The sequence below is a fragment of the Methanofollis sp. W23 genome (assembly GCF_017875325.1).
Classification (GTDB): Archaea; Halobacteriota; Methanomicrobia; order Methanomicrobiales; family Methanofollaceae; genus Methanofollis.
This window is the reverse complement of sequence record NZ_JAGGMN010000001.1, coordinates 1,954,802-2,070,144: the sequence shown is the minus strand read 5'-3', so window position 1 is coordinate 2,070,144 and position 115,343 is coordinate 1,954,802. Positions and strand designations below refer to the sequence as shown.

Below are 115,343 nucleotides of genomic sequence, written 5' to 3'. Positions count from 1 at the left end.
GGGATCTCTCGATCGCTGTTCCTGATGAAAAAGGAGTTAACATTACATGGGACACTTCTTCAGTGCCTTCATCAATTGGATCTCTGAGACTCTCGATAGACAACAGGACAATCAATATGCAGAGGACTTCGGCATATCGACTGTCACAAGGGTGGTATCCGGCTACTATCAGTATCGGTGATTATACTCCGTATATCTATGTCGACGATTCGGGGGGAGCTGATTTCACCAGCATACAGGCGGCAGTGAATGCTGCACGCGATGGTGATACAATCATCGTCAGGGACGGGACCTACTCTGAGTCTGTGAGGGTGAACAAGAGCGTAACAATCACCTCAGAAAATGGGCCGGATTCAACAATTGTAGATCCTATTGAACCAACTGTGATTACGATGGAGACTGAAAAATCTTCAGGATCTACTATGTCCCCGACCTATAGACCAAGCATTAAGGTAACAGCAGACGATGTGACGATCCAGGGCCTCCAGGTTCGTAGTACAAACAGCGACACGGAACCAATACCAGCGTGTTGGTGTGGGATTTATGCTGAAGACGTTGAGAACTGTGTGATAAGAAATAGCATAGTCTCGGATAATAACAATGGCATCTGTGTGTTTGGTGTGCGAGGAATCACTATAGAAGACAATAATATTACCTCAAATTCATTGGGCATACATTTTGAGGGATCGTGCGAGGCAATTATTGTAAACAACACGATTTCATCCAATAATTGTGGCTTGATGATTGGGCCTACCTATGAATATGGAATTAAATGTTTATATTTAAACAATTTCAGAAATAATTTAAAACACATCTTCAACGTCGACGAGCAGGTTATTTCAATCGATTATACAAACACCCTTGAACCACAGGAATATATTAAAAATCCCAATATGTACAGTTCTTGCCTCGGCAATTACTGGGATGATTATACTGGCACCGATATTGAAGACGATGGAATCGGCGACATTCCATACGTAATTTCTGGATCTGTCATAGATGCGTACCCCTTGATGGGTGAATGGCACGACGGCTACATTGAGCAAAAGTCATGGTACGTTGATCAATATGACGGGGGAGATTTTATTTCCATTCAGGATGCTATCGATGCCTCGGGCGCCGGTGATACAGTCTTTGTTCATGATGGAGTATTCGAGGAAGATCTTACAGTTGATAAACCCATAACCATTGCTTCTCAGAGCGGTTCAACGGTTTTCATTGGTTCCTCAGACCCCTCTAACCCTGTCGTGAATGTAACCAGCAACGGAGTAACTATTCGTGGATTTACGATTGGGGGTGCAGAAAATAACGCAGGAATTTACCTCGGCAAGGTGAAATGCTGTGAGATCATAGAAAATACTATCTTAGCAAATAACTATGGCATCCAACTGTTTGGTGCTGACAATTCTATAATAAACAACTGTAACATTGGAAAAGAGGGATATGAGAATAATAATCGGGTTGGGATTTTAGTACAGGAGGCAAATAATACAAAAATATCAAATATTGGTGTTTGTTCGAATATGATGGCAGGAATTGCTCTGTGGAACTCAGACGGGACAATCTTAAAGGACAGCATAGTTGCTGGTTCAATAAATGGAATCCAGTTGGGGGGATCTGCTCACACCACGATCACCACAAATACCATTTATTCAAATAAACGTGGTCTTTTAATTTCCAGTTCACCATGTGAAAATTATATTTTCCTCAACAATATTATAAACAATGATCTCCAGGCTTCCGTGAGGGACGAGAGCAGTCTTAAATCTCCAGAACCGATGGAATATATATTCAATGGGAATACCTACTGTGCCTCTCTTGGAAATTACTGGGATGATTATACCGGCACCGATGGTGATAGAGATGGAATTGGAGACACACCATACGTGATAAGTGAAACCAGTCAGGATCCATATCCTCTGAGGGGTCTGTGGCGCAACGGTGTGATAGAATAACAGAAAAAAACCTCTACTTTTTCAAGATATTATTTGGTAGCACTCATAGCCCTCGTGTGAGCATGAAACAACTACCATTGTTCTCCATATCGCTGCAGTTTCCCCAAGCATGAGAATAGAAGCACAATCATTCTCATATTATCATTGTCTTTGAGATGTGATCGGAGGGATCTTGAGAAAGGCTGTCGATCTTCAGAGGATCCTCTCCTCACAGTGGATAATTTAAGGGTGAAACCCCATGGAAAAAGATGCCGCGGCATCATCGATCCACCCTCTCTGGAGCCCACTATCCTACCACTCCAATCCCTCCCTCTCCATGCATCTCTCTGATCCGCGATCTAATCACTGGGTACACTGCCCTTCGACCAGGATATAAACGCCATGAGGTCCAGGGATTAGATTTATAAATCCGGGAATATCATCAGAAATTATGTCCAGGTCGTGGGATAAGACGATCAGGAAACAGATGAAGAACCTGGATTTGGACGCCAGGAACAGACGTTCCGACTACGGAGACTTTGACGACGAGTTCGACCCGTACGATTACGTCGAAAAAAAGAGAAAGAGAAGATAGATCAATGCCCTGGGATCTCCGGATCCACGCCCGGTCCCCCGACCAATAGATATCGCCTTTTTTTGAGACCTCCCCTTGTGCCATCGCAGATGTTATATAGGATGACGATCATGTTTGTACTGCGATGAACACACCTGAACATCGAACGACACCTACGTACGCCTTGCGGCCATCTACCCCTTATCTCATCATCTCCTGGTGCTGGTGACCCCTGCTCTTTTCACGCCAGCACCGCCTTCAGACCACCATCTATAGAACACCGATATCATGAAATCACGCGACATTGCCATTGCAGGCATCCTGCTTGCCACCGGCGCCATCGTGCGCTATATCTCCCTGGCGGTCCCGGGCCCGATTGTCTCGAACCTGGTCATCGCCTTCTACTGCCTTGCGGTCATCCTCATCGTCCCCACCTTCGGCGAAGCCGTGGGCATCGGGGTCGTCGCCGGGATCCTCTGCGCCCTCATCAGCCACTCGGTCTTCCCGCCCGCAAACCTGGTCTCAGAACCGGTGGGTGCGGCCGTCTGTCTCCTTGCCTATATGGTGCTGAAGGGGCGGACCGGCATCGCGCCTGGAGCCGCCACCCTCGTCGCGACCCTCGCCTCAGGGACGACCTTCGTCCTCATCGCCATCCTCGGCATCGCCCCGGTGATCCTCACCAAGTACGCCTCCATCGGAGTCTTCGCCATGACCACGGTCCCGATCGTCGTCATCACCGCGGCCGTGAACGCCGTGATCGCCCAGGCCCTCTCTGTCCCGGCATCACGGGCCCTGAACCGGGGGAGGGAGCGATGATCCAGATCTCGGGCCTCACCTACACCTATCCAGGTGCAGAGACTCCGGCCCTGAGAGGGATCGACCTCTCGGTGAGGACAGGCGAGATCGTGCTCGTCACCGGCCCGACCGGTGCGGGCAAGACCACCCTCTGCAGGGCGGCCGGCGGGGTGCTCGCCCATGAGTACGGCGGCACCCTCGAGGGGTCGGTGAGACTTGGCGGTCGGGGGATTGAGGAGTACGGGGGCATGACCGAGATCGCCGGAGTCACCGGGATCGCCTTCGACGACGCCGACGCCCAGCTCATCTTCTCGACCGTCGAGGAGGAGATCAGGACAGCCACCGCCGATGAGAAGAGGACCGAAGAGGTCCTTGAGATGATGGGGCTCTGCCACCTGAGAGACCGCGCCCCGCACACCCTCTCGGGCGGGGAGAAACAGCGGACCGTCCTTGGCACCGTGATCGCCGGTGACCAGCCAGTCTTCATCCTTGACGAACCGGCGGCCGAACTCGACCCCGGCCATGCCGGCATGGTCGCTGAGATCCTCGTGGGCCTGAAGGAGAAAGGGAAGGCGGTTCTCATCGTGGAGAACACTCCCGGCCCCTTCGCTGCCGTCGCCGATCGGGTCGTCAGGCTTGCAGGGGGAAAGGTCACCGACCTGCTGGTCGAGGCACCAGGGCCGGTGGCGACCCCTGTACAGGAGAGGCGGCGAGGCAAGACGGTGGTCAGGGTCCGCGGACTGGTCCATGCCTATGAGGGAGGGTTTGCCCTCCGCGGCGTCGACCTCCAGGTGCGGGCCGGCGAATGTGTGGCCATCACCGGCGAGAACGGGTCAGGGAAGACCACCCTCATCAGGCACCTCAACGGCCTGCTCGGTCCTCAACAGGGAGGCGTCGAGGTCTGCGGCATGGACACCCGCCGCTATCCGGTCCCGGCTCTTGCGAGGCAGGTGGGGCTCGTGTTTCAGAACCCTGACACCATGCTCTTTGCCGAGACCGTGGAAGACGAGGTGCTCTTTGGGGTACACAACATCGGGGCGCCTGGCCCTTCCGCTGCGGTCGACGCCGCCCTCTCCGCCGTCGGGCTTCTCGAAAAAAAATCTCTCTACCCCCGCCACCTGAGTAGAGGGGAGCGGCAGCGCCTTGCCATCGCCTGCGTCCTTGCCATGGACCCGGCGGTGATCGTCCTCGACGAACCGACCACCGGGCTTGCCCCTGACGAGGCCGGGCAGGTCATGGACCTGCTGTGCGATCTGAGCAGGGAGGGGAAGGCGGTGGTCATGGTCACCCACGACCGCGGACTTGCCGGGCGCTATGCTGATCGGGTTCTCAGGATGGAGGACGGAGAGATCGCCGGCGATCAGATGTCAGGAGATGAGGAAACATGCACGAGATCTTTCAGTACAGGAGCGGCACGAGCATCTTCCACCGCATGAACCCGCTCGCGAAGATCACCGGGGTGGCGGCGGTCGTCGTTCTTGCGGTCCTCACCCGTGACCCTCTGGTCCTCGGCGGGATGGTGCTTGCCATCGCCGCGCTCGGGGTCTGTGCGGGCCTGGGGAGGGTGTTCCTCGGACAGGTCCCCCTCTTCGTCTTCCTTGGTGGGTTCCTGGTCGCCGTCACCTGGCTCACCATCCCTGAGACCGGTCTCCTCTTCGGGCTTGCGCTGGCGCTCCGTTTCTGTGCCATGGTCTTTGCCTTCCAGGTCCTGGTCTCCACGACGATGCCGACTGCCCTTGTCCGCGCTCTCAGGAGGATCGGGTTCCCGGCAGACTATGCCCTGATGACGCTGGTCGCCCTGCGGTTCATCCCGCACCTCCAGAATGAGGGGAAGAAGATCTATGAGGCCCAGGCGGCGCGAGGGTTCTCGCCTGGCGGGGGGTTCAGAGGGAGAGTCCGCGGTGCCGTCCCAGTCCTCGTCCCCCTCATCACGAACGCCCTTGCGCAGGCAGAGGTGATCGGGATGACGATCGACCTGCGCAGGTTGCGAGAACGCCTCTGAGTGAGAGAGTTTGTGTCTATAATCAGAAATCTCCACCTATTTTTCTGCATGAAAAAGAGAAAATAGGATATAAAAAAACGTAAAAATACTATTTAATTGACGATCTGCCAGGTTTTCGGCTACATTCAACAGGATGATATAAATGGGGTGCAGATGATCTCTCATTATGAAAGGAGAAACCGCTTTTGCGATCATTGTACTCTCGGCCGCCGTCTTCATCGTGGTATTTCTCCTGGCCTTCGGAGGAGCGCTTGGTGAAGAGGAGGGGGGCACCCTCACGCCGGCGAGCCAGGTCGAGACTCCCACACCGACACCGGTCCAGACATTCAGGACCACTGCCGCCACGCCAGTGCCTGAGACGACCATCACCGTCTCAGAGGTGGATCCTGTGGTCGGGCGTTGGATCTCCAACCGGACCCATACCGAAGAACTCCTTCTCAGGAGCGACGGGACCGGCAGGTTTGTCACCGACCATCCTGCGCCGTCGGACTTCTCAGAAACCGAGAACATCACCTGGAAACGCGATCCCGGCCGGAGCGGGCCACGGGTGTCCTTTTACCTTCTTGACGTCGAAACAGAGGCCGATAAGGTGCTAATCCTCAACAAGGTCGAGGACTCGCTGGGACGGGACACCCCGGCCGGGATGGTCTTCTACGCCCGTGCTTCATAACACATCTATATCCAGATTGGCGACTGATATGCTCCCATGACCCCACAACCCCCCTTCCTCCCGATGACGATGAGGGAGGCAGAGATCCTCGGCATCGACGAGTTCGATGTCATTCTCATCACCGGTGACGCCTATGTCGACCATCCCTCCTTCGGGACCGCGATCATCGGGAGGGTGCTCTGGGACGCAGGCTATACCGTCGGGGTCATCGCCCAGCCTGACTGGACGCGCCCAGACGACTTTCTCAGCCTGGGCCGCCCGCGCCTCTTCTTCGGGATCTCTTCTGGGAACGTCGACTCGATGGTCAACGCCTTCACCCCGAACAAGAAGAGGCGGAGCACGGATGCCTACTCGCCCGGCGGGGTGCCGCGCCGGCCTGACCGGGCGCTGGTCGTCTATGCGAACATGGTCAGGTCCCTCTTTCCAGACTCCCCGATCCTTCTCGGCGGGATCGAGGCCAGTCTCAGGCGCTTCGCCCACTATGACTACTGGTCAGACAGGATCCGTCAGTCGGTCCTGGCCGACGCCCCTTCAGATCTTCTGGTCTATGGGATGGGAGAGCGGCAGGTGGTCGAGGCTGCGGCGCGGTACGCCGCCGGGGAGGATCTCCATGGGATCAGGGGGACCGCCGCGACGGTCACGGTGGCCGAGTGGCGGGAGGCTGGGCCTGGAGAGGACGTCGTTGTCATCCCCGGATTTCCAGAGGTGAAAAATGATCCCGAGGCCTATGCCAGGGCCTTCGCCCTCCATGCCAGGGAACAGGACCCGGTTCGCGGCCGGACTATCGTCCAGCCCCACCCGAAAACCGTGGTCGTCCAGTACCCCCCGGCCCGCCCTCTCTCCACTCCCGAACTCGACCAGGTCTACGCCCTCCCCTATGCCCGCGCCGCCCACCCCTCCTACACGAAACCTATCCCTGCCCTCGAACCGGTCAGGTTCTCGATCACCACCCATCGCGGCTGCTTTGGCTCCTGCTCCTTCTGCGCCCTCACCCATCACCAGGGGCGGATCGTGCAGAGCAGGAGCCAGGCTTCGGTCCTCGCGGAGGCCGAACGCCTCGTCTTGATGCCAGGGTTCAAGGGAGTGATCCAGGACGTCGGCGGCCCGACGGCAAACATGTACGGGCTCACCTGCCCGCGGTGGGAGACCCACGGCACCTGCCCTGACCGGCGGTGCAGTCCGGACTGCCCGAACCTGCAGACCTCCCATGCGGCGCAGGTCGAACTCCTCAGGCGCCTGCGTGGGATCCAGGGGGTGCGGCATGTCCACATCTCTTCAGGAGTCAGGTTCGACCTCGCCCTTGCCGACGACGAGTATATCCAGGAACTCGCCGCCCACCATGTCTCAGGCCACCTCAAGGTCGCCCCCGAGCACATTGCCAGGAAGGTCACCGACCGGATGAACAAACCGGGGCGTGAGGTCTTTGACCGGTTCAGGGAGCGCTTCGCAGGGGCAAGCAAGGCCGCCGGAAAAAAGCAGTACATCCTCCCGTACTTCATGTCTGGCCACCCGGACGCCACGCTCAAGGACGCCGTCGAACTTGCCGAATATATCAGAGACCGCCACCTGTACACCGAGCAGGTCCAGGACTTCACCCCCACCCCGATGACCAGGTCCACCTGCATGTACGCCACCGGGATCGATCCTCTGACCAGGGAGCAGGTCCATGTGCCGAAGGGCCGGGAGAAACAGGTCCAGCGGGCTCTTCTCCAGTACAAAGATCACAGAAATCGGAGGCTGGTGGAGGAAGGGCTCAGGGCCGTCGGCAGGCAGGACCTCATCGGGACCGGGTGGGCATGCCTGGTCAGGCCCCAGCGTGGGAGAGGACGGGCCGAGAGAAAACCGCGAGACAGTCGGCGGCGGTGATGAATCACGCGTGGATCGAGACGCCCTGGGACGTGAACACCCCTCCCAATCGGAGCACTCCTTTCTGGGAATGGCTCTGTTGGATCAGGTGTGACGCGAGGGCACCCCTCACACACATCTGATGAAAATTTTCTGTTGCTTGGTCGCTCTTTTTCAAGACAGGGGAATCGGTGGAGGCCGTGTTCAATGCACCGCCCCCGGCGCGAGATGCCGATGAATGTTCTGCGATTGAGGTCGGGCATTCTGACCGGTGTGTCTTCCCGTACCCTCACACCGCGGACGAGTGCCGCCCTCGACTAATCGCGTCGCGGCGAGCCCTCCGCCAGAGATATCCATCCAGGGGGTTCTACAAACCCGAAAATATTCTCGTGCTCCTGGTGTTCGCGCCCCGCAGGAGAGAGAGACGAAGACACAGACCCACTCTTCACGATCATCACTGAGGTGTCCTGCCCCCATCGTCACCCCGGATTCGGTGGAGACGGACGATGCCCTCATCATAAGATTTTCATCGTAGCCTTGCGCCAGGGGGGCACCCCCTGATCTCGCCAGAGGATCGGGGGGAAGATCCGGAGAATGTGGTCCAAATGAGCATAGTGCCGTCTTCGGTCCTGTCCTGGTGCAGATCTGTGGGGACACGCCCTATGCCCCCCGCCCCTCAGGTCCCCTGGACCACTGTCCATGCCCGTGCCTTTTTGAGGAGAGAGGGCAAGAATGTAATCAGATGAGTCCGAGAGTTCCGCTGACCATGGTCGTCCACGGCCCTGAGCCCTTCGACTGCGGAGATGTCAGGACCCTCCTCTCAGCCATGGGTCAGGTCAGGACCCTCGTGGCCGGAGTGATGGGCCGGACCGCCGCCGAAGAGTCGGGGTTGCCTGTCGAGTGCTGCAGTGTCCCGCCAAGCATGGTGCTCAACGATGCCGGAGGTCAGGTCTTCCTCCTCAACCACGGCAAGACCCCCATCTCAGGCCGGGCCTTCGGGGAGATCATCGCAGGCAGGATCCGGTGCGGCGGTTTGGTCCATGTGGAGTGTGCCGCGGAGAGGGTGTACCTCTGGAACGATGGAGACGTCGACCTTGCCAGACGGCTGTCTGCGGTCTTTGGGTATAAGGTCGAGCGTGTGACCGCACGCAGATCAGAGGGCGGGACGAGAAGGGCCGTGCAGGGATGCCTCCCTGGCGAACCGGTCTGCGTGAACGGGACCGTCATCGGCGAGGCGACGTCTGAGATGGTAGTCCTGGAAGAGCATGACGGCCGGGTCGTACCGGTGGCCGGGCTTTCCCCCAAACCCCACGGACTTGAGAAACTGCACCGGCACGCCCCCCTATCCCTGGCCGACGCCTGGTGTAAGAGCGGCACGATCCGGAGGGGGCAGGCGACCGCCACGGCGGACGGGAATCGTTGTCCAGAAGACGGGCGGGTTGCGCTCATCGACCACTGCGGGCACCACTTCTACGACCTGATCACCCCTGAGACCTGCGGCGTCCTCACCATCGGGGACGACACCACCGCGGTCGTCGGGCACATCGCCCTCCACCTGGGCATCCCGGTGCTCGGCATCACCGACGGCGACCTCGACGGCGTGATCGGTGAGACCTTCCCGGCAGGTTCGGTGGTCCTCAGGGTGACCGAAGGCCGTGACGACGACCTCGGGCTCGAACTGGCAGAGACGATCCCCCCCTACCAGGTCACCTGGCAAACCTGGGTCTCAGAGGCGATCGTGGCCGTGGAAGACCGGACCGAGGTGGCCCTCGACCTGAGGAGTGAGTGCTGATGCGCTGCGCTGAGTGCAAGGGCCGACTGTTCTGCGGGCTCCCGAGGTGCCCGATCATGAGCAGGTTCCATGCCCAGGTCTCCACCGCCGGGTGCGGCACCAGTTATATGGGCACGGCCCCATCGGTCTTTGTCGGGAGTTATGGCTATCCCGCGGTCTCGTCCGGGCCGCTCATGACCGTCGACCCCGACGCCCCCCCGGTCTGGGTGGCGCAGGGCCTCTCCATCGAGGAGATCGTCGGGATCAGGGCCAGGACCATCAGGGGCTCGGCACCCACCGTGGCGGTGACCGGACAGATCCAGGAGATCGCCCTCTCTTCCAGTCCTCTCGATGTCGAAGCCGCTTTCGAGCGCCCGGTCAGGTTCGACCTCAACTTTGACGGGACCATCACCCCGGTCGGGCTCTCAGGAAGTATCAGGCACCTCGACGTCATCGACAATGCCAGGGTCAGCCGCGTCGTCGACCGGATCACCTCGGACGACGATCTCCCTGCGACCGAGGCCTGCGAACACCTCGGGGCCGAGGGTGTGGACGTCTATCAGATCGCCCAGTTGATGAGTGCCGGGCTCCTGGGCAAGCGGCGTCGGGTCGTCCCGACCAAATGGGCGATCACTGCGGTGGACGACACCGTCAGCAAAGGCATGAAGAAAGCGATCTTCCGCTTCGCCCCCGTACGGGAGGCGGAGTTCTTTGCGGCAACCCTGTACGGCAATACGATGGCCGTCATCCTGATACCTGGCGACTGGAAGTTTGAGATGATCGAGGTCTGGGGGCGCCGCTCTCTCTGGGCCGGAGAGGAGGAGACCATCCTCTCTGACCATGAGGGCAGGAAACAGGGGCGGTATTCCCCGATCGGGGGGGCCTACTATGCGGCCCGCCTGGCCGTGGCCGAGTACCTGGTGAAAAAACAGCGTTCGGCCCGCGCCATCGTGGTCAGGCATGTCAATAGCGACTACTGGGCTCCTCTCGGCTCGTGGGTGATCAGGGAGGCGACGCGGGCGGCCATGCAGGGTACCCCGGTGAAGTGCGCCAGCCTGCAGGACGCCGCCGCGCAGATGGACACCACCCTCGGGTACACGCACTGGCGTGAGAGGAGCAAACTCCTTGATGAGGCCCTATCTCAGAGAACTCTATTTGAATTTTAGCTTTTCGCGTCGATAAGAATGGACAAGTATATCTATTTTTGAGCACACATATCAGGGCATGCGCAATGTACGGATCCCCGGAGAAATCATGCCATTTCCTCTGAGGAAAATACCCTGCGTTGTTTCTGCCCTCCTCCTCTTTGCGTACCTCGTTTCCTCGGTCGCAGCAACAAATATGGCTGCAAAAGCCGCTGAATCTACGAACCAGGACATGGTCACCCTTCTGATCGGCGGTGTCTTCTATATCGCCATTCTTGCAGTCGTCTGTATCTACATCTTGCGGCGAGGCAAGAGGATCAAAGGACAGTCGACTATTGCACGTGTCATAGGGGTATCTCTTGGCATTCTCTCGGTCGCTGCCGGCAGTATCTGTATCATCTCCGCGGCTCTCGTGGTCCTCGGCCATTATGCCGACGTCGCGCTCTTTGCCTGGACCTGGAACGTCCTTGCCTACATCATCACCGACACCATCCCGGCGGCAACCGGCGTGGTCATCCCCTCAACGACCATCGCCCTTCTCCTCCTCGGGGCGGCGGGGGTACTCGTCTTCCTCCTCGGGGTGACGTTCATCGTACGCTATGGCGGCGAAGAGATCTTTGCAGAGGTCGCGACCCCGACCAGGAGCGGTACGAGTGCGCAGGAGATTGTGAAAAAAAGCAATGAACCCCAGAACCCTGTCCTCTCCTATAAGATCGATGTCAGGAGGACAGAAGAGCCTGCGGCAGATGTAAAGGTCGTGCTCAGGCACCGGAACGGTCTCAATATCAGGACCAAATATACTGATTTCAATGGGGAGGTCTCTTTCAGTGACATGAAAGGCCTCGGCTCAGAATATTACGCCTATGTGGAAGGGGACGAGAACCGGGAGATCTACCGGGTCATAAGGACTTGAGTTGCTGCTCGTAGCGAGCGGCCACCCTGTCCACCGTCTCGACCTCGTCCACGCTCTTGTCATCCCGCATCCTCACAAACCGCGGGAACCGCAGGGCATACCCGCTCTCATAATTCGGGCTCTTCTGGACCTCGGCATACCCGACCTCGAAGACGACCTTCGGTTCGAGGACGATCTCTTTGCCCTTTTCTGCAACGACAAGGTCCTTGAGGTGCTGGTAGATGAAGGCGAGGTCGTTGTCTGACAGCCCGGTCGCCACTTTCCCGATCGGGAAAAGGTCGCCGCCCTCGTCCTGGCAGGCAAGAAGGAATGAACCGAAGAGGTGGGCGCGCCGTCCTTCTCCCCACTCTGCCCCGACCACCGCGAGGTCGATGGTGTCGACGGCGGGTTTGACCTTGATCCAGTTCTTGCCGCGCACGCCCGGGGTGTAGCCGGCCCCGCGCGTCTTGACCATCACGCCCTCGTGCCCTGCGTCCAGGGCCTCCTGGTAGATCGACTCAAGGTTCTTGGTCTCGTCGCTCACCCACTGCGGAGCGACATACTCTGAGAGCACCGTCTCCAGCACCGCCCGCCGTTCAGAGAAAGGCCGGTCGATGAGAGTCTCGCCGTCGAGGTACAGGATGTCAAAGACATTCGGGACAAGTTCTATCTTCTCCATCGCCGCCTCGACCTCGTGCTTGCGCCTGAACCGCCTGAGCACGAACTGGAAGGGGCGGGGCCGCCCGTCTTTGACCGCGATCACCTCGCCGTCCAGGATCACGTCGTGGGCCGTCGCCTTGCAGAGTATCTCGATCACGTCAGGGACCGCCCCGGTGACCTCCTCAAGTCTGCGCGAGTACATCCTGCACTCCTCGCCGACCTTGTGAAACTGGAACCTGGTGCCGTCGTACTTGTACTCCACTGCGACGCTGCCGTGTTCTTCGACCATCCCGGAGATGGTCCCCTGCTGGGCAAGCATCATCTTCACCGGTCTGAAGGGTGCGATATGCACATCCCGCAGGGAGGCCTCGCCGGTGCGCGCGAGGAGGGCGACTTCGCCCAGGTCGTTGAGGGCCTGGTGGGCATGGGCGACAAGGGCGGGGTTGACGCCTGAGGCCCCGGCGATCGCGTCCCGCACATTCCCCTCTCCGACCCCGATCCGCAGTTCCTCAAGGAGGAGACGGGAGAGATAGCGTCCTTCAAGAGGACCTGCATTGCCGAGAAGTCCCTTGATGACCCTGAGTTTCTCGCGCTGCGAGCGGTTCCCGTCGGTCGTGGCGATCCTGGTGAAGTCGGCATAGACTCCGCAGAGGGTAAGGGGTTCGACGAAGAACGAGGTCTGGGACTTGGTGGCAAGGAGGTGCTCGACGGCGCCCCCGACGTCCCCGGTCCTGTTGACCTCGGTGACGACCTCGGCCTTCTTTCTCCCGGCGACATACCCGATCGCTTCGTACAGGAGGTTTGGGCCGATGCCGAGTTTCTGAGGACTCCAGTCAGGGAAGACCCGTCCCATCACGAACCTGACAAAGACGGGGAGTTCTTCGTCTGAGAGGGAAGGGAGGATGGAGGCGATGAGGTCGATCATCTCGAGTCTGCCGCTCATCCCTTCGAGTTGCTCGCAGACCTGCGAAAATGCTGCAAACTTCATACTCAGATCCTCACGCTTTCCGAGACCACGTGCTGGTCGCCGACGACCAGGTGCTCGACCCCGTCATAAAATGCCTCTTGTGCGGTCTCTTCCGCCTTTTTTGGAGTGTTATTCACCTCTGAGAGGTGTGCAAGCATCACCGTCGAGAGGTCGTCCCCGATGTCGTGGAGGCAGGTGGCAGCGGCATTGTTGGAGAGGTGTCCGAGTTTGGATCTGATCCTTGCCTTGAGAAATGCGGGATATGGCCCTTCTTCAAGCATCCTTGGGCAGTGGTTGCTCTCAAGGACGACGGCGTCGCACCCTGAGAGCGCCCGTTCGATCCGCGGGGTGATGATCCCGGTGTCCAGGCAGCACCCCAGGCGGACGCCGTCGGTCTCCAGGCAGTAGCCGCAGGGTTCGGCGGCGTCGTGAGCCGTGGAAAACGGGAGGACCGAAAACCCTGAGATCGAGAAGCGGTCTCCGGCCGAAACCCTCCTGGTCGTCACTGGTTTGGTAGACTTTCTGGTGCGCAGAAATGTCTCCAGTGTCCCTCCGGTCCCGACCACCGGGACCTCGAACTTCCTGCCAAGGACATCGGCCCCCCTGATATGATCGGTGTGCTCATGGGTGACCAGGATCCCCTGCAGGTCGCGCTCGTCCCCGCCGGCCTCCCCGATCCGCTTCCTGATCTCCCGGGCGGAGAGCCCGGCGTCGACGAGAAGGGACCCTTCTTCTCCTTCGATATAGATCGCATTTCCCTTGCTCCCACTTGCAAGGATGGTGACCTTCATTGCTGTGTACTGGGTGTTGCGCCATATTAGGACTTTGTAAATACCCTCGTCTTCTCGTGAAGTCTGGTCTCAGATCATGGATCTGTCGCCTTCCCATTCTCCCTGCAAGGGAGGGGAGCGCTCTTCAGAAAATAGGGTGAAGGAGGGGGCCTCGCCTCTGTGAAGGATGAGGGCCATGGATGGGTACAGACAGGGGGATGCAAAAAGATCGGTCCTGTAGGATCTGGCATGAACCCATGGCACATGCATAGGGATGAAAATTGGGCTCTGTAGAAATCCTCTTGATGAACCTCTCTGGCGGAGGTGCGTGCCGCCCCCCGAACCCCCCGCCCCACCACGATAGGTCGAGGACGGCACCACCTCCCTCATGGTCGTCGATTCTGCCTTCCTGTCCCTATCTTCGTCCCGGGGGTCCGGGGGCAGTGCCCCCGGCCGAAGAGGTGGGAAGGCAGGTGACACGCATTCTTTCGACAACAGGGGAGGGTTTACCATGAAAATGATCCTGACGTTCAACCCGGGTGGTTTGTATGATGGGCTCTGTAGAAATCCTCTTGATGAATCTCTCTGGCGGGGAGCGTGCCGCCCCCCGAACCCCCCGCAACACGATAGGCGGGGGATGGCAGTGCGCTCTTCATGGTCATTGATTGTGCCTTCCCTGCCCTCTCTTCCTCCCAGGGGTCCGTCCGGGGGCAGAGCCCCCCGGCGCGTATGGTGTGGGAAGGCATGATGATCAGAACATGCCGTTCTCAATCGCAGAACCTTCACCAGCATCTCTCGCCTGGGGTTGGCAATGAAGTGGTATATCCCTGTGTTGTCCTGCTCTGAAGGGCGAACATGGATCCAAACGCCCTGGAGGCCCTCGATCATTTTCATCGTATATGCTTGAGCCCAGGGTTCATGCCCAATTCTCCAGATCCGAAAATTGCGTTCGTCAGGCCATGCTCGTCTCTTCTGCCTTCCCGGCGCAGTGGTGGGGGAAGGTGACTGATGGATGGGTGCGTAACAGAGAGGGGAAAGATGTGCTTCTGCTCGGTGTGGTCTGTCAGGGTTCAGGTGCATGATCGTCAAAAGGCGGCATGACACCTGGGAGAAGTTTTGATCCGCCTTTTGCCCGGTATATATTTATCTCAAAAAAGGATAGAGCCGTACAGGGAGAATCTATAATATTCGTTACGACTACCATATAGGTGGTGCGATAATGACCGAAATGCCCAACGTTTTGTGGCTCGAAGAGATTTCAAAGGATGATATCCCATCCGTAGGGGGAAAAGGGGCCTCCCTCGGTGAAATGACTTCGGTAGGGCTGCCTGTCCCGAAAGCATTCGTGGTAACTGCCCAGGCCTTCAGAAAATTCCTCGTGGAGACCGGACTTGAAGACTCGATCTTTACTCTTCTCTCAGACCTTGACGTTGACAACAACGACGCCCTCGAAGAGGTCTCGAGGAGTGTCAGGGACCTTGTCCTTGGCGCGAAGATGCCTGAAGGGATCAAAGAGGAGGTTCTCGCCGCCTATGGATCGATGGGCGACGGAGAACTGGTGGTCGCCGTCCGTTCCAGTGCCACGGCCGAAGACCTCCCTGACGCCAGTTTTGCCGGGCAGCAGGAGACCTACCTGAATATCAAGGGCGATGCCGACGTGATCGAGGCCGTCCAGATGTGCTGGGCATCCCTGTATGGGGCCCGTGCCGTCTATTACCGTGCAAAGCAGGGCTTCGACGACCGGACCGTCAACATCGCCGTGGTGGTCCAGCAACTCATCCGCTCTGAGAAATCAGGCGTGATGTTCTCATCGCACCCTGTGAGTGGCGAACCTCTCACCATCATCGAGGGTTCCTGGGGCCTTGGAGAAGCGGTCGTCTCGGGCAGCGTCTCGCCTGACAAGTATGTCTTTGACCGCCGCCTCAAGCGGGTCGTCGACCGGTTGATCTCGAATAAAGAGTATATGATCGTCCCGGTCGGGGAGAAAGGCACCGAACTGGTGGAGATCCCGAAGGACCGCCAGGACGAACCTGTCCTCTCTGACACCGAGGTCACGCGGCTTGCTGAATTCGGCCGGATCTCAGAAGAACATTATGGCGTCCCCCAGGACCTTGAATGGGGAATGGTCGGCGACACGATCTATATCCTCCAGTCCAGGCCGATCACCACCATCGGCGTGAACAACACCCATGCGGCTCCCAGCGCGCAGACCGGTCCGCAGGGTGCTGTCATACTCGAAGGCAATGGCGCCTCGCCGGGCGTGGCGGGCGGCCCGGTGATCATCGTCCACGACGTCAAGGACCTCGGCAAGGTCAAGGACGGCGACATCCTTGTTGCAAGAATGACAAACCCGGACATGGTCCCTGCAATGCGGAAGGTCTCGGGCATTATCACCGACGAGGGCGGGATGACCTGCCACGCCGCGATCGTGTCAAGAGAACTCGGCACGCCGGCGGTCGTCGGGACGAAGACCGCCACAAAGACGTTGAAAGACGGGCAGATGGTCACCATCGACGGTGAGAAGGGCCTGGTCTTTGAAGGTGCGGCGGCAGTGTCTGCACCTGCCCAGGCCGCTCCTGCGGCCCAGGTGGCCGGTGCCACCGTCGCCGCCCCGGCCCCGGTCATCACCGCCACGAGCGTCAAGGTCAACGTCTCCCTCCCCGAGGCTGCGGTCAGGGCTGCGGCCACCGGTGCGGACGGCGTGGGTCTCCTGCGCATCGAGCACCTGATCCTCGGCATGAACAAGACTCCTGGCTGGTTCATCAAGAACGGCAAGGAAGAGGAGTTCATTTCCGAACTCTATACCGGGATCAAGACCGTCCTCGACGCCTTCCCGGGCAAGCCTGTCTGGGTCAGGACCCTTGACGCCCCCACCGACGAGTTCAGGAATATGCTCGGCGGCGAGGACGAGCCTGATGAGCACAACCCGATGCTTGGCTGGCGCGGGATCCGCCGCGACCTCCAGAGCGAGGCCCAGTTCAAGATGCAGGTCGACGCCTTCAAGCGGCTCTGGGACGAGGGCTATGACAACCTCGGGCTGATGTTCCCGCTCGTCTCTCACCCAGACCAGTTTGTCAGGGCAAAAGAGCTCATCGCAGGATGGGGCGTGAATGTGGACGAGGTCGACCTCGGGATCATGATCGAGATCCCGGCATGCGCCATTCTCATCGAGGACTTCTGCAAGGCGGGCGTCTCGTTCGCCTCCTTTGGGACCAACGATCTCATCCAGTACACCATCGCCATCGACCGGAACAACGAACTGGTCTCTCCCATGTACTGGCCCAAGCACCCGGCGGTGCTCAAACTGATCCACGACGCCATCGCCGTCTGCCGGGACTATCATGTGGAGTGCTCGATCTGCGGGCAGGCCGGCTCAGACCCGAAGATGGTCGAGTGGCTGATTGAGAACGGGATCACCAGTGTATCAGCAAACATCGATGCCGTCCCCAAGATCAGGGGAACGGCGGCAAAGACAGAGAAGCGGCTGATCCTTGACGCAGTGAGAGCAAAGAATGCAAGTGAATGGAATATCTGAAGAGGAACTTTTTTCTTTCCTCTCTTTGAAGAAAGACGAGGATTCGAACTATCATCATGTGTTGAGTTCGATGTGCACGATCCCCCACCCGGTTGCGGTGCGGGCACACCAGATGTTCATCGAGGCCAACCTCGGAGACCCCGGGCTCTTCCCTGGGACCACTTCGATCGAGGAACTCCTTGTCGAACGACTGGGCACGCTTTTTCATCACCCGAAGGCCGGGGGGTATGCCACCTCAGGGGGGACCGAGTCCAACCTCCAGGCGCTGCGGATCTTTGCAAAGATGAAGGGTTCGAGGCGTCCGAATGTGGTGGTCCCCGAGTCGGCGCATTTCTCCTTTGAAAAGGCCTGCGACATCCTCTCGCTTGAGATGCGGACGGTCCCGTCTGACGAGACCTTCAGGATGGATGTCGACGCCCTCCAGGATCAGATGGACGAGAACACCTGTTGTGTCGTCGCCGTCGCCGGGACGACCGAGTACGGCGTCGTCGACCCGGTGAAGGCGGTCTCTGAGATCGCCCATGACGCCGGCGTCCCCCTCCATGTGGACGCCGCCTTCGGTGGCCTGGTGATCCCGTTCCTGGACCATAAGATCCCCTTTGACTTCACGCTCCCTGGTGTCTCGTCCATTGCGGTGGACCCGCACAAGATGGGGATGAGTACCATCCCGTGCGGGGGGTTGCTGGCCCGCGAGCCCTCGTGGTTCGGGCTCCTCAATGTGGAGACCCCATATCTGACGGTGAAGCAGGAGTGCACCCTGGCCGGCACGAGGTCTGGCGGTGCGGTCGTCGGCGCCTTTGCAGTCCTCGAGTATCTCGGGATGAGTGGGATGAAGGCGGTCGTCGAGGGATGCATGAAGAATACTCGCCGGCTCATCGAGGGGATGGAGACCTTCGGGTACCGGCGTGCGGTCACTCCTGATCTGAACGTGGCGACCTTCGAGGCCGGCACGGTCCCGCCCGGGTGGCGGGTCTCACGGACCAGGCGTGGCCATATGCGCACGGTCATGATGCCCCATGTGACCAGGGACGTCATCGAGGAGTTTTTACAGGATATTGGTGAGATGGATGCTTGAACATCTGATAGAATCACTGGAAGCCGCACCAATTGTGCCGCGGGGAGAATACAACTACTTTATCCACCCAATCACCGACGGGGTGCCGCTCCTCGATCCCGCCCTCCTGCGGGACGTGGCATGTGCGATGGTCACGGTGACCGACCTCCAGGGGGTGGACAAGATCGTCACCGCCGAGGCGATGGGGATCCATATCGGGACTGCGCTCTCGTTGATGACCGACATCCCGCTGAACATCCTGCGTAAGCGTTCGTATTCCCTGCCCGGCGAGATCGCCGTCCACCAGTCGACCGGCTACTCGCACGGCCAGCTCTACCTGAACGGGATCGAGAAGGGGGACCGCGTGGTCGTGATCGACGACGTGATCTCGACCGGCGGGACGCTGAAGGCGGTCCTTTCCGCCCTTGAAAACGCGGGGGCCGAGATCGCCGATGTCTGCGTGGTGATCCAGCGCGGTACGCCCGACCTCGGACGGGCGTACACCCCCCTTGTCACGATCGATGTGGATGCCGATGGAGTCAGGGTCATCGATACCTGCCGCTGACCTGGCGGCACGGGTGCGCGCTGCAGGGGGCCGTCGGGTCGTCCTCCAGCTCCCTGACGGGCTGAAGCGGCAGGCGCCGTCCCTTGTCAGGGCGCTCGAAGCGGAGGGGATCAAGGTCGCGGCCGTCGCCGGCGACCCGTGTTATGGGGCCTGCGACCTGGCCCTTGACACCGTCGCCCTCACCGGGGCCGACCTCCTGGTCCATGTCGGGCATGCCCCGGTCGAGGAGCGGGAGGGGGTGGTGTACGAATACCTCCCCTTCGACTTCGACGTTGAGGCCGTGGCCGCGGCGCTTCCCCTTCTTCACGGCACAGAGGTGGGCCTGGTCACCACAGTCCAGCACGCCCATCTCCTCCCCAGAGTCGCGGAGGTCCTGGCCGCGCACGGGGTGCAGGCCGAGGTCGGGCCTGGCAGTGGGCGGACGCCTCTTCCCGGCCAGGTGCTCGGGTGCAGTTATGCGAATGCCCGCACCCTCTCGGCCCCTGAGATCCTCTATGTGGGGACCGGGGTCTTCCATGCCATCGGGGTCGCCCTTGCCACCGGCAGGCGGGTCGTCGCCCTCGACCCCTATTCTGGCGAGGTGCGCGAGGTTTCCGGAGACGCCGACCGTCTGCTCCGTCGGCGCTTCGCCCTCATCGAGAAGGCGCGTTCGGCCGAGTGCATCGGGATCCTCCTCTCCACCAAGAGCGGGCAGGCGCGTCCTGCCCTTGCGGCCCGCCTGGCCGCGCTCTCAGAGAAGGCGGTGGTGATCACGATGCGCGAGGTCTCGGCGGCCGAGATGGTCAACTTCGGGTGCGGGGCCTACGTGAACACCGCCTGCCCGCGCCTGGCCTATGACGACCAGGTCCGCTTCCCGGTCCCTCTCCTCACTCCGCAGGAGTTCGAGGTCCTGGTAGGGGTGCGGGCCTGGGAGGACTATGAGGTCGACGAGATCGTGTGACCTCATAGGTGGGGCGCCGATTGGGGAACGGCATCCCCCTCGCCATGGTCGTCCATTCTGCCTTTTCATTGCTGTCTTCCTCTCGGGCGTGCGGGGGCGCTGCGCCCTCGGTGCGAAGATGTGGGAAGGCGTGATGATGTTCCTGTGTGGTGCCTTGCTCGGAAGGATGCGTGAGCCCATGGTTCATGCTTGATTTTACAGAGCCCATTTCTCGATCTTGCGGGGGGGCGCTCGTGGTCGCCCTTGGATCCCCAGTATGAAGATGGGCATGGAGCCACGATCCTCTTTAGTCATTGATTGTGTTTTCCCGGCTCCATCGTCATCCTGTGGGTCTGGGGGAATCCCCCAAAAAAGGCGATGCCGCCCCTCCCCTCCCCTCCCTCAGGAAGGTTCATCATCTCTCCGGTGGAGGCAGGAGTTATGTGGCCTCATGGCAGGCGCGCCCTCCGCCTCCTCGGTCTGGCCGTCCTGGTCCTCATCATAGTCATCACTTTTCTTCTGTATCCTCTCTATGGCGGGTATTACCTCGCCTCCCCGGCCGGATCAGTGACCGGCGGGCCGGTGTTCCGCCTCTCTGAGGAGGACGTGCATGCCCATCCGGCATTGTATGCCCTCCTCGTGGAGAAGAAGAAGGTCAGGCGTCCTTCTCCTTTCCCCACCTCGTGGACCATGTGGCAGGATGAGAGCGTCATGGACGGATGGAGCGCCCATGTCCTCACCCGCCTTGAGGACCAGGCCCTCCTTCGCATGACCGCCCCGGCGGTCCTTGAGTACGAAGGCGCGTATCTCTCCGTCTCGGTCGTGCGAGGGTGAGTGTGGCGGCGGGTCTCTCTCCGGCATATTCATCCGCTCTCCTCACCCACGCGTACAGCACCATATGAGGCTGAAACACCTGGAGATGAAGCTCCAGCGACTCAGGGGTTTTCCTGCCCCACGGCCGGTACTGGAGCAGTATGCGACACCTGCCGCTGTCGCCGCCCGCCTCCTGTATCATGCCTCGACTGAGGATGCGATCGCGGGGCGACGGGTGCTTGACCTCGGGTGCGGGACCGGTGTCCTCGCCTGTGGGGCGGCCCTTCTTGGGGCCGACAAGGTTGTCGGGATCGATGTGGACATGGGAGCGCTGCGGACTGCTCGCAGCAATGCCGGGAGTCTTGAGGCCGACCTTGGCCTTCTCCGCGGTGAGGTCGGTACCGCTTTCCCTCTCCGCCCGCAGACCTTCGACACCGTCGTGATGAACCCCCCCTTTGGGGCGCAGAGAAAACATGCCGACCGGCCTTTCATCGACTGCGCCCTGGTGGCCGCACCGGTCGTCTACGGCATCTTCAATGCCGGATCACTGGGCTTTATTGAGAACTATGTGAAGGGCCGGGGTGAGGTCACCGGGGTAGTCGAGGGCTCCTTTGTCATCCCACGGACCTTTGCCTTCCATCGGAAAGACCGGGTGGAGATCCCGGTCGAGGTTCTCAGGATCGAAAGGACCGGACCATGCTGAAGGGACTCAGGTCGGTCCTCGCCCTCGCGTGGGGCCATTTTGTCATCGATGTCTACTCGCCGGTCATCCCCGCCGTCCTCCCCCTGCTCATCGCGACGCACGGATGGTCATACGCCGTCGCCGGTCTCCTGGTCGCCGGGTTCAACATCACCTCGTCGCTCCTCCAGCCCTTTGTGGGGTGGCTTGCAGACCGGCGCGGCATCGCTGTCCCCTTCTCGATACCCTTTCTTATTGCTTCAGTCTGTATCGGGGTCTTCGGGTTCATCGGGAGTTATCCGGTCTTACTGGCCTGCGCCTGTCTTGCAGCCTTCGGGGCGGCGCTGTATCATCCGTCGGCGATGGCGATGGTCAACCGCCTGACCAGGACCGAGAACCGCGGGCGCCTTACCTCGATCTTTGTCATCGGCGGCAATCTCGGGTTTGCCCTCGGCCCGGTCCTTGCAGGTCTGGCCGTCGGGGCCTTCGGTCTCCAGGGGCTCCTCTTCCTTGCCGTCCCTGGTCTCCTGATGGCGGTCTTTTTCGGCCACCTCCTCCCTGATGAGGGGATCAGGCCGACACCAGAGACCGCAGAGGAGAAGGACACAAAGACCCCGGTCTCGCTCAGGCCGATCACGATGGTCGTCGGTGTCGGGGCGCTACGGTCATGGGCGATCTTTGCCGCCGTCGCCTTTCTTCCGACCTATCTCCATGCCGCCCTCGAGGTCGACCTGCTCGTCGCCAACACCATCGTCTCCCTGATGCTTGTCGCCGGTGTCGTCGGGCAGTACGTCGGCGGGGCGCTCTCTGATACCTATGGCAGAAAAGAGTACACTTTCTTCGGCCTCGTCGCGTCGGTCCCCCCCTTTCTTCTCTTCCTCACTGCAGGCGGAGTCCTCTCCTATGTGGGCCTCATCCTCTTCGGCTTCTTCCTCTGGTCCACCTTCTCGGTGACCGTGGCGATGGGCCAGGAAGTGATGCCAGGGAATGCCGGGCTCGCCTCGGGGTTGATGCTCGGCCTGGCAGTCGGGGCCGGCGGCGTAGGGGTGGTCGTGAGCGGAGCGATCGCCGACGCCGTCTCCCTCGACGCCGCCCTCCTCACTCTCCCGGTCCCGATCATTGCGGCCGCCCTCCTCACCCTTCTCATCCCATATCCCTGGGTCTTGTTCAGGCGGGGAGCAAGGGTGGGGTCGCGGTGATCTGGTCGGGATATTTTTTTGGCATCCCTTGCCTTCAGAAAATTAAAAATTTTGGTTCTGTAGATGCCCTCACGTATCTTTGGGAGAATGCGTGTCATCTGCCTTCCCATAGCTTCCTGTCGGGGCTCAGTCCCCAAACCCCCAGGATGACGATAGGGGCGGGAAGGCATCATGGGCACCTGTGACGAGAGCGTTGCCCTCCTCGACCAATCGTGTGGCGGGGGGTTCGGGGGACGGCATGTCCCTCGCCAGAGAGATACATCAAGAGGATTTCTCCAGAGCCCATTATTCATCTCCATCTCATGGAATGCATGCGAGTCCCACAATCTCAGACCCCTGGAAATCCGTCTATAATCTGGGCATTATATCCCCCCTTCTCAGGGGCGTAGCATGCACCAACAGGGCAAAACATTACTGACAAAAATATCGCCCTGCATAAGGGCGGGAGAAGGGTGTTTTCCTCACCGCACTGGATGAATAAACGCCTCTATAGTCCCATCTCGAAATAAGCCCATATCGGCGCCGGATTGAAGGGCAGGCCCATGGAATCAGAGGCAATATGGCCGTATTTGAGTCGTGCGTACCTCCCCTCTGCACCATGCCTCTCACTCAGGCAGACCGACCAGGAGACGTTTACGTGGACACCCGTGCCAGAGGCGCCACCCCCCGGTGGAGGAGAAGGTTTAAAATTTCTGGAAAGATGCGTTTCGGTTCGATAAGATGTTCCCCCCAGAGAGTTCTGGGATATGCTCGGGGAGGCGATGAATGCATGGGTGCGCGATGAAAACGCAGGGATCTCTTCATTTTCATTCATCGTGCTCATCGATGAGGAGGAGGGAAGAGAGTTCTGGGATAACCTCCTGGGCAAACCTAAAGTTCGGTACCGACAAGGTGATGATATGACTGAACTGATGCAGGAAGAACTCGAAGAGCAGATCCTTGCCTGGGCAAAAGAGTATGCCCAGAAGAACGGATGGAACCTCAATCCGGACGAGAAGCAACTGCGCACCGTGATCAAGGGGCTTGCGCGCAACACCCTCAGGTTCGGGGAACAGTACTGTCCCTGCCGGCTCAGGAGCGGCGATACCGAGGAGGACAGAAAGATCATCTGCCCCTGCATCTATCACAGGGACGAGGTCGAGGGGGACGGGCACTGCCACTGCAATCTCTTCTTCAAAACCAACAGAGAGTAAAAGGATCAGGGGCCTGGAGAGGTCCCCTTGAGATTCTCTATAGTGGGAGGCGTGCCGCCCCCGGAGAGAGACTATGGGAAGGTGGGCGGCACACATACTCTCCTCATCAATAGGAGAGGGTTTCTAAAGGGTCAATTTCGAAATATTCCGCTTATTCGCGCGCTTCGATGCTCTTGATCATCCCGAGGAAGACCTTCTTCCCGTCGGCCGATCCGAGCACCTCCTCTGAGGCCCGTTCAGGGTGGGGCATCATGCAGAGGACATTGCGGGCAGGACCGCCGAGGACGCCGGTGATATTCTCCGCGGCGCCGTTCGGGTTCATGGCCGGGGTCACTTCGCCCTGCTCGTCGCAGAACCGGAACGCCACTCTTTCTTCGGCATTGAGCCGTGCGAGTTCTTCAGGAGAGGCGACGTACCGGCCTTCCTTGTGGGCGATCGGGATCCTGACCACCTCGCCCTTCTTGAAGAGACAGGTGAACGGCGAGGTATTCTCCTCGACCCGCAGGCAGACCGGTTTGCAGATGAAGGTCGGGCTGGCATTCATCGTGAAGGTGCCGGGCACCATCCCGCTCTCCGCCCCGATCTGGGCGCCATTACAGATCCCGAGGACCAGTCCGCCGGCCTGCGCATGTCTGACCACCGCATCCATGATCCCGGTCCGTGCGGCGATCGCCCCTGCCCTGAGATAATCGCCGTAACTGAACCCGCCAGGGAGGACGATCGCGTCATAGTCCTCTTTGAGTCCGTCCTTGTACCAGACCAGATCGCAGTCGACCCCGCAGACCTCGGAGATGACGTACTGGACGTCGCGGTCGCAGTTGCTCCCCCCGAACTGGACCACCGCGAACTTCATGCCACTACCTCGACCTCGTAGCGGTGGATGACCGGGTTGGCGAGGAGCCGCTCGCACATCTGCCCGACCTCCGCTTCTGCGGCTGCCCTGTCCTCTGCCTCCAGGGTGATGGTGAAGACTCGCGCCGTCGAGAGCCCTTCGGTCGCAAACCCGATGTTGGCGAGGGCATGCTGGATCGCACGCGCCTCGGGATCGAGCATCCCTTCCTTGAGCCCGATCGTGACCTTTGCCGTGAATTTCATTCTTTACTCCTCCCCGATGAGTCTCTTCGCCACCTCGGCATAGGTGGCCATCACGTCTCCCTTGTCAAAGCGGTAGACGTCCTTGTCCATCGAGGCATGGGTCTGTTTGTCCCACAGGCGCATCGAGTCCATCGAGATCTCGTCGCCCAGCAGGATCTCGTCGCCGTGCCGACCGAATTCGAGTTTGAAGTCGACGAGGTCGAGTCCGATCGCATCGACCCGCACCTTGAGCAGGTCGTTGATCTTCAGAGCCGTCTGCTTCACGGCCTCGATCTCTTCAAAAGTCATAAAACCGAGCGCCACGATGATCTCGTCGTTGATCATCGGGTCATGCCGCTCGTCGTCCTTGTAGTCAAGGACGACCACCGGTGGGTTGAGGGGTGCGCCTTCCTCGAAGGGATAGTTGCGCACCAGCGACCCGGCGGCGATGTTGCGGACGATCACCTCGACCGGGATCATCTCCAGCGGTCTGACGATCATCGTCCGTTCATCGTCCATCCTCACAAAGTGGGTACCGACTCCATGCTCCTCCAGGTACCTGAAGAAGTACGCCGAGACCCTGGCATTGTACACTCCCTTGGAAGAGAGTTCGTCCTTTTTTGCACCGTCAAAGGCGGTGATGTCGTCCCTGAACTTTACGATCAGTTCGTCGGGGTTTTCAGAGCGGAAGACAGACTTTGCCTTTCCGCAATAGATGGGTTCCTGTTCTGTCACAATGACCTCTCCTCAATTTCTCTCTGGAGTGTATGGATAAGTGGGGCGATGGTATCTGAGTACCACCCCCTCTCGATAAACCGTGGATAGATACAGAGCCGCTCGCGCACATCTGCGTCGCCGACGATCTTCCTGAGCGCCTCGATCTGGGGCCAGGGGCGTTCTGGGTTGACATAGTCGATGGTGAGCGGCGAGACCCCGCCGAGGTCGTCGACCCCGCATCTGATAAGGTGCTCTGCATCGGCAAGGTTCGGGGGGATCTGGACGGTAACCTCCCTGGGGAGGATCTCACGGGCAAGGGTGATCGTCTCGGCCATCTCCGTGGTCGATGCCGGGGCGGCCCCTCCCATCTCTGTCCCCTCCTTTGGGCAGAAGTTCTGGATGATGACCTCCTGGATATGCCCGTGCCGCCTCTGCAGGTCGGCGATCACCTGGAGCGACTCCTCGCGGTCGGCAGGGGTCTCGCCGATCCCGATGAGCAGACCGGTGGTGAATGGGATCCTGAGCCTGCCCGCCTCCTCGATCATCTCGATCCGCACCTCCGGGTCCTTCCCTGGCGAGGCACGGTGGGCCGGGACGTCTGCGGTCGTCTCCAGCATCAGTCCCATGCTTGCATTCACCTCCTTGAAACGTTCGAGTTCTGCGGTGGTGAGGATGCCCGCGTTGGTGTGCGGCAGCACCCCGGCCCTGATGGCGTACAGGCAGAGGTCATAACAATAGTCAAGAATATCGGCATAGCCGAGCGCGGCAAGGTGATCAGAGAACCCGGGCACTTCCCCCGGGCGTTCTCCGAAGGTGAAGAGGGCTTCAGTGCACCCAAGATGGGCGCCGACGTCGATAGTCCGGTGTGCCTCTTCAGGCGGCAACACACATCTCTCTCCCACCGCCTGCCTGAAACAGCAGTACGCGCAGGCGTTCTGGCAGACATTGGTGAGGGGAAGGAAGACGTTGCGTGAATAGGTGATCACCCTGCGGTGCATGCAAGTACCATTTCCCTTCCACCTTCTTGTAACCTTCGCGATTGGGTGGCGTCCAGGGAAATACCTGGGCCCGACCCCCTCCTGGATCGCCCCTGTGGGACCGTGCCCGCGAGAAGATACAGGAAGGTGAGTGAATCATCTCCGCACCTTGAGCACCCTGAGAGTTCATCCAGTAATTTTGAGGCATATGTTCCCTTTGGGGGCGCGGTTCTTCTGTTCCCTTATGTCCGGGTGACATCAGAGACCGTGTCGCCGTCCCTGGCGCGTCTGTTCGTTTCTCTCATGCCATGTGGAGAAGGATCAGGGGATCTCGATCCCGCTGCGAGGGGGCTGCAACGTCTTGGAGCGTTCTGAATTATATTTCGGAAACTATATCCAATATCTCTCCAATATCTCGAACAATACGAGGGATGATCCGCCATCACACAGTGTTTGATCCTCTGATCTGGTCCAGGGTTGTTCAAATCCTGATTTTGGTTTTTGTCTGCACGGCGGGTCGGCCCTCCTTCTGAGAAAAACGAAGGGAGATACAATGAATTTACATGGATTGAAACTCTCAGTTGCTGTTATACTGGGCTTCATGATCCTCTCTTTCCCGGCAACGGCGTCGGATCTTGAGGAGCATGATGGCGATGCCGGCGAGGTCACCATCGCGCTCGAAGGCGCTGGCGTCTACTACCTTGGCGAGGAGATCACGATCTCTGGCACCAACACCGCCAGCGACACGACCTATCTCTTCCTGACCGGCCCGGGCCTTGGCAACGGCGTCCCGCTTGATGACCCCGCACTCAAGGCATCTGAGGGGAACTATCTTCTCTGCACCGTTGCGCCGAGTCACAGATGGGCGTACCGCTGGGACACCTCTGTCCTGTCCATGAAAGGCGGCGTCCCTCGCGGAGGGAACTATCTCATGCATGCGGTCAGTGCTCCTGAGAACGGAGACGGTGCTGTTCACAAGGACAATCTCGAGGGGGTCAGGACAGTCCGCTATTCTTTCGTCCTTAATTTGCCTCAGGTGACACTCGATGAGATCGATCCCCAGAGTGCGGGCGACAATGTCAGGGTGAGCGGTGTCGCTGACGGTAGACTGGAGAATGTCACGCTCTGGGCCTTCGGCGACCATACTGTACGCAGTGTCACGGTGCCGGTACCAAGGAGCGGCATATTTGCGTACACTCTGACCGGCATCAGTGCCCGGGACCTTGCAGAGGGGCGGGGCATGGTGATCGTCCAGCACCCTGGAGCGGACCAGGTCTATGGCGTCTGTCCAGTAGCAGGAGGAGATACTATCTCTCAGATCAGGGGCGCAGACAGGGAGGTGATCGACCTTGACCCAGATGATATGCCAGGGGCGGCGGCCACCCTTACCAGGGCCCTGAACTCTGCCTCATGTGACGATGTCTATCAGCGACTTGCCGCGGTCAGGACGGTCGCCAGCACCCGCCCTGATCCTCTGGAGCCTGTCGACGAAACTCCTGATGTCGTCTCCCTCTCACCAACCCCTCGCCCTGCTCACAGGGGCACTCTTGAGGATGAAGAGGCCGCAAACGCCCGCCTCAGCGTCAGCAATGCCGGTGAGGTCGAGGCATCGGCGGCGTTACAGACTCGAGATGTTTCTCTCTCCCTTGATGCCGGAGGCACGGCCTTGAACATCTTTGGCAGGCCTCTGGAGATGATCGATATCAGGCAGGTCTCTTCCGACACCCTCCCGCCCACCGGCAAGGATGGCTTCAGGCAGGTCGGCCCGGTGCTGGAGTGCGGTCCGAATGGGGCAAGTTTCGACCCTGCCGTGGAACTCTGCTTCACCCTCACGGACGAGGAGTGGGAGACCTGCGGCCCTGGCGAGGAGTTCGTGGTCAGGTGGTACTGCGCTGAGAGTGGAGACTGGGAAGAGGTCAGGACAGGGGTCGACCGGTCGCACCGCCAGGTCGTCGCGAGTGTCACGCACTTCACCACCTTCGCAGTCTTTGCCGGTCCTCCCTCGGAGGAAACCCCCATGGAGACACCTTCTCCCGAGATGACGACCCCGGCCCTGTCGACTGACGTCCCTCCCTCCTCGGGCCGCATGCCATGGCTGAGTGTGGCAGGCGGAGGGGCGGCGCTGCTCATGGCCGGAGTGCTCTTTGCATTCAGGAAGGAGCGATAACTCTCTTTTCGGGTCTTGAGTCATTCTTCGGCCCTGTAGGAACCCCCACATCTCCGGGGCATGGGTCAGAAGAATTGCCCTCCCTCTCTCGTCTCGCCTGGGGCGCTGTTCCAGACCGCTGGGGGCGGCCAGAAAGGCGTGATGGGAGATTAGAACTGGGTCCGTCATCGACCAATCGAGGGGGGACCAGGAGGTGCACCCCCCCGCCACGGTGGAGGAGTGGGTGTAGAATTTCTGGAAGGATACACTTCAGTTCGAGGAGATATTCACTCAAAGAGAGTTTTGGGATATGCTCCATGGAACTGATCCTGAAGGTCGTCTCTTAAGATGTGCCCTCTGCATTCCTGTCGCCCCCTCCATCGTGGGGGCGGCACTGCGGCGGTGTTTCTGTGTGGAGTCCTGCTCTTGAAGGGGGAGCACGGATCCACACATCCCGGAGACCCATGATCATGTTCATCTCATATGCCTGAGCAGGGGGTTCGTGCCGGATTCTCCAGAGGTGATTATTCGGCTCTGGAGAAATCCTCTGGACAGGTATCTCTGGCGGCGGGCGTGGCCACCCCCCCGGTCCCCCCGCGCGATTCGATAGGCGGTGGACGGCATTACGCTCTTCATGACGATTGATTGTGCCTTCCCGTCCCTATCGTGGTCCCGGGGGTGCGGGCGGCACTCGCCCCCGGCGAGAAGATGGGGGAAGGCGGTTGAATCGCGCGTGCACCGAGAATTGGTAAGGGTTTCTACAGGGCCGATTATTCCTCTTTCTCTGCCAGGGGTGTTTTATCGTGGGCGACGAGCGCCCTGGCCCAGGCGAGGACGATCCCGGCGGCGACGATGATCAGGCCGCAGAGGGCGATGTCGGCCGGGGCCTGGAGGTGGGTGACTGCCGAAGAGAGGGGGAAGAGTCCTGAGAAGATGAGAAACCCGCCAAAGATGATGAGGAGGATACCGACCGGGACCGCAAACTTCTCGAGAGTCTTCCCTGACCTGGAGAGGATGGTCTTTCTCCAGGACTTTTTCAGGAACAGAACCCCGAAAAAGAGGATGAAAAGGAAGAAGATCCATTCTGAGGGTTCGGAGAGTTCTGCCATCACCAGGTCATGGAAGGTTGAGGTGGTGCCGCTGGTCGTGAAGGGTCCAAGAAAGGGATAGAGCCAGTTGGCAGGTTCGCGCCACATGGCGTCCAGCACCTGGTGGGAACCGATCCCAACGGCCAGGGCGAGGCCAAGGCCGCTGCGGTAGCGCCAGTAGAGGAGGAGACCGACGAGAGTGACGATGGAGAGGGCAAGGAGACCATGGGTATAGATCCGCCCATACTGGAGCGTATCGGCGAGGATAATGTGCCCGAGCGGCTTATCGATAAGGTCTGGCACGACCGCCCCGAAGGCGCAGGCGGGCACGGCCCGCAGGTCCCTGAAGAGCCTGGCAAGGAGAATGCCGATGACGACCCCGGCGGCAAGGTGGCAGAGAAAAAACATCTCTCCTATCACCGTGTTAAGTCTATATGTATTTTATTCACGCACGTCAATTTCGTCATCTATAAGAACCGGGCGGCGGTGAGATCTATTGACCGGTCGCCCGTGCTTTTCTTCCGCGCTGGCGGCGGAAACGGTTTCCAGGGGAATATGGTGTGGAGAAGAGTCTGATGAGTGCCGAGGTAATCAGGTTGGAACATGTGCGGAAAGTCTACCCGCGGCTTGCCGGGGACGTCGTCGCCCTTGACGACATCTCCCTTGTGATCAAAGAAGGGGAGTTCGTGGCCGTGATGGGAGCCTCGGGCTCGGGCAAGTCCACCCTCCTCAACCAGCTTGGCTGCCTCGACGTCCCGACCTCAGGCCACCTCTGGATCGCCGGTGAGAACGTGGGTGAGATGACCGACTTTGCACTGACCGAACTGCGGCGCGACGCCATCGGGTTCATCTTTCAGAAGTTCAACCTCATCCCGGTGCTGACGGCGCAGGAGAATGTGGAGATCCCCCTCATCCTCAAGGAGGGCCACCGCGATACGAGAGGCCGGGCCGAGGCCCTCCTCAGGACCGTCGGGCTCGAAGGCGAGGTGATCACCCATACCCCGGCCGAACTTTCAGGAGGACAGCAGCAGCGGGTGGCCATCGCACGGGCCCTGGTCAATGACCCGACGATCCTCCTTGCCGACGAACCGACCGGGAACCTGGACTCCAGGACGAGCACACAGATCATGGACCTCCTCGCCGACCTCCATCGAGGAGGGCGGACCGTGGTGATGGTCACGCACGACCGGGCCACGGCGGAATATGCCGACCGGGTCGTGACCATCTCAGACGGACGGGTGGTCTGAATGCCCTCGACCGGGATCCTCTTTGAGATGGCAGGACGGAATGTCAAACTCCACCTGGTCAGGTCGCTTCTGGCGGCGGTCGGGATCGTCATCGGGGTGCTGGCCATCACGGCGATGGGGATGATGGGCGCCGCCCTCCAGCAGACGGTCACCTCCGAACTCTCCGGGGGGGCCGACAGTCTGATGGTCTATCCAAAGATCTCAGGGTCTGACGGCGGCGGGATCACCGAGCGGCAACTGCGCGATATCAGGATGGCCGCCGGGCCGAACCAGGTGGTCCCGATCATGAGCGGATCAGACCGGGTCGTCATCGGGAGCGAGACCGGGTCTGCCATGGTCTATGGGTTTGACCCCGGCGACCTGGACGCCGTGGCCGAGGTAGAGAAAGGTGTCGCCTTCAGGGGGAGTGCGGGCGTTCTTGTCGGCCCGACTCTCGCCCGCGACTATGATCTGCGGGTCGGGAGCAGACTTTTTCTCGGGAAAGAAGGCGAAGAACGGGCGGTGCGAGTCGTCGGCGTCCTGAAGGAGTCCGGGTTTTCAGGGACGATGATGACCGACAACGCGGTCCTGGTCCCTGAACGCTGGTATACCGGGGCGTACGGGGACGAGGGCTACGACATGGTCCAGGTGGTGGTCAGGAGCCTTGACGAGATCGATCAGGTCAAAGAACGGATCGAGGACAGGATGAACCGCCGGGAGGATACGGTGATGGTCTGGGACTCCCGCGCCTTCCTTGATATGATCGATGAAGCACTGGGAAGCATCTCCCTCTTTGTGATGGCCATTGGCGGGATCTCCCTGGTCGTGGCGGCGGTGAGCATCTTCAACGTGATGCTGATGTCGGTCAACGAACGGGTCAAGGAGATCGGGATCCTCAGGAGCCTGGGTGCACAGAAACACGAGATCACCCAGCTCTTCCTGTATGAATCTGTGATCCTCGGGCTGATCGGGGCCGGCACCGGCGCCATCTTCAGCCTTGGCGGCGGGTATATCCTGATGCTCCTGATGTTCCAGGACACGACCTACTTCTTCACGGCCCAGACCCTCCTCTATGTCCCCTTCGGGATGGGAGTCGGCGTGGTGGTCTGCCTGCTCTCAGGGGTCTACCCGGCCCTAAGGGCGGCCAGCCTCAACCCGGTCGAGGCGCTGGCCGCCGAGTGACCGGAAGAAAATAATGTGGTCTTTGGGTCGTCTCAGGACCCTTCGGCAAGGACGCCGATATACCCGCGGGCCTCCTCGCTCTCTTTCTGGAGCACCTGCTCGGCGGCCTCTCTGCCGTCGTCGCGGCCGAGCCTGAGCAGGCAGGCGGCGGCGGTCCACCGGCAGAATTCGTCGGTGTCGCTCAGTCCCCTGATCAGCGCGTCCACTGCCCGGTCGTCACCGATCTCCTCAAGGGCCCATGCGGCGGCGGTCCTGGTCCCGGGCCTCCCTACGGTGAAGGCCTCGATCAGGGGTTCGACGGCCGGTGCCCCGGCCCTGGAGAGCCCCATCGCCGCTTCCCAGGTCTCTTCACCCTGTCCTTCCAGGAGGATGGGGACCAGAAGTTCGACTCCTTCGTCTCCGTGTTTTCCAAGTTCCCATGCTGCGGTGAGCCGTTCGTAGGCTGTGCCCTCTCTGACAAGTCTGGCCAGTCCTTCGAGGTCACCGGTCGATCGCAGTCTCTCGATGGCTTTCATGTATATCTCCTCGTTCTCCGCGTTTTTGCGGCGACCTCCCTCTCATACGCCGTTTGTTTATCAAGATTTGCGAGGAGGTGACGGGTGGCGGCACTGCCATGCAGGAGGGCTATGCACCCAGTACGAAGAATATATATTCTGGGGATGTGCAGTGTCCATGGGAACCTCTGGACCCCGGGTGAATCTTATGAATGATATCAGCATCCATATCACCTTCCCTTTTGACGATGACGGATATATCGAGCGCAAGTGTCCGACGTGTGAGCGGACCTTCAAACTGCAACTGGACAGGACCGAGGTCGAAGAGATCTCCGCGGCACGGTTGAACTCGTTTCATATCCTCGACTCCAATCGTCTCTATCGACAGGAGGAGGACGAGGATCATACGACCACATGCCCATATTGTGGGTATTCAGCCCCGGTGACTCACTGGTGGACCTATGAACAGCGCAGTTATATCCAGGTCTATGCGAGCATGGCGATCAGGGAGATCCTCCTCCAGGACCTTGCGGCCGGGCGGGTCGAGGGTGCGGGGCATTCGAGAGGGACGTATTCCACCCGCCTGAACCTGACCGGGATACAGGACCTCCCGCTTCCGGTGCCGTGAGTGGAGGCCGATACTTTTTTTTGGGTTCGAGCAGGTCTCACGTACACAGGGAGCATATCCCAAAACTCTCCAGGGTTGAAGATCTCCTTGAACTGAAGTGCTTGCTTCTAGAAATTCTACACCCACTCCTCGACCGTGGGGTTGCACCCCCCTGACCCCCCGCCGATGAAGAGTGGCGGAGGATTGCGTCCAATCTTCATGATCTTTTCTCTGCCTTCCCAGCTCCATCGCCGTCCCGGGGGTCCGGGGGCAGAGCCCCCGGCGGGGGCGAGGGGGAAGGCGACGAATGCATGGGTGCGCGATGAAAAATCTGGGATCTCTTCATTGTCATCCATCGCTCTTCATCGGTGAGAATGAGGGCCGGAGAGTTTTGGGATATCCTCAGGATGAAAATATCATATCAGGACTGGATCGATTCCTGACCCTCATCCATTTTGTTCGAGGAGCAGATCGAAGTCGAGCACCATGTCGCCGATCCATCAGAGGAATTTTCTATCCTCTGCGTGTCGGCTCCAACATGATATGGCAAGTTCAAACACTCATACAAACCTCCCGGGTTGATCGTCAGGATCATTTTCATGGTAGTTTAGCATGAACCTCGGGCTCACGCATATGCGATGAAAATTTTTTGAGCACCGCTTCAGCGCGTGTGCGGATCCCTCTCTTTCCGACATGGCATCTTGAAGATACAGTTTCATCTCCGCCCCCCGGGACGAGACGAAGGGAGAGATTCTGCAATGAGGACGGCGTGCCTGGTCATCACGCCTTCCCATACCCTCGCGCCGGGAGCGCTGCCCCAGGCCCGAAGAGATGGGAAGGCGGGTGAGGTACACTCATGCCAGGAATTGGTGAGGGTCTCTACAAAGCTGATAATCATGGATTCACAGAATTTAGGTGTCTGAGTATAGCGAACTTGAGAAGACCATCACGAGGTCTTCGAGGTCAGGTTCAGGTCAACTTTAAGTCACAGAGGACCATTGGGAGAATTCTTTCCGGGTTTTTCTCCTTCTTTCTCTCCAGTTTCATCCCGCGGCACCGGTAGGTGGAGAGGACAGAGGCGTGTGTTCATCGCCTGCTCGGGTGCGGAGGAAGTGGTCAGGAATCTCTCGACATTCAGGAGTGCTCCCCAGCACATTTTATGCTGACTCTTCTCCCCGGCCCCGGACCCCCCGTCGCATCCAGACATAGGCCATGACCGCGAGCCCCTCGGCGATCACCACAAACCCGATGATATGGGAGATCGAGACCTCGTACAGGACACCCATCACTGTGCTCCCCAGGAACCACCCGGCGCCGTAGACTGCGTAGATGAACCCGAAGGCCTGACCCCGGACGTCGGTGGTGGTGCGGTCGGCAAGGGCGGCCCGCATCACGGTCTCGTGCATCCCGATCCCTGCCCCCCAGATCGCGGTCCCGACGACGACGAGGGGGACTGAACCGCTGAAGGCCAGGGCCGGGATGGCGAGGTTGACGCACGGGATAAGGAGGAGGACCCTGGTGCCGAGACGGTCATAACTCCAGCCGACCAGGAGGGCGACGACAGTGGAGACGGTCATGGCAAGGGCGTAGACGACCGGGATCTGCGGGTCGGTGAGGAGCCCCTGGGCCTTCATGTGATAGGAGATGAGGGGGAAACTGGCAAACCCGGCCATCGCCAGGAAGAGGAAGGTGGCGAAGGGGACGAACCGGCGTGGGTCGATGGTGTGGTCGGTCTCGTCTCTCTCGTCTCTCTCGAAGGCTTCGGGGACAGGGGCGGTCTGTCTTCCTGCGGCGAGGAAGACGAAGAGGAAAACGATAGGAAAGGCGAGCAGGGCGAACCCGGCCTTGTATCCGGCCCCCCAGAGGATGGCGGCCGAGAGGACAAGGGGGCCGATGATGGAACCGACCTGGTCGAGGGCCTTGTGGACCCCGATGCCCCAGCCCCGCCCGACATGAAATGAGGCAAGGGAGATGATGGTGTCGCGTGCCGGGGCCCGGATCGCCTTGCCGACCCGCTCGATGATGATGAGGAGCGCGGCGGCCTCCCAGGTGCCGACGAGGGCGAGAAAGGGGATGGCGATCAGGAGGCCGTATCCGATATAGATGATCCGCCAGTAGTGTCTGCTCTGGTCAGAGTAGAGCCCGGTGAGCACCCGCAGCCCATACCCGGTGAACTCCCCGATCCCGCCGACGAGCCCGACGATTGCCGCCGACCCCCCGAGGGTGAGGAGGAAAGGGCCGGTGACGCTCCGGGCGCCGTTCGAGACGATGTCGCCGAGGAGGCTGACGGCCCCGAGGATGAGGATGAGCCTGATGGCGGTCTGCCGTGGGGTGGCGCCAGGTGGGAGAGGGGCCTCCTGCATGGGGGGAGGGTGGAAGATGGAGAGGAAATAGGTTGCTCTCTTGTGGTGTGTCTGGAAGACATGGGGGTGAGTGTCGGCCGGGTGCGGTCAGAGTCCGGTTCTTATTGCATGGAGGATATCCCGCCGTGTCATATCTTCTTGACCGGAAAATCTTCGAACTGTTGAGAAGAGTCGTAGGTTTCGAACCGCCAACCCCACGCAGAAGAGAGAAAGGGGGAGGATCCTTCATCTCTCTTTGGCGGAGAGGGGCCCAGAGGAGCAAAAGAAAAGAGACATAATATCATATAAATACATCTATGTGATATTATGCGATCTCATCTCTTAGTCTCTGGAATCTGCTGTATTTTTCTTCTTATTTTCGGGTGCACTGCAGGATGTGTCTATGAAGAGGAAGAAAAAATGAATCAGGTGACGTCCCTTGTTGAGTCTGCATATGACCACTTCGAGGTGCTGAATACCACTGATGATTATGAGACCCTCTATGTCGGGTCGATCAGGGCCGAGATGGCCGCGGCAGAAGTGGACTTCACCGAGGCGCTCACGGTCCTGGAGTCTATCTCCTATGATTATCTCTCTTCTGAGGATAGGAAAGGAATGGATGCCGTGAAGGTCATGTGTCAGATCGACATCGATATCTGTGAGATGATGGCGAGTGATTTCTGCGACTTCATCGATCATTCTCAGAAGATCTCATTTGCGGTGGATGAGGAGGAGGCGGTCGGTCATTTTCGTGAGTCCAGAGCAGCCCTTGTCAGGATGAAAGAGAAAACCGCTGTAATGAAAACGAAGATTGACGCCGTCGAAGTCGATCATCTACCCGCGGAGATAAAAGGGGATTTCGTCGGGATGAAGACCTATGTCCACGAATTTGAAAAGTCACTTGAGGAATGGATCGCAATGATGGACCTGGCTCTGGATGATGCCGGTCTCTGAGTGATGAACAGATCAGCCTCTCGTGCTCACCTCCCTACCCGCGGCGATCTCCTTCTTATAGGGCCTTCTGCCGGCCTTGCCAGGGCACATGCTGAACGGTACGTCAGGCGGCATGTTTCAACTGTTCAGGAAGGTCTTTGGAACTCCTGGTCAAAGCCCGTGAGGGCCATACTTTTCTGACCGTCAGGGAATAGCCGGGAAGAGGTCGTCCTCGTCGACGATGTCTGCCCGCCGCACCTGCAACGTCCGCATGGAGACTGGGTCACCCTTGGCCTCGACCTCACCGCACCTGATGAGAAAGAGGAGGCGGCTGTACAGGAATGCGTCGCCGCACTGGGTATATTCGTCTGACGAGGTGCCAAGCGCTTCCCCAATGACCATCGCAGCGCTGGTCCAGTCTTCAGGCACGGCGTAGAGCACGTCCTCCCCCAGGGTGGAGGGGACGGTGGGGTAGAGTTGTCCCCGCCAGAGGGTGCGCACGCCGTCTTCGTCCTCTTTGAGTCTTCCCCAGCTCCGCAGGTAGAAGGAGGCCTCGCTCCGGCTGAGGAACCGGGTGCGGTCGGTCTGGTCCCTGAGCCACTCGGGAGCGAGTTCGCCGATGCTGGTTGGGATGACGCGGTCGGGGGCCTCGTCGGGTTCGTCGTCCCAGAGGACGTCGACGCCTTCGGTGAGGTCGATGACCTCGATGGCACAGGGGTCCGGCTCTCTGGAGAGGAACTCCAGGAACCCGGAGTACTCGATGGCCGAACGCCTGGTGAACCAGGCGATCCGGCGGGGAGTGTCGGGTCTGGTCTCTTTCCAGAAGGTACGGATCCTGGGGAGGGAATCCTGGTACCAGGACGCAAACTCGGTGTCGGCATAGAGTGTCTCGAAGTAGACCTGTCTGTCTGGGTAGTGGTAGGGATTGATGGGACCAAGAGAGAGGTCGTCGGCGAGGGCGGCGACGTGGTGCTCGGGCCGGTCTCTGAATGCTGCTTTGAGGCAGCCCCCGGCTGACTCGGTGAAGGCGATGTGCATGGTGTTGGTCATGATGGTCTGCTCCGGTCTGGTCAGAGAACGTGTGAGATTATGTGTGGCTTGAGGGGAGAAGAGGATTATGGGTTTGACGCAGAAGAGAAAGTTTATCTCCTCTTTTGGTTCCAGGTTTTTCCTATGGATGGGGGGGTGTGAGATCTGAGGGATGATGAGAATGTTCTGGTCCTGGACGTCGAGACGACCGGGGTGTTGAGGCGTGGGGAGGAGCCGCCGCGGCTGGTCGAGGCGGCCTGGCTTGTCTGTGATGTCTCGTGTGGGGTGGTGCGCGAGGAGAGCAGGCTGGTCTGTCCTGAGGGGTTTGTGATCCCGCCGTCGGCGGTGCAGGTGCATGGGATCACCACGGCCAGGGCACGAGAGGAGGGGACGGCGCTGGCGGGAGTGCTTGCCGACCTCGCAAGGGACGCAGTTGGGGTCTCAGGGGTGGTTGCCCATAACCTGGCCTATGACCTGGCGGTGGTGCGGGGAGAGTGCCGGCGTCTTGTCCGTCCCGATCCCTTCGCCGGTCTTCCGGGGTGCTGCACGATGGAATCGACGGCGGCCTTCTGCGGGATCAGGCGGGCGTGGGGGTACAAGTGGCCGCGGCTCTCTGAACTCTACCAGGTGCTTTTTGGAGAACCATGCGAGGAGGTGCACCGGGCGCTCGACGACGCACGTCTCTGTGCGGAGTGTTATTATGCCCTGCGGCGCCAGGGGTTTTATGGGGGGGTGGCGGGGTCCCCACAGGGTGGGGAAGAGATGCGTTGAAGCATCGTTCTCTAGCCGTTGCACGGTACATCCCCACAGGGTGGGGAAGGTCAGTGTCTTCTCTGGGCCACGCCCTCCCGAAGAAATGCGTGTCATGGTCTGCTCCTCCCTGTGTGGGAGAGCGACCATACAGGGGTTGGTCGTTGGGGTTTATCTTTCTCTCTTTTATGCATGGGGGAGACCATTATTGCTATCCTGGTGCGGGGCCCTGGAGGACTCCTCACCAATTCATGGTGTGACCATGCCTCCCCCATCTTCCCATACTTTCTTGTTTGGAGCGCGCCTCCGGCATGATGGGTGGGGGCGGCCATTTGATGATCTTCCCGCGTCGTGTCTTGCTCCAGAGGAGGAACCCAGATCAGTAGACGACCCAGAAATCCACGATCATGTTCATCCTCTATGTCTGAGTCCAGGGATCATGCCTGATTTTACAGAGCCTGAATTCTTACCTTCTCAGGACGTACGCGTGAATGCAACTGCTCTCCTGTATTGAGTGTGGGGAACACCACACAACAAATAGCACGAATCGAAAGAAGGACGGTTCATCCCCACGCGTGTGGGGAACACCTACCCCGACACCCCGCCGCCGGCAAACACCACGGTTCATCCCCACGCGTGTGGGGAACACACGCATCGGATCGAAGACCTCAGAAGCGTCTCCGGTTCATCCCCACGCGTGTGGGGAACACTCCGGCACCACCGGCCTCGACGGGTCGATCAACGGTTCATCCCCACGCGTGTGGGGAACACTGTCCAGGCGGCGCTTCAGACGTTTTTTCGGTCGGTTCATCCCCACGCGTGTGGGGAACACCCAGTCACCAGGGAAGAAGTGGAGATGTGGATCGGTTCATCCCCACGCGTGTGGGGAACACCGACAGATGACGAGCGCCCTGGGTACGCTCACCGGTTCATCCCCACGCGTGTGGGGAACACCACCGCGTCTGCAGCTCAGTGTTGATCCCCGCCGGTTCATCCCCACGCGTGTGGGGAACACGCCGACCGCCGCGCCGCGCCCGAGTGGACCTACGGTTCATCCCCACGCGTGTGGGGAACACGTCATAAAAATCACGCAGGGGAATAATAAAAACGGTTCATCCCCACGCGTGTGGGGAACACATATTGGGATTCTTCTTGATGGCCCTGGCAATCGGTTCATCCCCACGCGTGTGGGGAACACTTCTGCAACCTGGGAGAGGACCTCGCGAGGGGCGGTTCATCCCCACGCGTGTGGGGAACACAATATGCTGAATTAAAAATTTATGATGAAGAACGGTTCATCCCCACGCGTGTGGGGAACACCGCGGGGTTGCTCCCCTAACTCTCTCCCGTTTCGGTTCATCCCCACGCGTGTGGGGAACACTGTGTTGCCGCCGTTCTCAAACGTTTGGGTGCCGGTTCATCCCCACGCGTGTGGGGAACACAGAAGCCGGATGGGGAAGCACCGATCAACACTCGGTTCATCCCCACGCGTGTGGGGAACACTTCCTCGCCCGCCGGACCCTCTGGGCCGAGACCGGTTCATCCCCACGCGTGTGGGGAACACCGTAGTCGTCGCAGCTCACGCGCTCGCCCCCCCGGTTCATCCCCACGCGTGTGGGGAACACTTCTTGAGGGTCGCCTCGACGAACTGACCTACCGGTTCATCCCCACGCGTGTGGGGAACACCGGCCCCTTGGCCGGCGTTTAGGCTGCGACTGCGGTTCATCCCCACGCGTGTGGGGAACACGGGGTCCGGGGGTGCGGGTTGTGGCGAGGGGTCGGTTCATCCCCACGCGTGTGGGGAACACAACTGGAGGGGGGGAGGCACCTCCAGACTGCTCGGTTCATCCCCACGCGTGTGGGGAACACGTCTCACCCCTATCTCCCAAACAATAGTGCCCCGGTTCATCCCCACGCGTGTGGGGAACACTCTGCAGGGTCGAGTACTGAGGAGGAGATCGCCGGTTCATCCCCACGCGTGTGGGGAACACATCTGCGCCGCAACTCTGGCACCGTATTGCCTCGGTTCATCCCCACGCGTGTGGGGAACACTGTCAGCGTCGATGATCGGGGCTTGTTGGTACCGGTTCATCCCCACGCGTGTGGGGAACACGATAAGGCCCCTAGGTCAAAGGGGGAGTTAAACGGTTCATCCCCACGCGTGTGGGGAACACTGCAAAAAAATTTTGAAGAATGGGGAAAGAAACGGTTCATCCCCACGCGTGTGGGGAACACTATCCCACATCAAAAAAAGTTGAAGTGTTGTTCGGTTCATCCCCACGCGTGTGGGGAACACAAAAAACAACATTAACATCCCGTGAGTTAGAACGGTTCATCCCCACGCGTGTGGGGAACACTTCACTTCGCTCTGGAGTTCAGCGCTGAGCGACGGTTCATCCCCACGCGTGTGGGGAACACTTCGGGTCTGGAGTCCACCACCGCAAAGGCGGCGGTTCATCCCCACGCGTGTGGGGAACACTGTTTATTTCTTCTGAGAGTCACGCATTATATCGGTTCATCCCCACGCGTGTGGGGAACACTCTTCTCCTTATCATCCCCAGAAGGAAAGTTCTTTCTATCGCGTCTCACGCCGGTGCCAGGCTCTTCCGCCTGTCACCATCAGGGTGCGTCGCCCCCTCTCACGACTGTGCATCATCTGCCTCCACCTCTGGCAGAAATGAAACAAACGTAACGCCGTCCATCTCCTTTGGGATCCGGCGGTTCGTCCCTGCGGTCACAAAATCATACCCCGCGTCATTGCGTGCCTGCCAGATCATCACGGCATTCCCGTCCTCCATCCCGGCAAGCACCTGGTCCCAGATCATCTCCCGCACCCGCACCGAGTACGTCCCCACGTACACCCCGGCCCGCACCTCGACGAGCCAGAGGGCGAGGCGCCCCCGCAGCCGCGGCGGGACGTTCTCGACGGCGACGACGGTCAGGGACCCCATTTGTCCTCCTCAGGAATCGCCGGTGCCAGAGATCCTTCGGGGGGCGCCGGCATCTCAAGCCCTCCGGCGTCGAGCACCTCGTCGATGGTCGGGATGATCCGGTCCAGGAGTCGCGTGGACCTGAAGGCATCGCGGCATGCCAGACGGACTGCTCGTTCAGGGTCGAGCGGATGGCGCCCGGCGATCTTGAACGCCGCCGGGACGACGGTCTCGAACTTGAAGAGATCGGCGATGTCATAGACAAAAGAGAGGGGCTTACCCGTATGGATGAACCCGATCGCCGGCGAATACCCTGCGGCGAGCACCGCCGCCTCGCAGATCCCGTATAGACACGCCGTTGCCGCACTGAGACAGCGGTTCGGGACGTCTCCGCTCCCCCACGCCTTCGCATCGTACTGCCTCCCCTTCCACCGTACCCCGTGCCGGCGGGCCAGGTTCTCGTATGTCCGGCGGACCCGCGCCCCTTCCATCCCGCGGAGCTGGTTCACCGAGTAGCCTGCCGGCACCTCGCCGTCGAAGCGGACCTCGTACATCTTCTCGACTACCCGCTGCCTCGCCTCCTCGTCGAGGGCGAGTTGTGCCTGGTATAGAAGACGGTCTGAACGTGCGCCCCCCGGCCTGCCCGCCGAGTACAGCCGCACCCCAGCCTCGCCAACCCAGACCAGGAGACACCGCACCCGTGCCGCGAGCACCACCGCCGCATGGGAGACCCGCGTCCCTGGCTCCAGCATCAGGCAGGCCACCCCGCCGACCGGGATCTGGGTCCGCACACCATTCACGTCGACGAGGACAAAGGCCCCGTCGATGACGTCGAGTTCCCCCTTCTCAAGGAAGGCCATGGAGAGGCGTTCCTTGATCGGGAGGGGCCTGAGAGGCGGGAGCACCCGACCACCTCAGACCCGCCTGACCAGGAGGAGCCCACAGCCAAAACTCTTCGCCGGCCCCACCCCGGTGTAGAGCGCCTCCTTGAAGAGGTCGGGGTCGGTGACCGTCAACGCGCCTGTGAAATCGATGGTGCTGATCGTCACCCTTCGGCCTGACCGCGGCTTCCTGAACCGGTGCTGGCGGTAGCCGTCGACCCTGACCGCACCTTCCTCGACGCTGAACCCAAGTCTCTCACCTCTGGAGGCCAACCAGGCAAACCCTTCCTGCTGCACCAGGTCCACCTCGATATTGTCTCTCGTCTCCATCGCGTACTTTGCGTCCATCACCACGTCATGCCGGTGCTGACGCCCCTCTTCGTCCCGCTTTGTCCGGACCGGATTGGCCCTGAGATTGAACCCCAACCGGTCCCCCCTTCTGAGGGCCGGGTGGTAGTCCTTTGCGTCGACCCTCCAGATCCCGTCCAGGTCCACCCGGTCGGCCGTCGAGACTGCATAGATCACCGGGGTGTGCTCCTGCATCTCGAGGCGGTAGATGAAGTCGCGGTCCTTGTGGGAGCCGTCCGAAAAGATCCGCCAGACCATTTTGTGGACCTGGTAGGGGTTCCTGACCCTCCGCCAGAAGGCCGGGTCCTGCCCGGCCCCGTCCTTGAGGTGGATCCGGTAGAAGGTGTGTCCGCTCATCGCACGCCCTCCGGGACCAGGACCTGCGCCCGGTGTTCGTCCCGCTCTGCAAATTGCCAGGTCATCCGGTCCAGCGGCACGTCGCGCCGTGGGGCCGTGTAGGTGTTTTCGCTCTCAAACCCGGTCTCTCCCTCGCTGTCCCAGAAGAGCGTTCCCGAATCGCCCCGCCCTGGGATGTCGGCGAGTATCTCCTGGTCAGGGAACCTGACGGCGCTGAAGGCCTCATAGAGGTCGGCGCCCTCGACCACCTGCGGCAGGAGCGGGAGGGCGAGCGGACAGGACTTCCGCCCGAGGTACGGTACAAAGGCCGGATGCCTGAGCGCTTCCGCGATCTCGGCGAGCGAGTATGGGGGATCGTCGACCATCGGCCAGAGCGCGACCGTGGCGAGGGTGTCGCAGTAATACTCGCGGCTTGAAAGGATGGTGTTGAGATGGTCCCGCGGCACACTCAACTCCTCGCGTCGTGTGGCAAAGGGCCAGGCCCGCTTCTTGACCGTCGCGGACGGGACCTGAGTGGTGTGGTAGTCGCGCAGGAGCGTCCCCTCCGTATGGACCAGGGTAGCCATATGATAACTCTCCCTGAGTGCCGCCTGCCCTGCCACGTCCTCCCGCCGGATCCCCAGGGCCGCCGCCACCAGGCCCAGGACGCCTGACCAGGACGGGTGGCTCTCGGCCGGACGATACTGCCCGACGGCGATCCCGCCCCACGAGGCCAGCGGGCCGTAGAGCCGGACGATCAGAAATTCAGGCATGGTCACCAGTGACAAAGGCAAGAACCTCGTCGAGCGAGCCCTCACCGGTCGCGGCGTTCATCTCCACGCACCCATCGGCACATGCCCCGTAGACCTTCTCCATGTTCTGCCTGGTCGTCCTGAGTTCGTCGACCGCGGCGGTCAGGTAGTCGTCGCCTTCGACCGGTTTGAGGAAGGCCACCGAGAGCGATCTGGGCTGTTCACTCCCCCGCTCAGCCAGGATGTAGGAGGCATAGGCCCGTGAGGCAAAACTGTTCTGCTTGCCCTTCGGCCCGACCTTGGCCGCCGCCTCCACCAGGGCTTCGACCCCCCGGTCGGTCAGTTCCTCGTCGCCGTCCAGGTTCTCGGCGAGAAGGTCGCGGTTGACACAGAGGTAGGCGTAGAAGAGCCCGGCGGCAAACTCGGCCTGCCCGACATGGCCCGCTCCGCTGTCCTCATCCCTGTGGTTGAGGTCGTCGACGGCCGTGAAGTAGTCGTCTTCCACGGCCACCTTGTGCACGGTGATGGCGTGGGCGACCTGCACGGCGGCGTCGCAGTTGAAGGCCGGGGAGGCGGCAAGCATCCGGCCGAACATGGCGATGTCCACCCCGGTCCGCTCGGCCCTGAGCAGTTCGAGATCTTTTTCCTCAGGTTTCTTCCCGCCCTCTGCCAGGCGGCCGAGGAGGTCGTCGATGGCGGCGATCTCGGCAGGGCTGAAGTGCACCATCTGTTCGACACAGAGCGACTCTTTCTTTTGCTTCTCGGGGTCGACCTTCTCGTCGTCGTCCTTTGAATCCTTGGGTTTTTTCAGTTTCCCAAACCGCCCGGCGATCTGCTGCGCCCAGGCGACGGCCTTCTTCTCTTCGATGGCAGGGCGGACCGGCGCACTCTCATTTTCTGCGAGGACGTCGGCCAGTCCCTGGCCACTCTTCAGGGCGCGGTAGACCTGCCAGCCCATCTCCTTGGTCCTGATCCCGAGGTGGCCGTCGAAGGCCTCCTGGAAGATCTCGGATTCTCGCCAGGCCCGCTTCAGGCTCTGTGAGGAGACTCTGAGCCGCTGGGCCCCGCCCATCCTGGCGGTCTTTGGTTTCCCGAGATCGTCGCGGTTCAGGTTTGACGGGGGGTACGATACAAGCATGTGCAGTTGGATAAATTCAGACATTTTTTCTTCACCTCATTCTTTCTTCGACGGTACGTTCGTGTAATACGCCTCGGCCCAGTGCCTCTTGGTCTGGGCATTCCAGGAGTAGAGCCCCCAGAAAAGGTCGGGGATGTTCGCCGTGCGGTCGACCTGGCGGACCAACCTGATCATCATCGGGTAGAGTTCCTCGTAGTCATCGTCCTCCACCCTGAGGAGACGGCGGAACCGTACCTCGCTCACTCGCGGCATGGTCCCCCCGTCCTTTGGGCGGGCAAACTGTTCGGCGATCCTGGCGCCCATTGCCGGTTCGTCCACGTGGGCGAGGACGCCGGCGGCGGCCGCAAGTTTCCGGTCGTCGAGCCTGGGCACTGCCGCCTTCAGCCGGTAGTAAGCCGGGACAAAGGCGACCTCGGTGGGGGTGTGGCACCGCCGTAGTTCGGCCCTGGCCCCGCGTTCATCTCGCAACTCTCTCCACCATCCAAGAACCGCCGCGTTGAGCCCGGCGGTCTGGCCCTGCGCCTGCTCGGGTGCATCTGCCATGGTTTTTATTCACCTCGTTTTTCTGCGTTTTTCTGTTTTTTCAGGTCAGGAAGGTCGAGATCTTTCCTGATCTTTTTGTTCAATTTGGAGAAGGGGTTCTTCAGCGCCCGCCAGGCGGTGATGGCCCTTTGTGTATCGATCTCGTCGATGAGGTCGATCTGCGAATACTCTTCGAAGAGCGTCTGCCCCTCGGCCTGGAGGGTCTTGAGCCATCCCTGCCTGAGTGCAAGAGTGTCGCCGCCATTGTTCAGGGTCGGTATTGCCTCGTGTTCGAGCATCTGGTAGAACTCTTTCTCGGTCGCTTGGTAGAACCTTGCATTGATCACCGAAAAGTCACCCTTGGCGTCGCCGGGTTTGTCGTAGAGGGCGAGTTTGATGCACCACTGGACGTTCTGCGCCATGTCGGCAGCGGCCCTCACCATCTGTGCGGCGAGGTTCTCGAAACCGTCTTTCCACTCTTCGTCGACGGTGATGATCGGGAGCGTGCCCTGGTACCAGCACCTAGCCTTCTTGTTGTCCATATCGTATCCAAAGGCCCAGAGCCGCGGCATGCGCCCGAAGACGGCCGCGACGCTCCTGCCTCTGGTGCGGTCAGGGAATCGGGTGACGTTCTCTGCGACCTGCTTTCCATCGGCCCGGTCGTTGATGACCAGGCCGAGCCAGTTGAGATAGGTGATCCCGCCTGGTTGCGGGTGGACCGGGAGGAGTTCTGGACTGCTTTTGCTTTTCTTGTAATACGGGCTGAGGGGATGGGTCCACCCGGCATATTTCACTCCGTAGGGCTGCGCCCAGTACCTCGTGATGAGCCGGTCGGTCTCCTGACCGCAGAGGTCGCAGGTCCCCGGCTTCCCCCCCTCGAAGTCGAGGAGGATCCTTCTCGGCATCGCCCAGTAGACCTGGTCGGGATGGACGTCTCTGGGAGTGGTCTTTGTCCCGTCCCTGCTGACCCTGACCTCCCCCATCCAGGGAAAGAGGGCGGGGTCGTCGGCCCTGGGAGGCTCGTGGCTCTGGTCTCTGTCGACGACATTGGCCCAGACCGTCTGCCAGAGGGTCTCGCCGAGGATGAGAGTGGTCATCGGCCCTCCGCCCCGTACCGAGGTCATGTGACCCCTGCCCCCGCCAGGCGCATTGGTCTGGAGAGTAAAGAGGGCGGCGGCGGCACAGACCGGGCAGAGCCCGGTGATGGTGTCTCGCTTCTGGAAGAAGTCTGTGTTGTCCTTGACCTTCTCGTCCTCAGGCATACCGATGAGGAGGCTATCGATCTGCCAGGACTTCTTCTGATCGAGGTTGCGTTCTTGCATGAACCAGGGGCCGTCGCCGTCAAGGTTGAAGGCCGCGGCAAGGGGGATGAAGGCCTCTCTGAGGTCGTCAGGTGTCAGAGGTGTGAGGAGGGCCTGTTTCTCGGTGCACTTCTCAGGCGGGAGGGCGGTCTGGCACAGGCCAATGATAAACTGCGTGATCGCACCGTCGAAGTCTGCTCGTGGCGAGGTGACTGAGATGACCGGGTTATCGTCGTGCCGACTGGTGATTTCCCAGGGTGCAATGCTGTTGGTCTCGCCGTCTTTTCTTCTGACCGGGATCCATGGATCGGCGATCAGGTTGAGGGGCATGAGCGCCTCCTGGTCTGTATCATTTCACATCGTTTTCTGCGCATGGCTACCATGTGTTTCATGTTCATACTTTCCTGTTCACGAGCCCGATCTCCTCAGAATAGCGGATGAGGATCGCATTTTCAGCGCCGTCGAGTGCAGGGCCTTCCCATACCGCATCGTGTGCCGAGAGAGGAACGATCACGACGGTCCGCCCCCGATCGGGCATCGTCTCTGTGGCCCTGACGACGGCCTCGTCGAGGGTGGGGTCGAGGGGTGCCTGACCCCCGACCCAACTCGCCCGAACGCTTATCTGGCTGAGGTCCCAGGCAGCTGTGGGGTCTGGCCCATCTGCCCATGGGGAGAGCCTCGTGCCGTCCCACCGGGCGAGGCGGAGGGTGACGGTCGGGTCGCCCAGGCGAGTGGGGGTCCTGGTGTCGCTGGCCCAGAGCCCTCCGGTCGCGGAGTATGCCGTCCTGATCTTCAGGGCATTTTCGAGGGCGAACGAGGCGTCCGCATGCTCGGCGCCCTGCACCTCGGCGGCTGTTCTTCTGAGCCCTTCAGGGATGGCCTGCTCGCTCTCCTCCCCATAGACCCCCTCGATGAGAGGCCGGGCGTCGCGGGGGATGACGATCTCCCCGCGTTCTGCAAGGAGTCGGGCGGTCAGCCAGAGTCTGGCATGGTCGGGGTAGACCGCCGCTCCGCCTCTGAAGAAGGTGCGGTACCATTCTCGTCCGGGGTCGTCGACCGGCGGTGGGGAGAGGACGATGATCCGTGCCTCTCCTCGTTCGCCGCGGTCGTGCCTATGGATCCGGCCGGCCCGCTGGATGAGGCGGTCGATGGGAGCGAGGTCGGTGACCATGAGGTCGAAGTCGAGGTCGAGGGACTGTTCGACGACCTGCGTGGCGATGAGCACGTGGCCTGCCCGCGGCTGCACCGTGCTCTTTCCGAAGCGGTCGAGGGCCTCTTTCTCGATCCTGAGCCGGTCCCCAAGGGCAAACCTGGCATGGAAGAGGTGGACGGTGCCGGGCGGCAGGCGTGCTTTGAGCCGGAGGTAGGCATCGATGGCGTCGTCGACGGTGTTCCTCACCCAGCAGGCGCACCGGCCCGCGTCTGCGGCGGCGACGATCGCGGTTTCGGCCTCTGTCACCGAACAGGTGAGGCTGACCGCCACCCGTCTCTCACCGTTTGCCTTGCAGACCTGTTCTTCCGTGCCGACCCCGGAGAGGTGGGTGACGAGGGGGTAGCAGTCTTTTTTGCTGAGGCCTGGTGCAGGCCACCCGGCCCCGCGGGCAAAACTTCCGGCAAGGTCTCTGCGTTGCCGTTCAGGGAGCGTGGCCGAGAGGAGAATGGCACTCCCACCGAAACTGGCCTGGAACTCCAGGAGTTTTCTGAGAAGTTCGTGCATGTAGGGGTCGCAGGCATGGACCTCATCGACGACCAGGATGTTCCTGGCAAGGCCAAGGAGCCTGAGCGACTGGTGGCGCACCGGGAGGACGCCGAGGAGGGCCTGGTCGATGGTCCCGACCCCGACCTGTGCGAGCAGGGCCTTCTTGCGCCGGTCTGAGAGCCAGACAGATCCTGGACTTGCGGGCTTTTTCTCTCCAGGTGTGGTTCCGTCCAGGTATGTCTGCATGGTCTGGTACAGGTGGCTGGCCGAGTGGGCGAGGACGAGAGAGTAGGTGTCGTCCACAAAAAGGTGGTCGGCGGCCTCGGCGATCCGGCTGTACATCGCGTTGGCCGTGGCCATGGTCGGGAGGGCGATATAGATCCCTTCGCCCTCGCCGCGTGCCATCAGACGGTGGGCAAGGCTGACCGCCGCCTCGGTCTTCCCACTCCCGGTGGCGTCTTCGATGATGAAGAGGTGAGGGCCTGACCCGAGTGGGCGGGTGGCAAGGTGGGTCTGGAGGTCGGTGGGGGTGTGGGCCGGGAAGATCTCAGGGAAGAGTGCGGCCAGTCCTTCGTTGGTGGAGGGTGTGGTCGGCACCGCGCCCTTCGCTCTGACGGCCCTGTCGGCCTGCTCCAGGGCGGTCGCCCAGTACTCGATGAGCGGGAGCGGGGTGTCGCGGTAGCCGAAGTATGTCCTGTCTGATCCGATCCAGTCGGCAAGGACACAGAGCCCGGCCAGGATCCAGGAGAGCGTCTTTGCATCTTTGACGAGATCTTTGTCGGGCTGGAGGGGTACCGCACGCCCTGAGAAGAAGAGGGTGGCACAGTCCTCGACAAAGGCGAGGGCGGCCTCGCGGTCCTCGGCAGAGAAAGTACCGGTGCCGAAGAAGTTCTCGGGGGGGGTGCCGTGGTGGCCGCAGACCGCCCTGAGAAAGGGGAAGTACTGCCAGTCGTCGATGTCGATCGGCTCATCAAAACCAAAACACCCGGCGTCGGTCGTTGCATCCCAGAGATATTCGGTCCAGAGGGTGTAGCCGAGGGTGGAGTGGTGGGCGTCTGAGGTGAGGTGGACCTCCTCGTCTCTGAGATGTCGTACGACCTCGGGGGCCATCGCCTGGAAGGCAGGGGTGGAGAACTTGCCGATGTCGTGGGTGGCAAGCAGAAATGAGAGGAAAGCGTTGAGGTCTTCGTCCTCCATCCCGAGGGGGGCGAACCTCGCCCTGAGAATGGGGTCGTTCTGGAGCAGGACCTGCCCGACCGCCGCGACGTCGAGGGCGTGGTATGGGAGGAGGTGTGCGATAGGAGCAGATTCCTCTTCATTGGGTGTCTTTGCCCAGTAGCGATAGTATGGGCGGTCGGTCTGGTGCTCCATGGCCCAATAATTGATTTTTTGATATATGCAGATTCCGAATTGAATCGATATTATGTTTCAACCATAATGAGTGTCGCCTCAGGGTGTGATGGAGTTCTGTATGGGGCTGAGGCAGGAGAGGAGGTGGATAGATGAGGGGGGGTGAGGGACCGAAATCGGGAGAAGAAGAGATCTATGGATGCACCAGGGTGACTCATCCCCACGCGTGTGGGGAACACTCCACAGCGTCACAGAACCGACGGGACGCAGACGGTTCATCCCCACGCGTGTGGGGAACACCTTCAGGCCGCCTGGGATCGGTGGGGGCAGGACGGTTCATCCCCACGCGTGTGGGGAACACTCTGGAGATTGACGAGTACCCGGGGGCGCTGTTCGGTTCATCCCCACGCGTGTGGGGAACACTCCTTGGCGCAGACGTCGCGGATTAGCTGCATCGGTTCATCCCCACGCGTGTGGGGAACACAGGCCCGGAGGCCCCGGCAACTGCCAGAAATTCGGTTCATCCCCACGCGTGTGGGGAACACGAACAGATCCGACCACGGATCGACGTAGGGATCGGTTCATCCCCACGCGTGTGGGGAACACTCATGGGTCTTCGCCTTTGCAGGGAAGATACCCGGTTCATCCCCACGCGTGTGGGGAACACGCTGTATCTCGCTCCCTGCCCCGCTGATAGAACGGTTCATCCCCACGCGTGTGGGGAACACGGAGGAGGGCCGCAGGCGCCACAGATAGCCCTGCGGTTCATCCCCACGCGTGTGGGGAACACGCCAATTGTCCGTTTCTGATAGTACCTGATCGCGGTTCATCCCCACGCGTGTGGGGAACACCGTATCTCCCCAGGTAGGGATTGTCTGTCATCCGGTTCATCCCCACGCGTGTGGGGAACACGGGTGACGACTTGGGCGCGGCTCACCGCGCTAAGGTTCATCCCCACGCGTGTGGGGAACACGTCGGTGCCCCGCACCAGAGAGAGAGAGTGTTCGGTTCATCCCCACGCGTGTGGGGAACACGAAGCCTCCTCTCTCGCCTCAATTTCAATTTTCGGTTCATCCCCACGCGTGTGGGGAACACCATCGATGACCTGGTGATGATGTGGTGATGATCGGTTCATCCCCACGCGTGTGGGGAACACGGATTGCCTCTTCGGGGTAATTGCGGATCTTGAGGTTCATCCCCACGCGTGTGGGGAACACTCGATGACTGTAGATCCAAATCTGCTCCCTAACGGTTCATCCCCACGCGTGTGGGGAACACTAAATTCCCGCAACTTTAATCAAATTAATGACCGGTTCATCCCCACGCGTGTGGGGAACACGGAGTTGGTAATAATAGCGCCCGATTCTGCGTCGGTTCATCCCCACGCGTGTGGGGAACACAAATTTCAGACCGAAATACAGAACGAAGACGCCGGTTCATCCCCACGCGTGTGGGGAACACGCGGCCGCCCAGGACGACGACATCGACGTAGACGGTTCATCCCCACGCGTGTGGGGAACACTGATGCGAACATCGGCGAGCAGATTCATATGCCGGTTCATCCCCACGCGTGTGGGGAACACTCGAGGCTGCCAGCCTCCCGGATCTCCCGGCGCGGTTCATCCCCACGCGTGTGGGGAACACCGGACCACCATCCCCTCAGCGCGGAGGTCTGCCGGTTCATCCCCACGCGTGTGGGGAACACGCTCTTGGCGATGGGAAGAATGTCACTCCCAACGGTTCATCCCCACGCGTGTGGGGAACACGCCGGAGTAGAGGCAGCAGAGGACAATATCCTCGGTTCATCCCCACGCGTGTGGGGAACACTGATCCTCCCGTCCTGCAAGCAGGGCCGGGTCCGGTTCATCCCCACGCGTGTGGGGAACACTTAAGGCCCAGGGCCTGTGCTACTGTCGAGATCGGTTCATCCCCACGCGTGTGGGGAACACTCTTCTCCTTATGATCCCCGGAAAGAACCTTCTTTCCTACCATGGCCCGTGACGAAGCAGTTCATCCTGACTGGCACCTGCGCGGCTCCAGCACAGACCAGACCCCTGCATCATCTACTCGATCTTCGAGAAGCGATCAGATGAATCTTCTGCCTTCGACCTGTAGCAAAAACCTTGGTGAGAAAAGCGCATTCTTTGAAAGGCGCCGGGGGGGAGATTTGAACTCCCGAGGTGCGAGCACCAGTGGCTTTCGAGGCCACCGCCTTCCCGGACTAGACTACCCCGGCCCGTTGCGGTAACACTATCTGTCCGCCGCTCTGATAACCTTTGCGATGGAATGCACTCTTCGGTTCCCCCGCGAGGGGATCGTGCTCACCTACCATGGCGAGGAAGGCGACACCTGGGAGAAGGCGCTCCTCTGCCTTGGCATGAACCCTGACACCATGATCGTCTTTGTGGACGGGTGTCCGGTGGCCCAGGACGACGAGATAAAAATAGATGAGGCCGAGATAGTCTCGACCTGTTCGCGTGGTTGAGAAGATCAGGCAACAGGGCCTTCTTCTTTTGTGACGGTGACGAACATGTCGTCGACCCGCACCAGCATGCTTGCCATCTCGGACGCCGAGAGGATTGCCTGCTTCTTTACCCGTGCCGGTTCAAAGACCCGCTCGGCCTTCATGTCCACGACCTCGCCGGTGTAGACATTGAGCCCCGCGTACTTCTCGCCATTTGCATGGGCCGCCTTGAGGGCGACGACCTTGTCGATGGGGTCAAAGCCCGAGTTCTCGGCAAGGGTCTTTGGGATATACTCGAAGGCATCGGCAAAGCCCTCCAGGGCGATCTGGGTCCGTCCGCCGACACTTGCCGCGTACTCCCTGATCCTGAGCATCATCTCGGTCTCGACCGAGCCGCCGCCGACCACGAACGTCCCGTCTTCCAGGGTGTCCTGGACGACCCTGCGTGCGTCCTCGACCGCCCGCTCGAGTTCGTCGATGAGGTGCTGGGTCGAACCCCGCAGCAGGATCGTCGTTGCCTTCGGGTTCGGGCACTCGGCGATCTTGACCAGTTCAGTGTCCTCGATCTGCTCCACGTACCCGGCCGAGCCGATCAGTTCTGGGGAGAGCTCGTTGACCTTGTTGACGATGACGGCGTTGAGGGCCCTGGCCGCGAACTTCATGTCCTTTTCAGGGACGTCCTCGACCGCGAAGACCCCGTACTTTGCCAGATAATACTGGACCGCGTCGGCGATCCCCTTCTGGCAGAGGATCACATTGACGCCCGCCGCCCTGACCTCGTCTGCCAGTTTCTTCAGAGTCTCGCGCTCCTGGTCGCCAAAGGCGTTGAGCTGCTGGCTCTCAGAGATCTTGATCTTCGACTTCACCTGGGTCTTGGTGATCTCCATGGGCTGGGCGAGGAGGGCGACCTTTGCATTCTCGACCTTCCTTGGCATCGCGTCGGCGACGCGCTTTTTGTTGATGACGACGCCCTTGATGAGTTCTGCGTCGTCCATCGTCTCGCCGACGTCCTTGGCAACCTTGACGTCGTCCTCGTCGATGATCAGTTTCCCGTTCTTCTCCTCGGCGACCGCCTTGACGGCGTCGACGACGATCCCGGCGACCTTCTCCTTCACCGACTCGATCGACTTGCCGGTCATCGAGGTGGAGGCGATCTGCGTGAGCACGTCCCGGTCCTCAGGGGTGACGGTGATGACCAGGTCGTTGAGGATCTCGAGGGCCTTTTCCAGGCCCATCTGGTAGCCCTGGGCCACGATCGTCGGGTGGATCTCCTGGTTGACCATGGTCCCGGCCTGCTCCATCAGGGCACCGCCAAGGATGCAGGCGGTGGTGGTACCGTCGCCGACCTCGTCGTCCTGCGTCTCGGCGACCTCGACCATCATCTTCGCGCCCGGGTGCTGGACCGAGAGCTCGTGCAGGATGGTGGCTCCGTCATTGGTGATCGTCACGTCTCCGGTCGAGGAGACGAGCATCTTGTCCATGCCCCGGGGGCCGAGTGTGGTGCGCACAGCGGCAGCGATCGCCTTTGCTGCCATGATATTAGACTGCTGTGCCTCTGTCCCTTTGGTGCGTTCTACATTGTCTCGTAAGACTACGACTGGCTGTCCAGCAAGCATAATAGAAACCTCCGATATCTCATTACTATGGATTAGAACTTCTATATATGGCGTTCGGTGGCGCCGCCCTCTTCTCCTTTTTTCGCCCAAACACCGGTGCCTGCAAGGTCTGCCCGCGGCTTCCAGGGCCGAAAAGCAAAGGTCAAACCTGCCTGAGACAATCATTCTGGTATGCAGACTGACCCCGATCCCACCGCCGCCTTCACCAGATTGGAGTGCGGGATCCTTGCCGCCGTCATTCTCCTTGCCGCCGGCGTCGTCATCTACGCCGAGACCAGACCTGCCGAGGCCCCGGCAGGGATGGTGGTCGGCACCCTTGATCTCTCAGGGCATGCCGTCCTCATCGAAGACCTCTATGGCCATGCCGACGAGGCCGGTCCCGGCCGGATGGGGGCGGTCTCGTGCTCGGTCCGCCTCTTCCCCGGCGACATGGGTGGCGTGGACATGGGAAAGGCGGTCGTAGGGTTTGAGACAAAGACCGAGGAGTGGTCGCTTACAAAGGACGCCCCCACCCCGCCTGCATGGACGATCACCACGCGAGTCAATGTCCCGCTCTTTAAAGTGGACGACGACGACCTCCTTGAGCCTGGCGAGGTCTTTGTGCTTCTGGCCACGCCCGGACGCACCCTCGGCCCTGGCGAGACCTTCACTCTCTCGGTCGCCCCCCCGGGTGCGGTCGCCGCCTCGGCGGTCAGGACCGTCCCGTTGAAGATGACCGGGGTGATGGAACTTGGGTAAGACCGCCCTTGTCGTCGGTGGTGGGGTCTATGGGGCCGCCTGCACGAGGTACCTCCTTGGGGAAGGATGGCGGTGCATCGTCGTCGACCAGGACTCCCTCTGCCTGGCCGCACGCGCGGTTCTCATGGAGGGGACAGACGGAGAGGTCTCATTTGTGCAGGGAGGGGTGGTGAAGGCCCTCGCCCTCTTCACCTCCCATGCTCCTGATGTCCTGGTCCCCACCGTCCCCTTCCATCTCCTTGCCAGCCTTGTCGCCAGGTCGTGCGAGTACGTCCCCTGGACCGGAGGTGCGACGACGGCCGCCGCCGCCCTCCCTCCCCGTATCCTTGTCTCTTCTTTAGAGGGGACGCTCGTCCTCTCGTACAACCGCGACGGGACATGCCTCCCTGCCTGCCCGGCCCCGCCCCGCTGCCCGGCGACCGGCGAGTGCTGGCCCCGTCCGCTTCACGCCCTGCTGGCAGACGCCCTTCCTGATGCGCAGGTTCTGGAGAGCCTGCAACTCGGGCCTGGGGTCGGCGGCCTGCGGGGCCGGGACGTCGCCGCCGTCCTTGCCTGTGCCCGCGAGGAAGAGACTCTTGTTGTCGGGACGGCCTGCCGGTGTCACGGGGTGGTGACGGCGTTGAAGAAGAGGGACCGGGTTCTTCAGAATTTCTGATAGGGGTTAAGGGACAGAAAAGGTCCATGAACATCATCTTGAGTGCCCTCCTGTCTGTGATGGTCTGGAAGATCCTCATTCAGATTGAAGTGCTCCAGAAGAGGTACTCTTCAATAGCCGGAAAAAGGGGCCCTGTAGAGATTCTCTTGATCTCTTTCTCTCTGGTGGGGGGCTTGGCCGCCCCCCGGACCCACCCGCGCGAGCGATAGGCGGAGGATGGCAATACTCTCTTTATGGTCGCTGATTGTGCCTTCCCAGCCCTATCTTCATCCCGGGGGTCTCGGGGGCGGAGCCCCTGGCGTGAAGATCGGGGAAGGCGGGTGGATAGCGCTCGTACCGAGAATTGGCGAGGGTTTTTACAGAGCAAAAAAAGAGAGTTCAGTCGATCCTCGATATCCTGCAAAGCGGGAAGACCGGTACTCCCTCGACGGTCCTGACATCCCGTTTGTCGAAGAGCACCCAGATGGCCACCGGCCGTGCCCCATGGGCACGGAGATAATCAACGACCTCGTGGAGGGTCTTGCCGGTGGTGATCACGTCGTCGACGATGACGCACGACTTGCCGTCGACGCCGGCAAAACTCCCGGAGACCGACCCGATCTTCTTCTCGGCCGGACTGTGTTTGGCAGGGTGGTAGATGGCCAGGCGAGACCCTGTCTCCTCGGCGATGAGGGTGGCCAGCGGGACGCCGGAGAGAGAGATCCCGACCACCGTGTCGAACTCGGCCTCCTCAGACCCGGCAGTGACGTCTCCCCTCTCGACTGCGGAGAAGTAACGGCGGATGAGCATCCTGGCCGTCATATCGATCAGTTCGGCATCGCTGGAGACTGCCGTCCAGTCGATATGCACGTCTTTGGGTGCCTCGGCCCCGGGTTGCTGGGTCAGCAACCAGGTCACCGTCTCCATCGAGAGCGAGAGTTCGTCTGCGATCTGCTCCTGACTATGCCCTTCTGAGAGGAGGAGCTGTGCCTTGTTGATCAGTTCGTCGAGGGAAGACATACCAGATTGGTTTGCGGATTGATATATAACAGTTTGCGGGGCCCGGGCGCTGTCCTGGATTTTTAAGACGAACAGGGACTTTCCGGCTCAGGAGGGGTGTCTCTGGGAGGGTCGGTGTTCGCACCCCTCTCTCCTCACCGGCGTTTCCGCCTGATCTCTGACCCACAGACCGGGCACTCGCCAGGTTCGTGATAATACCGTCCGCACCCGGCGCACCTGTACTTCCACTTCACCTTCTTTGCCCGCCGCTGCTGGATCGGGTGAGTCCTGACCCCCAGGCTGATCGCCGCGTTCTGGACCGCGAAGTCGTCGGTGTACAGCACGCCGCTGAGGTCGTGGGCCAGGGCCAGCACCTCCAGGTCGGTCGGGGAAAGGACACCAATGTCCCGGCTCACCTCGGCTGCCGCCGCCGTCGCCTGCCGTGCTTCGGGCGAGGGTTCGGTCACGGTCAGCCCCGCGGCCAGGAGCGCCTCGTAACGGCACTTTGCCCTCAGGTCGACGAGTTCGGCCACGACCCGCGGGGAGGTGTAGACCTCGCCCTCATAAGCCCGGTCCACGAAGAAGGCGGTGGCGTCAAGGACGATCTTCATGCCGAGAACACCACCGGCGAGGTGCCAGAGACCGTGACCTCATGGCCGAAACGGGCAAGGAGTGCGCAGGTCGTCGCCGCATGGCTGGAAAGGCTCGGGGCGGTATACCGCCCGCCGGATAGGGCCAGGTAGACGAGGAGCTGGTCGGCCAGATGGATATCGACCTGGCCAGGGGCTTCGAGGGCGGCAAGGAGTTCCCGTGCCGCCGTCCGGCCCACCTTCTCGGCCGGCAACCCCCGCCTGCCCAGGGCCACCCCCCCCTTCGTCCCGCACCAGGTCGTCACCGAGGTTCCGGTGCCAGGCCCGGCGGTCCGCACGATCTCGACCGGATAGTCATGGAGAAGGGCGACCGCCGCCGTCGCCTGCCGCTCGGCCACATGCTCGGGGAGGGCCTGCGAACACGAGACGATCCCCCGGTGTGGCGGCACTGCATCGAGGTCGAGCGGGTGGAGGGTCGACGGCTCCACCGTCACCCTGACCCGCCCCCCGCCCCGCGGGAAATACCCGCGGTTGAGAACCTCTGTCCTGACCTTTGCTCCATGGGCCTGCAGGACCGGGAGGAGCACCCTGGCACAATAGTCGATGGTCGGGCTCTTCTGGACCTCGGTCCCGCCGGTAAGAGTGATCGACCCCCCTGTCGCCAGGGCCACCGGGAGCCAGGCCTGGAGGACGAGCGGGATGCTCCCTGCCGTCCCGATCGCGATCTCGCCCTCGGTCCGCCGCAGGTCGCCTGGGACAAATGTGAGTTCAGTGCTCCCGACCGCACATCCTTCCATCTCGGCCCCGCATGCCAGGGCCACCGCCCGCACCGCCGTGCAGTGCTGGGCCGCGAGCCCGGGCTTTGGCCGTCCGGCCCTGATCTGCGTGAGCCTGAGCCTGGTGCCGGTCAGTGCCGCCAGGGCGACGGCGGTCCGTGCCACCTGGCCGCCACCCTCTCCCATCGATCCGTCGATCTCTAACATTTCTTGAGCGCTGCTGCAATACCCCTGGCCGCCGAGACCTCAGAGCACGCCCGCTCGATGGTATCGGAACAGACCAGACTCTTCACTCCCGCACTGCGGAGATGGACATAGGCCCCGCCGGTGAAGACCCCGTGGACGCAGGCCGCATGGACCTCGGCCGCCCCCTGGGCATAGAGCATCTTCGTCGCCGTCGCCAGCGTCCCGCCGGTCGCGATGATATCGTCGACGATGACGACCTCCCGGCCCGCGACATCAAAAGTCTTTGGCTCCATCCTGACCTCTTCGCCAGAGATCCTGGTCTTCTTGAGATAATCGGTCTGCCACTCGCCGGCCGCCGCCACCTCGGCCGCGAACTCGGCCGCCCCGGCGTCGGGCGCGAGGATAAGCGGGTTCTCGAACCCCTTCGTCTTGAGATATTCCCCGACCTCCTCGGCCAGGGAGAGGTCATGGGCCTGACACTCGAAGTAGCGGGCGATGTCCCGCTCATGGATGTTGACGGTGATCACGTCGGTGACCCCCCTGGACAATGCCCGTGCCGCGACCCTGGCGCTCACCGGCTCCCCGTCCTTGAACTTCTTGTCCTGCCGTGCGTACCCGAGGTACGGGATGACCAGCGTGTTGGTGGTCGTCTCGCAGGCATCGACGAGGAGCATCAGCTGGATGAACGCATCATTGTCGGTCACACTTCCGACGATCACGGTCTCGTCATCAAGAGGGTCGAGGACCTGCAGGTAGAGCTCCCCGTCAGGGAAGCGGGCGAAGCGAGTGTCGGCCACCTGGACCCCAAGTTCGTCGGCGATCCGGACAGCGAGTATCTGGGATTGTTCTGTGCATACGACCTTCATTTTTGGTTTTTCCTCCAGCTGAAACTACTTAAACTATCATGAAAATAGTATTTAAGTATCATTGCCCAATGAGGTTGCACCAATAATGGAAAAGACTGTTTCTGACAACCTTGAGAAGAATGCGGACGAAGATCTTCTCTTCAGCACCGAGATCTCTGACTCATCAGAGGTCGAGGTTCCTTCCAGGCTGATCGACCAGGTGATCGGCCAGGAGAACGCCGTGGAGGTGATCAAGAAGGCGGCCACCCAGCGCCGGCACGTGATGATGCTTGGCACCCCTGGCACCGGCAAGTCGATGCTTGCCAAGGCGATGGCCGAACTTCTCCCCAAAGAGGAACTCAAGGACGTCCTCGTCTATCCGAACGTCGAGGACTCGAATAATCCAGTGATCAGGACGGTCGCTGCCGGCCGAGGCAAACAGATCGTGGCAGCCCATAAGGCCGAGGCGGCCAAGCGCAAACAGATGCGCAACACCTTGATGATGCTCCTGGTCTTTGGCATCCTGGGCTACTCGCTCATCACCGGGCAGTGGCTGATGGGCATCATCGCCTCGGCTTTCCTCTTCATGGCCCTCCAGTACATGCGGCCGCGTGAAGAGATGATGGTCCCGAAACTCCTGGTCTCCAACGAAGCAAACGCCATCGCCCCCTTCATCGATGCCACCGGTTCGCATGCCGGGGCACTCCTTGGCGACGTGCGCCACGACCCCTTCCAGTCGGGTGGACTGGAGACCCCGTCCCATGACCGGGTCGAGGCGGGAGCGATTCACAAGGCGAACGGCGGGGTGCTCTTCATCGACGAGATCAACACTCTCACCCCGCACTCGCAGCAGAACCTCCTGACCGCCCTGCAGGAAGGGAAATTCTCGATCACCGGCCAGTCTGAACGCTCCAGCGGGGCGATGGTCAGGACCGAGGACGTGCCCTGCCACTTCATCATGATCGCGGCCGGCAACCTGGACGCCATCAAGGGGATGCACCCGGCCCTGCGGTCCAGGATCCGTGGCTACGGGTATGAGGTCTATATGCAGGACACGATGCCCGACACTCCTGAGAACAGGAAGAAGTTTGTCAGGTTTGTCGCCCAGGAGGTCAAGAACGACGGGAAGATCCCGCACTTCGACCGCACGGCCATCGAAGAGGTGATCAGGGAGGCCCAGCGCCGGTCCAACCGGAAGGGGCACCTGACCCTCAAGCTCCGTGACATGGGCGGGCTCATCCGTGTGGCCGGCGACATCGCCAGGCAGGACGGGGCCGAGATGACCACGGCCGAGCATGTGCTCAGGGCCAAGGGGTCGGCCCGCTCGATCGAGCAGCAGATCACCGACGAGTACATCCAGCGCAGCCGCGAGTACGACCTGACGGTCGTGAGCGGCACCCAGGTCGGACGGGTGAACGGGCTTGCGGTGATGGGGTCTGACTCCGGTTCGGTCCTCCCGATCATGGCCGAGGTCACCCCGACCCAGGGGGCGACCGGCGGGATCATCGCGACCGGGCAGCTCCAGGAGATCGCTCAGGAGTCGATCAAGAACGTCTCTGCGGTCTTCAAGAAGTTCACCGGCAAGGACATCAAGAACATGGACATCCATGTCCAGTTCATCGGAACCTACGGCGGGGTGGAGGGCGACTCGGCTTCGGTCTCGGTGACGACCGCAGTGATCAGCGCGATCGAGGGGATCCCGGTCAGGCAGGATGTGGCGATGACCGGGTCGCTCTCGGTCCGCGGCGACGTCCTGCCCATCGGCGGGGTCACCTACAAGATCGAGGCGGCGGCCAAGGCCGGGATCAAGACGGTGATCATCCCGAAGAGCAACCTCGACGATGTCCTCATCGAGGAGAAGTATCGTGAGATGGTCGAGGTCATCCCGGTCGATCATATCGAGGAGGTGCTCGAGGTGGCGCTGGTCCCGCAGAACCGCGAACTCTTCCTGGACAAACTCAAGAGACTTGCCGCCAGGCCGGTGAAGAAGGCGCTTGAGTCGGCGTCAGGGATCGGCGGCCAGCAGACGGCGGCGTGATATGATGGAACAGGTCCGGTACTATGATGTCCGCCACGTCCACGGTTCCTCCACCCATGTGGACATCGATAACGGGGTCGTGGAATCGGCGGGGACCAGTTTTTTCGACCATGCAGTGGTCAGGGTGCTCGGCCCGAAGGGCTGGGGCGTCCTGACCCTGGACAATTTTGACCCTGAGGCCCCGCTCGAACCCCTCCTTGAGAAGGGGGTGCGTCTCGCCATGCTCACCGGTGAGGAGGTCGACCTTGCCCCGGCGCCCCGCGAGGTGCGTGCCGTGCCGGGCGTCGTCGAGGACCCGCGGGAGATCTCCCTTGAGGAGAAGACCGGGGCCCTTGCCGCGATCGAGGCCGCCGCTCACCGGCCAGGGGTCGTGAACACCCGCGCCCGGTATGCCGAGTTGATCGAGGGAGTGCGGTTCTTCGACTCGTCAGGGACCGAGTGTGTCTACGAAGTCCCGCGTTGCGGGTTCTCGGTGACGGCGGTCGCCGCCAGGAACGGCGAGATGCAGATGGGGCGCGAGAGCGAGTATACGATCCTTGGGTTCAACCTCCGCCACCGCCAGGAGATGGGGGCGAAGGCGGCAGATACCGCCTCTGCCCTCCTCGACGCGAAGGCGGCGAAGGGCGGGAGGATGCGGGCGGTCCTCGACCCAGAACTTGCCGGGGTCTTTGCTCACGAGGCGATCGGGCATGCAAGCGAGGGCGACCTGGTCCAGGAGGGCTCCTCGGTGCTGGCCGGGCGGACCGGCGAGCGTATCGGCGCCGCAGGTCTCACCATCGTCGACGACCCCACGCTCCCTGAGTTCGGGTTCGAACCGGTGGACGCCGAAGGGGTGGCCGTCGGACGGACCGAACTGATCAAGGACGGGCGGGTGAATGCCTTCATGCACTCGCGCCAGACCCTGGCGGCGGTCGGCAACGGCGTCGCCGGGCATGCACGGGCCAGTGCCGGCGACCTGCCCCTGGTGCGGATGAGCAACACGTTCATCGAGGAGGGGGACGCCTCGTACGACGAGGTCGTCGCCGAGTGTCAGGACGGGATCCTCCTCAAGGGTTCCCGTGGCGGGCAGGTCGATCCTGGCCGCGGGGTCTTTCAGTTCAATGCCGAGTACGGCTACCTGATCGAGGGCGGCGAACTCGGGGCGATGGTACGGGACGTCTCGCTCTCAGGCGAGATCCTGGGCACGCTCCATGCGATTGCCCTCATCGGCAACGACCGCACGATGAGCCAGGGTTACTGCGGTAAGGGCGGGCAGAGCGTCCCGGTCAGCGACGGTTCGCCTCATGTCTTCCTTGAAAACGCGATGGTGGGTGGCAATGGCACTGATTGAAGAGATCCTGAAGTACGGGCGTACGCGGGCAGAAGAGGTGGAGGTCTATGTCGCAGAGGGCGAGTCGGTCTCCACCGATCTGAAGAAGAAGCAGGTAGAAAATGCCGGCGGGTCTGAGGCGTTCGGGATCGGGATCCGGGTCATCGATCATGGCCGGATCGGGGTCTCGGCGACGAGCAGCAGGGATGAGTGGCGCCGCTGTGTCGACGCCGCTCTGGCGAGTGCGAACCTTGCCCACCCGCAGGAATGGAAGGGCCTTCCTGCACCGGCGGCCCTGCCCGACGCCCCGGCGATCTTCGACCCCTCGCTCTCGCTTGACCCGGCATGGTGCCGGAAGATCCTTGAAGAGATGCTTGACGGCGTGGAAGAGCATGACGCGGCGGTGACCGGGGGCGGGGCCTCGGTCAGCCGCGGCAAGGTCGTGATCGCCAACACCGCGGGGGTGCGCTACGAGCAGGCGCGGACCAGCGCAGGGTGTTCGCTGGAATGTATCCACGGGCAGTCGACCGGCTACGAGTTCGACGCCTCCTGTTTTGCCGGCGAGATCGACCCGGTCCGTGTCGGCAGGGAGGCGGCCTTCTTTGCCGAGCAGAGCGGCGGCGGCGAGGAGATCGAGACCGGCGACTATGATCTGGTCCTCTCCCCGGTCGCCTTCGCCCAGCTCCTGGGCTATGTCCTGGAACCGGCTCTCTCTGGACGGAATGTCCATGCCGGGCGGTCCTGGCTTGCCGGGAAACTCGGCGAGGTCTGTATCGGCGAGGAGATCTCGGTCCACGACAATCCTCTTGACCGCGGGCTTTCGAGCACGCAGTTCGATGCCGAGGGGATGCCTGCCAGGAAACTCACCTTCTTCGATCACGGCGAGTTGCAGCAGTATGCCTACGACCTCAGGACCGCCTACCGCTATGGGGCCGAGAGCACGGGTTCGGCGGTCCGCGGGGGTGCGGGCGGGGCGCCTGCCATCGGGGTCCATACTCTGGTCGTCGACGGTCCCAGGGACAGTGTCGATGACGAGCGTGCGGTCTATGTCCACGACGTCGTCGGGGCGCATACCGCCAACCCGCTTACCGGCGACTTCTCGGTCGAACTCTCCAACCCCTTCATCGTGGAGGGCGGGGAGTATGTCGCCCCGGTGAAAGGGGCGATGTATGCCGGAAACGTCTTCGCCCTCCTTGGCGAGGTCGCTGCCCTCGGCAGAGAGGAGCGCTCGGTCGGCGGCGCCGTCCTGCCGGCGGTAAGGTTAAGTGGCCAGCATCTAATTGGTAGATGAGATGATCGAGACAATCATATTGATCGTCCTGATGATCGTGGTCGCCGCAGTCCTCTACTACCTCGTCAAGGAGGGGATGAAACTGGTGATCAACGCCGCAGCAGGACTTGTGATCCTCTATCTCATCAACTTCTTCGACCTGATGAGTTATATCGGCGGCACCGCCATCCCGATCAACTGGGCCTCGGTGATCATCTGCGCCCTTGGCGGGGTGGTCGGGGTGGTCCTCCTGGTCATCCTCGACCTGGTCGGGATCACCGTCTGAGGACGTTTTCTTTTTTTTGGTTTTTTTGGGCTCTGAAGAATCTTGGCATGACCCGATGGTTTACGCATATGGGATGAAAATTTCTTGTCACGTGGTCTTTCTTTTTCAAGAGCATATCTCAAAAGTATCCCTGACATGAATCTTCGTCTGGATCAAAACCTTTCATTCCAGAAATTCTGAGCGCAGATCTTCCGGCGGGTGGCGTGCCGCCCCGCGGTCCCCCTCAGAAGAGAGGGGGGAGGACGATAATTCCTTCTTCTGATCATCACATGTGCCTTCCCGCTCCTATCTCCTTCCCGGGGGTCCGGGGGTAGCACCCCCGGCGCGGTGGCGTGGGAAGGCAGACCGATCGACGTGCCTCCCCACATAGAGACTAAAGGATCTTCTCCTGGTTTTTTTCGCCGGGGAAGGCCCCCTGGAACCCTCCACGACGAAGATAGAGGTCAGGCGGCAGAACACCCGGTGAAAAGATACAAGAAGGCGATGAATGGAGGTTCACGCTATGAAGGGAGGAGAGTTTGACACCATCATCTTTCTTTATCTCTGGCAGAGGGGGAACTCAGGAGAGTTTTGGGATGACCTCCAGGCCTGAAGGGCAGGTGAGGATCGTGTTCACTCGCCGCCCCCACCTCTTTTCTATCCTGGGCGGTCCAAAGGGTGCACCCCCTGGGGCGAGACGGCGGTGAAGAAGACTCTACGATTGGGCGGCACGTCGGATCATCATGTCTTCCCATAGCCTCCTGACCCCCTGGATGGCGATGGGAACAGGAAGGCAGAGGCCTGATCATTCGGGAGATGTTTGGTGGATTCAAACCATTGTGGAAACCCAGAGAGGCGATTTTCAGGATCATGTTCATGGTAACCCCTCGCCTCTTCGAGGTGCACGCGTGACTCGACCGCCTTCCTCAATGCTCGCGGACCCCAGGACGGGGGGAGGTGGCACGCCCCCCGCATGAGATGACCGTCTGGAGGATTTCTATAAAGCCGAGAGTTTGAACCCAAAACAGAATATTTCTTTCAGAGGCTCTGTAGAAACCCTCTTGATGGTTCTCTTCGCCGGGGGGCTGGCCGCCCCCCGAACCCCCCGCCACACGATAGGTCGTGGACGGCAATCCCCTCTTCATGGTCATTGTGTGTGCCTTCCCGGATCCATCGTGATCCTGGGGGTCCGGGGGAGCCGCGCCCCCGGCGTGATTGTGTGGGAAGGCGATTGAGTCACCCTTGCACCGAGAGGAAGTGAGGGTTTCTACAAAGCCCTTTCAGAAGACATTTGCCTCAAAGTAGACCTGTACCTGGTCTTTGAGGAGTTCGTACGGCTTGATGCCCCTGGAATGATCAGATCCCCGCATCTTTGCAACCTCGACGGCCGGGTGGACCTCGGCAAGTTTGGTGGGCCTGACATATCTGAGGAGGATGACGGTGTCGGCCATGTACTCGACAAGGGCGTATTTGCTTGCGTAAGAACTGTTCTCTTTTGTCTCTGAAGTGAGGATGAGGGTGCACTCCTCGTCCCGCATGATCTCGATGAACCTGAAGAGTTCCTTTCTCCGTGCCGCTTCGTCGGAAAAAAGCCCCTCGAAAAGGGAGATGGGATCGATGACCACCCTGCTGGCACCGACCTTCTGGATCAACTGCGGGAGTTCGTTCTTGAGATGGTTGATCGAGAGCGTGAAATCGGTGGGGTCGAGTTTGATCACAAAGAGCGAGGTGTTCCTGACCGTCTCGACATCCCAGCCTTTCTGCGCCATGTCCTGGTAGAGCATCTCCTCGCGCTCGTCCAGGGAGATGAAGATGACCTTCTCGCCGTTTTTCAGACCTTCATGGGTAAAATAGAGGGAAAATGTCGTTTTTCCGGTACCGTAGGTGCCGATGATCGTGCAGATACTTTTTTTGAGCAGGCCGCCGCAGAGCATCCGGTCAAGCCCGCCGATCCCGAACCGCACCCGCGGGGGCCCTCCGTTCATACGACCACCCTGATATTGGAGACCTCGAACCCGTTTCCAGGGGTGATCCGCACGGCAAACTTGACCAGGTCGCGCTCCTCCAGGTGCGGCATCACGCCCCTGAACTTCTGGACATACATGGTCCTCTGCCTCCGCATCCCCTGCAACTCCTCCCACTGGAAGAGGATGACAGCGTCTGCCGAGTCCATCACCTCGAGTTCGTGCGGCCTTGCGAGCACGCCATGCGCCAGGGGCAGGTAGATGACCGAACCCCACCGCTTTGCGACCCGCTGGAGCCCGTGGAGGAACCCGGTGAACGCCCGCCAGTGGTCCGGGGTGTCGGCCATGGTGGCCAGTTCGGTGAGGGAGTCGACGATGATCACGCTCTGTGGTGCGGTCTCGGAGAGGAGGGCCGCAAGACTGGGGAGGATATCGTCGCGCCGGGAGCGCTGGTGCATCCTGGCCAGGAGGTCGGCGTCGTCCGAATACCACTCGATCGGGACGATGCTGGAGTCGAAATAGATCTCAGAGAGGTCTTCGAACCGCACCCCCTCCTCGATGATGGGATAGACCTCAGGGCTCACCGAGAGGGCCACCTCTCCAAGGATATCGTCCTTGACTCTGGTGACCGTGATGTACACCACCTCGCCGGTGAACCCTGTTTCATCCCCGTCCCTGTGGTCTGTCTTCTCTTTTGCAAGAGAAATTGCAGATGTCCTGAGAAAATCGGCCATCCCTGATCCGATATCGCCAAGAAGAAGGACCATCGAACCAGACGGAACCCCGCCTTCCAGCACCGGGTCGAGGGAGGGGATGCCGGTGGGGATCTTGAGGTCTGTTCGTCTCCACATCAGTTCTCAACATATTATGGTGGGGGGGATATAAATCCTTAGCAGATCGTGTGGACTGGATAAATACAGATAAATACCTGATCTGATCAATCCTCCAGACAGGAACCTCACCATGCATCTCCCCTTCATAGGGCGGCGGCCAGATACGCCCCCTGTCCCTGCCAAATACGACCCCGAGACCGAGCCTCCCCTGGTCGCCGACCTCGTGCCTGACGGCTACGAACTCATCGACCGCTACTGGGTGGAAGCAGGACGGGCACTCGTCTGCATCCTCAGGGACACCCACACCGGGCAGCCAGAATACCATCTCCTCGAACCCCCCCTCACCCCCCTTGAACACGAACTCCTCGAACGCCTCCACGAAGACCTGCGCGACGTCCTGGTCCTCTCTGACGACGATCTCGGAGGAGACCGCCGGCAGGTCCTGATGACCAGGGCCGACGCCCTCCTGCAGGAGTACGGGCTTGACCCTGGCCTTGATGCCCGGCGGCGGATCGAGTACTATCTCATGCGCACCTTCCTTGGCTGGTCCAGGATCGACGGGCTGATGAAAGACGAAGAGATCGAGGACATCTCCTGTGACGGCACCGGGGTGCCCCTCTTCCTCTATCACCGCCGGTATCGGAACATCAGGACCAACCTTCTCTTTTCAGAACATGAACTCGACTCTCTTGCCATTGCGCTCGCCCAGCGTTCCGGCAAACACGTCTCGATCGGTTCGCCGGTGGTGGACGCCACTCTCCCTGACGGCTCCAGGCTGCAGCTCACCTTCGGGCGCGACGTCTCGACACGAGGCACCTCGTTTACGATCCGGAAGTTCAGGCCCGCACCCTTCACGCCAGTCGAACTCCTCAGGCTCGGCACCTTTTCGGCCGAAGAACTCGCCTATTTCTGGCTGGCGATCGAGCACAACAAGAGCCTCCTCTTCATCGGGGGGACGGCGTCAGGCAAGACCTCCTCCCTCAACGCCGTCTCCCATTTCATCCCGCCGCGTGCCAAAGTCGTCTCCATCGAGGACACAAGAGAGATCACCCTCCATCACGAGAACTGGGTGGCCTCGGTGACCAGGGACACACTCTCAGGCGACGGAGGAGAGGCGATCTCGATGTTCGACCTCCTGAAAGCGGCGATGCGTCAGCGCCCCGAATATCTCCTGGTCGGCGAGGTGCGGGGCCGGGAGGCCCAGACCCTCTTCCAGGCGATGAACACCGGGCACACCACCTTCTCGACGCTCCATGCGGGCTCGATCGACGCCGCCATCCACCGGCTTGAGAACGCCCCCCTCTCGGTCCCGAGAAGCACCATCCAGGCCCTCGACATCGCGAGTCTCCAGGCACTCATCCATCAGGGGACCGAGCGGGTGCGGCGCTGCCAGGAGATCGTGGAGATCGCCGCGGTCGACCCTGGCACCGGCAACCTCCAGGTGAACACGGTCTTCGAGTACGATCCTGTCCGCGACCAGATGCACTATACCGGGCGGTCGCTGGTCTATGCCAGGATCAGGGAGAGCCGCGGTTGGACCCGCGACCACCTTGACGAGGAGGTCAGGGTGCGTGTCAGGGTGCTCGAGGCGATGGAGGCCGCGGGGATCACCGACTCCGGGGCGGTCTCGCAGGTCTTTGACGCCTTTGCGACCTGCCGCGAGGGGGTGCTCGAGAACCTTGAGGCCGGGAACCTCTCGGGGCTGCTCAGATGAAGAGCCAGGGGGCGACCACGCAGTATCGGGCATGTGTTCGCCGCCTGATCAGCCGCGACGAGGTGAAGTACGGGGACCTCGGGCGGGCCCTTGTCTCGGCCAGGCTCGGGATGACCGTCGAGCGCTACGTCGGGCGGGCCCTGGGGGTCGCGATCTTTTCCGGTCTCTTCGCGGCGCTCGTCGCCTACCTGGCGGCAGGGCTCGTCGCCCTCCCCCCGTCCACCGGCGACGCCCTCTCTCTCCCTCTCCCTCTCCCCGAGTTCGGGGCGTTCACCCTCCTCCTCCGCCCTCTCCTCTCTCTTCTTCTCGGCCTGGCCGCAGGCTATGCTTCGTACACCCTTCTCCTCAGGTACCCCCGGATCGAGATGAAGAACAGGGCGGCAAAGATCGACCTCTCCCTCCACAATGCCGTCTCCTATCTCTATGCAATGCGCCGGGGCGGGGCCGAGCTGATGGAGATCTTCAGGTCGATCTCGGCAAATGCCGGAGTCTATGGCGAGAGCGCCCTGGAGTTCAGGCAGGTGGTGAGGGACGCCGACTATTTCGGAGCCGACGTCGTCACCGCCCTCCAGGGCCTCAGCCTCACCACTCCGTCTGAGAAACTCCGCGAGTTTCTTGACGACTTCATCTCGGTGATCGAGAGCGGCGGGAACCTCTCGGCCTATCTCTCCGGCCGGGTGAAGATCTACCAGGAGGAAGCAGGTTTTGAACAGAAAAAATTTCTTTCGAGCCTTGAGCTCATCGGCGAGGCATATGTCACCGTCTTTGTCGCAGGCCCGCTCTTCCTGGTCATCGTGATGGTGGTGACCGGGCTGATCGGGGGTGCAGCCGTCACCCAACTCTCGGTCCTCACCTATCTCCTCGTCCCGCTGGGTTCGGTGATCATTCTTCTCTTCCTCGACCTGGTCTCGGTGAAGGAGGAGGCACCAGAACGCTATACCGCGGTGAAGATCCTCGACACCTTCAAGGACGTACGAACCGCGAAGCCCAACTCCGACGAGGAGACAGGGTTTGCGCAGCTGGCCAGGTACGAGCGGTACCGCCGTCTGAAGATCTTTCTCAGAAATCCGCTCAGGTCCTTCGTCCTCGAACCTCGCCTCACCTTCCTGATCACCGTGCCGGCGGCGGCCGTCTACCTCTGTGCCATACTCTTCACCCTCCCGCCCCGTCTCCCCTCAGGGACGGCGGTCACCCTTGTCGACGACCACCTTGCGCTCGCCGCCCTCCTCCTCCTCGTCCCGTACGCCCTCTGCTATGAAGCCTGGGCGCGGCGGGTGCGGGGGATCGAGGCCGCGGTCCCTGACTTTCTTGCCAGGATGGCCGGGATCAACCAGGTGGGCCTCACCATCGCCCAGGCGATCGAGATCATGGTCAGGACCAACCTCGGGCTCCTCTCCTACGAGATCAGGCGGGTCAGCCGCGACCTCACCTGGGGGGCGAATGTCGAGGACGCCCTGGTCAGGTTCGAGCGCCGGGTGCGGACCCCGGCGGTCTCCCGTTCGGTCAGCCTCATCGCCGCCGCCTGCCGGATGAGCGGCGAGATCTCTGAGGTGCTCTCCATCGCCGCAAAAGACGCCAGGATGTCCCATGTCCTCGCCGGGGAGCGGAAGGCCGGGATGGCCCTGTACATCATCGTCATCTATCTCGCCTACGTGGTCTTCCTCTTCGTCGTCGTCGTCATCTCGACGCGGTTCCTCCCGGTCCTTGGGGAGATCTCGGTCCCCTCTACCGGGGCGGGAACCTCCTTCCTCCCTGGCAGGGGTGCGTCTTCGGTCGTCCCCACCTTCGACCGCCTGCTCTTCCATCTCTCTCTCGTCCAGGCCTTCTTCTCCGGTCTTGTCGCCGGCAAGATGGGCGAGGGCTCGGTGAAGGCCGGGGTGAAACACGCGACGGTGATGCTTGCCGTGGCGCTGGTGACCTTTGCGTTCGTCGTCTGAGTATCCCTCCATGACCCGCTGTGTCTCTCTTTCTTCTGGGATGGCCTTGCGACAGGGACCGAGGAACCTCCGGACCCTTCATCATAATGACTCACGCTCCGAAAAGAGCAGGATTGCATCCTGTTCACCAGTGGACTCGCCCCCAGATCCCCGAAGATGGCGATGGACAGGGGGTGGCATGAGGGTGGATCCAGTGAGGGTCTCTGTTGCATGCTGTCACCCTTTGCCCTTCATCATGAGGAGTGACAGGGGACGACATGCATTTACCTCGCCACCGGTCGGAGATCTCCGGTCTATCGCGTCATGAGGAAACGAACATGAGCGCGTTTTGAAGAGAATCGAGAAAGCCTTGGGCATTCGGTGTTCAGGGATGCGAATCCCCGGTGAAGCGTGTGCATTATATTTCCTTGATATCTGCTCTGCATTCTTCCCTGATCCCTTGACGACGTGCTTCAGGTACCTTTGGCCCCTGGATCCTTCATCATGAAGATGAGTGGGGGACGGCATTTACTCGATCAAAGAGCACACCCCTCCCCAGGTCCCCAGGGCTGCCATTCCGCGCCGGTCCAGTGGCTGCAGGCCTGAACATACAGGCGATCAAAGATTCCCTGTGACAGAAAACCTTTGATATATCGGCTCTGTAGAATCATGCATGAACCCGAGGCTCACGCATACGTGATGAAAAAAATCGTGGGTCTTCGGGGTGTGTGGATCCGTGCCGCCCCCCAAACCCCCTGCGCCGCGATAGGTCGTGGACGACAATCTCTCTTCAAGGATTTCGAATATGCCTTCCCAGCCCTCTCTTCCTTCCGGGGGTGCGGGCGGCACTCTTCCCCGGCGAAAAGATGGGGGGGGAGGCGGTTGAATCGCGCGTGCACCGAGAATAGGTGGGGGTTTCTACAGGGCTGAAATACTTTTTTTCGTGCACAGATTGTGTACATTCGTCAGGAGATCGGGGGCTCTCTCCTGGCGAGGAGGCCTGCATCTTTGTACCTGTGCACTCCCCCCACAACCCTTATATCCAGCATCCTCTATGATCTCGAATATGTGTTCTATTGGCGGCGGCACTGACATCGAGATCGAAGAGCGGGTAAAGGGCCGGTCCTACCGGTGCAAAGAATGCGGCGAACGCTTCAAAGCCGTAGGAAAACACCCGGTCTGCCCCTCCTGCCAGTCAGAAGACGTCGAAGAGGCATGATCTGCCCCCTGGACACCGACGACCTCCTCCTCGTCCAGGGGCCCACCTCATTTCTCCTTGTCGGGAGCGTGCACGAACGGTTTGCGCTCTGCATCGAGACCACCGAGGACGAGTACTGTGAAGGCCTTCACCCCGGCGACCTCGTCTGCGTCTCGGCCCCTGAAGGCGGCGCTCTCCGTGCCGCCGCCATGATCCTCCTCTTAGTCCGCGACCACCACTTCCCGGTCGTCGCCCTGCCCCACGGCCACCCCGGATCCCGTCGGGTGCCGATGGTCGTCTCGGCCGCTCCCGAGATCACGATCTCCTGCGAAATTCTGCGCGGTACCCACCCTGATCAGCACCTCCTCTGCGGCTCGCCCGAACTCGCTGGTCTCACCCTGCGAGGCAACGGCGGTAGTGTCACGCTTGATGCTCTTCCTCCTGCGTGCACGATCGGGTATATATGTGTTGATCGTGCCCTGGTCGAAGAATAACAACAAATATAAAGGTAATTTTCATCAAATATGTGTAGGCCGTGAGAGGAGGGTTGGATGAAGAGTGAGGTTTTAAAGAGCATCAAGCAGGCAGAAGAAGAGTATAAGTCTATGGTCAGCACCGCACATGCTGAGAACAAGCAGAAAGTTGCGGATGCCAGAGCGGAGGCAGAACGTATCATCGAGAAAGCCACCGCCGATGCAGAGGCCTACAAAAAGACGAGACTCGCCGACGCCAAGACCGCCGCCACGAAAAAACGTGCCGAGATCCTGAAGGACGGCGAACAGCAGGCGGAAAAGATCAAAGCGAACAGCCTTGCCAATGTCGACAAGGCAGTCGAGTATCTCGTCTCGCGTTTTAAGGAGCAGCTGCATGTTTCAGCCTAAGCGGATGAGCCGTATCCTGATCGCAGGGTCCAAGGACCAGATGGATACGATCGTCCGTGAGTTGTATCATCAGCATGCTTTTCACATCGAAGATTTTGTCGAGAAGGAAGACGAGGCCTACGAAGGGTTCAAGATCGGGATGCCGCTTGACCAAGCAAGCGACGCCTCCTCCGAACTGATCAAGATCAGGTCGCTCGAGAACACCTTTGGAATTTCTCCAGATTCTGTTGATGCCACCAAGACACAGGCATCGACCGAACTGAAGGCCGGCGTCGACCGGACCCTTGCCGCCCTCGTGGAGGACGCCGAGGATCTCACTGCACAGCGGTCGAAAGTCGAGGCACAGGTAAAAACGCTTGAGGCGCGGGTCACCGCCCTCGAACCTTTTGCGCCTGTTCCCCTCGACATGGACCTGTATCACGGCTACGAGAACGTCACCGTTTTTGCAGGCTACGTCGAATCCGACGTTGAGATCCCGGTCCCCCACGAGAAACACTTTGTACCCGGCGGCAAAGGTGTACAGAACTTCATTGTCGTTTTTGTCCCTGCATCAGAGGCAGAGGCCGCTGACCGCGCCCTGCTCGAAGCACACTTCCAGTCGGTCCCCATCCCTGATGGCTCAGGTCCCGTAAAAGACCTTATTTATGACGCCAAGGGGAAGATCTCTCAGCTCAACGAGCAGATTGAGAAGATCGAGAGGACTCTTGAGGAAAAGAAGAATGAATATGGCGAAGTCCTCGTTGCATACGACGAATACTTCACGGCCGTCGTGGAGCAGGCGGAAGCCCCGCTGCGGTTTGCAACAACAGACGACGCTTTTGTGGCAGAAGGCTGGGTCCCGTCCGAGAAGGTCGAGGGGATCATCGCGTCCCTCACCCACGTGACCGCGGGGAAAGTCTATGTCACCGAGCTCGAAGTCGGGGACGACGCAAAAGACGTCCCGGTTGAATACAACAACCCCCGTTTCTCGCACCCGACCGAACTCTTAATTGATGTCTACGCTCGTCCGCGCTACGACGAGTTCGACCCGACACTGCTCGTCTCGATCGTCTTCCCGATTTTCTTCGGTCTGATCCTGGGCGATATCGGGTACGGTCTCGTGCTCCTTGCGCTGTCCTTCGGACTCCGGAGGTACTTCAAAGGAGAAGCGGGCACACAGCTCCTGGACACCCTGAGGAACTCCTCGATCATGAGTTGTATCTTCGGTGTCCTCTTCAGCGAATGTTTCGGATTTTCGCTACCCTGGCAGGCGATTATCTTCTCCAGGCACCTGAACATCGGCGCGAACACCGTCCATCACCCGATGGTTGCGGAACTGCTGATCATCTCGGTCTGGATTGGTATCCTGCACATCACGCTGGGGCGTCTGCTCCATGTGTGGAACATCAGACATGCCATGCACCAGAGCCCCAAGGCCACCAAAGAAGTTCTTGAACAGTTTGGCTGGCTCTTTACGATGTGGGGCATCATCATTGCAGTCTGGTCTCTATTCCCTATCCCGCTGATGCTGGACCTCACCGGTTTTGCGCCAGTGGCGATGGGCCTGAACACGGCAGGCATCTTTGGTGCCGTTCTGGTCCTGCTCGGCATCGTCCTGATCGGTCAGGAATCTCCGCTTGAACTGATGGAGGTTCCGACGATCGTCAGTCATGTCCTGTCGTACACTCGTCTTGTTGCGGTCGGTCTCTCCTCGGTCGCGATTGCGATGGTCACCAACTACATCGCCCTCGACCTGATCATCGGCCCACAGCTCGAGTCACTCACTATCGTGGGTGTCGTCATCGTCCTGATTGGTCTTGTCGTCCTGCTCCTCGGCCACGTGCTCAATACCGCACTTGGTCTTCTGGGCGGCGGCCTGAACTCGATCAGGTTGCATTATGTTGAGTTCTTCACCAAGTTCTACAATGGTGGAGGGAAGAAGTACGTGCCCTTTGGCATGAGAAGGAAATTTACGGAGGAATAAGAACTATGGCAGATCCAGTTATGACTCTTGAAATGATTGAAGCATCGCAGATGGGATTGAAGGCAGTCGGCGCAGGTCTCGCCGTCGGTCTGGCCGGTGTCGGTACCGGTCTTGGTGAACTTGGTATCGGTGCCGCCGCCGTCGGGGCGACCGCCGAGAACAAGGACATGTTCGGTCTTGCACTGCTCTTCACCGTTATTCCAGAGACAGTCGTCATCTTCGGTCTTGTTGTTGCTCTGCTGCTGCTCTTCTAAATACGAAGTAGACACGGAGTGAACGATGGGATTGGAAGCTGTCGTTGGAGATATCAAGGAAAAAGGGCGGAAAGAGGTCGCCGAGATCCGGGCTCAGACTGAGGCCGAGGTCAAGAGCATCCTCGAAGAGGCGCAGGAGAAAGCGGCGGCGATCAAGGGAACAGCCGACGAAGACGTCCAGCGGGAAGTGACCCGCATCATCAACCAGGAAGTCTCGGCTGCCAACCTCGCCGTCAAGCGCGAGACTCTCAATGCGGAGAAGGACACGCTGGCGCGTGTCCATGCATCCACCCTTGCCAAGATCGGCGACCTTCCTGCCGATTTTCACGCGCAGGCTCTCCGTAACCTCCTCCCCCAGGCGGCTGCCGATGTTGGGGGCGGTACGGTCTACTGCAACGCCCGTGATGTCTCCATACTGAAAGAAATCCTTGCCGAGAACGCGGACTTCTCCGGGTTCTCGGTCGGGGACCCCGTCGAGATCGAAGGCGGGATCGTGGTTGAGAGTGCTGACGGCAGGATGAAGGTCGACTACAGTTACCGTACATTCCTGGAGACGGTATGGGAGTCAGAGCTGAAGGATGCGTCTGATATCCTGTTCCCCTGAGGAGGTCTCGGCATGGTTGACGTAGGGGGCCCGGCTCCATACATTTACGTCTCCACGCGCATGCGTGTGCGCAAAGCAAAGTTGATCCCGCGGGAGGAGTACCTGCGGATGCTCAACATGAGCCTGCCCGAGATCACTCGCTTTATCGGAGAGACCGAATACAAACGCGAGATCGACGAGCTGGCCTCGTCTTTTTCCGGTATCAACCTCATCGAGGTGGGTCTCTCATGGAACCTTGCGAAGGAGTATCAGGACGTCCTGAAGATCACCCCTTCCGGGGTCATGAGGTTCGTGCAGAGTTATCTGCGGCACTGGGATATCCAGAACGTCCTGACCATCCTGCGCGGCAAGATGCAGGGAGTCAAACCTGGCAAGATCAAGGAAGTCCTGGTCCCGGCCGGCGAACTCGACAAGAACGCGCTCGACCGGTTGCTTGCCGAGGACTCTCCTGATCGGATTGTTGAAGCGGTGAAAGGCCGACGTCTTGGCCCTCTTCTCTCCGCAGGGCTTCATGAGGCCCTGGAGACCGGTTCATTTGCCACACTTGAGAACGAACTCTACAAGAACCTGTATATGCAGATGGTCTCCGACGCCAAGGGCGGGGTTGCAGGGGGCTATGAGTTCCTGGGCTATATCCAGACTGAGATCGACACCAGGAACATCATGAACCTCTTCCGTTTCCGCGGTCAGCACGCCAGTGGTGAAGAGATCAAAGCGCTGCTCATACCAGGCGGGAAGGCCTTTACGGTCGACGAACTGGTCAGGATGAGTACGATCGAGAACCTTGACGAGTTGATCGAGGCCGCGAAGAAGAAGACCAGGGATCCAGAACTGGCCGCAGTCTTTGACGAACTGCGCCAGCAGCGCCCTGTCCACGAGGTCGAAGTGCTGCTGACGACGTACCGGCTCAAGCAGATGGAACGGCTCTCCAAGCGGTATCCCTTCTCGGTCCTGCCCATCCTCGCCTACCTCGAGATGAAGCGCTACGAGGTGGCAAACCTCCGCGCTATCGCCCGGGGGAAGGAATACGGTCTGGCGAATGAACGCATTGAAGGATACCTGGTGATGTAGATGGTTGAGATTGCAGTCGTTGGAAACAGCGAGTTTGTCATCGGGTTCCGTCTTGCAGGCATTCAGAAGACCCTTGTCGCCGAGGACGACGAGGCCCTGAAGACCACCGTCCAGCACGTGATCGAGGATGAATCAATCGGCATCCTGGTGCTGGACAGCAGCGATATGAACAGGCTCCCCCTGCGGATGCGGGCCCAACTCGAGGAGTCCGTGAAGCCGACGGTGATCGCGATCGGCGAAGAGGAAGAGGGAGGGCTCTCCATGCGGGAGAGAATAAAGAGATCGGTCGGTGTTGATCTGTGGAAGTAAAAACTGAATCGAACACAGGCACTTCGACAGGAGTGCTGAAGAGGATTGCAGGCCCGGTCGTCACGGCCGTCGGCTTCAATGCCCATATGTACGACGTGGTCAAGGTCGGCCACGAGGAACTGATGGGCGAGGTCATCAAGATCTCGGGTGAGAACATCATCATCCAGGTCTACGAGGCCACCGACGGCATTCGGCCCGGCGAACCGGTGGTAAACACCGGCATGCCGCTCGCGGTCGAACTTGGCCCGGGTCTGCTGAAGAGCATCTACGACGGTATTCAGAGACCGCTCGAGGTGCTCATGGAGAAGATGGGAAGTTTCATCGAGCGTGGTGTGACCGCACCAGGGCTCGACCTCACGGCAAAGTGGGAGTTTGTCCCGGTCGTGAAGGCCGGCGACCATGTCGCCCCTGGCACGGTCATCGGGACGGTCCAGGAGACCGAGTCGATCCTCCACAAGATCATGGTCCCGCCCAACCAGAAGGGCGGCGTGGTCAAGGAGATCAAGGGCGGCTCGTTCACCGTCGAGGAGACGGTCTGTGTCCTCGAGGACGGGACCGAGATCCAGATGATGCAGAAGTGGCCGGTCCGTGTGCCGCGGCCGGTGGCCGAGAAGATGAACCCGGATATCCCGCTCGTTACCGGGCAGAGGATTCTCGACGGGCTCTTCCCGATCGCCAAGGGCGGTACCGCTGCCATTCCTGGGCCGTTTGGCTCAGGCAAGACGGTCACTCAGCAGCAGCTTGCGAAGTGGTCTGACGCTCAGATCGTGGTCTATATCGGCTGCGGTGAGCGCGGCAACGAGATGACCGAGGTACTGACCGAGTTCCCGGCACTCGACGACCCGAAGTCGGGCAGGCCGCTGATGGAGCGGACCATCCTCATCGCGAACACCTCGAACATGCCGGTGGCCGCCCGTGAGGCGTCTGTGTACACCGGTATCACCATCGCCGAGTATTTCCGTGACCAGGGCTACGATGTCTCCCTGATGGCCGACTCCACCTCACGGTGGGCAGAGGCCATGCGTGAGATCTCCTCCCGTCTCGAAGAGATGCCTGGTGAAGAGGGGTATCCGGCATACCTGGCCGCCCGTCTCTCTGAGTTCTACGAGCGTGCGGGTCGTGTGATGACCCTCAACGACCTTGAAGGGTCGGTCTCGGTTATCGGTGCGGTTTCGCCGCCTGGCGGTGACTTCTCCGAGCCGGTCACCCAGAACACCCTGCGTATCGTCAAGGTCTTCTGGGCACTGGACGCCAAGCTCTCGCAGCGCCGGCACTTCCCGGCCATCAACTGGCTCAACTCGTATTCCCTGTATCTTGATACCCTCAACGAGTGGTACGACAAGAACATCTCGCCTGAGTGGAACCAGCTGCGGAACTGGTCTATGGGGGTGCTCCAGAAGGAATCCGAGCTCCAGGAGATCGTGCAGCTCGTCGGGTCCGACGCCCTCCCAGAAGAGGAGCAGATCACCATCGAGGTTGCCAGGATGCTCCGTGAGATCTTCCTGCAGCAGAACGCTTTCGACGATGTGGACACCTACTGTTCGCTCGAGAAGCAGCTCGATATCCTCAGGGCGATCCACACCTTCGCCGACCTCTCGTCCGCGGCCCATGCGGCAGGCGTGATGCCGGCCCAGATCCTGGCGGTCAAGGCCAAGAACGACCTGCCGCAGATCAAGTTCACCAAGGACTACAAGCCTGAACTTGAGCGGATCTTGAAGGCGATGAAGGATGAATTTGCCGGACTGAAGGCGGGGATGGCATGAAAGAGTATAAGACAGTCAAGCAGATCGCCGGTCCGCTCGTCTTTGTCGAGAAGACCGAGCCGGTCGGCTACAACGAGCTCGTGAACATCGTCCTTGCGGATGGCAGTATCAAGCGCGGTCAGGTGCTCGACACCTCCGACGACCTCGTGGTCGTCCAGTGTTTCGAGACCACTGCGGGTATCGGTCGCGACGCCGGGGTCAGGTTCCTTGGCGAGACGATCAAGATGCCGGTCTCCAAGGACATGCTTGGTCGTATCCTCTCTGGCGGCGGGAAGCCGATCGACGGCGGCCCCGAGATCGTGCCTGAGAAGAGGCTGGACATTCAGGGCGCGGCGATCAACCCGTACGCCCGTGCGTCCCCGGCCGATTTCATCCAGACCGGTATCTCGACCATCGACGGGACCAACACCCTGGTCCGTGGTCAGAAGCTCCCGATCTTCTCGGGTGCAGGTCTGCCGCACAACGATATCGCCCTCCAGATCGCTCGTCAGGCAAAGGTGCCGGGCTCCACTGAGGAGTTTGCGGTGGTCTTTGCGGCGATGGGTATCACGAAGGAAGAAGCCAACTACTTCATGGCCGACTTCGAGCGCACCGGTGCGCTGGAGAGGGCGGTCGTCTTCCTGAACCTTGCCGACGACCCGGCGGTCGAGCGGATCATCACCCCGCGTCTTGCCCTGACGACGGCCGAGTACCTCGGCTATGAACTGGGCTACCACGTGCTGGTCATTCTCACTGATATGACCAACTACTGTGAGGCGCTCCGTCAGATCGGTGCGGCTCGTGAAGAGGTGCCTGGCAGGCGTGGGTATCCGGGGTACATGTACACCGACCTGGCCTGCCTGTACGAGCGGGCGGGTATTGTCAAGGGCAAGAAGGGCTCGGTCACCCAGATCCCGATCCTGACCATGCCTGGCGACGATATCACCCACCCGATCGCCGACCTGACCGGCTACATCACCGAGGGTCAGATCGTGGTCTCCCGTGAACTTCACCGGAAGGGTATTTACCCGCCGATCAATGTCCTGCCGTCGCTGTCCAGGTTGATGAACCTGGGTATCGGCGAGGGGCACACCAGGGACGACCACAAGAAGGTCTCCGACCAGTTGTACGCCGGGTATGCGGAAGGCAAGGATCTCCGCGGCCTGGTGGCCATCGTCGGGAAGGACGCCCTTTCCGAGCGTGACCGTGGGTTCCTGGAGTTCGCCGACCTCTTTGAGGACAAATTTGTCCGCCAGGGGATCGACGAGGACCGTTCGATCGAGAGGACCCTTGACGTGGGTTGGGAACTTCTGGCCACGCTGCCGGTCGAACAGCTTGTCAGGCTCGACCGCGACCTGATCAAGAAGTACCACCCGCTTTACCGGAAGGGTGCAAAGGCTGAGGTGTAAGTCCGATGGCGCTTAGAGATGTCAAGCCGACGAGGTCAGAGCTGATCGACATCAAACGCAAGATCAAGCTCTCCGAGCGCGGCTACAACATCCTCAAGATGAAGCGCGACGGGCTGATCCTTGAGTTCTTCAAGGTGCTGAAAGAGGCGAAGGACACCCGGGGCGAGATGCTGCGCAAGTACCAGCGCGCCCAGGAGATGATCGCCCTTGCAAATACGGTCGAAGGGACGATCGGGGTAAAGGCTGCGGCTTTCTCTGTCAAGGAGAACCCCGAGATCACCCTGAAGTCCAAGAACATCATGGGCGTTGTCGTCCCTCAGATCGAGGCGGCGAAGGTCAGGAAGAACCTGCTTGATCGCGGATACGGGGTGCTCGGGAGCCAGTCGGTCATCGATGAGACGGCCGAGGCCTACGAGGACCTTGTCGAGGCGATCATCGAGAGTGCCGAGATCGAGACGACGATGAAGCGCCTGCTGGACGAGATCGACCACACCAAGCGGCGTGTGAATGCCCTTGAATTCAAGGTGATCCCTGAGCTGAAGGAGGCCGCGTCGTTCATCAAGATGCGGCTGGATGAGATGGAGCGTGAAGAACTCTTCCGTCTCAAGAGGATCAAGGCAAAGGCGTTGGTGAAGGCTGAAGAAGAGGCTGAAGCCGAGGCCGCAGCTGCGGCTGCTGCGTAAACTGAAGAGGAGTTATGTCGTCGATTGGGACGATCCGCGACCTTGCGCCTGAGGGGAAGACAGTCCTGCTCCGTCTGGACCTCAACTCCCCTATTGACCCGACTTCAAACCAGATCCTGGATGACAAGCGGTTCCGGGAGCATCTTTCGACGATCAAGGCACTCGAAGAGAGCCGGGTCGTCGTCCTGACGCACCAGAGTCGGCCGGGCAAGAAGGACTTCTCCACCCTGGAGGGGCATGCCGAGAAGCTCGCCCATCTCCTGGGTCGGCCGGTGCGGTATGTCGATGATATCTTCGGCCGGACGGCGCGGGAGGCGGTGACGTCCCTGCGGACGGGCGAGGTCCTGATGCTTGAGAATGTCAGGTTCAACGCGGAGGAAAACCTGACGCTTTCGCCGGAGGCGGCGAAGGGGACGCATATCGCTCGTCGTCTTGCGGCGATGGGGGATATCTTCGTCAATGACGCCTTCGGGACGGCCCATCGTTCACAGCCGACGGTGGTCGGGTTGCCCATGCTGATGCGCTCGGCGGGCGGGCTCCTGATGGAGCGCGAGGTGAGCAATCTCTCGCGGGTCTTTACAGGGGCGCCGCGGCCGGTGACATTTGTCCTGGGCGGGACGAAGGTGGACGACTCGATTGCGGTGGCGGCGAATGTCCTGGAGAACGGGGTCGCCGACCAGGTGATCGTCATTGGTGTCGTAGCCAATGTCTTCCTCACGGCGGCAGGCTACGATATCGGGACACCTTCGGCCGATCTGATCGCTCAGTTGAAGTATACGGGCGAGGTCGCAAAGGCAAAGGCCCTTCTCGACCGGTTCGGCGACCGGGTCCTTTTCCCTGACCAGGTCGCGGTCCGCGAGGACGGCGAGCGGGTCGAGTACGCCGTCGGGTCGATCCCGGATGAGGCGCCGGTGATGGATATCGGTGCCGACGCCCTGAAGGCGGTGAACGAGGAGATCTCGTCGTCGGGAACGGTCGTGGTCAACGGCCCCGCGGGGGTCTTTGAGGACCAGGCCTTCTCGCTTGGGACGTTCGAGATCTTGCGGGCTTCGTCGACGGTGCCCTTCTCGGTGATCGGCGGGGGTCATACCGCGGCGGTCGTCGAGCAGATGGGGCTTGAGGCAGCCTTCACCCATATATCCACTGGTGGGGGCGCGTGTATCGAGTTCCTGACCGGCAAGAAGCTCCCGGCGGTCGCTGCACTGGAGCGGTCGCGGGAGATCTTTGGCTGAGGGGCTTCTCCCTCTTCACGTCTTTTCTCGTTGATTTTTTGTTCTCTCTTCTCTGTCGTGCCCTGGGGATCGTTGGAGGGCGGTCCGGGGTTTTGAGTGTCGTCTCTCTTTTGAGCGAGTGGAAGCGCCAAGGGGTCGTTGAGTGGATTCTTGAGTGATTATCTTAGTCTCTCTCCGTAATGGGGGACCAGAAGCCTTCGGCCCCTGGTCCCCTTCTCATGGCGATTTGGCGGTGGACGGCACCCTCCAACACGACGGTGCAACCTCCTCATTCGCCTGATCCACCCTTCCAGCGATCCTCCACCAATCGTCCTCCGCCGGGGGTCCGAGGGCGGAGTCCCCGGTGGGCGAGAGATGTACCAGAATTTGATCCCCTTCAGTTCTCTTCTCCTCTCACGATCGAGGGGGACCAGGAGCCTTCGGCCCCTGGTCCCCTTCTCATGGCGATTGGAGTGGACGGCACCCTCCAACACGACGATGCAATCTCTTCATCTGATCCCTCGTTCAGCGATCCTCCACCAATCGTCCTCCGCCGGGGGTCCGGGGGCGGAGTCCCCCGGCGAGTTACCCCCTTCAGTTCTCTTCTCCCCTCACGATCGAGGGGGACCAGAATCCTTCGGCCCCTGGTCCCCTTCTCATGGCGATTGGGGTGGACGGCACCCTCCAACACGACGGTGCACCTCACTCGCCTGACCCTTCGTTCAGCGATCCTCCACCAATCGTCCTCCGCCGGGGGTCCGGGGGCGGAGTCCCCCGGTGAATGATCCCCTTCAGTTCTCTTCTCCTCTCTCACGATCGGTGGGGACCAGGAGCCTTCGGCCCCTGGTCCCCTTCTCATGGCGATTGGAGTGGACGGCACCCTCCAACACGATGGTGCACCTCACTCGCCTGATCCCTCGTTCAGCGGTCCCCTCCTGATTGTCCTCTCTGGGTTCAGGGGGATATGGGCGTCGACGAACTCGGGAAGACGAATTTCTTCGAGCGTGCCCCCTGGAGACCCCCTGGAGATGATGAGCATGCCCCTCATACCCCTCACCGGCACGTTTATTGCCGCGCCCCCCAGGCAGGAATAGCGATGGACAGGGGGATGATCTTTTTCCAGTTTGCCAGGCGCAACATCAGGCTCCACTGGCTCCGCTCCTTCCTTGCCGTGACCGGAGTGGTCATTGGGGTGGCGGCGATCGCCTCGATGGGCATCCTTGGAAACAGCCTGGTCCTCTCGATCTCAGAGTCCCTCACCGACGTCGGCGACACCATCGTTATCACCGCCCACACCGGCGGGGGTGAGGAGGGAGACGGCCCGCCGATCGCCGTGAGCGGCCGCGGGGTCACCGACCGGCAGGTGAACGAGATCAGGCGTGCCGCCGGGTCCAACCTGGTCATCCCGATCATGAGCGGGAGCGACCGGGTCGTCATCGGCGGGGAGACGACCGCGGCGGCGGTCTACGGGATCAGCCCCACCGACCTCCCCGACCTCCTTGAAGTGGCCGACGGCACCGCCCTGCGGGGCGAGCGGGGGGCGATGGTCGGCGCCGTCCTCGCCGAGGACTACGACCTCATCCCTGGAAGCAGGATCCGGATCGGCGACGACGAAGAGAAACTCAGGGTCACCGGCATCCTCGAAGAACGGGGCGTCGGGTTCGACATCAACCCCGACCGTGCGGTCATCGTCTCAGACGATTTTTACCAGGAGTTCTACGATGCCGATGAGTGGGACCTCGTCATCGTGAAAGTCCCTGACCTCGAAGAGATCGACAGCGTCAAAGCGTCCATCGACGACCAGCTCAACCGGCGCGAGGACGAGGTGGACGTCCTCGACACCAGAGCGATCCTCGAGACCCTCCTCGACACCTTCAACCGGATCTCGACCTTCACCACCGCGATCGGAGGGATATCACTTATCGTCGCGGGGGTCTCCATCTTCAATGTGATGATGATGTCGGTGACCGAACGGACCCGCGAGATCGGGGTGATCAGGTCCATCGGTGCGAGGCAGGGGGAGGTGCTCAGGATTTTCCTGTACGAGTCCCTCCTCCTCGGGCTTGTGGGGAGCGCCATCGGTGCGGTCCTCAGCCTCTTCGGCGGCTACCTCGCCCTCGCCGTCATGCTCGAAGAGACCAAATACCTCTTCGAACCCAGCAGTCTCATCGCCATCCCGTACGGGGCGGCCTTCGGCATCGCCACCAGTCTGCTCTCAGGGGCCTACCCCGCATGGAAGGCCTCGCACCTCAGCCCCATCGAGGCGTTGCGCCATGAATGAGCATGAGCCTGAAACGATCATCAAATTTGTGGACGTCAGCAAGGTCTACCCCCTCCCGGCAGGGGACGTCGTCGCCCTCGACCACGTCGACCTCGAGATCAGGGCCGGCGACTTCGTCGCGGTGATGGGCCCCTCGGGCTCTGGCAAGTCCACCCTCCTCAACCTCATCGGGTGCCTGGACACCCCGAGTTCGGGCACCCTCTTCATCAAGGGAGAGGACATCGGCACCCTCTCAGACGACGACCTCACCCGCCTGCGCCGCGACCACATCGGGTTCATCTTCCAGCAGTTCAACCTCATCCCCCTCCTCGACATCATCGAGAACGTCGAGTTCCCCCGCGTCCTCAAGGAACGGCGGAGCGGGTGCGACGAGGCGTGTCTCGAACTCCTCGACGCTGTCGGCCTGGAGCCCGAACTCCACACCCACCGCCCTGCCGAACTCTCGGGCGGGCAGCAGCAGCGGGTGGCCATCGCGCGGGCCCTCATCAACGAGCCCGAGATCCTCCTGGCCGACGAACCGACCGGCAACCTGGACACTCACACCGGCGAGGGGATCATGGACCTCCTCACCCAGATGAACCGGCGGGGCAAGACGATCATCATGGTCACCCATGACACGAACATCGCCGCCTACGCACACCGGCGGGTCCATCTCGTCGACGGCAGGATCGCATGATCTTCTTCTCCTTCGCCACCAGGAACCTCAGGCGCCACACGGTCAGGTCGTTTCTCGCCACTCTCGGGATCGTCATCGGGGTCTTTGCCATCGCCTCCCTTGGAGTGATGGGCAACTCCATCAACCTCCTGGCCGCCGGGCTCATCGCCGACGTCGGCGACACCGTGGTGATCACCCCGCACACCGCCCTCGGCGGCGAGGGGATTGTCGGCGACCCCAGGACCATGGTGGCCGCCACCATCTCGGAGACCGACGTCGACCGGATCGAGCGGGCGGCCGGGGGGAACCCGGTGGTCGCGGTCGTCGAGGAGGCCGCCGATCTTCGCGTCGGCAATGAGGGCGGGTATGCCCAGGTGATCGGGCTTGTGACCAAGGACATCCCCGACCTCCTTGACCTCTCAGAGGGCACCCATCTCAGACCGGGTTCGCCGGCCGCCCTGGTGGGGTCGGTCCTGGCAGAGGAGTACGGGATCAGGGCCGGCAGCCGGATCGCCCTGGGCGACGAGGAGATGCGGGTCGCAGGGGTGCTGGAGGAGCGCGGGTTCGCCTTCGACATCAACCCGGACTACGCGGTCGTCATCGAGCGCGACCGGTTCAGGGAGCAGTTTCCCCAGAAGGAAGGCTACGACTATGTGGTGATCACCGTCGCCGACCCTGACGAGATGGAGGGGGTGAAGGCCGCGGTGGAGACCCTCATGAACCGGCGGGACGAGACCGTGGACGTCACCGACTCGCGCGAGAGCCTCGACCAGGTGAACGAGATCTATGACGCGATGGGGCGGTTCCTCCTCGGGATCGGGGCGGTCTCCCTGGTCATCGCGGCGGTGAGCATCCTCAACGTCATGATCATCTCGGTCACCGAACGAAGGCACGAGATCGGGGTGATGCGGTCCATCGGTGCCCTGCGGGGCGAGGTGATGCGCATGTTCCTGTACGAGGCGCTTGTCCTCGGCCTGGTCGGGAGCCTGGTCGGCGGCGCCCTCAGTTTTGTCGGCGGCTATGTGATCAGCCTCGCCGCCATCGAAGTCTTCACCGCCGGCACGACCTTTGCCGAGGGGGCGACAGTCTTCGATCCCCTCTCGCTTGCCTACATCCTGGGGGCGATGCTCTTCGGGGTGGTGACCAGCGTCGCCGCCGGGGTGTATCCGGCATGGCAGGCCGCACAGATGACGCCGATCGAGGCGTTGCAAGGGTGAAGGGCATGGCCGGGATCTTTGCCGGGATTTTTCTCACCTTTGCGGTCAGGAACCTCAGACGCCACTGGGTCCGCTCAGGCCTGGCGGCCCTCGGGATCGTCATCGGGGTGGCGGCCATCGCCACCCTCGGGATCCTGGGCAACAACCTCATCGTCCTCTTCTCAGGCCTCGTCGCCGACGTCTCAGACACGGTGGTCGTCACTCCCCACCTTGCGGCGGCGAGCGGCGACCCCTTCGACCCGCGCTCGGCCCTGGCCGGCGGGCTCACCGAACGTGACCTGGACAGGATCGAGCGGGCCGCCGGGCCGTACCAGGCGGTGCCTCTATTCCAGACCGCCGAACTCCTGGAGAGGGGGCGGAAAAAAGGGTATGTCCCGGTGATCGTCCTCCACCACGACGACATCCCGGTCCTCCTCACGGTCGAGGACGGCGCCCTCCCGCCTCCCTCGGGGAAAAGTGTCCTCGTCGGATCGCTCCTGGCAGAGGAGGCAGAGGTGCGGGCAGGCGGGCGGATCACGCTCGGCGGCGAGGACGTCAGGGTCGCGGGGGTGCTGGAGGAGCGGGGCATGGCCATCGACATCAACCCCGACTACGCCGTCGTCGTCACCCAGGGGTGGTACACCGAGCGCCACCCAGAACCGGCGTACGACCGGGTGGTGGTGAAGGTCACCGACCTTGGCGATATCCCGGCGGTGAAAGAGGCCATCACCGATCAGTTCAACCGGAGAAAGGAGGTGGTCGACGTCCAGGACTCGCGGGAGGTACTCGAACTCTTCTACCAGACCTATGACGCCATCTCGATCTTTCTCCTCGGGATCGGCGGGGTCGCCCTCCTCGTTTCGGGGGTCTCGATCCTCAACGTGATGATCATCTCGGTCACCGAACGCTTCCATGAGATCGGGGTGATGCGCTCCATCGGGGCGCGGCGCGCCGAGGTGATGCGCATGTTCCTGTACGAGGCGCTCGTCCTGGGTGTTGCCGGGAGCCTGGTCGGCGGGGCGGTCTCGACTCTCACCGGCATGGCCGTCACCGCCTCGGTCGCGGAGACGATCTTCGCGGGGTATGGGACGGCGCCGACCGGGCTCGGTCCTGAGGGGATCGGGTCGGTCCTCCTTGGGATGGGGTTTGGCCTCGGGACCGCCCTTCTCTCGGGGGTATATCCGGCCTGGAAGGCCTCGCGCCTCGACCCGATCGAGGCGCTCCGTTATGAATGAACGAAGACGCAATCCATATATAGAGAGACCCTGATCCTCCTCTACCAGACGTATACGGGGGGGCCAATGCAGAGGCGCAGGATCGACGGGCTCAGCCTCAGGGCGCCGAGATTTCATCGCCGGGCCGATGGGCACTCGATGGAGGTGATCGCCGCACTCCTTGAGGTGAGGGACAACAGCACCGGGCCGGGGAGCGGAGCGATCAGGAAGAATAGAGAGAAATGAGCGGGAGCGGTGCGTCGCCACCCCAGAGTTGCGTTCCCCGCAGATGAAGGCGATGGATTCTACTTCTCACGATCGGTCCTGGTCCAGTATCTTTTGAGCGATCTCACTCCATTTGTCTAAATTTTTGGCTTTGTAGAAACCCTCAGTTATTTTGGTTCGACTATGATTCAACTGCCTTCCCCCCATCTTCTCGCTGGGGGCGGCCAGCCCCCCGTCGAAGAGAATCATCAAGAGGATTTCTACAGAACCAAATTTTTGGCTTTGTAACTTTGTAGAACCCCTCACTTCTTCTCGGTGCAAGGGTGACTCAATCGCCTTCCCGCACAATCACGCCGGGGGCGCGACCCCCGGGCCCCTGGGATGAAGATTGGGACGGGGAGGTGGCAACAGAATGGTTTCTTCTTGTGCTATGCTGTGATTGAGAGATTTCGCTCTTAAAAACCGTCTAAATCCTGTTAGAGCCAATTTGAAACCGTATATGTGTGACTTATTCGCTAATTATGGGGTAGATTAGGTCGTCCGATGGGGGAGATTTGATGGAAAAATAGATTGATCCTCTCCCCTGTGTCCCTGCAAATCTGAGCACAATCCATGGGATTTAAAGGTGCCATATTGCCCCGATATTCGGGTACAGGAGGAATGATATTATTGCCACTCATACAGGTCATCAGGGGCCAGGATGAGGGGCATGATCTGCTGAGAATTTCGTGAAAATATCTTGTTCTGCAAGTTTCGTAAAATCTCTTCAGAATATGCCCGGATTGGCCTGGATATCCCCGAAAAGGAGGCTGAAATGGGCATATCCTGCCGTGGTCCCTCTACGATGATGGTGCTCTTTGACAGGGTGCCGCTCCCAGGAACCCTCCATGACGAAGGGAGGCGGGAGCGGTGAAGAGGGGGTGTTCAACCTCGCCTGTCATGGAGCGAGATGAAGGACCAGGTCTGTGCAAGATTCTCCAGCGCTGAAAAAAAGGGCTCTGGAGAAGCCCTCAGGATGGCCATCTCTGCGAGGTCTGGCCCCCCCCTTCCTGCACGAAGATGGGTGGCGAACGGCATTACGCTCTTCATGACGATTGATTGTGCCTTCCCGGTCCTATCTTCATCCCCGGGGTGCGGGCGGCACTCGCCCCCGGCGAGCAGATGAGGGAAGGGAGGTGAGTTGCGCTCACCCCAAGAATGAGGGAGGGTTAATCATGAAAATGATCCTGACGATCCTCTCTTTTGGTGTGCATGAGAGTTTGCACTCGTCATATCCCGTTGAAGCTAATACGCAGAGAATAAAATATTCCTCTGATGGATCGGCCGCCCCCAATTGTCGAGATTTTCCTGCCGTCTCGCGCCGGGGGGGTGCACCCCCGGGCCCCCCACGACGAAGATAGCCGAGGGGCGGCCACAGAACACGATCCCCATCGATTCTCCTCTCTTGAAATAGAGCAATCAAGCGACGAAATTTTTCATCCCATATGCGTGAGCCAGAGGTTCATGCCCAATTCTACAAACCCCATAGTTCCTTCTTGCTTTCTGGGCCAGAGTAGTTTTGGGACGGCCTCCAGAGCAAAAAAAGAGTGAAGAGTACCTCCATGACAGGGTCCAGGACGGTTATCGCGTGCCAGGGCCGGATTCAGGGGGCTTATTGTCCGCTTCCCGCTCCCTGATCAGCCTCGCCGCCTGGGCGAAGAGCCCGTGGACGCCGTCGGCAAGGGGGTGGACCTCGATGAGGTCTTCGAGGTCGAAGACTGTCATCTTCCGCCTCATCGCCTCTGCAAGATAGGTGGCGGTGATCCCGGCGCCGGGCGAGGCCGCCCAGACCCCGCGGAGCACCCCGGTCTCCGGGTCGACGAGGATCTTGCCCATGCCGGTGTCGCCCTTCGGGACCGACCAGAAGGAACCCGGGCCTGCCGGGGCCGGGAGAGAGAGGGCGATCTCGTCGTCGTCGCCGTCCTCGACGCAGAACGCAAGGTCGTTTGCAAGGGCGATGGCCTGCGGCACGGCACGGGGGGCGTACTTCATCTCGTGGCCGAGGATGTTCTCTGCCGCGACCACCCCCTGGAGACGGGCGAGCGGGGTGAGGTACGGCGGGCCGGCGGCGTCGCCCGCGGCATAGACCCCAGGGACCGAGGTCTGCATCTGGTCGTCGACGATGATCTCCCCGTGCGGCCCCTTCTCCACCCCGGTGACCATCGAGGTCTGGGGTACGAGCCCGACGGCCAGGAGGACGGCGTCGGCGTCGCACTCCCCTGATGCCTCGCCGCCGTACCGCGCCCCTTCCACCCGGGTGGTGCCGACAATCCTGGTGAGCGGGGCGTGCTCGCGCACCTCGACCCCGGCAAGTTCCTTGCGGGCCAGGCGCCGCAGTCCTGGGTCGAGGCCGCCGAGAAGGTTCCGGCGTGCGAGGAGCGTGACCTGGCTCCCGAGCCTGCTGAAGATATAGGCGAACTCCACCGCCGAGACCCCGCCGCCGGCGATGACCAGGTGTGCGGGAAGGCCCGGCATCGTGCGGAGCGTGCGTGCGGTGTAGACCCCGGAGAGGTCGGTGCCAGGGAGCGGGGGGACCGCCGGTCTCGACCCGGTCGCAATGACGACCGCCTCGGTCTCGACCTCCTCATCGTCGATGAAGACCTTTCGCCCCTCGACCCTGGCGGTCGCCCCATACCTGACCTCGACCCCTGCGGCCCGCGTCTCCCTGTCCAGAACTCCCCTGATCGTCCTCTGGACCGCTCCCATCTCGCGGAGGAGCGCGGGAAACGCCAGGTGCGGGACGCCGTCGAGCACCCCGGCCGCTGCAAACTCCCCGGCCCGCTCCATCGTCCGTGCGGCATCGTTGAGGGCGCAGACCTGCATGCACCCCGAGTTGAGGCACTGCCCGCCGATGGCCTCCCGCTCGACCAGCACCACCTCGCGCCCGGCCTGAGCAAGCCTGGCGGCCGCAAACCGCCCGGCCGGACCCCCTCCGATGACGACGATCATGGCCTTAGAAGATCTCCACGCCCTCGTCTGAGGGCATGCCCATCACCTCGCCGGTGAAGGCGTTCACCTCGACGACCCGGTCTCTCGCCTCGACCTGCCAGATCGGGACATAGACCAGGGCCACCTCGGCGGTGATGTTCTCTCTCTTCGGTTTGAGCGTCTCTTCCTGGTAGAAGACGGCGTCACCCTCCTCTTTTTTGAACCTGACCCGCTGCGTGAGGTCCTTGATCATGTCGGCGACCACGGTCTCCTCGACCTCTTCCCGGGGGATCTTTGCGGTGAGCACCTCGCAGTCGTCAGGCATCGTCGTGTCCACCGCGTCGGTGAGGTGCATCTCCATCCTGGTCCCGTTGATCGCGTTGACCCCCTGGTGCTGCTCTCTCTCAAAAGAGACCACCTTGTTCATCACCGATTGAGACCCTGTGCTTGTGCAGTGGCAGCACCAGTACGGGACAAACCGGCACCTGGTCTTCCCGCGTGTCGTGCCCGAGAGGATCGCCGCGTCACGGTCGCTGACCTTGACCGGGAGGTGGCGGATGGCGCTCCGTGCCTGCCCCTCCTGCCTGGTCGCCGGCCCGCGTTCATCCAGGACCAGTCTTCTCCCAAAGATCCGGGCCAGGGCGACCTCGCCGGCGTACCTGGCGATCTCCGCCTCGCCCCAGCAGGTGCAGTCGCCTGCGGCCCTGCTGGAGAAGGAGACCAGGACCTTCCTGCAGATCTCGGTCTGCCCCCCGGCCTTGAGCCTGAAGGTCAGGTGGCAGAATGTCTTGATCTCCTGGGGGTCGTCCGAGATCAGGACCACGTAACTGTCATCATCGCCTATCGCCGAGAGGTCGAAGTGTTCATCGGCCTCTTCGACCTCGTATCCTGCAGTCTGCAGGATTATTGTTACAATTTCCCGGGTCTTCTCCCGAAGATCGCCTTGCATCTGTTCTAATGTGACACTGTCTATAGAACAAGTTTTCCATCGGTCTCGCCTGTGGGCCTGGAGGAACGATGGTGTCGGGAGATTCTGGTCCAGGCGTGCCGCCCCCCGGACCCCCCGCTGATGAAGAGTGGCGAGGGACTGTGTCCCGCCTTCATGGTTTTTTTCTCCGCCTTCCCGGTGCAATCGTGGTCCTGGGGGAAGGTGACGAATGCATGGGGGCGCGATGAAAATGCAGGGATCTCATCATTCTCATCCGTCACTCTCATCGGTGAGGAGAAGGGCGGGAGAGTTCTGGGAAGACCTTAACGATTGGTGGGGGACCGCACGACTCAAGAAGACATCAGAGTACCTTCGCAGAAGATCCCCCTCTCGCCCAGGGGACACTTGACAGGTGCATCTCATCTGTTGAGATAAAGGCTCTGTAAAATCAGGCATGATGTGATATGTCGCCTCACATGCGGGATGAAAATTTCTCGTCGCTTAATCTCCAATATTAGGATGGGAGGATTGGTGTGAGCCTTTTTCCGTCGCTTTCCTCGCCTCTCCTCATCGTGGGGGGCCAGTGGGGTCTCCCCCTGGGCGGTCGTGCGAGAAGGCGAGGGCTCATCAGCATCATCTGCTCAGGAATGGAGGGGCGGATCTCAAAGGAGACTCCCTGGCTCAGGAGACCTGCAGAGGAACCAATCTTTTTTGTATTCCCCTCACCGAGATCATGGTGTGAATACTCCGCTCAAATTCATCCACCACCTTATCGAAGAAGAGGCGATGCGGGTGACCTTCGACCCCGCCGAGGACGAAGGGCTTGTCATCTACAACCTCTCCCTGGTCAGTGAGGACGACCTCGAACCTGTCCTTGCGATCATGAAACGGGCCGCCAGGGCCGGTCTGGCACCCAGCGACCTGGCCCGCATCCTGCCCGCGGGCGAAGGGAACACTGCGGCCGTCGTCCCGGAGGGGATGGTCGGGATCTGCACCGTCTGCTCGATCACCTTTGACGGCGTGATGATCAGGCAGGGCGTCCCGCTCCACCCGGTCGGCGGCGGGGTGGTCGAGGTCGAGGAGGGGGTGCCCAGGCGGTTTACCGATATGCTCCTCTACGACGCCACGACCATCGACCCCCTCCAGGTCCTGGTTTCCCAGGAGATCACCGACGTCTGGGGCGTGATCCAGGAAGGCCGGGGGAGCGTCCTTGCCAACCTCAGGGAGTGCCATATGGAGGCCGAACCGACGGTGGCCGGGATCCTCGAAGATCTGGAACGCAGCCGGATCGGCGGGGTGCTCGAGGTCGGTGCCCCCAATGCCCCGGTCCTCGGGTTCGGGTGTTCACCGCAGTACTTCGGGATCACGATCCTCGGCGGGACCAATGTGATGGCCGCGATCAAAGAGGCGGGCTACCATGTCGAGATCAACTCGCTGCGTGGGCTTATCGAGATCGGCGACCTCGAACCCTTCAGCCGGCTCTGAGGGATGTTCGGGAGGGGTCGGGCGTGGCGCCGGTCCTTGATCGATGAAGCCCTCTTCTGTAACGCAAGCGCACCTCGCCCCTCTTCTTCATGGGTTTTTCTCGCCGCCCGTCGCCCATGCTCTCGCCGTGGGCTTTTGCCCCCTGACCCCTGTGGAGGGGGCGAGGCGGCGAATTGAACCGGACCTCTCTGATTCTCCTCTCCTAAAAAAAGAGGGATCACGCCCTGAGAAATGTTCGTCCCATATGCGTGAGCCAGAGGGTTCGTGCCGAATTCTACAGGTCTGGGTTCTGTAGATGCCCTCCCCAATTCCTGGGTATGTGTATCTCCCCTCTTCGCGGCGATCCCCTTCAAGAGGGGTTCTTTAATGCTTTTACGCTCTCGGGAGGAGAGATATGAGATCTCATAAGCCACATATATCCGGAGAAATATAATTGGCCATAGACGTCAGAACAGACGTCCGCGGGAGGCCGGGCATCCTGTGTACACCTGCCCGGTCTCCCCGCCCGTGCCGGCCGGCGGGTCGGAGAGGGGTGCCGTCCTCTGTCGCCCCTGCGAATCTCCAGGCACAGGTCTGGTCGCACCATGTCATCCCGAGAGGTGCGGGCCAGGATTTTTCTGCTTCACCCCTTTCCCGGCAAGATAATTCCTGGTCAGTTCGGCATATCGCGCAAAAAAGTGTGCGAACCCCTCTGACTCGGAGTACAGGGCGGTCGGGACCTCGTCCTCTCCGCCCATCGCTACCATCACTTTTTCTTCGTCTACAAAGAGCACGCCCGCCATCTCGCTCCCGCGTTTTCTCTCGTGCCAGACCGGAGGGACCGAGACGATGACCGTCATCTCAGGGGGGACCTCGGCCTCCCATGCCGAGGCGATCACCTCGACCTTCACCCCTTTCTTTGCCGCCGAGGCAAAGGCGTCCTGGAGGTCTTCGAGGAGGCTCCAGCTCCCGATGACTTCGACCTGCTTCTCGGCCCGGGCGATGAGGTCGCGCATCCTGTTCTTGATATTGGCCTCGCCCAGGATATTCCAGATCAGTTCCTGGTCGCCCCCTTCGATGCTCGAGCGCTCCGCGTAGATCTCGCCGAGCACCACCTTGGCGTACGCCCCTTTCTCCTCGATCTCGCGCAGGAGACTGTTGATCGCCTCTTCTGGCGGGATGGCATTGAAGCGCTTGGGTGTGGTATGGGATACGGTGACCAGGTTCTTCTGGAGGAGGCGGTCGAGGACCGGGTAGACCGATGCGCGCGGCACCCCCGAGATCTCGTGGATCTCGGTCGCGGTGGCACTGGTGACCTTGAGGAGAGCTACGTAGACGAGCGCCTCGTACTTGGTCAACCCCAGGGTCTTGAGGGCGGTCGTGATCCCCTGGGGCGTCTGTGGCGGTGGTGACATGACAATATGTATTTATATCAGCCTGCGGATAAATGTTGTTACAACAATAACAACAAGGTGAACATATGGATATCAGAAAGTGCATCCTCCTGAGTCTCCTCATGGCGGCGCTTGTCGTTCCCGCCCTTGCGGGCGTCCAGTATCTCTACGGCAAGCCAGAGATGTCTGCGGCGATTTCAGGGACAAACGAGTTCTCTCCTGGCGTTGAGACTCCAGTCACCGTCATCGTCTCCAACAGCGGCACCAACCCCATCATGGAGGTCAACCCCAACAAGATTGCCTCCCAGGACCCCCCGAACCTGGCCAAACAGGTGAAGATCGGGCTTGAGGCCGGCGACGCTCCCATCGAGATCAAGTCAGACCCCCAGATGGTCGGCGACATCCCGGGCGGGATGAGCAAACCGGTCACCTTTGTCGTGAAGTTTGACAAAAATGCGAAGGCCGGAACCTACGACCTCCCGCTGGAACTCACCTACCAGTATGTCTTCACCAATGACCAGGAAGACGTGAAGAACGGTGTTGGTATCCTGATGACCAGTTACCGGGACAAGACCGAGAAGATCTCCCTGCCGGTCACGGTGACCTCAGATGTCAACCTCCAGGTGAATGGGGTGGAGACCGAGCACCTCAATGTCGGGACCGAAGGCTACCTCACCCTGGTCCTGGAAAACACCGGTGATGAGCATGCGACGAACGCCGTCGCCAAACTGGTGCCCGACGCCAACGGCCCGCTGGTCCCGACCGACGGGAGCGTGTATATCGGGGAGTTCAACCCTGGCGACGTGACGACCTGTCTCTTCAAGGTCTCGACCTCCAAGGACGCCGAACCCCAGACCTACCCGCTGAACGTGGTCGTGGAGTACGAGAAGGCCAATGGCGAGAAGGCCACCTCCGACACTGAGGTCGTCGGTGTCCCTGTCGGCGGCAAGATCGACTTTGCCATCGTCTCGACGACGTCCACGGTCCACCCTGGCCAGAAGGCGACGATCGACGTGACCTACAAGAACACCGGGTTGGCGACGGCCTACAATGCCCAGGCCAGGATCAGTGCCGTCGACCCGTTCACCTCCAATGACGACACCGCCTTCCTTGGCGACCTTGCCCCTGGCGAGAGCGCAGTCGCCCATTACAAGGTGACCATCGACAAGGAAGCGACGCTGAAGAACTATGGCCTCGACTCAGAGGTCAGGTACCGTGACGCCCTGGACAACAGCCAGATCTCCGACACCATGAAACTGACCGTCGGTGTGGCGAAGGCCGAGGGGATGGGTGCGGTCCTGTCCAATCCGATCGTCATCGCGGCCGGGATTGCGGTCCTGATCGGTGCCGGGTATTATATAGTCAGAGCGCGCAAGTCGAAGTGATGTTTCCCTGGGACGGACCGTTGCCGGCACCGCATATCAGGACCCTCGCCGATATGGCGGAGGTGCTGGCCGAACCCGAGGGCGCGGCCAGTGACCCGGGCCGTCCTCTCTATTTTATGTATCGCGATCTTGCGAAGACTGATGCAGACCGGCAGTGGCTCGAAGTTCATGCTCTCAGGTACGACGCCACGGTCATCCCGCCAGGCACGGTGGGACAGGAATTGGTCAAGACGAAGGGGCACTTTCACCCGGTGAACCGGGTGGGGGTGCGGTTTCCTGAGGTCTACGAGGTCGTCGCCGGCGAGGCGCACTTCCTCCTCCAGACCTGGGCGGCCGATGATGTCGTCCTGGTCGACGGTTCGGCCGGCGACGTGGTGGTGATCCCGCCAGGCTACGGGCATGTCACCATCAACCCCGGCGACGAGAATCTGGTGCTTGCCAACATCGTCTCGACGGCGTTTTCCAGCGACTATGCCCAGTATATCGGGCGGCACGGTGCGGCGTACTATGAACTCGCCGACGGTAGCCTGGTCCCGAACCCGACCTATGCCGACCCGGCGCCGGTCCGCAGGATGGTGCCGGCGGCGGTGCCGGCCTTCTGCACCGACCGGGTGCGGTCTCTCTACTCCCTTGTCGGGAAAGAAAAGTGCCTGGACTATCTCAATAAACCGGAAAAATATGCTGAGGGTTTCAGCGGGTGCTTAACAGATTCGGCGGGGCGACCCGCTTATGCGCCGAAGCCCTCACCCGTGTGAGGACCAGGGCTTCGACCTCGGTCTCCGCCTCCCAGTCCTTCGCTGCAAGTGTCCTGAGCGCCGCGTCGATCTCGGCGTAGGTCGCGCCCAGGTCTTTTTCGTCGGTCTGCCCGGCCCAGAGCCCAGCGGACGGCGGTTTCTCGACGACCCGTTCAGGGAGCCCCATCTCTCGTGCCACCTCGAAGACCTCGGTCTTGTAGAGGTGGAGGATGGGCTGGATGTCGGCGGCGGCGTCGCCGTGTTTGGTCGAGTAGCCGAGGAGGTACTCGGTCCTGTTGGAGGTCCCGCAGACCAGGCGGTTCTCCTGGTTGGCGACGGCGTAGAGGAGGGTCATCCGCGTCCTGGCCATGAGGTTGCCGAGGACGTATTTGCTCTCGGTGAGGCCGGGATAGTGGCGGTAGGCCTCGATCACCGGGTCGATGGACATCGTCCGCAGTTCGATCCCGAGGTGGCGGCAGACGGCCCCGGCGTCTTCGAGGTCGGCGGGGTCGGTGACTGCACCGGGCAGGGCGATCCCGAGCACCCGTTCAGGCCCGACGGCCCTTGCCGCAAATCCTGCGGCCACCGCGGAGTCGATCCCGCCGCTGATCCCGACGACGATCCCGTCCGCGCCTGCGTTCCAGACTGCATGCCTGACCATCTGGTCCACCGATTCCATGACACATCCTATCTTTTCGATCATTGATATCCAACCTGCACATAGTCTGAGATTTTCTGAGCGAGGGTATGGGGGTGAAGATATTGATACTCCTTCCGGAGTGACCGGGGGCGGCGTGCCCCCAGGCAGCACCTATTCTCCCCGCGCCTCCCTGAGCACCTCGCAGGAGCGGCAGTGCTCCCCTGCATAGGGTTCGCCGCAGACCTCGCAGACCTTTAAGCGCTCCCCGGTCGTGCCGCAGACCCCTGAAAGTTCTTCGCCCAGGTTCTTGAGGGCGAACTTCGCGGCCGGGTGGCGGAGGGCATAGTCGTTGAGAAGCGTCCTGACGTCCCCCCTGAGGGCGGTGGAGGAATACGGGCATGCCCCTTCCTCGAAGTGTGCCAGGGTGAGGTAGGCGTAGAGGGCGACCTCGCGCTCGGGCACCATGGCGAAGGGCTTGATCCTCGGGACGACCCCGGCCATCGGGCTCTGTCTGCTGAGGAGTCGTGTGGCATCCCCTCTCAGGACATTCATCAGCACCGACTGGGCCTCGTCGTCGAGGTTCATCCCGACGGCAAGTTTCGTCGCCCCGAGGTCGCGGGCGGCGGCGTTGAGGCAGTGGCGGCGGAGCACCCCGCAGTAGGTGCATGAGCGGGTGTCTCCCTTCTGAGTTACGATCTGGTCGGTGGTGGTCCCGAGCATCTCGGCAAAGGAGACGCAGTGCCAGGGGATGTCGTGGCGCTCGGCGATCTCGCGGGCCACCCCGGGATCGCGGTAGCCGGCGATCCCCTCGTCCACGGTGAGGGCGAGGAGGTCGACGTCCCGGCGTTCGCCAAAGGTCCTGGCAAGGAAGTGGAGGAGAGCGCCGGAGTCTTTTCCGCCTGAGAGGGCGATCGCGATGGTGTCGCCTGACTCGACCCAGCGATGGGTTCTGATCTCACGCTTCGCCTTCTTCTCCAGATCGGCGATGAAGTGGTCCCTGCAGAGGTGGAGCCCTGAGTAGCGCTGCCAGATCACTGCGTCCTTCCTGCACTTTGCACACTGCATTGCCCTGACCTGATCAAACTTTATCACCAGCCCTGATATAATCTGTAGTACGCATGCCAGTTTCTCCCGAGCAGATGAAGGCTCTGCACAAATACGACCTTAATGTCCTGTATGCCATCGAGCGCCTGATGCAGCGGTACGCCTGGGTGCCCTTCGACATCCTGAAGGGGGCGACCAGACTCTCTGAGTCAGAACTGACGTACCGCCTCGGGCGCCTCATCGAGTGGAACCTGGTGAGGTACGACGCCGTCCCGTACCCGGGTTATGCCCTGATCTTTGGCGGCTACGACACCATCGCCCTCCAGACGCTCATCAAGAAAGGGTCGGTCTCGGCCCTCGGCCCCCTCATCGGGGTCGGGAAGGAGTCAGAGGTCTATGGGGCCCTCGGCCTCGGGCCGGTTGTCCTGAAGTTCCATCATATCGGGCAGCGCTCTTTCCAGACGGCGCGCAAAGAGCGGGGGTACATGCCTGAAGGCGGCCACTGTCCCTGGATCTTTGCCTCGGCCAGGTCGGCCGAGCGGGAGTTCGAGGCCCTCACGCTTCTCTCACCCGAGGTCTCGGTCCCGGTGCCGGTCGACCGGTCCCGCCATGTGGTGGTGATGTCAGAGGTGCAGGGGGTGAACCTGAACCGCTGCATCCTGGAAGACCCGCGGGCGGTCCTCGACGAGGTCCTGGAAAATGTCAGGACCGCCTATGCGAAGGGCGTCATCCATGCCGATCTCTCTGAATACAATATCATGCATGACGGCGAGAAGGTCTGGCTCATCGACTGGCCGCAGTGGATCGAGACCGCCCACCCGAATGCCGGGGCGATCCTCCGCCGCGACATCGAGAATGTGCTCAAGTATTTCAAGAAAAAGTACAGGATAGACTATCCCACCGAGGAGGCGGTGGGAGTGGTGGTCGGGTGAAGGTCTTCGGGGTCGACATCATCAGGGGTTCGGTCCGGTCCAGGACCGAACGGCCGGTCTATGCCCTGGTCGTCCTGGAGGACGGCGAGGTGGTCGCCACCGCGCAGGTGAACGCCTTCCGTCTCTCCAGGCTGATCGCCCGCGACGAGCCTGATCTCCTGGCCACCGATTCGGTCCAGGAACTCGCGGTGGACCAGCATGCCCTGGTCGGCTTCATGCAGACCCTGCCGACGAAGACGGCGCTGGTGCAGGTGACCGGCGGCGAGCGCAAAGAGACGCTCCAGAAGGTGGCAGGGCGCTACAATATCCTGGTCGAGAAGACCGACCCCTTTGCCGAGGCCGGGGCGGCGGCGAGGATCGCGTACCTGGGCGGCGGGGCGGTGGTGGTCGCCTTCGAGAAGACGACCGAGGTCACGGTCTCCCGTCACCGTTCGCCAGGCAAGGGAGGGTGGAGCCAGAACCGCTACGTGCGCAAGGTGCACGGGGCGGTGCGTGAACGGGCCCGCGAGGTGGAGGGGCATCTTGTGGCCGCGGGGTTGCGGTACGAGAAGAGCGAGCGGCTCGCCTATGGCGGGTTCTCGCGGGTGCAGTTCCTGGTCTATGCGCCGCGGGACGAGATCCCGGTGCGGACCTACGCGGGCGCCGACGTCCAGGTGCGGGTGCAGGGGCGGCGTCTGGACCGGATCCGGTACGAACCCCTCTCGCGCCGGCCGCGCTATCTCATCGTGGGGATCGATCCAGGGACGACGACCGGGATCGGGGCGGTGAGCCTGGAGGGCGAGGTGGTGGAGATCTTCTCGTCCAGGCAGATGGGGCCGGCCGAGATGATCGAGCATATCACCTCGGTCGGAAAGCCCCTGATCATCGCCTCAGACGTCTCGCCGATGCCTGACACTGTCGAGAAGGTGCGGCGGGCCTTTAATGCGGTGGCGTACGTCCCGCCGCAGGACCGGTCGGTGGAGATGAAGCTCGACCTGACGGCCGGGACGGGGTACGCAAACCCGCACGAGCGCGACGCTCTCTCTGCGGCCCTGGACGCCTACCGTTCGTACAAGAACAAGTTCCTGAATATCGCCAGGCGGGTGCCGCCGGGCTATGACCTGGACGAGGTGCGGGCCGGGGTGCTGCGGGGGCGCTCGATCGAGGCGGTGCTCACCGACCTTTCCGGGCGGCAGCGGCCGGTGCGGCCTGAGAAAAAGGTGGTCCCACCGCCTGAGGAACCGGCCGGGCGGGACGAGCGCGACGAGCGGATCGCTCACCTGGATCGGACGGCAAAGCGGTTGCGTGCGTTCGTGCAGGAGCTCGAAGAGGGGATCGAGGAGAAGGACGCCGAGATCACACGCCTGAAGCGCCAGATCAGGCGCGAGCGTTCTGGGCGTTCGAAGGCGTTCCAGCGTGATGCCGAGGTCGCGAAGAGGGACGCCCAGATCGCGGCGCTCAAAAAGCGACTCCGAAAGGAAGAGAAGAGGAACAAAAGTTTGAAAAAACGGATCGAGCGGATGCGCCGGGTCGAGGAGCTCCAGGTCGGCGAGGGGCAGGCGGCGGTGAAGGCGCTCGACTCGCTCACCCACGACGCCCTGCGGGGGCTGGAGGCCGATCTCGGGGTCGGGAAGGAGGACGTGGTGGCGGTGCGGACGACCGACGGGTGGGGCCGGAGCGTGGTGAAGGACCTGGCCGCCATGCATGTGCGGGCGGTGGCGGTGCCGGGCGACTCTCTTGACGGGCAGGACCCCCACCTGGTCGCCGAGGCGCTGGCCGCGAGGCTTCCGCTGGTCCCGGGCGGCACGGTGGGGCTGAGGCTGATGGGCCGGATCGGGACGGTCGAGGAGGAGCGTCTGGCCGCGGCCCTGGAGGCCTGGGCCGGACGGGTCGAGGCGCACGAGCGGGAGAAGAAGGCGTCGATGCTCAACCAGGTCTTCAAGGAGTATCAGACCGAGCGCGAGAAGGAGGTGCGGCGGCGTGGATGAGCGGGGGCTGATCAGGACCATCTCGGCGGTCCTCCCCAGCGGGGCGACGGCAGACGACTGTGCGGTGCTCCCGCACGGCGGCGAACTTCTCCTCCTCTCGACCGACATGCTCCATGAGACGACTGACTTCCCGGTCGGGATGACCGACGAGGAGATCGGGTGGATGGCGGCGGCGGTGACCATCTCCGATATCGCGGGGATGGGGGCGCGGCCGCTCGCCCTCCTCCTCGCCTCCGGACTCGACCGCCCCGAACGCCTCGCCGGGATCACGGAGGGGGCGGCACGCTGCTGCCGCACCTACGGCGCCGACCTTGTCGGCGGGGACACCGACGCCCATACTGAACTGACCCTTGTCTCCACCGGCCTCGGTGCGGCTGAGCAGGTGGTGCGGCGGCAAGGTGCACACGTCGACGACCTCGTCTGCGTCACCGGCTACCTGGGCGGGGCGCAGGCGGCGCTCTCGGGTTACGATGACTACTGGGAGCGCCTCATCGCCCCGCAGCCGCGGGTGGCAGAGGGCCTTGCCCTCAATGCGGCGGGGGCGACGGCGATGATGGACATCTCAGACGGGCTTGCGATGTCGCTTCACGACATGCTCGGCGTGAACGAGTGCGGGTTTGCGGTGGAGACGGCCCGTCTCCCCCTCCCCGCGGGGGTGCCTGAGGCCGAAGCCCGGACGTTCGCCCTCTCGGGCGGGGGCGACTTCGAACTCCTCTTCACCATCCCGCCTGAAAAGTTCCCGGTGGCCGGGGTGGAGGCGACGGCGGTCGGGCGGGTCGTCGAGGCGCACGGGGTGTGGGCCGACGGGGCGCCCCTCCCGGCGGAAGGGTATATGCACCGGTGGGAGTGAGGCCAGGGTCTTTTCTTGATGCAGGTGTGCCCTCCTCGCCCAGGACTCAGGGGTTATAATGGGGCCTGGAAGGCACATCTCTCGAACTCGTTCTCGCGCATAATCCCAGGGATGACGATTGCGTCATCCCCTGTTCATCTCCGGGACCAGTCCTCTTGTAGGAGGGGTGCAGGGAGGATGCAGGATGAGACCGGTCCTGAAGGTCGTCACTCCGGGTTTTCATACTGAGAATATTCCAGAACTCTCTTGGGGTGACCATCTCCTCGAACTGAAGTGCATCCTTCCAGAAATTCTACGCTCTCTCCTCCACCGGGGGGGGTTCCCCCCCGACCCCCCGCCGATGAAGAGTGGCGAAGGATTGTTCTCTGCCTTCCCGCCCCAATCACCATCCCGGTGGGCCGGGCGGCACTCGCCCCCGGTGCGGTGATGTGGGAAGGCATGACTGCATGGATCCGCAATGAAGAGGGGAAGATCTCCTCGGCATCTCTGCTGCTCTCTTCAGGGTGGAGGAGGTCCGGAGAGTGTCGGGATGACCTCACTGATTTGAATCCACCTGACGCCTCCCTGACCGATACGCAGATCACGGCTTTGTAGAACCAGGCATGAACCCCCGGTCACGCATACGCGATTGAACATGATCATGAGTCTTCAGGGGATGTGGACCCGTGCTCCCCCTTCAGAGCAGGACGCCGCAGGGGCCACCGCCCCATTGCCGCCCCGCCCCACCTCTCTCCTCGTCGAGGGGGGTCCGGGGAGCGGCACGCCCCCCCCGCTGGAGGAGCGGGCGTCGCACTCCGGAAGGAAAACCTTCAGTTCAGGACGATGGTCAGGCCACAGGGATTTCGGGATATGCTCTTCAAAAAAATGGACTGGTAATGATCAGTTCTTCTATATGCCCGTTTCAGATCGATATATTGTATCTAGGCTCCATTGGGGCGTATTCTCAGAATTTTTCTTTTGAGAGAAATTTAAACTATATTTTGTCTTATTATTGTAGGCGGTATCGATCGAAAATAGGATATATGGATTGGCGATTATATTTTTTGCATCAGTCATTTTTCCTGTTTCCAGGAGGTAGTCATCACGAATGATCCAATTATTTTCAACCGATTCAAAGACCGAATAACCGGACACACGTTTCTCATCTGCGTCGGCATCGTCCTGCTCGCCCTCGCCCTCGCCTCCCCGCCTGCGGCGGCGGCGGAGTGGACGGTCGGGGGCGATGGTTGCGACTTTGCCACCATCGGCACGGCGCTCTCGAACACTTCGGTGACAGACGGCGACATCATCACCGTCACTGCCGGCACCTATGTCGAGGACGTGACGGTGGACAAACGCCTCACCCTCAGGGGTGAGGCGGATGCGATCGTCAACGGCGGGATCGAGATCACTGCCGCTGGTGCAACGGTCGAGAACTTCATCGTGAATCAGGATGCGGATTCCGTGGCCATCGAGATTGATGGGGCCGCCGACGCCGTGGTGCGGGGGTGCACGGTCTCCAGCGGAATTTATGGGATCTATATCCAATCTGCGACGAACTGCACGGTGGAAGGGTGCACGGTGAGTGATGTAAAAAATAACGGCATCCATCTAGAATCCTCAGGTCAGTCCCGGGTCCTGGACAACCAGGTGAGCAGATGTGGGGGTGGATATAGTGGGTTTGGCATCTTTCTCCCTGTCGGTTCCCCAGACTGTCTTATCTCCGGGAACACCGTCCAGGGCTGCGAAGATAGAGGGATTCAGATTCAGAGTGGGTGCCAGGGCGCTGTGATTGAGTCAAATATCTGTTCAGGGAATGACGGTGGTCTCTATGTCATTAAGTGCACCGGCACGACCACGGTCCTGAGAGACAACACCGTCCTTGGAGACCACAAAGTCGCGGTCAGTCTGGATGAGGTGGACTCTGTCATCGTCGAGAATGTGACGGCGAGGGACGGGAAGAACGGTATTTTCCTCACCGATGTCGAGGATATCACGCTCACCAACAGCACCTTCACCGGACTCACCAGTTATGGACTGTTTGTTTCCTACGGCTCTTACGCGACGAACTCCCTCATCGCCAACAACCTCTTCAACAACACCCAGAACGTCTGTATTCGGGATGGTTACGTCACGACCGGCACCCGCTGGAACACCACACAGACTGCCGGTGAAAATATAGGCGGCGGTCCGTACCTCGGCGGCAACCTCTGGCTGACTCCCGGGGGTACCGGGTTCTCCCAGACCCACGCCGACCTCGACCTCGACGGGATCTGCGACGATGCCTCCGACCTCGGGAACGGGTGCATCGACTATCTCCCGCTCCAGAACGGCGGTCCGTCGGCAAACTTCAGCGTCACGCCGTCGAGCGCGATGACCGGCGTGCCGATCGCCTTCAACGACACCTCGGTGGGCGACCCCACCTCGTGGACATGGACCTTCGACGGGGAGACAGAGACCCCCCGGAACGTCACCCGCACCTATGATATGGCGGGCACCTACCAGGCGACCCTGACGGTCAAAAACGAGTTCGGCACGAACACCACGAGCCGCACGTTCGACGTCGCCCCCTACACCATCCAGGGTGCGGTGGACGCCGCCTCGGAGGGCGACGTCGTCCTCGTCCCGTCCGGCACCTATGATGAGACTGTGACGGTGGACAGAAACATCACCCTGTGGGGGAGCGAGGGTGCGGTCCTCAACGGCCGGATCGAGGTCACCACCGGTGCCGACGGTGCGACCGTCGAGCACCTCACCGTGAACGGGGTCGCGGGCGAATCGACCATCACCCTCTCCGGGGTCAGCAGGTGCACGGTCAGGGACACCACCGTGACCGGCGGATACAACGGGATCGAGGTTGGTTCTGGGTGTTCGTGCTGTCTGGTCTCGGGCAATCGCGTTGAGGATTGTGGTGGGAGTGACATTGCCCTCTCCAGCTGCGGTTCAGGAAACGAGATCGTTGCCAACACCTGCTCAGGCGGGAATTACGGTTTCCGTGTTCGGTTTTGCACGGGAGCGTCAAACACCCTGCGGGACAACACCGCCCTCGATACAAACGGGATCGACTTGTCTGATCCCGGTTCCGTCGTCATCGAGAATCTCACGGTGCACGCAAAATCAAATGGCTGGGGCGTCTCCCTTGGAGGAAAAAGCGACCTCACGCTCACCAACAGCACCATCGCCGGGGCTAGCTTCGGACTGAAGTTTGGATATGGTTCCTGCCTGGATCAGGCGCTCATCGCAAACAACCGCTTCAACAACACAAATAACGTCAGGATCGATTCCGGCGTCGACCTCTCCAATGTCCGCTGGAACACGACGAAGACCGAGGGCACAAACATCCGCGGCGGTCCGTACCTCGGCGGCAACCTCTGGCTGACCCCCGGGGGTACCGGGTTCTCAGAGACCCATGCCGACCTCGACCTCGACGGGATCTGCGACGAGGAGTATGCGATCACGAATAAAGAGGGTACCATCGTCGGCACCGACTATCTCCCGCTCCAGAACGGCGGGCCGTCGGCAAACTTCAGCGTCACGCCGTCGAGTGCGATGGTCGGCGTGCCGGTCTCCTTCAACGACACCTCGGTGGGCGACCCCACCTCATGGACATGGACCTTCGACGGGGAGACCGTGACCACCCGGAACGTCACCCGCACCTACGCGACCGCGGGCACCCACCAGGCGACCCTGACGGTGGAGAACAAGTTCGGGACAAACACCACGACCCGCACGCTCGACGTCGCCCCCTTCTCCATCCAGGGTGCGGTGAACGCCGCCTCGGAGGGCGACGTCGTCCTCGTCCCGGCCGGCACCTATGACGAGACTGTGACGGTGAACAAACGCCTCACCCTCAAGGGCGAGGCGGGCGCGACGGTGAACGGCGGGATCACGATCATCGCCGATGGTGCAACAATCGAGGGCCTCGCCGTGAACGGGGCTGCGGGTTCCAGGGCCATCGATGCCAGTTGGGTCATCGACGCCGTGGTGCGGGGGTGCACGGTCTCCGGCGGCACATACGGGATCTATATCGAATCGGCGCCGAACTGCACCGTGGAGGGGTGCACACTGGATGACACTATTACATACATTGGCATCGACCTCTCCGGGTCAGGCCAGTGCCGGATCCTGGACAACCAGTTGAGCGGGAGCGGATCTATCGGGATCACACTCGCGGATTGCCCCGACTGCATCATCTCCGGGAACACCGTCCAGGACAGTGATTTTGCAGGCATTAGACTCCTGAGCGGGTGCCAGGGCTCTGTGATCGTCGCCAACACCCTCTCCAACACCCCCAGTGGTATCGAGGTCATGGATTGCACCGGCCAGACCACCGTCCTGAGGGACAACACCATCGTTGGAGCCATAAACGAGGGAGTCTTCCTGGCGGATACGGACTCTCTCATCGTCGAGAATGTCACGGTGAGGGGCGGGGGCTATGGGGTCCGCCTCTCCTCTGTCGATACTATCACGCTCGCCAACAGCACCATCACCGGAACTGGTACCGGACTGTATGTCGAGAGTACCACAACAGGCTCTCTCATCGCAAACAACCGCTTCAACAACACGATGAACGTCATAATCGATTCCGGCGCCGACCTCTCCAATATCCGCTGGAACACCACACAGACCGCCGGTGAAAATATCCGCGGCGGTCCGTACCTCGGCGGCAACCTCTGGCTGACCCCCGAGGGCACCGGGTTCTCGGAGACCCACCTCGACCTCGACGGCGACGGGATCTGCGACGAGAGTTACGACCTCGGGGCGGGATGCATCGATCATCTCCCGCTCCACACCTGCTTCCCGACCGCGAACTTCACCGTCGCACCGACCGGCGGCAGCACCCCGCTCGAGGTGCAGTTCGCCGACGCCTCTTCGGGGGTCAACCCCCGCACCTATTCCTGGGACTTCGGGGACGCCACCTCCGACCAGGCCGCCCCCGCCCACACCTTCACGACCAACGGCACCCACCAGGTGAGCCTGACGGTCACGAACGAGTTCGGGAGCGACACGACAACGAAGACAGTCACCGCCCTCGACCTGCCGGCGGCCGTCATCTCCGCCGACCTCATCGAGGGCAACGCCCCGCTGACGGTGGCGTTCACCGACGACTCGACCGGGTGCGTCTTCGAGCGTCTCTGGACGTTCGCCGACGACGGCACGACCTCCGCTGATGCGGCGCTCTCGCACACCTTCGAGCACCCCGGCACCTACACGGTCACCCTCAACGCCAGCAACCCCTACGCCTTCGACGAGGCGACGCTGGAGATCGTGGTGCTCCCGGCGCCGAAGGCAAACTTCACGCAGAGTGCGGCCGAGGGCAATGCCCCGCTGACGGTTGCGTTCACCGACGCCTCGACCGGTGACGTGTCTGCATGGGCATGGGACTTCGGCGACGGCAACGTCTCGACTGAAGAGAATCCCTCGCACGAGTATGTCACGCCCGGCACCTACACGGTTGAACTGAACGCGAGCAACGCCTACGGGTTCGAGACGACGACCTCGACGGTGACAGTGCTCACCCCGCCGTCTGCAGACTTCACGCAGAGCACGGCCGAAGGCAATGCCCCGCTGAACGTGGCGTTCACCGACGCCTCGACCGGTGACGTGTCTGCATGGGCATGGAACTTCGGCGACGGGAGTGTCTCGACCGCACAGAACCCCTCGCACGAGTATGTCACGCCCGGCACCTACACGGTTGAACTGAACGCGAGCAATGCCTACGGGTTCGAGACGACGACGTCGACGGTGACGATCCTCCCGGCGCCGAAGGCGAACTTCACGCAGAGTGCGGCCGAGGGCAATGCCCCGCTGACGGTGGCGTTCACCGATGCCTCGACCGGTGACGTGACCTCGTGGCAGTGGGACTTCGGCGACGGCGGTGTCTCGACTGAAGAGAATCCCTCGCACGAGTACGTGACGCCCGGCACCTACACGGTTGAACTGAACGCGAGCAATGTCTACGGGTTCGAGACGATGACTTCGACGGTGACGGTGCTTACCCCGCCGGCGGCAGGTTTCGACCTGAACGTCTCAGAGGGCAATACTCCGCTGAGTGTGCTCCTCACCGATACTTCGACCGGCGATATTACCCGGCGTCTCGTCGACTTCGGCGACGATACCGGGGAGATGGTGATGACCGGGTCGGCTGCCGCTCACACCTTCGAGACGTCCGGCACTTACACGGTTGAGTTGAACGCGAGCAATGTCTACGGGTTCGATATCACAACACAGGAGGTTGTGGTGCACGCCGCCCCAGAGGCAAACTTCACGCAGAGTGCTGAAGAAGGGAACGCCCCGCTGACCGTTACCTTCACCGACGCCTCGACCGGTGACGTGTCTGCATGGGCATGGGACTTCGGCGACGGCGGTGTCTCGACTGAAGAGAATCCCTCGCACGAGTATGTCACGCCCGGCACCTACACGGTTGAACTGAACGCGAGCAACGCCTACGGGTTCGAGACGACGACCTCGACGGTGACAGTGCTCACCTCGCCGTCTGCAGACTTCACGCAGAGCACGGCCGAAGGCAATGCCCCGCTGAACGTGGCGTTCACCGACGCCTCGACCGGTGACGTGTCTGCATGGGCATGGAACTTCGGCGACGGGAGTGTCTCGACTGAAGAGAACCCCTCGCACGAGTACGTCACGCCCGGCACCTACACCATCGAGTTGAACGCGAGCAATGCCTACGGGTTCGAGACGACGACGTCGACGGTGACGATCCTCCCGGCGCCGAAGGCGAACTTCACGCAGAGTGCGGCCGAGGGCAATGCCCCGCTGACGGTGGCGTTCACCGATGCCTCGACCGGTGACGTGACCTCGTGGGCATGGAACTTCGGTGACGGCAACGTCTCGACTGCACAGAATCCCTCGCACGAGTACGTCACGCCCGGCACCTACACGGTTGAACTGAACGCGAGCAATGTCTACGGCTTTGACACGACGACGTCGACGGTGACGGTGTTCTCGCCGCCGGTTGCGGATTTCAAGAGCAAAAACGGCGTCGGCGGCGACCTCAGGACGGTCGCCTTCACCGACACTTCGAGCGGGCACGTGACCGCCTGGCACTGGGCGTTCGGTGACGGCGCCACCTCGACCGAAGAGCACCCTGTCCACACCTATGAAAAGTTCGGGACCTACAATGTCACCCTGACCGCCGAGAACGCCTATGAGACGAGCACCACCAGCAGGACGGTCACCCTCACGGCGCCCCCGTCCAGCGGCGGTCGCTCGCCTGCGTCGGCCGGCACAGTCAGCCATCTCCCCGCCGGCGGGCACGCCTCCTTCGAGGTCCGCGATTCTGCCATCCGCGAGGTGGAAGTGACGACCTCAGAGGCGGTCTCCGACCTCCTGGTCACCATCGAACCGACCGCGAAGCCGAACCGCATCGAGGCCCCGGCCGAGTCGGTCTACGAATACGACGAAGTGACGCTCTACCACACCACCGACGATGCCCTTGCCGGCGCCGACCTCGACTTCACGGTCACGAAGGCGTGGCTCGAAGCACAGGGCGCCGGGCCCGAGAGCGTGGTGCTGTACCGCTACCACGACGATGCATGGCACGCCCTCCCGACCCGCATGGTTGGCGAGAACGACCACCGCTACTCCTTCGTTGCCGAGAGTTCGGGGTTCTCGCTCTTCGCGATCGGGGTCGATGAATCCTCGACCCCCGCCCCGACCCTGACCCCGGCCGAACCCGTGACCACGCCCCCGGTCACGCCCGCTCCCCCGACGCCCACCACCCCGACACAGACCCCCCTGCCCTGGTGGTGTGCGGCCTTCGCCGCTGCGGGCGTTGCTGTCGCAGCCCGACGCAAGTGAGAGGAAGATATTTCCTCCTCTCCCCCACATCTTTTCTGAATGGATCGTTCGCACTACCAGAGTATCGTGGTCCTCTTCATCGCCGCAATGACCGGACTTCTTGCCGGCCGGTATGCCGGGTCGGTCTGGCCCGACCCGGTCGTCATCTTCGCCGTGACGGCGGGCGTGATCATGGCCGTCGACCTCCTCCTTACCACTCTCCTGGACCGGATGGGGTGGGGGGCCGATCAGGAGTCGTGAAGGGCCACCTGGCCGTTCATATCTTCCGCGTTTTTTTTGACGCGGAAAAAATGTCTATTCTTATGCTCGTCAACGCTCCCCCTCCGCGTTAGGGTATATTCAGGTGTGGCACTCTTCTTTTCAGGATGAACATATCCCAAAGTTCTCCAGGGTTGAAGATCTCCTCGAACTGAAGTGCTTTCTTCCTGAAATTCTAAACTCTCTCTTCGACCCGGGGGCAGCGCTCCTGGCGTGAAGGTGTGGGAAGGCGTGATGATCGGGTGTGCCGCCCCAGATCGTAGAGTCTTCACCGCAGTCTCGCGCCGGGGGGTGCACCCCCCGGAACCCCCCACGACGAAGAGAGGCGGGGGCGGCGAGTGAACACGGTCCTCACCTGCTGCTCTTCAGTCTTGAAAAAGAGAGACCACGTGACAAGACATTTTCATCCCGTATGCGTGAGCCGGGGGTTCATACCAGATTTTACAGAACTGATCTCCGAGCAATCGAAAAGTTAGAAGATTTCCGAGAGCCACGTTCCCACACCAAAAAAAGAGATTTAGTTCCCAGAGGTCTGGACAGGGAGATAGGGGATGAGCGACCCGGCAAGTTTGGCGATGTCCATCGACTGGAGCACGACCGTCCCAGGCCCGGTGAGCGTGGTGAGGAAAAGGCCTTCGCCGCCGAAGAGCATGGTCTTGACCCCGCCGGCACGTTCGATCGAGTAGTCGACCGTCGAGTCGAACCCGACCACCAGCCCGGTCTCGGCCCTGATCGTCTCGCCAGGGGCAAGGTCTATCTTGATGATGTCCCCGCAGCAGTGGAGGAAGACCCTGCCGTCGCCTGAGAAGTGCTGGAGGATGAAGCCCTCGCCGCCGAAGAACCCTGACCTGATCTTTTTGGTGAGGGCGATGTCGAGGTTCACCCCGGTCTCAGAGCAGAGATAGGAATCTTTCTGGGCGATGAACTCCTTGTCGTTCACGTCCACCGGGAAGATCCGGCCAGGCACGTTCCCGGCAAAGGAGACGAACCCTTCGCCTCCCTGGGGGGTGAACTCGGTGAGAAAGAGGGTCTCACTGGAGAGGACACGCTTGAGTCCGCCGAGGAGCCCGCCTTTCATGTGGGTCTCCATCTGCATGTTCCCGCTCATGTTCACCATGGCGCCGGCCTCGGCATTGATCTCTTCGCCTGCGGCCAGGGTCACCTTCACCATCTGGAGGTTGTCTCCGAGTATGTCATACTTCATCTGAGATCGCTATCAGTCTGGCAGTATTTCCTTATGAGATCTCTGGCCCGGGAGGGGGTGCCGGGCGGCGCCCCTGCTGGAGTCTCCTCTCCGGGGGACCGGGGATAGTCTGGCATCGGGTATGCTGCCATTCGATTCTACGGCGACAATGAGTCTATTTCCTGGTGGGGACAGAGTTCCCGGCGGGGTGAAGCCCGAGGGGGGCGGCGGGAAACCTGGCGGGCGAGGGTATTTTTGGATCCTAATATATGGGGGTTTCCGTTTTTGTGATGGCTCTCTATCATGGATATATCCCATATATTTTATGTATTCTCTAAACCGGACGGTTTTTACCTGGTTTGTGCTTTTTTGTACACGAGATGAGATCCATGACCCTCCCGCAACGACCGATTCCTATCCTGCTCGTCTGGGTGGCACTTGCCCTCCTTGCCATCCCGGGCGCCGCAGCCTCCCTGGACCCGGGCTTCGTCCTCTCTTCAGATGGAACACTCTCCTCCCACGGTCCCGACCCCACCATGACCCCCGGTGCGGTCCCTGGCTTGGAGGCCGCACCCCTCAACCCCGCCTTCCTCCAGTACCAGGAAGCGCGAGATATGACGAACGGCGAGATGCTCCTCAGTGCAGTTGTCCCTGAGAACGAGACCCTCCGCCCCTGCACCGGCCTCCTCCCCTCGCCCGCCACCCTCGTCTGGTCCGAGGACGCCGCCGCCCTCACCGCCGACCCCCCGGCCGAGTCGTATTTCAACCTCGCCGACGAGGGACGCCTCACCCCGGTGAAAGACCAGGGCAAGTGCGGGGCCTGCTGGACCTTCGCCTCCCTTGGCTCGCTTGAGTCGGCGCTCCTCACCGACGGCCTTGGCGAATGGAACCTCTCTGAGAACAACCTGAAAAACACCCACGGCTTCGACTGGGGCCCCTGCGACGGCGGCAACGCCTTCATGGCGACCGCCTACCTTGCCAGATGGTCTGGGCCGGTGAACGAGTCCGACGACCCCTACCTCCTCCCGGTCCCCTCTTCCGACTCGCCTACAGGACTTTCACCGGTGATGCAGGTGCAGAACGTCACCTTCCTCCCGCCGCGTGCCGGCCCCCTTGACAACGACCTGATCAAGACGACGATCAAAAATGACGGCGGACTCTATGCCGGGTTCCTGGTGAACTACACCTGCTTCGGCCCGAACGCCACCACCTACTATCTCCCTGAGAACAGCACGGTAAAACTCGACGGCGGCCATGGCGTCCTCCTGGTCGGGTGGGACGACGCCTACCCGTCGGCAAACTTCGTCGAGGCCCCGCCTGGCGACGGCGCCTTCATCGCCAAAAATTCCTGGGGCACCTCGATAGGGGACGACGGCTACCTCTACCTCTCATACTATGACCGGAGTATCGGGCGCTTCTATGACCAGACGACCGCGTATATCGGCGACGACGAAGCGACCGTGCTCTTCACCGGCGATCCCGTCGGCACCTACGACCACCTCTACCAGCACGACCCCCTTGGCTGGACCGACAGCATCGGCACCGGCACCTCGACCACGATATATGGCAGGAACGTCTTCACCGCCGAACGCTACGAGGACCTGCATGCGGTGAGTTTCTACACCCGCGAACCAGGCACGGAGTACGAGGTCAACGTCCACCTCATGCAGGGGAGCATGTCGCTCCTGGGCTACACCGTGAACGGGACGATGGCGCTCCCTGGTTACCACACCCTCCCCTTCGAGACGCCGGTGCCCCTCGTTCCCGGCCAGGAGTTCTCGGTGACGCTCAGGGTCACCGCCCCGACCGACACTCACCCTCTCGTCGTCGAGAAGTCGGTCGAGGGCTACTCCAGCAACGCCACCGCCCACCCGGGCGAGAGTTTTGTGAGCCTTGACGGAGTGGAATGGGCCGACCTGACCGATTTCATCTCTGACACCAACCTCTGCATCAAGGGCATCACGCGCGATCCCCTCCGCGTCCCCGACGACTACGCCACCATCCAGGAGGCAGTCGACGCCGCCCTGCCAGGGCAGATGGTCCTCATCGAAGACGGCACCTACCTTGAGAACGTCGTGGTCGACCACTCCCTCACCCTTGCCGGCACCCCTGACGCCGTCATCGACGGGGGCGGCATGACCGCGCTCACCCTCGCCGCGGACAACATCACGGTCTGGGGGATATCGCTCACCAACGGCGGCGACGGGGTCCAGGTCACCGGCGAGAACACCACGCTCATGGACCTGAACGTCGCCGGGTGCAGCGGCGACGGGATCGCCCTCGAAGGGGCGGTGCGGACCTCTATCCTCAGGGCCCAGGTCCGCGACTCAGGACAGTCTGGTATCGTGGTCAATGAAACCGACTGGACCGGCATCTTCCACTCCGACCTCCTGGCAAACGGCGACGACGGGATCGCAGTCTCAGGGTCCACCAGGGTCCTGTGCTCTGGCGTCAATGCCACCGAAAATGGCCGGGACGGGATCGCTCTCGACTCAGTCGACGCTATGATGGTGCAGAACTGCACCGCCACCGGAAACGGGGGGACCGGCCTGGACCTCTATATGGTGAGATATGGTGAGGTCTCCGGGAACACGATGGCAGAAAACCGGTGGAACCTCTGCTTCGTCCCTGTGCCAGGGTATGAGGAGACGGTCGCGGTGGACGAGACCAACACCGTCGACGGCAAACCGGTCTATGTCTGGAGTAACCGGCATGACGCGGCCGTGCCCGCCGACGCCGGCATGGCGTACCTGATCAGGTGCCAGCACATCACCGCAGAAGACCTCACCCTTGCAGGCAACTATGTCGGACTCGTCGTCTTCAACTCGACCGACGTCAGCGTCGAGAATGTCACGGCCACCAGGAACTATGCAGGGGCGTACTGCATGGGGTCTGACGGCCTCTCGGTCAATGCCTCCGCCTTCGTGGGCAACGACTACTCTGGACTCTCCTCTCTCAACTGCACGGCGACGACCGTCACCGGGTCGGTCATCGCCGACAACCAGGTGGGGGCGTTCGTTGCGGCGGCGAGTCAGGGCGACACCGTCCTCTGGCACAACACCTTTGCGAACAACACCGCCGGCCACCTCTCCCTCCAGGGTGAGGTCGCCCTCAACTCCACGGTCCCGGTCTCGTACCGCTATGACGGGGCCTATTACACGCACGTCCTCGGCAACTTCTGGGACGACTATGCCGGCACCGATACCGACGGCGACGGGATCGGCGAGACCGCGTATTCCATCGGGGGGCTCAACGACACCTCTCCTTTGATCGAGTCGGCCGACCACTACCAGGTAGGGTTTGTCCCGCCCACCCCGACCCCGACGCCGAAGCCGCGGCCTGCCCCCCCTCATCACAGGGTCCACTATGTCTCCTCCTCCTCGCCGTCCCCCGCCCCGCTCCATGAGGCCTCGTACAGGACAGAAGGCCAGGCCGCGATCTTCGAGGTCGACCTGACCGCCCAGGATGCCGCCCTCGCCGGGGTCAGGGTGACCGTCGAGGAGACGGCCCTGCCTGCGGGGGTCGTCCCGCCCGCGACCGCGGTCTACGAGTACGACGAGGTCACCCTCTCTGATGCCGCCGGTCCCGCCCTTCGCGTTGCCGACCTCAACTTCGCCGTGCCCCTCGAGTGGATCGAGGCACAGGGCGCCCGAACCGACGACATCGTCCTCTTCAGGTATCATGACGACACCTGGACGCCCCTGAAGACGACGTGCGTGAAGGAAGAGAACAGGACCGCCTACTATGCGGCGGAGACCCCGGGGTTCTCGTACTTTGCGATCGCCGTGGCCGAGGATGTGCCGGGCCCTGCGGCCGCAGGTGCGACCCCAACCCCTGCGGTCCCTATCCCGTCGCAGGCGACCCCGGTCGCAGGCTTCATCCCCTGCCTTGCGGCCGCTCTTGCCGCCCTCCTCATAAGGAAGAGGTGAAAATTCGGCTCTGTAGAACCCCTCGCCTCTTGTGTGGGTGAGACGTGTGTCACCCGCCTTCCCGCCTCTTTGGCCGGGGGCGCTGCCCCCGGACCCCCGGGACCACGATAAGGTTGGGAAGGCAGAATAGATGACCATAAGGGGAATGTTGCCGTCCTCGACCTATCGTGTGGCGGGGGGTTCGGGGGGCGGCCAAGTCCCCCCGCCAGAGAGAACTATCAAAAGGGTTTACCATGAAAATGATCCTGACGATCCTCTCTTAAGGTTTGTATGAGAATTTGAACTCGCCATATCACGTTGAAGCCAATACGCAGAGGATAGAAAATTCTTCTGATGGGTCGGCCGCCCCCATCGACGAGATTCCCCTGCCATCTCGCGCTGGGGGGTTGCACCCCCGGACCCCCCGGGGACGAAGATAGCCAGGGGGTGGCATGATGCTCGACTTCGATTCGCTCCTCGAACGCACGGATGAGGGTCAAGAATCGATCCAGTTCTGAGATGATATTTTCATCACGTATGCGTGAGGCGGGTGCTCGCCTCATGAAAAATTCTACAGAGCCGAAAATTCGGCTTTGTAGAAACCTTCACTAATTCTTAGTGTGAGCGTGATTCTCTCGCCTTCCCCTATCCCTCCCCCCTCACTCGTGTGGGGGATTCTCCAGGGCCGTTATCTTCATGCGGTCAGGGGCGGCGGATTTGATCGGGCAGAAGAGATCTTGAGAGAAGGAACTTTCTCTATCCTCCACGCACTGAAGCGAGACGGCGCGCCAGGTCTGATCTCTTTTTTCCATGGGTGCGTTCGGGGCGCTATTTTTTCCAGGCAGAGTAAATGGGCAGAAACGAACGGTGTCATGCCCCCTCTCCGTGGTTCCGCCAGCGGCCCTGTTTCGTCTCCTGTCTGGGCTTGGTGCGGGGCGGGGTTGAATGTCGGTGTATTCTGGGAATGTACTATATGGAAGTTACTGTTTTTTTATACTGTCAATTGTGCGCCTTTATTGTGGAAATATTATT

Annotated in this window: 91 protein-coding genes, 1 tRNA gene and 2 CRISPR repeat arrays (1 of these 94 cut by a window edge); of the genes, 59 read left to right on the top strand and 33 right to left on the bottom strand. The window is 61.3% G+C overall.

Annotation, left to right across the window (positions count from 1 at the left end; all coding sequences use genetic code 11):
- The 9 genes from J2129_RS08775 to J2129_RS08735 all read left to right on the top strand — a co-directional run.
- Window positions 1-1,955 carry the 3' portion of a NosD domain-containing protein gene (locus tag J2129_RS08775; RefSeq protein WP_209630499.1) on the top strand. 274 nt of this gene lie to the left of the window's left edge, so only the last 1,955 of its 2,229 coding nucleotides appear in the window; its start codon lies beyond the left edge, outside the window; the stop codon is at window positions 1,953-1,955.
- 841 nt (window positions 1,956-2,796) lie between these two features.
- Entirely contained in the window at window positions 2,797-3,324 is a 528-nt protein-coding gene (locus J2129_RS08770; RefSeq protein WP_209630498.1) for a hypothetical protein, read from the top strand.
- Window positions 3,321-4,739: an ABC transporter ATP-binding protein gene (locus tag J2129_RS08765; protein WP_209630497.1), complete on the top strand. Its 1,419-nt coding sequence runs from the start codon at window positions 3,321-3,323 to the stop codon at window positions 4,737-4,739. Before J2129_RS08770 ends, J2129_RS08765 begins: the two co-directional genes overlap by 4 nt.
- Window positions 4,688-5,305, top strand: a complete 618-nt coding sequence (locus J2129_RS08760) for an energy-coupling factor transporter transmembrane component T (RefSeq protein WP_209630496.1) — start codon at window positions 4,688-4,690, stop codon at window positions 5,303-5,305. Before J2129_RS08765 ends, J2129_RS08760 begins: the two co-directional genes overlap by 52 nt.
- 166 nt (window positions 5,306-5,471) lie before the next feature.
- Window positions 5,472-5,975: a hypothetical protein gene (locus J2129_RS08755; RefSeq protein ID WP_209630495.1), complete on the top strand. Its 504-nt coding sequence runs from the start codon at window positions 5,472-5,474 to the stop codon at window positions 5,973-5,975.
- 36 nt (window positions 5,976-6,011) lie between these two features.
- A complete protein-coding gene (locus tag J2129_RS08750; protein ID WP_209630494.1) occupies window positions 6,012-7,841 on the top strand; it encodes a YgiQ family radical SAM protein in 1,830 nt (609 codons plus the stop codon).
- 721 nt (window positions 7,842-8,562) lie between these two features.
- A complete protein-coding gene (locus J2129_RS08745) occupies window positions 8,563-9,612 on the top strand; it encodes a DUF2117 domain-containing protein (RefSeq protein WP_209630493.1) in 1,050 nt (349 codons plus the stop codon).
- Window positions 9,612-10,757 carry a hypothetical protein gene (locus J2129_RS08740; protein ID WP_209630492.1) on the top strand — a complete coding sequence of 382 codons (1,146 nt, stop codon included), beginning with the start codon at window positions 9,612-9,614 and terminating at the stop codon, window positions 10,755-10,757. The genes J2129_RS08745 and J2129_RS08740 overlap by 1 nt, the downstream gene beginning before the upstream one ends.
- Window positions 10,758-10,845: 88 nt before the next feature.
- Window positions 10,846-11,649 carry a hypothetical protein gene (locus J2129_RS08735; RefSeq protein WP_209630491.1) on the top strand — a complete coding sequence of 268 codons (804 nt, stop codon included), beginning with the start codon at window positions 10,846-10,848 and terminating at the stop codon, window positions 11,647-11,649.
- Here the strand turns inward: J2129_RS08735 and J2129_RS08730 are convergent.
- Together J2129_RS08730 and J2129_RS08725 are read right to left on the bottom strand one after the other, a co-directional pair.
- The gene (locus J2129_RS08730; protein WP_209630490.1) at window positions 11,636-13,276 is read right to left on the bottom strand and encodes an ATP-dependent DNA ligase; all 1,641 of its coding nucleotides are present in this window, start codon (window positions 13,274-13,276) and stop codon (window positions 11,636-11,638) included. The genes J2129_RS08735 and J2129_RS08730 overlap by 14 nt on opposite strands.
- A 2-nt stretch (window positions 13,277-13,278) precedes the next feature.
- On the bottom strand, window positions 13,279-14,046 hold the full coding sequence (locus J2129_RS08725; protein WP_209630489.1) for an MBL fold metallo-hydrolase: 768 nt from the start codon (window positions 14,044-14,046) through the stop codon (window positions 13,279-13,281).
- A 1,198-nt stretch (window positions 14,047-15,244) separates the two neighbouring features.
- Between J2129_RS08725 and ppsA the strand changes: the two genes are divergently transcribed.
- The 8 genes from ppsA (at window position 15,245) to J2129_RS08685 (ending at window position 23,982) form a co-directional block, all read left to right on the top strand.
- Window positions 15,245-17,560 (top strand): phosphoenolpyruvate synthase, encoded by a 2,316-nt coding sequence (gene ppsA / locus J2129_RS08720; protein WP_281069800.1) that lies wholly within the window; start codon window positions 15,245-15,247, stop codon window positions 17,558-17,560.
- Window positions 17,538-18,635: a tyrosine decarboxylase MfnA gene (mfnA, locus tag J2129_RS08715; protein ID WP_209630488.1), complete on the top strand. Its 1,098-nt coding sequence runs from the start codon at window positions 17,538-17,540 to the stop codon at window positions 18,633-18,635. The genes ppsA and mfnA overlap by 23 nt, the downstream gene beginning before the upstream one ends.
- Window positions 18,628-19,179: a hypoxanthine/guanine phosphoribosyltransferase gene (gene hpt, locus J2129_RS08710; RefSeq protein ID WP_209630487.1), complete on the top strand. Its 552-nt coding sequence runs from the start codon at window positions 18,628-18,630 to the stop codon at window positions 19,177-19,179. Before mfnA ends, hpt begins: the two co-directional genes overlap by 8 nt.
- Entirely contained in the window at window positions 19,148-20,119 is a 972-nt protein-coding gene (gene dph2 / locus J2129_RS08705) for a diphthamide biosynthesis enzyme Dph2 (RefSeq protein ID WP_209630486.1), read from the top strand. The genes hpt and dph2 overlap by 32 nt, the downstream gene beginning before the upstream one ends.
- Before the next feature lie 420 nt (window positions 20,120-20,539).
- A complete protein-coding gene (locus J2129_RS08700) occupies window positions 20,540-20,932 on the top strand; it encodes a hypothetical protein (RefSeq protein ID WP_209630485.1) in 393 nt (130 codons plus the stop codon).
- Window positions 20,933-20,996: 64 nt separating this feature from the next.
- Entirely contained in the window at window positions 20,997-21,614 is a 618-nt protein-coding gene (locus J2129_RS08695; RefSeq protein ID WP_209630484.1) for an METTL5 family protein, read from the top strand.
- Window positions 21,608-22,789, top strand: coding sequence for an MFS transporter (locus J2129_RS08690; protein ID WP_209630483.1), 1,182 nt, complete (start codon window positions 21,608-21,610; stop codon window positions 22,787-22,789). Before J2129_RS08695 ends, J2129_RS08690 begins: the two co-directional genes overlap by 7 nt.
- A gap of 899 nt (window positions 22,790-23,688) precedes the next feature.
- A complete protein-coding gene (locus J2129_RS08685) occupies window positions 23,689-23,982 on the top strand; it encodes a ferredoxin-thioredoxin reductase catalytic domain-containing protein (protein ID WP_209630482.1) in 294 nt (97 codons plus the stop codon).
- 151 nt (window positions 23,983-24,133) lie between these two features.
- Here the strand turns inward: J2129_RS08685 and purQ are convergent, their stop codons facing one another.
- The 4 genes from purQ to cofG are packed head-to-tail and all read right to left on the bottom strand — an operon-like array spanning window position 24,134 to window position 26,771.
- Window positions 24,134-24,835, bottom strand: coding sequence for a phosphoribosylformylglycinamidine synthase I (gene purQ / locus J2129_RS08680; RefSeq protein ID WP_209630481.1), 702 nt, complete (start codon window positions 24,833-24,835; stop codon window positions 24,134-24,136).
- Complete coding sequence (gene purS, locus J2129_RS08675) at window positions 24,832-25,077, bottom strand: phosphoribosylformylglycinamidine synthase subunit PurS (protein ID WP_209630480.1); 246 nt, start codon at window positions 25,075-25,077, stop codon at window positions 24,832-24,834. The genes purQ and purS overlap by 4 nt, the downstream gene beginning before the upstream one ends.
- 3 nt (window positions 25,078-25,080) lie before the next feature.
- Entirely contained in the window at window positions 25,081-25,791 is a 711-nt protein-coding gene (purC, locus tag J2129_RS08670) for a phosphoribosylaminoimidazolesuccinocarboxamide synthase (RefSeq protein WP_209630479.1), read from the bottom strand.
- The gene (cofG, locus tag J2129_RS08665; protein WP_209630478.1) at window positions 25,788-26,771 is read right to left on the bottom strand and encodes a 7,8-didemethyl-8-hydroxy-5-deazariboflavin synthase subunit CofG; all 984 of its coding nucleotides are present in this window, start codon (window positions 26,769-26,771) and stop codon (window positions 25,788-25,790) included. The genes purC and cofG overlap by 4 nt, the downstream gene beginning before the upstream one ends.
- 532 nt (window positions 26,772-27,303) lie before the next feature.
- On the opposite strand from cofG, the gene J2129_RS08660 reads away from it, so the two are divergent.
- Window positions 27,304-28,917, top strand: coding sequence for a hypothetical protein (locus tag J2129_RS08660; protein ID WP_209630477.1), 1,614 nt, complete (start codon window positions 27,304-27,306; stop codon window positions 28,915-28,917).
- Window positions 28,918-29,666: 749 nt separating this feature from the next.
- Here the strand turns inward: J2129_RS08660 and J2129_RS08655 are convergent.
- The gene (locus tag J2129_RS08655; RefSeq protein WP_209630476.1) at window positions 29,667-30,392 is read right to left on the bottom strand and encodes a metal-dependent hydrolase; all 726 of its coding nucleotides are present in this window, start codon (window positions 30,390-30,392) and stop codon (window positions 29,667-29,669) included.
- A 167-nt stretch (window positions 30,393-30,559) separates the two neighbouring features.
- Here J2129_RS08655 and J2129_RS08650 point away from each other — a divergent pair, with 167 nt between their 5' ends.
- A complete protein-coding gene (locus tag J2129_RS08650) occupies window positions 30,560-31,231 on the top strand; it encodes an ABC transporter ATP-binding protein (protein ID WP_209630475.1) in 672 nt (223 codons plus the stop codon).
- Entirely contained in the window at window positions 31,232-32,392 is a 1,161-nt protein-coding gene (locus J2129_RS08645) for an ABC transporter permease (RefSeq protein WP_209630474.1), read from the top strand. It abuts the gene before it with no gap.
- A gap of 32 nt (window positions 32,393-32,424) precedes the next feature.
- On the opposite strand, the gene J2129_RS08640 is transcribed toward J2129_RS08645, so the two are convergent.
- Complete coding sequence (locus J2129_RS08640) at window positions 32,425-32,907, bottom strand: HEAT repeat domain-containing protein (RefSeq protein WP_209630473.1); 483 nt, start codon at window positions 32,905-32,907, stop codon at window positions 32,425-32,427.
- Between the two features lie 187 nt (window positions 32,908-33,094).
- Here J2129_RS08640 and J2129_RS08635 point away from each other — a divergent pair, with 187 nt between their 5' ends.
- A complete protein-coding gene (locus J2129_RS08635; protein ID WP_209630472.1) occupies window positions 33,095-33,514 on the top strand; it encodes a hypothetical protein in 420 nt (139 codons plus the stop codon).
- 1,136 nt (window positions 33,515-34,650) lie between these two features.
- Here the strand turns inward: J2129_RS08635 and J2129_RS08630 are convergent.
- Window positions 34,651-35,856 (bottom strand): MFS transporter, encoded by a 1,206-nt coding sequence (locus tag J2129_RS08630; protein WP_209630471.1) that lies wholly within the window; start codon window positions 35,854-35,856, stop codon window positions 34,651-34,653.
- A gap of 504 nt (window positions 35,857-36,360) precedes the next feature.
- Here J2129_RS08630 and J2129_RS08625 point away from each other — a divergent pair.
- A complete protein-coding gene (locus J2129_RS08625) occupies window positions 36,361-36,789 on the top strand; it encodes a hypothetical protein (protein ID WP_209630470.1) in 429 nt (142 codons plus the stop codon).
- Between the two features lie 183 nt (window positions 36,790-36,972).
- Here the strand turns inward: J2129_RS08625 and J2129_RS08620 are convergent, their stop codons facing one another.
- Window positions 36,973-37,818 carry a DUF3658 domain-containing protein gene (locus J2129_RS08620; protein ID WP_209630469.1) on the bottom strand — a complete coding sequence of 282 codons (846 nt, stop codon included), beginning with the start codon at window positions 37,816-37,818 and terminating at the stop codon, window positions 36,973-36,975.
- Window positions 37,819-37,962: 144 nt separating this feature from the next.
- Here J2129_RS08620 and J2129_RS08615 point away from each other — a divergent pair, with 144 nt between their 5' ends.
- Complete coding sequence (locus J2129_RS08615) at window positions 37,963-38,568, top strand: 3'-5' exonuclease (RefSeq protein WP_348632340.1); 606 nt, start codon at window positions 37,963-37,965, stop codon at window positions 38,566-38,568.
- A 477-nt stretch (window positions 38,569-39,045) separates the two neighbouring features.
- A CRISPR array of direct repeats spans window positions 39,046-41,087; the repeat unit is 29 nt; unit sequence CGGTTCATCCCCACGCGTGTGGGGAACAC.
- 99 nt (window positions 41,088-41,186) lie between these two features.
- Here the strand turns inward: J2129_RS08615 and cas2e are convergent.
- From cas2e to J2129_RS08570, 9 genes are all read right to left on the bottom strand, one after another.
- Complete coding sequence (gene cas2e, locus J2129_RS08610; RefSeq protein ID WP_209630467.1) at window positions 41,187-41,498, bottom strand: type I-E CRISPR-associated endoribonuclease Cas2e; 312 nt, start codon at window positions 41,496-41,498, stop codon at window positions 41,187-41,189.
- Entirely contained in the window at window positions 41,486-42,382 is an 897-nt protein-coding gene (cas1e, locus tag J2129_RS08605) for a type I-E CRISPR-associated endonuclease Cas1e (RefSeq protein ID WP_209630466.1), read from the bottom strand. The genes cas2e and cas1e overlap by 13 nt, the downstream gene beginning before the upstream one ends.
- Window positions 42,383-42,391: 9 nt before the next feature.
- A complete protein-coding gene (gene cas6e / locus J2129_RS08600; RefSeq protein ID WP_209630465.1) occupies window positions 42,392-43,063 on the bottom strand; it encodes a type I-E CRISPR-associated protein Cas6/Cse3/CasE in 672 nt (223 codons plus the stop codon).
- Entirely contained in the window at window positions 43,060-43,815 is a 756-nt protein-coding gene (gene cas5e, locus J2129_RS08595; RefSeq protein ID WP_245320699.1) for a type I-E CRISPR-associated protein Cas5/CasD, read from the bottom strand. The genes cas6e and cas5e overlap by 4 nt, the downstream gene beginning before the upstream one ends.
- Window positions 43,808-44,956, bottom strand: coding sequence for a type I-E CRISPR-associated protein Cas7/Cse4/CasC (gene cas7e / locus J2129_RS08590; protein ID WP_209630464.1), 1,149 nt, complete (start codon window positions 44,954-44,956; stop codon window positions 43,808-43,810). The genes cas5e and cas7e overlap by 8 nt, the downstream gene beginning before the upstream one ends.
- Window positions 44,957-44,968: 12 nt before the next feature.
- On the bottom strand, window positions 44,969-45,475 hold the full coding sequence (casB, locus tag J2129_RS08585; protein WP_209630463.1) for a type I-E CRISPR-associated protein Cse2/CasB: 507 nt from the start codon (window positions 45,473-45,475) through the stop codon (window positions 44,969-44,971).
- A gap of 5 nt (window positions 45,476-45,480) precedes the next feature.
- Window positions 45,481-47,085 carry a type I-E CRISPR-associated protein Cse1/CasA gene (gene casA, locus J2129_RS08580; RefSeq protein ID WP_209630462.1) on the bottom strand — a complete coding sequence of 535 codons (1,605 nt, stop codon included), beginning with the start codon at window positions 47,083-47,085 and terminating at the stop codon, window positions 45,481-45,483.
- A 64-nt stretch (window positions 47,086-47,149) separates the two neighbouring features.
- Window positions 47,150-49,825, bottom strand: coding sequence for a CRISPR-associated helicase Cas3' (gene cas3, locus J2129_RS08575; protein WP_209630461.1), 2,676 nt, complete (start codon window positions 49,823-49,825; stop codon window positions 47,150-47,152).
- A 189-nt stretch (window positions 49,826-50,014) separates the two neighbouring features.
- Window positions 50,015-51,753: direct repeats of the CRISPR family, unit length 28 nt; unit sequence GGTTCATCCCCACGCGTGTGGGGAACAC.
- Window positions 51,754-51,956: 203 nt separating this feature from the next.
- Window positions 51,957-52,040 (bottom strand) — tRNA-Ser (locus J2129_RS08570).
- Between the two features lie 45 nt (window positions 52,041-52,085).
- Between J2129_RS08570 and J2129_RS08565 the strand changes: the two genes are divergently transcribed.
- Window positions 52,086-52,289: a thiamine S protein gene (locus tag J2129_RS08565; RefSeq protein WP_209630460.1), complete on the top strand. Its 204-nt coding sequence runs from the start codon at window positions 52,086-52,088 to the stop codon at window positions 52,287-52,289.
- A gap of 5 nt (window positions 52,290-52,294) precedes the next feature.
- On the opposite strand, the gene thsA is transcribed toward J2129_RS08565, so the two are convergent.
- Window positions 52,295-53,884: a thermosome subunit alpha gene (gene thsA, locus J2129_RS08560; RefSeq protein ID WP_209630459.1), complete on the bottom strand. Its 1,590-nt coding sequence runs from the start codon at window positions 53,882-53,884 to the stop codon at window positions 52,295-52,297.
- Between the two features lie 171 nt (window positions 53,885-54,055).
- Here thsA and J2129_RS08555 point away from each other — a divergent pair, with 171 nt between their 5' ends.
- The 3 genes from J2129_RS08555 to J2129_RS08545 are packed head-to-tail and all read left to right on the top strand — an operon-like array spanning window position 54,056 to window position 55,486.
- On the top strand, window positions 54,056-54,622 hold the full coding sequence (locus J2129_RS08555; RefSeq protein WP_209630458.1) for a hypothetical protein: 567 nt from the start codon (window positions 54,056-54,058) through the stop codon (window positions 54,620-54,622).
- Window positions 54,615-55,277 (top strand): hypothetical protein, encoded by a 663-nt coding sequence (locus tag J2129_RS08550; protein ID WP_209630457.1) that lies wholly within the window; start codon window positions 54,615-54,617, stop codon window positions 55,275-55,277. Before J2129_RS08555 ends, J2129_RS08550 begins: the two co-directional genes overlap by 8 nt.
- A 26-nt stretch (window positions 55,278-55,303) precedes the next feature.
- Window positions 55,304-55,486, top strand: a complete 183-nt coding sequence (locus J2129_RS08545; protein ID WP_209630456.1) for a hypothetical protein — start codon at window positions 55,304-55,306, stop codon at window positions 55,484-55,486.
- Between the two features lie 169 nt (window positions 55,487-55,655).
- On the opposite strand, the gene J2129_RS08540 is transcribed toward J2129_RS08545, so the two are convergent.
- The 4 genes from J2129_RS08540 to J2129_RS08525 form a co-directional block, all read right to left on the bottom strand.
- Window positions 55,656-56,276 (bottom strand): orotate phosphoribosyltransferase-like protein, encoded by a 621-nt coding sequence (locus J2129_RS08540; RefSeq protein ID WP_209630455.1) that lies wholly within the window; start codon window positions 56,274-56,276, stop codon window positions 55,656-55,658.
- A 134-nt stretch (window positions 56,277-56,410) separates the two neighbouring features.
- Window positions 56,411-56,866 (bottom strand): NOB1 family endonuclease, encoded by a 456-nt coding sequence (locus J2129_RS08535; RefSeq protein WP_209630454.1) that lies wholly within the window; start codon window positions 56,864-56,866, stop codon window positions 56,411-56,413.
- Window positions 56,863-57,828 carry an RNA 3'-terminal phosphate cyclase gene (gene rtcA / locus J2129_RS08530; RefSeq protein WP_209630453.1) on the bottom strand — a complete coding sequence of 322 codons (966 nt, stop codon included), beginning with the start codon at window positions 57,826-57,828 and terminating at the stop codon, window positions 56,863-56,865. The genes J2129_RS08535 and rtcA overlap by 4 nt, the downstream gene beginning before the upstream one ends.
- A complete protein-coding gene (locus J2129_RS08525; RefSeq protein ID WP_209630452.1) occupies window positions 57,822-58,673 on the bottom strand; it encodes a ribose-phosphate diphosphokinase in 852 nt (283 codons plus the stop codon). Before J2129_RS08525 ends, rtcA begins: the two co-directional genes overlap by 7 nt.
- Window positions 58,674-58,758: 85 nt before the next feature.
- Here J2129_RS08525 and lonB point away from each other — a divergent pair, with 85 nt between their 5' ends.
- Genes lonB through J2129_RS08505 form a run of 4 tightly spaced genes read left to right on the top strand, consistent with a single transcriptional unit; the run spans window position 58,759 to window position 63,555 of the window.
- On the top strand, window positions 58,759-60,690 hold the full coding sequence (gene lonB, locus J2129_RS08520) for an ATP-dependent protease LonB (RefSeq protein WP_209630451.1): 1,932 nt from the start codon (window positions 58,759-58,761) through the stop codon (window positions 60,688-60,690).
- A gap of 4 nt (window positions 60,691-60,694) precedes the next feature.
- Entirely contained in the window at window positions 60,695-62,020 is a 1,326-nt protein-coding gene (locus J2129_RS08515; protein ID WP_209630450.1) for a TldD/PmbA family protein, read from the top strand.
- Complete coding sequence (locus J2129_RS08510) at window positions 62,007-63,290, top strand: TldD/PmbA family protein (RefSeq protein ID WP_245320698.1); 1,284 nt, start codon at window positions 62,007-62,009, stop codon at window positions 63,288-63,290. The genes J2129_RS08515 and J2129_RS08510 overlap by 14 nt, the downstream gene beginning before the upstream one ends.
- A 1-nt stretch (window position 63,291) precedes the next feature.
- Window positions 63,292-63,555 carry a pro-sigmaK processing inhibitor BofA family protein gene (locus J2129_RS08505; protein WP_209630448.1) on the top strand — a complete coding sequence of 88 codons (264 nt, stop codon included), beginning with the start codon at window positions 63,292-63,294 and terminating at the stop codon, window positions 63,553-63,555.
- Window positions 63,556-64,814: 1,259 nt separating this feature from the next.
- Here J2129_RS08505 and J2129_RS08500 read toward each other — a convergent pair.
- Together J2129_RS08500 and J2129_RS08495 are read right to left on the bottom strand one after the other, a co-directional pair.
- On the bottom strand, window positions 64,815-65,519 hold the full coding sequence (locus J2129_RS08500) for a KaiC domain-containing protein (protein WP_209630447.1): 705 nt from the start codon (window positions 65,517-65,519) through the stop codon (window positions 64,815-64,817).
- A complete protein-coding gene (locus J2129_RS08495) occupies window positions 65,516-66,349 on the bottom strand; it encodes an RAD55 family ATPase (protein WP_209630446.1) in 834 nt (277 codons plus the stop codon). The genes J2129_RS08500 and J2129_RS08495 overlap by 4 nt, the downstream gene beginning before the upstream one ends.
- Window positions 66,350-66,461: 112 nt before the next feature.
- Between J2129_RS08495 and J2129_RS08490 the strand changes: the two genes are divergently transcribed.
- From J2129_RS08490 to J2129_RS08425, 14 genes are all read left to right on the top strand, one after another.
- Window positions 66,462-68,045 carry an ATPase, T2SS/T4P/T4SS family gene (locus J2129_RS08490; RefSeq protein WP_209630445.1) on the top strand — a complete coding sequence of 528 codons (1,584 nt, stop codon included), beginning with the start codon at window positions 66,462-66,464 and terminating at the stop codon, window positions 68,043-68,045.
- Window positions 68,042-69,982 (top strand): type II secretion system F family protein, encoded by a 1,941-nt coding sequence (locus J2129_RS08485; RefSeq protein WP_209630444.1) that lies wholly within the window; start codon window positions 68,042-68,044, stop codon window positions 69,980-69,982. Before J2129_RS08490 ends, J2129_RS08485 begins: the two co-directional genes overlap by 4 nt.
- 1,045 nt (window positions 69,983-71,027) lie before the next feature.
- The gene (locus J2129_RS08480; protein WP_209630443.1) at window positions 71,028-71,180 is read left to right on the top strand and encodes a hypothetical protein; all 153 of its coding nucleotides are present in this window, start codon (window positions 71,028-71,030) and stop codon (window positions 71,178-71,180) included.
- The gene (locus J2129_RS08475) at window positions 71,177-71,653 is read left to right on the top strand and encodes an alpha/beta hydrolase (protein WP_209630442.1); all 477 of its coding nucleotides are present in this window, start codon (window positions 71,177-71,179) and stop codon (window positions 71,651-71,653) included. The genes J2129_RS08480 and J2129_RS08475 overlap by 4 nt, the downstream gene beginning before the upstream one ends.
- Window positions 71,654-71,710: 57 nt before the next feature.
- Window positions 71,711-72,040, top strand: coding sequence for an ATP synthase archaeal subunit H (gene ahaH, locus J2129_RS08470; protein WP_209630441.1), 330 nt, complete (start codon window positions 71,711-71,713; stop codon window positions 72,038-72,040).
- Window positions 72,027-74,003 carry a V-type ATP synthase subunit I gene (locus tag J2129_RS08465; protein ID WP_209630440.1) on the top strand — a complete coding sequence of 659 codons (1,977 nt, stop codon included), beginning with the start codon at window positions 72,027-72,029 and terminating at the stop codon, window positions 74,001-74,003. Before ahaH ends, J2129_RS08465 begins: the two co-directional genes overlap by 14 nt.
- A gap of 5 nt (window positions 74,004-74,008) precedes the next feature.
- Window positions 74,009-74,257 carry an ATPase gene (locus J2129_RS08460; RefSeq protein ID WP_209630439.1) on the top strand — a complete coding sequence of 83 codons (249 nt, stop codon included), beginning with the start codon at window positions 74,009-74,011 and terminating at the stop codon, window positions 74,255-74,257.
- Between the two features lie 25 nt (window positions 74,258-74,282).
- Window positions 74,283-74,861: a V-type ATP synthase subunit E family protein gene (locus tag J2129_RS08455; RefSeq protein ID WP_209630438.1), complete on the top strand. Its 579-nt coding sequence runs from the start codon at window positions 74,283-74,285 to the stop codon at window positions 74,859-74,861.
- 12 nt (window positions 74,862-74,873) lie between these two features.
- A complete protein-coding gene (locus tag J2129_RS08450) occupies window positions 74,874-75,932 on the top strand; it encodes a V-type ATP synthase subunit C (RefSeq protein WP_209630437.1) in 1,059 nt (352 codons plus the stop codon).
- The gene (locus tag J2129_RS08445) at window positions 75,933-76,241 is read left to right on the top strand and encodes a V-type ATP synthase subunit F (RefSeq protein WP_209630436.1); all 309 of its coding nucleotides are present in this window, start codon (window positions 75,933-75,935) and stop codon (window positions 76,239-76,241) included.
- Complete coding sequence (locus tag J2129_RS08440) at window positions 76,232-78,004, top strand: ATP synthase subunit A (RefSeq protein ID WP_348632315.1); 1,773 nt, start codon at window positions 76,232-76,234, stop codon at window positions 78,002-78,004. Before J2129_RS08445 ends, J2129_RS08440 begins: the two co-directional genes overlap by 10 nt.
- Window positions 78,001-79,392 (top strand): ATP synthase subunit B, encoded by a 1,392-nt coding sequence (locus J2129_RS08435; protein ID WP_209630435.1) that lies wholly within the window; start codon window positions 78,001-78,003, stop codon window positions 79,390-79,392. Before J2129_RS08440 ends, J2129_RS08435 begins: the two co-directional genes overlap by 4 nt.
- Window positions 79,393-79,397: 5 nt before the next feature.
- Window positions 79,398-80,075, top strand: coding sequence for a V-type ATP synthase subunit D (locus J2129_RS08430; RefSeq protein ID WP_209630434.1), 678 nt, complete (start codon window positions 79,398-79,400; stop codon window positions 80,073-80,075).
- A gap of 14 nt (window positions 80,076-80,089) precedes the next feature.
- Window positions 80,090-81,307 (top strand): phosphoglycerate kinase, encoded by a 1,218-nt coding sequence (locus J2129_RS08425; RefSeq protein ID WP_209630433.1) that lies wholly within the window; start codon window positions 80,090-80,092, stop codon window positions 81,305-81,307.
- Window positions 81,308-82,187: 880 nt separating this feature from the next.
- On the opposite strand, the gene J2129_RS08420 is transcribed toward J2129_RS08425, so the two are convergent.
- Window positions 82,188-82,325 (bottom strand): hypothetical protein, encoded by a 138-nt coding sequence (locus tag J2129_RS08420; protein ID WP_209630432.1) that lies wholly within the window; start codon window positions 82,323-82,325, stop codon window positions 82,188-82,190.
- Between the two features lie 57 nt (window positions 82,326-82,382).
- Here J2129_RS08420 and J2129_RS08415 point away from each other — a divergent pair, with 57 nt between their 5' ends.
- The 5 genes from J2129_RS08415 to J2129_RS08395 all read left to right on the top strand — a co-directional run bounded on the left by J2129_RS08415 (window position 82,383) and on the right by J2129_RS08395 (window position 86,878).
- Window positions 82,383-83,567 carry an ABC transporter permease gene (locus J2129_RS08415; protein ID WP_245320696.1) on the top strand — a complete coding sequence of 395 codons (1,185 nt, stop codon included), beginning with the start codon at window positions 82,383-82,385 and terminating at the stop codon, window positions 83,565-83,567.
- Window positions 83,560-84,243 (top strand): ABC transporter ATP-binding protein, encoded by a 684-nt coding sequence (locus J2129_RS08410; protein WP_209630431.1) that lies wholly within the window; start codon window positions 83,560-83,562, stop codon window positions 84,241-84,243. The genes J2129_RS08415 and J2129_RS08410 overlap by 8 nt, the downstream gene beginning before the upstream one ends.
- A complete protein-coding gene (locus J2129_RS08405; RefSeq protein WP_209630430.1) occupies window positions 84,240-85,439 on the top strand; it encodes an ABC transporter permease in 1,200 nt (399 codons plus the stop codon). The genes J2129_RS08410 and J2129_RS08405 overlap by 4 nt, the downstream gene beginning before the upstream one ends.
- Window positions 85,394-86,653 carry an ABC transporter permease gene (locus tag J2129_RS08400; protein WP_245320694.1) on the top strand — a complete coding sequence of 420 codons (1,260 nt, stop codon included), beginning with the start codon at window positions 85,394-85,396 and terminating at the stop codon, window positions 86,651-86,653. Before J2129_RS08405 ends, J2129_RS08400 begins: the two co-directional genes overlap by 46 nt.
- Before the next feature lie 66 nt (window positions 86,654-86,719).
- Window positions 86,720-86,878, top strand: coding sequence for a hypothetical protein (locus J2129_RS08395; RefSeq protein WP_209630429.1), 159 nt, complete (start codon window positions 86,720-86,722; stop codon window positions 86,876-86,878).
- Between the two features lie 1,599 nt (window positions 86,879-88,477).
- On the opposite strand, the gene J2129_RS08390 is transcribed toward J2129_RS08395, so the two are convergent.
- Together J2129_RS08390 and J2129_RS08385 are read right to left on the bottom strand one after the other, a co-directional pair.
- Entirely contained in the window at window positions 88,478-89,845 is a 1,368-nt protein-coding gene (locus J2129_RS08390) for an NAD(P)/FAD-dependent oxidoreductase (RefSeq protein WP_209630428.1), read from the bottom strand.
- Between the two features lie 4 nt (window positions 89,846-89,849).
- The gene (locus tag J2129_RS08385) at window positions 89,850-90,773 is read right to left on the bottom strand and encodes a hypothetical protein (protein ID WP_209630427.1); all 924 of its coding nucleotides are present in this window, start codon (window positions 90,771-90,773) and stop codon (window positions 89,850-89,852) included.
- Between the two features lie 717 nt (window positions 90,774-91,490).
- Here J2129_RS08385 and J2129_RS08380 point away from each other — a divergent pair.
- Window positions 91,491-92,237: a DUF128 domain-containing protein gene (locus J2129_RS08380; RefSeq protein WP_209630426.1), complete on the top strand. Its 747-nt coding sequence runs from the start codon at window positions 91,491-91,493 to the stop codon at window positions 92,235-92,237.
- A 587-nt stretch (window positions 92,238-92,824) separates the two neighbouring features.
- On the opposite strand, the gene J2129_RS08375 is transcribed toward J2129_RS08380, so the two are convergent.
- Window positions 92,825-93,631: a TrmB family transcriptional regulator gene (locus J2129_RS08375; protein ID WP_209630425.1), complete on the bottom strand. Its 807-nt coding sequence runs from the start codon at window positions 93,629-93,631 to the stop codon at window positions 92,825-92,827.
- Window positions 93,632-93,696: 65 nt separating this feature from the next.
- On the opposite strand from J2129_RS08375, the gene J2129_RS08370 reads away from it, so the two are divergent.
- Together J2129_RS08370 and J2129_RS08365 are read left to right on the top strand one after the other, a co-directional pair.
- A complete protein-coding gene (locus tag J2129_RS08370; RefSeq protein ID WP_209630424.1) occupies window positions 93,697-94,995 on the top strand; it encodes a COG1361 S-layer family protein in 1,299 nt (432 codons plus the stop codon).
- Complete coding sequence (locus tag J2129_RS08365) at window positions 94,995-95,750, top strand: glucose-6-phosphate isomerase family protein (RefSeq protein ID WP_209630423.1); 756 nt, start codon at window positions 94,995-94,997, stop codon at window positions 95,748-95,750. The genes J2129_RS08370 and J2129_RS08365 overlap by 1 nt, the downstream gene beginning before the upstream one ends.
- Here the strand turns inward: J2129_RS08365 and J2129_RS08360 are convergent.
- Window positions 95,686-96,432 (bottom strand): NAD+ synthase, encoded by a 747-nt coding sequence (locus tag J2129_RS08360; RefSeq protein ID WP_209630422.1) that lies wholly within the window; start codon window positions 96,430-96,432, stop codon window positions 95,686-95,688. The genes J2129_RS08365 and J2129_RS08360 overlap by 65 nt on opposite strands.
- Window positions 96,433-96,540: 108 nt before the next feature.
- Entirely contained in the window at window positions 96,541-97,461 is a 921-nt protein-coding gene (locus J2129_RS08355) for a TIGR00269 family protein (protein ID WP_348632314.1), read from the bottom strand.
- Window positions 97,462-97,487: 26 nt separating this feature from the next.
- On the opposite strand from J2129_RS08355, the gene J2129_RS08350 reads away from it, so the two are divergent.
- The 5 genes from J2129_RS08350 (at window position 97,488) to J2129_RS08290 (ending at window position 109,202) form a co-directional block, all read left to right on the top strand.
- Window positions 97,488-98,345, top strand: coding sequence for an RIO1 family regulatory kinase/ATPase (locus tag J2129_RS08350; protein ID WP_209630421.1), 858 nt, complete (start codon window positions 97,488-97,490; stop codon window positions 98,343-98,345).
- The gene (locus J2129_RS08345; protein WP_209630420.1) at window positions 98,342-100,312 is read left to right on the top strand and encodes a DUF460 domain-containing protein; all 1,971 of its coding nucleotides are present in this window, start codon (window positions 98,342-98,344) and stop codon (window positions 100,310-100,312) included. The genes J2129_RS08350 and J2129_RS08345 overlap by 4 nt, the downstream gene beginning before the upstream one ends.
- A complete protein-coding gene (thiL, locus tag J2129_RS08340; protein ID WP_209630419.1) occupies window positions 100,305-101,162 on the top strand; it encodes a thiamine-phosphate kinase in 858 nt (285 codons plus the stop codon). The genes J2129_RS08345 and thiL overlap by 8 nt, the downstream gene beginning before the upstream one ends.
- Before the next feature lie 1,269 nt (window positions 101,163-102,431).
- Window positions 102,432-108,962 carry a PKD domain-containing protein gene (locus tag J2129_RS13055; protein ID WP_348632313.1) on the top strand — a complete coding sequence of 2,177 codons (6,531 nt, stop codon included), beginning with the start codon at window positions 102,432-102,434 and terminating at the stop codon, window positions 108,960-108,962.
- A gap of 39 nt (window positions 108,963-109,001) precedes the next feature.
- Window positions 109,002-109,202, top strand: a complete 201-nt coding sequence (locus J2129_RS08290; RefSeq protein ID WP_209630418.1) for a hypothetical protein — start codon at window positions 109,002-109,004, stop codon at window positions 109,200-109,202.
- 535 nt (window positions 109,203-109,737) lie between these two features.
- Here J2129_RS08290 and J2129_RS08285 read toward each other — a convergent pair.
- A complete protein-coding gene (locus J2129_RS08285) occupies window positions 109,738-110,424 on the bottom strand; it encodes a TIGR00266 family protein (RefSeq protein WP_209630417.1) in 687 nt (228 codons plus the stop codon).
- Between the two features lie 368 nt (window positions 110,425-110,792).
- Between J2129_RS08285 and J2129_RS08280 the strand changes: the two genes are divergently transcribed.
- Complete coding sequence (locus tag J2129_RS08280) at window positions 110,793-114,332, top strand: lectin like domain-containing protein (protein WP_209630416.1); 3,540 nt, start codon at window positions 110,793-110,795, stop codon at window positions 114,330-114,332.
- The last annotated feature ends 1,011 nt before the right edge of the window (window positions 114,333-115,343 follow it).

Bases quoted from the DNA above. Each gene is read 5' to 3' on its own strand.
- ahaH (WP_209630441.1), top strand. From the start codon at position 71,711: ATGAAGAGTGAGGTTTTAAAGAGCATCAAGCAGGCAGAAGAAGAGTAT.
- J2129_RS08395 (WP_209630429.1), top strand. From the start codon at position 86,720: ATGCAGAGGCGCAGGATCGACGGGCTCAGCCTCAGGGCGCCGAGATTT.
- cas2e (WP_209630467.1), bottom strand. From the start codon at position 41,498: ATGGGGTCCCTGACCGTCGTCGCCGTCGAGAACGTCCCGCCGCGGCTG.
- J2129_RS08555 (WP_209630458.1), top strand. From the start codon at position 54,056: ATGCAGACTGACCCCGATCCCACCGCCGCCTTCACCAGATTGGAGTGC.
- J2129_RS08500 (WP_209630447.1), bottom strand. From the start codon at position 65,519: ATGAACGGAGGGCCCCCGCGGGTGCGGTTCGGGATCGGCGGGCTTGAC.
- J2129_RS08685 (WP_209630482.1), top strand. From the start codon at position 23,689: ATGACTGAACTGATGCAGGAAGAACTCGAAGAGCAGATCCTTGCCTGG.
- J2129_RS08565 (WP_209630460.1), top strand. From the start codon at position 52,086: ATGGAATGCACTCTTCGGTTCCCCCGCGAGGGGATCGTGCTCACCTAC.
- J2129_RS08480 (WP_209630443.1), top strand. From the start codon at position 71,028: ATGTGTTCTATTGGCGGCGGCACTGACATCGAGATCGAAGAGCGGGTA.
- J2129_RS08620 (WP_209630469.1), bottom strand. From the start codon at position 37,818: ATGACCAACACCATGCACATCGCCTTCACCGAGTCAGCCGGGGGCTGC.
- J2129_RS08365 (WP_209630423.1), top strand. From the start codon at position 94,995: ATGTTTCCCTGGGACGGACCGTTGCCGGCACCGCATATCAGGACCCTC.
- J2129_RS08290 (WP_209630418.1), top strand. From the start codon at position 109,002: ATGGATCGTTCGCACTACCAGAGTATCGTGGTCCTCTTCATCGCCGCA.
- J2129_RS08285 (WP_209630417.1), bottom strand. From the start codon at position 110,424: ATGAAGTATGACATACTCGGAGACAACCTCCAGATGGTGAAGGTGACC.
- J2129_RS08385 (WP_209630427.1), bottom strand. From the start codon at position 90,773: ATGCAAGGCGATCTTCGGGAGAAGACCCGGGAAATTGTAACAATAATC.
- rtcA (WP_209630453.1), bottom strand. From the start codon at position 57,828: ATGTTAGAGATCGACGGATCGATGGGAGAGGGTGGCGGCCAGGTGGCA.
- casA (WP_209630462.1), bottom strand. From the start codon at position 47,085: ATGCCCCTCAACCTGATCGCCGATCCATGGATCCCGGTCAGAAGAAAA.
- hpt (WP_209630487.1), top strand. From the start codon at position 18,628: ATGCTTGAACATCTGATAGAATCACTGGAAGCCGCACCAATTGTGCCG.
- J2129_RS08635 (WP_209630472.1), top strand. From the start codon at position 33,095: ATGAATGATATCAGCATCCATATCACCTTCCCTTTTGACGATGACGGA.
- J2129_RS08420 (WP_209630432.1), bottom strand. From the start codon at position 82,325: ATGCTCATCATCTCCAGGGGGTCTCCAGGGGGCACGCTCGAAGAAATT.
- cas3 (WP_209630461.1), bottom strand. From the start codon at position 49,825: ATGGAGCACCAGACCGACCGCCCATACTATCGCTACTGGGCAAAGACA.
- J2129_RS08430 (WP_209630434.1), top strand. From the start codon at position 79,398: ATGGCGCTTAGAGATGTCAAGCCGACGAGGTCAGAGCTGATCGACATC.
- J2129_RS08700 (WP_209630485.1), top strand. From the start codon at position 20,540: ATGTGGCCTCATGGCAGGCGCGCCCTCCGCCTCCTCGGTCTGGCCGTC.
- J2129_RS08400 (WP_245320694.1), top strand. From the start codon at position 85,394: ATGGCAGGCCGCACAGATGACGCCGATCGAGGCGTTGCAAGGGTGAAG.
- J2129_RS08490 (WP_209630445.1), top strand. From the start codon at position 66,462: ATGCATCTCCCCTTCATAGGGCGGCGGCCAGATACGCCCCCTGTCCCT.
- J2129_RS08435 (WP_209630435.1), top strand. From the start codon at position 78,001: ATGAAAGAGTATAAGACAGTCAAGCAGATCGCCGGTCCGCTCGTCTTT.
- J2129_RS08650 (WP_209630475.1), top strand. From the start codon at position 30,560: ATGAGTGCCGAGGTAATCAGGTTGGAACATGTGCGGAAAGTCTACCCG.
- J2129_RS08515 (WP_209630450.1), top strand. From the start codon at position 60,695: ATGGAACAGGTCCGGTACTATGATGTCCGCCACGTCCACGGTTCCTCC.
- cas6e (WP_209630465.1), bottom strand. From the start codon at position 43,063: ATGAGCGGACACACCTTCTACCGGATCCACCTCAAGGACGGGGCCGGG.
- mfnA (WP_209630488.1), top strand. From the start codon at position 17,538: ATGCAAGTGAATGGAATATCTGAAGAGGAACTTTTTTCTTTCCTCTCT.
- J2129_RS08405 (WP_209630430.1), top strand. From the start codon at position 84,240: ATGATCTTCTTCTCCTTCGCCACCAGGAACCTCAGGCGCCACACGGTC.
- J2129_RS08375 (WP_209630425.1), bottom strand. From the start codon at position 93,631: ATGTCACCACCGCCACAGACGCCCCAGGGGATCACGACCGCCCTCAAG.
- J2129_RS08765 (WP_209630497.1), top strand. From the start codon at position 3,321: ATGATCCAGATCTCGGGCCTCACCTACACCTATCCAGGTGCAGAGACT.
- J2129_RS08475 (WP_209630442.1), top strand. From the start codon at position 71,177: ATGATCTGCCCCCTGGACACCGACGACCTCCTCCTCGTCCAGGGGCCC.
- J2129_RS08455 (WP_209630438.1), top strand. From the start codon at position 74,283: ATGGGATTGGAAGCTGTCGTTGGAGATATCAAGGAAAAAGGGCGGAAA.
- cofG (WP_209630478.1), bottom strand. From the start codon at position 26,771: ATGCACCGCAGGGTGATCACCTATTCACGCAACGTCTTCCTTCCCCTC.
- dph2 (WP_209630486.1), top strand. From the start codon at position 19,148: ATGGAGTCAGGGTCATCGATACCTGCCGCTGACCTGGCGGCACGGGTG.
- J2129_RS08630 (WP_209630471.1), bottom strand. From the start codon at position 35,856: ATGCAGGAGGCCCCTCTCCCACCTGGCGCCACCCCACGGCAGACCGCC.
- J2129_RS08410 (WP_209630431.1), top strand. From the start codon at position 83,560: ATGAATGAGCATGAGCCTGAAACGATCATCAAATTTGTGGACGTCAGC.
- J2129_RS08730 (WP_209630490.1), bottom strand. From the start codon at position 13,276: ATGAAGTTTGCAGCATTTTCGCAGGTCTGCGAGCAACTCGAAGGGATG.
- J2129_RS08640 (WP_209630473.1), bottom strand. From the start codon at position 32,907: ATGAAAGCCATCGAGAGACTGCGATCGACCGGTGACCTCGAAGGACTG.
- J2129_RS08655 (WP_209630476.1), bottom strand. From the start codon at position 30,392: ATGTTTTTTCTCTGCCACCTTGCCGCCGGGGTCGTCATCGGCATTCTC.
- J2129_RS08465 (WP_209630440.1), top strand. From the start codon at position 72,027: ATGTTTCAGCCTAAGCGGATGAGCCGTATCCTGATCGCAGGGTCCAAG.
- J2129_RS08755 (WP_209630495.1), top strand. From the start codon at position 5,472: ATGAAAGGAGAAACCGCTTTTGCGATCATTGTACTCTCGGCCGCCGTC.
- J2129_RS08495 (WP_209630446.1), bottom strand. From the start codon at position 66,349: ATGTGGAGACGAACAGACCTCAAGATCCCCACCGGCATCCCCTCCCTC.
- thsA (WP_209630459.1), bottom strand. From the start codon at position 53,884: ATGCTTGCTGGACAGCCAGTCGTAGTCTTACGAGACAATGTAGAACGC.
- J2129_RS08505 (WP_209630448.1), top strand. From the start codon at position 63,292: ATGATCGAGACAATCATATTGATCGTCCTGATGATCGTGGTCGCCGCA.
- J2129_RS08645 (WP_209630474.1), top strand. From the start codon at position 31,232: ATGCCCTCGACCGGGATCCTCTTTGAGATGGCAGGACGGAATGTCAAA.
- J2129_RS08725 (WP_209630489.1), bottom strand. From the start codon at position 14,046: ATGAAGGTCACCATCCTTGCAAGTGGGAGCAAGGGAAATGCGATCTAT.
- cas7e (WP_209630464.1), bottom strand. From the start codon at position 44,956: ATGTCTGAATTTATCCAACTGCACATGCTTGTATCGTACCCCCCGTCA.
- J2129_RS08535 (WP_209630454.1), bottom strand. From the start codon at position 56,866: ATGAAGATCGTCCTTGACGCCACCGCCTTCTTCGTGGACCGGGCTTAT.
- J2129_RS08525 (WP_209630452.1), bottom strand. From the start codon at position 58,673: ATGAAGGTCGTATGCACAGAACAATCCCAGATACTCGCTGTCCGGATC.
- J2129_RS08540 (WP_209630455.1), bottom strand. From the start codon at position 56,276: ATGTCTTCCCTCGACGAACTGATCAACAAGGCACAGCTCCTCCTCTCA.
- purQ (WP_209630481.1), bottom strand. From the start codon at position 24,835: ATGAAGTTCGCGGTGGTCCAGTTCGGGGGGAGCAACTGCGACCGCGAC.
- J2129_RS08510 (WP_245320698.1), top strand. From the start codon at position 62,007: ATGGCACTGATTGAAGAGATCCTGAAGTACGGGCGTACGCGGGCAGAA.
- J2129_RS08460 (WP_209630439.1), top strand. From the start codon at position 74,009: ATGGCAGATCCAGTTATGACTCTTGAAATGATTGAAGCATCGCAGATG.
- J2129_RS08485 (WP_209630444.1), top strand. From the start codon at position 68,042: ATGAAGAGCCAGGGGGCGACCACGCAGTATCGGGCATGTGTTCGCCGC.
- J2129_RS08745 (WP_209630493.1), top strand. From the start codon at position 8,563: ATGAGTCCGAGAGTTCCGCTGACCATGGTCGTCCACGGCCCTGAGCCC.
- J2129_RS08445 (WP_209630436.1), top strand. From the start codon at position 75,933: ATGGTTGAGATTGCAGTCGTTGGAAACAGCGAGTTTGTCATCGGGTTC.
- J2129_RS08690 (WP_209630483.1), top strand. From the start codon at position 21,608: ATGCTGAAGGGACTCAGGTCGGTCCTCGCCCTCGCGTGGGGCCATTTT.
- J2129_RS08280 (WP_209630416.1), top strand. From the start codon at position 110,793: ATGACCCTCCCGCAACGACCGATTCCTATCCTGCTCGTCTGGGTGGCA.
- J2129_RS08735 (WP_209630491.1), top strand. From the start codon at position 10,846: ATGCCATTTCCTCTGAGGAAAATACCCTGCGTTGTTTCTGCCCTCCTC.
- J2129_RS08760 (WP_209630496.1), top strand. From the start codon at position 4,688: ATGCACGAGATCTTTCAGTACAGGAGCGGCACGAGCATCTTCCACCGC.
- J2129_RS08390 (WP_209630428.1), bottom strand. From the start codon at position 89,845: ATGATCGTCGTCATCGGAGGGGGTCCGGCCGGGCGGTTTGCGGCCGCC.
- J2129_RS08360 (WP_209630422.1), bottom strand. From the start codon at position 96,432: ATGATCGAAAAGATAGGATGTGTCATGGAATCGGTGGACCAGATGGTC.
- ppsA (WP_281069800.1), top strand. From the start codon at position 15,245: ATGACCGAAATGCCCAACGTTTTGTGGCTCGAAGAGATTTCAAAGGAT.
- purS (WP_209630480.1), bottom strand. From the start codon at position 25,077: ATGAAATTCACGGCAAAGGTCACGATCGGGCTCAAGGAAGGGATGCTC.
- J2129_RS08695 (WP_209630484.1), top strand. From the start codon at position 20,997: ATGAGGCTGAAACACCTGGAGATGAAGCTCCAGCGACTCAGGGGTTTT.
- J2129_RS08740 (WP_209630492.1), top strand. From the start codon at position 9,612: ATGCGCTGCGCTGAGTGCAAGGGCCGACTGTTCTGCGGGCTCCCGAGG.
- casB (WP_209630463.1), bottom strand. From the start codon at position 45,475: ATGGCAGATGCACCCGAGCAGGCGCAGGGCCAGACCGCCGGGCTCAAC.
- J2129_RS08660 (WP_209630477.1), top strand. From the start codon at position 27,304: ATGAATTTACATGGATTGAAACTCTCAGTTGCTGTTATACTGGGCTTC.
- J2129_RS08545 (WP_209630456.1), top strand. From the start codon at position 55,304: ATGAACATCATCTTGAGTGCCCTCCTGTCTGTGATGGTCTGGAAGATC.
- J2129_RS08415 (WP_245320696.1), top strand. From the start codon at position 82,383: ATGGACAGGGGGATGATCTTTTTCCAGTTTGCCAGGCGCAACATCAGG.
- J2129_RS08425 (WP_209630433.1), top strand. From the start codon at position 80,090: ATGTCGTCGATTGGGACGATCCGCGACCTTGCGCCTGAGGGGAAGACA.
- J2129_RS08750 (WP_209630494.1), top strand. From the start codon at position 6,012: ATGACCCCACAACCCCCCTTCCTCCCGATGACGATGAGGGAGGCAGAG.
- cas5e (WP_245320699.1), bottom strand. From the start codon at position 43,815: ATGCCTGAATTTCTGATCGTCCGGCTCTACGGCCCGCTGGCCTCGTGG.
- J2129_RS08770 (WP_209630498.1), top strand. From the start codon at position 2,797: ATGAAATCACGCGACATTGCCATTGCAGGCATCCTGCTTGCCACCGGC.
- lonB (WP_209630451.1), top strand. From the start codon at position 58,759: ATGGAAAAGACTGTTTCTGACAACCTTGAGAAGAATGCGGACGAAGAT.
- J2129_RS08625 (WP_209630470.1), top strand. From the start codon at position 36,361: ATGGCCGCGGCAGAAGTGGACTTCACCGAGGCGCTCACGGTCCTGGAG.
- J2129_RS08350 (WP_209630421.1), top strand. From the start codon at position 97,488: ATGCCAGTTTCTCCCGAGCAGATGAAGGCTCTGCACAAATACGACCTT.
- J2129_RS08370 (WP_209630424.1), top strand. From the start codon at position 93,697: ATGGATATCAGAAAGTGCATCCTCCTGAGTCTCCTCATGGCGGCGCTT.
- J2129_RS08450 (WP_209630437.1), top strand. From the start codon at position 74,874: ATGGTTGACGTAGGGGGCCCGGCTCCATACATTTACGTCTCCACGCGC.